We start from the raw sequence: 113832 nt of genomic DNA on the forward strand, positions 1-113832 counted from the left end.
TCGGGCGTACGCTCGTAGTGCGCCGCACCGAGAAATCGTTCGCGCTCGATCTGCATCGCCAGCTCAAAGGCCCGGGCGAACACCGAGGCGATCTCGCCAGGGCCGTGCTCGATCAGCTGTTCCAAGACCGCCTCAACCGCCGTATCCTTCCGTCTGTCCATTCGCGCTTCTCCATGGTCGTTCGGCAACTCCATGGAATACCAGGATGGGCAGCCCCTGTTGGGGCATGCCCCAGCAGGGGCTCAAGGCCCCAGCCCAAAGCGAATTTCCAGACATCACGGTACAGTACCGACGGATGCTGCGCCTCGTTGTCGAGAACCAGCCGCACGGCGCGCTCGCGCACTTCCGGGGAAAATCTGTTCGTCGTCTTGCTCATGATACTCCATCCTGCTCAAGAGTTGGAGCCTCCGGCAAACCCGGCGCGGTTCAGAGCGACGGTCGGCGCCCTGTCTCGTCCCCAAGGGCGCGACGAGGCGCTTCGTTTGGCCGCCGGGACTCTTGTGCGGATGGGTATTAACGTCAGGCACCTATTTTAGCGCAAGCGTAACGTGAAGTTAAGGGGGGGAGGGGCATGCCTGAGATGACCTTGCGGCAGATCGAGGTGATCCGCGCCGTGATGATGACGGGCACGATCAGCGGCGCGGCGAAGATGCTCAACGTCTCGGCGCCGGGGATCAGTCGGCTTGTCAAGCACACCGAGGAATCCCTCGGCATTCGCCTGTTCGAACGCAAGGCCGGGCTGTTCACGCCCTCGGTCGAGGCGGGGCGCGTGTTCGATCAGCTGCGCGAGGTCTGCAAGGGCGTCGAGAACCTGCAGCTTGCCGTCAGCTCCCTGCAACGGGGCGAAGATGTTCGCCTTGCATTCGCGACGGCGCCCTCGATCGCCCAGTTCATCGCCGCGCGGGTGATGCGCCAGGTTCGCAGCCGGTATGACGATCTGTTCGTCGACATGAACGTGATCAAGATCGAGGAAACGGTCGACTATCTGTTGCTCGAGCGCGGCGAGTTCGTGATCATGAGTTCGGCCGTGGAGAACGCGGCCATCGAGAACGAGGAAATCGCTCAAGGCCGCCTCGTCGCCATCCTGCCGGAAGGGCACCGTCTTGCGCGCAAGGATGCCGTCTCGGCTGCGGATCTGGCGGCGGAGCCCCTGATCGGCGTCGATCCTTCCGATCCTTACGGGCGGATGCTGGCGCGGCCTTTCGAGGTCGCGGGGGTGAAGCCGCGCTACGCGATGCGCGGCCGTTTTGCACAGACGCTGGTCAGCATGGTGCGCCACGGCCTGGGCGTGGCCGTCATCGACGAGTTTTCCGTGGCCGAGGTCTACATGCCGGGCCTCGAGCGCAGGCCGTTGGTCGAGGATGTTCGGGTCAGGAGCTTCGTGTCGCGAAAAAGGGGGCGAACGCTTTCGAGGTTCGCCGAGCACACCATCGCGCAGTTCCGGCGCGAGCTGGGCAAGGCGGTCGAGGACGGCCCATGGTATCGGTCGAAGAAATAACATCAGGTTATGATGAGAGACGAAAAAGAATTTTACGTTAAGCGCGGATTGGGCCGATAACGCTATGGCGGCTCGCCGGCTTCGGTCGGCGGCGAACCCGCGACAGCAGGGAGGAAAACCATGAAGCGGATGCTTGCAGGCGCGCTTGCGCTGGCGCTGACGGCCACGGCGGCCGTCGCCGAATACCCCGAGAAGGAAATCCAGGGCATCATCCAGTGGGGAGCCGGCGGCTCGACCGATACGGTGATGCGCTCGGTCACCCCGCACGCCGAGAAGGTTCTGGGCGGCGTCATCGTGTTGCAGAACATGACGGGGGCGGTGGGCGCGATCGCGCTCAATTATGTGGCCGGTCAACCCGCCGACGGCTACACGCTGCTGATGGGCGCCGAGAACCCGATGCTCTACAAGGTGATGGGGCTGGGCGACAAGGACTATGGCGAGTTCATTCCGATCTCGATCCTGGCGCGCGGGACTGCGGTTCTGGTCGCGCGACCGGACACGCCCTTCGACGACTACGCCGAGATGATCTCGTATGTGAAGGCGCATCCGGGCGAGGTGAAGTTCGGCTCGACCGGCCCGGGCGGCCTGCCTTCGGTGATCAACGCCATGATCGGCGCCGTCGAGGGCGAGCTCGACGTCACGCGCGTTCCCTATGACGGCGACGGCCCGGCGCTGACCGCCCTTCAGGGCGGCGCCATCGACGTCATGCCGGCCGTTCTGGGCGCCGCGATCGAGCCGATCCGGGCGGGCAAGATGAAGGTGCTGGCGATCATGGACTCGCAGCCCAACGCCAAGCTGCCCGACGCGCCCTATGTCACGCAGTTCAACGCGGGCTATGAGACTTACCTTCCGTGGGGTCCGTTCTTTGGCGTCTTCGTGCGCAAGGGCACGCCGGACGAGGCGGTGCGCAAGCTGACCGAAGCCTACGCCAAGGGCGCCCAGCATCCCGATTTCGTCAAGCTGATGAACGACCGCGGCTTCACGCTGATGGGCATTTCCGGCAAGGAGGCCGAGGATTTCCTCGCGAAGTGGCAGCAGGGCACGGCCTGGCTTCTGCATGACGCCGGTCTGACCAAGGCGTCGCCGGAAGCATTCGGCATCGCCCGTCCCGGCAACTGAGCGAACCGAGCGGGGCCGGCCCGAAACCGGCCCCGCGATGCTCCAGGGAGGACGATATGGAGCGCATCGATCCCGAACATCATGACGGAACGTCGCATGCCACGCCGGGGGGCGAGCCTGACCGGCGCCGACCCGGCGAGCTGGGCTTCGCGGCCTTCCTGCTTCTGACGAGCCTGTTCCTGCTGGTCAGCGCCTGGGGCATCGAGAACCCCTTCGGCCCGAACGGGATGTCCTCGCCGCGCGCGCTGCCGGTGGCGACCACCGCGACGATGGCGGTCGCGGCGGCGATCATCCTGGCGCGAACCGCGCGGCTGCCGCGCGATGCGAGCGAGACTTTCGCGCGCGACATCCTGCCCGCCCGCGCGCTGCTCTTCGTCGGCCTGCTGGCGGGATACGCCCTGCTTCTGAGGCCCGTGGGATTTCTGCCCACCTCCGCGATCTTTCTGGCCGTTGCGATCCGCCATCTCGAGCGCCGCAGCTGGGGATGGACGCTGGCCGTCTCTCTGGGCGCCCTTCTGGCGATCTGGCTTGTCTTCCGCATCGTCTTCACCGTGCTGATGCCCGCGGGCATCGTGCCCGAAGCCGAGATCATCCAGTTTTTCCGGGCGCTGGCGAAGGGGGCGGTCGGGTGATGGAGGCGCTGTCGGGTCTGATCGTCCTGTTCGCCCAGCCGCAGCTGTTGCTGCTGGTGGGGCTTGGCACCTTCGCCGGCATCTATATCGGCGCGATTCCCGGTCTTTCGGTCACCATGGCGGTGTCGATCCTGATTTCCTTCACCTTCTCGTGGGATGTCCTTCCGGCCATCGCGCTGATGATCGGCATCTACATGGGCGGGGTCTATGGCGGTTCGCGCACGGCGATCCTGCTGAACATTCCCGGCGCGCCCTCGGCCATCGCCACCGCGCTTGACGGCTACCCGATGGCCAAGCGCGGCGAGGCCGGAGTCGCCATCGGCGTGACCACCGTCATGAGCTTCATCGGGGGCTTCGTGGGCATCGCGGTGCTGGCGCTGGCCGCGCCCCTGGTCAGCGACTTCGCCCTCAGCTTCCAGCCGCGCGACTACATGCTGCTGGCCATCCTGGGCATCCTGCTGGTGGGCTCGCTCAGCCAGGGATCGCTGACCAAGGGCATCTTCGCCGGGGCGCTGGGAATCGCGATCGGACTGGTGGGGCGCGACCCGCTGACCTTCGCCGAGCGCTTCACCTTCGATTTCCAGATCCTCGAGGGCGGCATCTCGTTCATCGCGGTGATGATCGGCATGTTCGGCGTCTCCGAAGCGTTGATCCAGATGCATCATGTCGACAAGCGCGCGATGCGGCAGAAGATCGACCGCGTCGTTCCCTCGCTGGCCACGGTGCGCAAGCATCTGCCGCTCAGCCTGCAGACCTCGACCATCGGCGTGATCGTCGGGGCGTTGCCCGGAACCGGCGGGGACATCGCCGCGCTCATGGCCTACGACCACGCCAAGCGCGTGACCAGGAATCCCGAGCCCCCGTTCGGCGAGGGCGCGATGGAGGGGCTGGTGGCCCCCGAGACCGCCAACAACGCCGCCGTGGGCGGGGCCTTCATCCCCATGATGACGCTGGGGATACCCGGCGATGCGGTGACGGCCATCATGATCGGCGCGCTCTTCATCCATGGGCTCAATCCCGGCCCGATGCTGATGATCGACAAGCCCGACATGTTCTGGTTCATCGTCGGTTGCCTCGTGGCGGCGAACGTCTTCATGCTGATCTTCGGGCTGACGGGCATCCGGCTTTTCGCCAGGATCGTCGAGATGCCGCGGAGCGTGCTGATCCCGCTCATCCTGCTTCTGTCGATCGTCGGCGCCCATGCGGTGAACAACTCGATCGCCGACGTCTACTGGATGCTGGGCTTCGGCGTGCTGGGCTACTTCATGCGCCACTATGGCTATCCGCTCGGGCCGGTGATCCTGGGAGTGATCCTGTCGCGGCTGCTCGACGACAACTGGCGCCGGGCGATCATCTCGGAACGCGGGGATCTTGGCCTGTTCTTCGCGGGGATCCTTTCCAGCCCGCTTTCGCTGGCGCTGTTCGCGTCGGTGATCCTGATCTTCGTCTCCCAGACCCCGCTCTGGACGCGGGCCAAGGCGCGCCTTTTCCCCAACGCACAGAGGAACCCATGAGCTGCGAACCCGACCTCAAGCTGGGTTTGATCGGCGACAACATCGCCCGGTCCCGCTCGCCGCTGCTGCATCGCCTGGCTGGAGAGCAACACGGCCTGCGCGTGCAATACGACCGCCTGATCCCCCGCGACCTTGGCGAGGACTTCGATGCCGTTTTCGCGCGGTGCGCGGGCGGGGGCTATCGCGGCGTCAACGTCACCTATCCCTACAAGGAACGGGCCGCGGCGAAGGTGATCGTCGAGGATCCGCTGGTCCGCGCCATCGGGGCGGTCAACACGGTGCTGTTCGAGCCCGATGGGCCGCGCGGATGCAACACCGACTACACGGGCTTCATCGCCGCCTATCGCGCGGCGCGCGGCGAGGCGTCGCCCGGCGTCTGCTGCCTGATCGGCGCCGGAGGCGTCGGCCGCGCCCTGGCGTTCGGCCTTGTCGCCCTGGGCGCCGACGAGATCCGCCTGGTCGACAGCCGCGCGGAAAAGGCCGAGGCGCTGGCGCGCGATCTGCGCGCCGTGTCGGCGGCCTCGAAGGTCGCGGTCTTCGCCGAGGCGGCGGACGCCGCCCGGGGCGCGAGCGGCATCCTGAACGGAACCCCCGTCGGGATGGTCGGCCATGACGGCACGCCCCTTGACGCGCAGGGCATGAGAGGCGCGGCCTGGGCTTTCGACGCCGTCTACACGCCGGTCGACACCCTCTTCCTGCGCGACGCGGATGCGCAGGGCCTCGAGACGATTTCGGGCTACGAGCTGTTCTTCTGGCAGGGCGTGCATGCCTGGGCGCATTTCGCAGGGCTGCCGCTGGACGAGGCCCGGCTTCGCGTCGCCTTGCTGGAACGCGGAGAGGCGGCATGAAGACCTCGATCGCGACGGTGTCGATCTCGGGCAGTCTGAGGGAAAAGCTTGCGGCCATCTCGAAGATCGGCTTCGACGGGATCGAGATCTTCGAACAGGACTTCATAGCCGACGAAGGCAGCCCGCGCGAAATCGGCCGGATGATCCGCGACCACGGGCTGGAGATCACGCTGTTCCAGCCCTTTCGCGACTTCGAGGGGCTGACCGGCGAGGCGCGCAGACGCGCCTTCGACCGGGCAAGATGCAAGTTCGACACGATGGTCGAACTGGGCGCGGAGCTGCTTCTTGTCTGTTCCTCCGTTCATCCCGAGTCCCTGGGCGGGATCGACCGCGCGGCGCAGGACCTGGCCGAGCTGGGCGACATCGCCGCCGAACGGGGCCTGCGCGTCGGCTACGAGGCGCTGGCCTGGGGGCGGCATGTCAACGACCATCGCGACGCGTGGGAGATCGTGCGCCGGGCCGATCACCCCAATGTCGGGCTCATCCTCGACAGTTTCCACACGCTGGCCCGCAAGATCGACCCGAACACGATCCGCCGCATCCCCGGCGACAGGATCTTCTTCGTGCAGCTGGCCGATGCGCCGCAGATCGAGATGGACCTGCTCTACTGGTCGCGTCATTTCCGCTGCATGCCGGGCGAGGGAGATCTGCCCGTGCAGGCGTTCATGCAGGCGGTGGCGGCGACGGGCTATGACGGGCCGGTCAGCCTCGAGATCTTCAACGACCAGTTCCGCGGCGGCCGCCCGGAAGGGTTGGCGCGCGACGGCTATCGTTCCCTGGCGGCGCTGATGGACGACGTTCGCCGCGCCGAGCCGGACATTCGCATCAAGGTTCCCGACATGCCCGCGCGCGTCGCCGCGCAGGGCGTGGCCTTCATCGAGTTCGCAACCCGCGGCGAAGAGGCCGAGGCGCTGGCGAAGCTGCTGCATTGCATGGGGTTTCGTCACGTCGGCGACCATGTCTCGAAGCGTGTGGCGCTGTGGCGGCAGGGCGAAGCGCGGGTCGTGGTGAACGCCGAGACCGAGGGGTTCGCCAATTCGGCCTATCTCGTGCACGGCACGACCGTTTGCGACGTCGGCCTGTCGGTCTCCAGCGCCGCCGACACCGTGGCGCGGGCGCTTGCGCTGGCCGCCGAACCCTTCGAGCAGCCGGTGGGGCCGGGCGAAATGAAGATCCCGGCCATTCGCAGCGTCGGCGGCAGCGTGATGCACTTCATCGACCAGGTCAGCGGCCTGTCCGACGTCTGGTCGGTCGAGTTCCGCGGCTCGGGCGAAGCGAAGCCGGGCGGCGCCGGCCTGACCCGGATCGACCACGTCGCCGAGACGATGAACTACGACGAGATGCTCAGCTGGTCGTTGTTCTACACCTCGATCTTCGACATGGAGCGCACGCCCATGGTCGACGTGGTCGATCCCGATGGCCTTGTGCGCAGTCAGGCGATCAAGTCGCGCGACGGTCGGACGCGCATCACCCTGAACGGCGCCGAGACGCACCGCACCCTGGCCGGCAGCTTCCTGGCCGAGAGCTTCGGCGGTGCGGTCCAGCATGTGGCCTTCGCCACGGACGACATCTTCGCCACCGCGCGCGCCATGGCCGATCTGGGCTTCGAGCCCTTGCCGATGACGGTGAACTACTATCACGACCTGCGCGCGCGCTTCGGGTTGGAGCCGTCGCGCGTGGAAGAGCTGATGGCCTTCAACATTCTTTACGATGAAGACGCCGACGGAGCCTTCTTCCAGTTCTACAGCCGGCCCTTCGCCGAGGGCCTGTTCTTCGAGGTCGTCCAGCGCGTCGGGGGCTATGACGGCTACGGCGCCGCGAACGCGCCCTTCCGCATCGCCGCGCAGAAAAGGCTGATGCGGCCGAAGGGCGTGCCGCGCAAATAGCGTCGCGCCATCGCTCGCCCGCGCCTTGGCCGCGCCGCAGCCCCCGCAGCGCGCGGCCGGGGCGGCGGGGCGGGCGAAGCGCCGGCGGGGTCAGCCGCGGGCGGCGACCACGATGAATTCGACCCGATGCCCGGGCGTCGCAAGCTTCGCCTCGCCGCAGGCGCGCGCAGGCGCATGGCCGGCCGGCGCCCACGCGTCCCAGACGGCGTTCATTTGCGCGAAATCGGCCATGTCGGCCAGCCAGATGGTGCATTGCAGGATGCGCGTCTTGTCCGAGCCCGCCTCGGCCAGCAGCGCCTCGATCTTGCTCAGGCACTCCCTCGTCTGCTCGGCGACGTCGGCGCCGGGGCTGCCCACCTGGCCTGCAAGATGGATCGTGTCGCCATGGATGACGATCTGGCTCATGCGCGCGTCGGTGCGCATTCTGACGATGTCGGACATGGGTTCTCCTTCGGTCAGGGATGAAATCGCGCCGGCGACAGCGCCGCCGTCACGGCTGGCGGCAGGTCGGGCGCCGCTCCTGCGACAAGGCGCGCCGTCGCCGCGGCCAGGGCCGGGGCCGTCTGCACCCCGTAGCCGCCCTGTCCGGCCAGCCAGAAAAAGCCCTCGGCGCCGGGGTCGAAGCCGACGATCGGCGTGCGGTCGGGGGCGAAGGTGCGCAGCCCCGCCCAGGCGTGCTCGACGCGGGCGACGCGAATGGCGACCGCCTGCTCGAAGCGGTGAAGCCCCTCGGCAAGGGCCGTGTCGTCGACGAAGGCGTCATGCGGGGCGACGGGGTCCTCGTCGGCGGGGCTGACCAGAAGCTTGCCGGCTTCGGGCTTGGCATACCAACGCTCGGTCGCCGAGGCGAAAAGGGGCCAGGCGCGAATGTCGCGCCCCTCGGGCGCGGGCAGGATCGCGGCCGATCTGCGGAAGGGCTGGAGGGGCGCCGCGCCAAGCCCGGCCAGCGCGGCGATCTGGCCCGCCCATGCGCCTGCCGCGTTCACGACGACGGGGGCGGCGTGCGCGGCGCCGCCCGCCTCGACCCGCCACAGCCCGCCCCGGCGGCCAAGCGCCGTGACGGGGGCGCCGGTCTCGATCCGTCCGCCGCGCGCCTTCAGAAGCCTCAGATACCCGGTCAGCATCCGATCGACGTCGATGTCCTGCGCGTTGCGCTCGAGAACTGCGCCGCGCACCGCCTCGGGGCGCAGAATGGGCACAAGCTCCATCGCCTCGGCGGGGGTCAGCGTCTCGAGGCCCTCGGCGCCGTCGGCGTAGGCGGCCAGCGCGTCGAGCTCGTCCTCGGCCGCGACGATCATCTCGCCGCGCGGCGACAGAAGGCTGCGGTCCGAGACCCCCTCGGGCTTTTCGAGCGCCCCGGCCGAAGCGGCGTTCAGCGCGCGCAGCGTCTCGTTGCCGTAATTGCGGATGAAGATCGCGGCCGAGCGGCCGGTGGAATGATAGCCGGTCTGCCGCTCGGCCTCGAGGACCAGCACGGCGCAGTCGGCGGCCAGCAGGGCCGCCGCGCTGATCCCGGCGATGCCGCCGCCGATCACGATGACGTCGGGGCGGCTCACAGCGCGTCCCGCAGGCCGACGAGGACCCTGGTCAGGTTGATCCCGAGCGCGTCCGAAACATAGCCGCCTTCCTGCACCAGCGCCACCGGAAGCCCCGCACCGGCCAGCGCGGCGCCGATCCGCGCGAAGCCGTCCTGCGTGACCGCGAAGCCCTGGAATGGATCGTCGATCGACGCGTCGAGGCCCAGCGCGACCACGAGCGCGTCGGCCCCGAAGCTGCGGATGCGCGTCAGGGCGATGTCGAGGGCGGCCAGGTGCTCGGCGTCGCCCGTTCCGCGAGGAAGCGGCAGGTTGAGGTTGCAGCCCAGCCCCGCGCCGGCGCCCCGCTCGTGCGCGTATCCCCAGAAGAAGGGATAGAAGCGCGCGGGATCGGCGTGAATCGACACGGTCAGCACGTCGGCGCGCTCGTAAAAGATGCCCTGCGTCCCGTTGCCGTGATGCACGTCGATGTCCAGAATGGCGGGCCGGAAGCCGGCCGCGCGCAGCCGCTCGGCGGCGATGGCCGCATTGTTCAGAAAGCAGAAGCCGCCGGCCAGATCCGCGAAGGCGTGATGGCCGGGCGGGCGCGAAAGAGCGTAGGCGGCGCGCTCGCCGCCGGCGATCAGATCGGCGGCCGCGATGGCGCCTTGCGCGGACCAGTAGGCGGCTTGCCACGTGCCTTCGGCGATCGGGCAGGCGGTGTCGGCCTGATGATAGCCCGCCTGTCCCACCGCCGATTTCGGATAGCCGTCTGCGCGGCTGGCCGGGTGAATGTTCGGGATGACCTCGGCGCCGGCGCCGGGGATGCGGCGCCAGCGAGCGTGGATGCTCTGCAGAAAGGTCAGATATTCGGCGCTGTGGACCGCGGCGATGGGGCCGATTCCGGCGTCGTCCGGGGCGCGGAAAACGCAGCCTGCGGCCTCGGCGCCCGCTTTGAGGATCTCGATCCGCCGGGGTTGCTCGGGGTTCGGCAAGAGCGCTCCGTTGGCCATGAAATGCTTGGGGTCGTGCAGCCATTGCCGGTCGTCGAAAAGGGCGATCATCGTCTCTCTCCCAGGATTGCGCGGCCAACCGCCCCGGAGCGGCCCGAGACGGGAAGCGCCCGCCGCGATCGCGGCGGCGCGCTCGGGGCGAGCATCGCGCGGGGCCGCTCGGACGCCTTGGGCGCAAGATTGGAGCGGTGGCCGAAGGCGGTTCTCGCGCTCGGCCGGCGCGCCGCTTCCAGGGCATGGCCGCGGCGATGGCCGGCGTTGCGGATCATGGCGCCGGAAAGGCGGTCCGGCCGTCGCCGCCCTTCGGCGTCCGGCATGCCGACGCGCCGCGCTGGGGCGAGGCAGGGGCGGCGCCCTTGTTCCTGGCGAAACAGGCCGCGCATCTCAGGTCCCCGGAAGGCCGGCGCAATCCTGCGGCCGGAAGGCGGCGACGACGCGCGCGCCCACGGCGAAGGGGCGCTCTTCGATGAGGTTGATCGCCTGGAACTGGCGCTCGCCGATCCGCACGAAATAGCGCACGGTCTGGCCCTGATAATCGACGGTCTCGACCACCGCCGGCGCCGTGATCCGCCCGTCGCAGGGCGCGCCTTCGGGCAGAAGCTGCAGCTTCTCGGCGCGCAGCACCAGCTTGGCCGGCCCTTCGCGCAGCTTGGGGGCCCGCGCCGCGGGAACGGCGATCGCGCCAAGGCCGGGGGCCTCGAGCGTCGCGCCCTCGGGGCCGCGCCGCGTGCACATGCACGGGACGATGTTCGACGCGCCCAGGAAATTGGCGACGAACTCGCTTGCCGGGGCGTTGTAGACCTGTTCGGGAGCGCCGACCTGCTCGACGCGGCCGGCGCTCATGACCACGATGCGGTCGGACATGGCCAGGGCCTCGGACTGGTCATGGGTGACGAAGACCGTGGTCACCCCGATCCGCTCCTGGATGCGCTTCAGCTCGACCCGCATGTCTTCGCGAAGATTGGCGTCCAGCGCCGAAAGCGGCTCGTCCAGAAGCAGCACGTCGGGTTCGATCACGATCGCCCTGGCCAGCGCCACGCGCTGCTGCTGGCCGCCCGAAAGCTCTCGCGGGCGGCGCGCGCCCAGATCGGGAAGCTGCACCAGCTCGAGCGCCGCCTGCACCCGCCTTGGAATGTCGGCCTTGGGCACGTCGCGATACCTCAGCCCGAAGGCGACGTTCTCGGCCACGCTCTTGTGCGGGAAAAGCGCGTAGTTCTGGAACACCACGCCCAGATTGCGCTTGTGGATCGGGATGTCGTTGACCCGTCTGCCGCCGATCACGATGTCGCCCTCGGTCGGGTCGAGCAGCCCGGCGATCATGCGCAGCGTCGTGGTCTTGCCGCAGCCCGAGGGGCCGAGCAGCGTCACGAAGGCGCCGTCGGGAATGTCGAGCGTCGTCTTGTGAACGGCGGTGAAATCGCCGAAGCGCTTCACGATGTTCTTGAGCAGAACGGAACTCACGGGCCGGATCCTCGGTCAGATGGCGCCCCCTTCCGCAGGGGAAGGGGGCCGTGTCGTCAGTAGCCGCGCTGAACGCGGCCGAAGGTCTTGGACCAGGCCGCCTCGTGGCTGTTCCAGTAGGCGGGGTCGGCGAAGGTCAGCCCGGCAAGCGTGCCGCTGGGATCGAAGGCGGGCAGCGTCGGGATCTTGGGGCCAAGATCGACCTTGGTGGGATCGAGCGCGGGCGGGTAGTTCTGCGCCTCGGCCACGGCGATGGCGGTCTCGGGGGCGAGCATGAAGTTGAGCAGCTCCTCGCAGGCCTCCATGGGCGAGCCCTTGATGACGAACATGCATTCCTGCCAGCCGAAGCCGTTCGGCGGGTCGATGTATCCGATGTCGTGGCCCTGTTCCTGCAAGGCGTAGATGCGGCCGGACCAGCCCTCGGTGACGTGAACCTCGCCCTCGGCCAGAAGGCTCATCAGCTCGGCGCCGGAGTTCCAGTATTTGAGCGCAAGATCGCGATGGGCGCGCACCGCGTCCCAGGCCGCATCCTCGTCGACGATGCCGTTCGGGTCCTGGCCCGTCTGCAGCGCCGCATACCACATCCGGGTGCGCCAGTCGGCCCAGCCGCTGATCTTGCCCTTGTGCGCGGGGTCGATCAGCAGCTTCGCGCCCTTCTCCTTCGCCTCGTCGTCCGAGATGTGCGCGCGGTTGTAGGCGATGCCGGTGGTTCCGTAGTCGTAGGGCACGCAGGACAGCGCGCCGCCGCTCACCTTGCGGAACACGTCGATCAGCTTGGGGATGACGTATTGCAGGTTGGGGATGTTCTTCTCGTTCAGCTCCGAGGTCAGACCCAGATTGTGATAGCGCGCGTAGTCGAACACGCCCGACAGATGGGCGATGTTGTATTCGCCCGGCTGGCTGGCCTTGACGCGGCTCAGATACTCGTCGCCGCCGCCGAAGGTTCCGTCCACGACCTTGACGCCGGTCGCCGCCTCGAACGGGTCGAAGGCGTGCTTGCGCAGCGCCTCGGAAACGACGCCGCCCCAGCCGTCGAAGCGGATGTGGGTCACCTCCTTGGCCAGCGCGCGATAGGGGGTGGCAAGCCCGCAGGCCGCGCCGGCGGCGCCCAGCAGCCCCAGAAAGCTGCGGCGGTCCAGATCGCCGTTCATGTAGCGTTCGCGCAGGCGCTCGCAGCGGGCGACGGCGTTCATCTTGCGTGTCATGGTCTTCTCCTTGTCGGTTCGGTCGTGTTGCGCCGGGCGTTCAGCCGCCGTCCTTCATCGCAAGCCTTCGCGCGATCGCGGCCCCGAGCAGCGGCAGGCCCACGGTCATGACGATCATCGCCGTCCCCAGCGCGTTGATCTCGGGGCTGATCGAATTGCGCAGCATCGCGAAGATCTGCGTGGGCACGGTCTCGACCCCGCCGGGCTTCCAGAAAAGCGTGCCGGTGACGTCGTCGAAGCTGACGGTGAAGGCGAAAAGCCCGCCCGCCAGAACCGCCGGCCGCATCAGGGGCAGGGTGACCTGGAAGAATGCCTGCGCCGGCGAAGCGCCCAGGCTCATCGCGGCCTCTTCCACGTCGCGCCGGATCGAGACGAGCCTGGCCTGCACGACCAGCACCACGAAGGGCAGCGTGAAGATGACATGGCCGAGCAGAAGCAGCGCGAAGCTCTTGTGCAGCCCGAGAAAGTCCAGGAACAGAAGCAGCGCGACGGCCAGCACCACCTCGGGCACGAGGATCGGCGCGATCAGAAGGGTCGAGATCGCGTTCGCCCCGGGCACGCGGTAGCGCACCAGCGCCAGGGCCGCCAGCACGCCGAGCGTCGTCGAGATAAGCGCCGTCAGAAGGCCCAGCGCGACCGAGGTGCGAAAGGCGCGCAGGATCGCCTCGTTGCTCCACAGCTCGGCGAACCAGCGCAGGGAAAGCCCGGTCATGGGAAAGCTGCCGAACTGGCTGTCGTTGAAGCTCAGCAGCACGACCACGCCCACGGGCAGGAACATGAAGACGTAGACGGCGATCGCCCAGGCGCGGATCAGCTGCCAGCCCATCATCCAAGCCCCTTCATCAGCTGCGTCATGCCCAGATAGCGGTTGTAGATCGCGACCAGCGCTCCGAGGACGAGCAGAAGCATCAGGCTCAGCGCCGAGCCGAGCGGCCAGTTGAGTTGCGTGATGATCGCCTCGAAGACGAGATTGGCGAACATCGCATCCCGCGGCCCGCCCAGGATCAGCGGCGTGATGTAGGTCCCCGCGCCGAGGACGAAGCAAAGCAGCCCTCCCGCCGCGAGGCCGGGCAGGGACAGGGGCAGCGTGACCTCGAGAAAGCTTTGCCAGCGCGTCGCGCCAAGCGAGTTGGCGGCCGCTTCGACGTTGGCGTCGATGCCCTCGAGGCTGACGAAGACGTTGAGGATCATGAAGGGCAGCAGGTAGTGCGTCAGCCCGAGAATGACCGCCGCCTCGTTGTAGAGCATGTTGACGGGTTCGGAGACGACCCCCAGGGCCATGAGCGCCGCGTTCGCCGCGCCCGATGCGCCCAGGATGTTGATCCAGCTCATCGTGCGGATGATGTAGCTGATCCAGAAGGGCAGCATCAGCAGCAGCACCATCAGCAGCTTATCCCCGCGCGAGCGCGCGATGAAGTAGGCCGTCGGATAGCCCATCAGCGCGCAGACCGCGGTCGTGATCGCCGCGATGCGCAGCGTGCTCAGAAGAATGTCGCGATAGAACGGGTCGGTCAGCGCCTCGCGCCAGTTGTCGAGAAAGAAGCCGGGCTGGTCCGCGCCGGTCGCGGTTCTGAGCCAGAAGCTGTAGACCAGGATGAAGAGGAGCGGCACGAACAGCAGCAGCGTCACCGCGCTCAGCGCCGGGGCGAGCAGGATCCAGGGTTGGCGGGCTTCGCGGGCTTCGACGGACATTCCGTTTCCAGGCTGAACAATGTTGCGTCGAGGATGCAAAGCGGCCAGTCATGGATCAAATAGATAATGGGAATTTTCGGCATTGACGGAATCAATGGAACGCGGCCCGAGGATCGATCCCGAGCGCATCGCCCGCGAGCTTGACTGGAACCTCTTGCGCACCTTCGTCGTCCTGGCCGAAAGCCGCTCGATCACCGAGGCGGCGCGGCGGCTGCGGCGCAAGCAGCCCTCGGTGTCTTCGGCCCTCAAGCGGCTCGAGGAACGCATCGGGCGCAAGCTGCTGGAGCGCTCGCCGGGCTGCTACGAGCTGACCGATGCGGGGCGGCTGCTTTATCGCGAGGCGGTCGAGATCAACGGCTCGGTGTTGCGCCTTTCGACGCTGCTGCGCGAAATCAAGGACGAGGTTCAGGGGCATGTGCGCATCTGTGTCGCCAGCCATGTGGTCTGTCCGCTTTTCGACCGCGCCCTGGCCGATTTCCATGCCGCTCATCCCGCGGCCACGATCGAGATCGACGTCAAGCCAAGCGCCGAAGCCGTCGCCGAGCTGCGCGCCAAGCGGGCGTCCTTCGCCGTCTGCCTCGTCAAGGACCGCGATCCCAGGCTGGAATACCGGCGCCTGTATCGCGAGTTCTTCGGCCTTTATTGCGGCCCGCGGCACGAGCTGTTCGGGCGCAAGGGGCTGACGCTGGCCGATCTGGCGGGGCACGCCGCCGTCAGCTTCGAGACCGACCGGCTGCACGACGCCCTCGGCCCCGTGGCGCTGCTGCGGGCGCAGGCCGGGATGGGCGAAAGGATCGCCGGGCTCTCGAGCCATCTGGAGGAGGTGCGGCGCATGATCGTCGCGGGGCTCGGCGTCGGTCCCCTGCCGGTCCATGTGGCCCGGCGCGACGTCGAGGACGGGCTGCTGTGGCAGACGCCGCCCTATTCGGGGCTGCCCGCGATCGACGTGCATGTGGTCTGGAACCCCCATGCCGCCAGGAACCGCGCCGAAGAGCGGCTCTTGCAGCTGCTGCTCGACATGGTGGCCGCGACCCCGCTCGAAGAGCGGACCTACGGCTGAAACCGGCGCCCCGCCCCGCCGCAGGAGCGGCGCGCCGGCGCGGCCGCGCGTTCAGCCGCATTTCGAGTGGCCGCACTCCATGCAGGTCAGGCAGCCTTCCTGCATGCGCAGGGCGAACTGGCCGCAGCGGGGGCAGGCCGCGCCGCGGGCCGGTTCCTCTCCCACCGCGACGGCCTGCGCGCGCGGGTCGGACTTCAGGCCCTTGCCCTCGCCCTCGATGAAGCCGATCTCGATCATGTGGCGCTCGATCACGCCGCCGATGGCCGCCAGGATCGAGGGCACGTAGCGTCCGTTCATCCATGCCCCGCCGCGCGGGTCGAATACGGCCTTGAGCTCCTCGACCACGAAGGACACGTCGCCCCCGCGGCGGAACACCGCCGAGATCATGCGCGTCAGACCCACCGTCCAGGCGAAATGCTCCATGTTCTTCGAGTTGATGAACACCTCGAAGGGCCGCCGGCGGCCGCCGACGATCACGTCGTTGATGGTGATGTAGATCGCGTGCTCGGATTCGGGCCACTTGATCTTGTAGGTCTGGCCGGGCAGCGCCTCGGGGCGGTCGAGCGGCTCGGACAGGTAGACCACCTCGCCCGGATGGTCGGGCGCCGCGTCGGCGGGCAGGGCCTCGACCTCGCGCACCTCGGGGCGGGCGGCGGGCGCCTCGCTCTCGACCGACAGGACCGAGCCGGTGACCTCGTTCGGGCGGTAGGTGGTGCAGCCCTTGCAGCCGGTCTCGTAGGCCAGCAGATACACCTCCTTGAAGGCGTCGAAGCTGATGTCGGCCGGGCAGTTGATGGTCTTGGAGATCGAGCTGTCCACGTATTTCTGCGCCGCGGCCTGCATGCGCACATGCGCCGCGGGCTCAAGCGTCTGGGCGTCGACGAACCAGTCGGGGAAGGGGCGGTCGCCGAACTTCTCGCGCCACAGGCGGGCGGCATAGTCCTCGACCCGCTCTTCGGTGCGCGTGCCGTCCTTCTGCAGGACCTTGCGCTTGTAGGAATAGGCGAAGACGGGCTCGATGCCGGACGACACGTTGCCCGCGTAAAGGCTGATGGTGCCGGTCGGCGCGATCGAGGTCAGGTGCGAGTTGCGGATGCCGTGGCGCGCGATGGCCTCGCGCACGTCCTCGTCCAGGGTGCGCACATGCGCGCCGGCCAGATAGGCGTCGCGGTCGAAGAGCGGGAAGGGCCCCTTCTCCTTCGCCAGCTCGACCGAGGCCAGATAGGCCGCGCGCTCGACCGCCTTCATCCATTCCTCGGTGCGGGCGACGGCCTCGTCCGAGCCGTAGCGCAGCCCGCACATCAAGAGCGCGTCGGCAAGCCCCGTGACCCCCAGCCCGATGCGGCGCTTGGCCTGCGCCTCGGCCTTCTGCTGCGGCAGCGGAAAGCGCGAGGCGTCGACGACGTTGTCCATCATGCGCACGGCGGTGGCGACCAGCTCGTTCAGCTCGTCAAGGTTGATGCGCGCGTCGTCCTCGAAGGGATCGCGCACCAGCCGCGCCAGGTTGATCGAGCCCAGCAGGCACGCGCCATAGGGCGGCAGGGGCTGCTCGCCGCAGGGGTTGGTGGCGGCGATGGTCTCGCAGTAATGCAGGTTGTTGAGCTTGTTGATGCGGTCGATGAAGATCACGCCCGGCTCGGCGTAGTCGTAGGTGGCGCGCATGATCTTGTCCCACAGATCGCGCGCGCGCACGGTGCGGAACACCTTGCCGCCGAAGACCAGGTCCCAGTCGGCGTCGGCCTTGACGGCCTCCATGAACGGATCGGTCGCCAGCACCGAGAGGTTGAAGTTGCGCAGCCGCGCCGGGTCGCGCTTGGCGGCGATGAAGTCCTCGACGTCGGGGTGGTCGCAGCGCATGGTCGCCATCATGGCGCCGCGGCGGCTGCCGGCGGACATGATGGTGCGGCACATGGCGTCCCACACATCCATGAAGCTGAGCGGCCCCGAGGCGTCGGCGCCCACCCCCTCGACCAGCGCGCCGCGCGGGCGGATGGTCGAGAAGTCGTAGCCGATGCCGCCGCCCTGCTGCATGGTCAGCGCGGCTTCCTTGAGCATCTCGAAGATGCCCTCCATGCTGTCGGGGATCGTGCCCATCACGAAGCAGTTGAACAGCGTCACCGCGCGCCCCGTGCCGGTGCCGGCCAGGATGCGCCCGGCGGGCAGGAAGCGGAAGCCGCGCAGCGCCGCCTCGAAGCGCGGCTCCCAGGCGTGGGGGTCGTTCTCTTCGGCGGCCAGGGCGCGGGCCACCCGGCGCCAGCTGTCTTCGACCGTCTGGTCCACGGGCGTGCCGTCGGGGCGCTTGAAGCGATACTTCATGTCCCAGATCTGCTCGGCGATGGGGGCGGCGAATGCGGTCATATCCGGTGCTTTCGGCTGGGTGATCCACAATATGTTGTGAACCGCATAACCTATCCCCACGCGCCGAGTCGGTCAATCCGAGTCGCGCCCGCCCGGGGCTTGCGCCGCGCCGCGCGGCGGTCGATAACGCGCCATGGCCAAGCTCTACTTCAACTACTCGACCATGAACGCGGGCAAGTCGACGACGCTGCTTCAGGCGTCGCACAACTACCGCGAACGGGGCATGCGCACGCTGCTGCTGACCTCGGCCGCCGACGACCGCGCCGGGCCCGGCCGCATCGCCAGCCGCATCGGCATCCGCGAAGAGGCGCTGGTCTTCCGCCCCGGCGACGACCTGTTCGAGCTGATCCGCGGGCAGGTCGAGGCCGCCCCGCTGGCCTGCGTTCTGGTGGACGAGGCCCAGTTCCTCGAGCCCGCCCAGGTCTGGCAGCTGGCCGAGGCGGCCGACGATCTGGACGTGCCGGTGATGTGCTACGGCCTGCGGGTGGATTTCCGCGGGCAGCTGTTCCCCGGCTCGGCGGCGCTGCTGGCGCTGGCGGACTCGCTGCGCGAGGTGCGCACCATCTGCCATTGCGGGCGCAAGGCGACCATGGTCGCGCGGGTCGACGCCGACGGGCGCGCGGTGCTGGACGGCGCGCAGGTCGAGATCGGCGGCAACGACCGCTACGTTTCCCTGTGCCGCCGCCACTGGCGCGAGGCGGTCGGCCGCCGCGCCTCCGCCCGCGGCGCCGAGGCCTGAGGGCGAGCGCCGGCGTCCGCTTTCGCCTTGCGGCGGCGCCGGCGGCGCTTGCAACCGGCGCGGCGGCTCCCTAATCTCTTGCCCGACGCTACGCAGCCGCGCCGTGAACCGCGCGGCTGCGTATCGTTTGCAAGCAGCGCGAAGCCCGCGACCCGGGCGCGCGCGATCGACGCGCAGGGCCGCCTCGCGCGGGGCGGTCCGCAGACAGGGAAGCGCAGGCATGCAGAAGATTCCGATGACGGCGAGGGGGTTCGCCGCGCTCGAGGCCGAGCTGAAGCAGCTCAAGGAAGTGGATCGCCAGAACGTCATCAAGGCGATCGCCGAGGCGCGCGAACATGGCGATCTGAGCGAGAACGCCGAGTATCACTCGGCGCGCGAGAAGCAGTCCTTCATCGAGGGCCGCATCAAGGAGCTTGAAAGCATCATCAGCCGGGCCGACGTGATCGACCCCTCGAAGCTGTCGGGGGCGATCAAGTTCGGCGCCACGGTGCGCCTTCTGGACGAGGACACCGAGGAAGAGCGCACCTACCAGATCGTGGGCGAGGTCGAGGCCGACATCTCGAAGGGCCTTCTGAACATCCAGTCGCCCCTTGCGCGCGCCCTCATCGGCAAGGAAGAGGGCGACTCGGTCGAGGTGATGACCCCCGGCGGCGGCAAGGCCTACGAGGTGCTCGAGGTCCGCTACGGCTGACCCTCGGCCCGCCCGCCCGCGCGACGCGAGGATGGCATGAGCGACAAACCCGATCCGGGCTCCGATCAGGGGCGCGCGGCGCCCGACGCCCAGCCTCCCGCGCCGGCGGCCGATCTTGCGCTGCCCGGCCGGGGCGCGCGGCTGCGCGCGGGCGCGCTCTGGGCCGTGGTCTGGACCCTCGTCGGCGGCGCGCTGGGGCAGGGCGCGGCCATGGCGCTCGAGCGGTCGGGGCTTGGGCCCATCGGCCCGGGGGGCGTCGCGGCGCTGGGGCTGGCGCTGAGCGCGCCATGGGCGGTCATGCTGGCCGCGGCCGCCGTCATGGCCCGCATCGACGAGACTGCGCGCCGCGTCTCGGCGCTGCATCGCCAGCTGTCGCGCATTCAGGCCGATCTGCCGCGCCGCGCCGCGCGCGCTTTCGAGGCCGACCCCGGCAAGGAGCTGGCCCGCGCCATGGCCGGCGCCGCGCGCGAGGCGCTGGACGCCGAGCGCGCCGCCATGGCCCGCGCCATCGCCGAGATCGGCGAGACCCAGCGCCGCCTCGACGCCGTGGCGCGCGCGCTTGGCGACGGCCGCGCCGCGGCGCCGGCGTCGTCCTCGGCCGGTCAGGCCGCCGCGCATGCTCAGGCCGCCGCGTCCGCCGAGCAGGTCGAGCGCCAGCCCGCCCCGGGCGCCGCGCGCGCCCCGGCGCCGACGGACGAGGCGCAGGCCGTTCTGCCCCTGGCCGACGAACGCGCCGCGCCCGGCTGGCCGACCATCGTCGCGGCGCTCGAGTTCCCGCGCGACGAGTCCGACGCCGCGGGCTTCGCCGCGCTCGAGGCCGCCGTGCGCGACCCGGTGCTGTCCGAGCTGCTTCAGGCCGCCGAAGACACGCTGACCCTGCTGGCCCAGCATGGCCTTTACGCCGAGGATCTGAGCGTGAACATCGCCCCGTTCGAGGACTGGGCCCGCTTCGCCGCCGGCGCGCGCGGCCCCGAGGTGGCGGCGGTCGGGGGCGTTCGGAACCCCGAGGCCGTCGAGGCGGTGCGGCGGCTCATTCGCTCGGACCCCATCTTCCGCGACACCGCCATGCACCTGATGCGCCGCTTCGATCGGGTGCTGCGCCGCGCGGTCGACGACCCCGAAGGGGCGGCGCATGCCTCGGCCCTGGCCGACACGCGCACCGGGCGCGCCTTCATGCTGGTGGCTCAGGCGATGGGCGTGTTCGACTGACCGCCCCGCGCCCGGGGCGCGCCCGCGGCGGGGCGGCCTCGCGCGCCGTCGCGCCGAACGAGCGCCCCGCGACGGGGCGCGCTCAGCCCTCGGGCCAGGCGCCGGGCGGACCCAGCGCGATGCGCGCCGCTCCGGCCGCCTGCGCCGCCTCGATCAGCGCCACCGCCGCCTGCGCGGGCGCCGAGCCCAGATCCAGCGTCAGGATGCGCGAGCCCTTCGCGCTGCGCGGCCCGCCGACCCGGTGGATCACCCCCGCCAGTTCGGGCGCGGCGTCGCCCATGCGCGGGGCCATGTGCTCGAGCGCCCAGCGTCGCAGGGGGCGCCAGTCGAGCGCCCGCCCGCGCCAGGGCGTCAGCGACAGCGCGGCCCGCTGCCAGCGAAAGGGCCGCAGCTCGAGCGCCGCGCCGCCCGCAAGGCGCAGGGCGGCGGCGGGGCCTCCGGGCGGCGGCGGCGCGGGCAGGTCCTCGAGAACGGGCGCGGCGCCGGGCATGGCCCAGGCCAGATCGCGCCGCGCCGGCAGGCGCAGCCCTCCGCCCCGCGGCGGAAGGCGCGCGGCGTGGGTTCCCGCAGAAAGGCGCGCTGCGTGGCTTCCCGCCGGCCGGCGTGCATCCTGTCCATCCGCCGACCGGCGCGCGCCGCCCCCGCCCGCCGGGGGGCTCCCATCCGTCGAGCGCCCGCTTCCGCCCCCCGCCCCGAGGCGCGCATCCTGGCCCCCTGCCGGGCGGCGCGGATCGTCGGCCCCTGCCGGGCGGCGCGGATCGTCGTCTTTCGGGCGGCGCGGGTCGGCGCCTTGCGCGGGGCGGGGGGCGCCGCCCTCCTGCGGCGGCGGGCCTTGCGGCGCGCCACGGGCGGCGGATGGGTCGGGGGGCGCGTCGATCCAGGGCTCGGGCGTCACGTCTGCGCCGGCCTCGATCAGCGCGGCGATGCGCGCCAGAAGGGCGGCGACATGGTCGGCGCGCCAGCGGTGCAGATCCTCGATGGCGGCGGGGGGCAGGGGCATGGGCTCAGCGCACGCCAAGCGCGGCCAGCGCCTCGGCCAGGGCGGGCGGCAGGGCCGCGTCGCCCTCGGCGCCCGCGTCGAGATCGGGCGGGGCCTCGTCGGCGCGCAGGTAGCGCCAGCCCTGAAAGGCCCGCCGCGGCGCGGGCGCGGTGCGGATCAGCGCGGGATCGAGCACGATGGCGCAACGCGGCGATCCGTCCTCGGCCGTCGCCTCTTCCAGGGCGAGAATGCGCTGACGCGCCAGGATCGCGCCTTTCATCACCCAGTAGAGCGATCCGCCCGCCAGCAGCTCGTCGGCGCGGCGCGGGCGCATGCGCGTCAGGTGGCGCGGGCGCGGGTCCGCTCCGGCCGCGCGCGCCCGCTCGGCGCGCAGCGCCTGCCAGCGCTCCAGCTCTTCGGGGCGCTCGACGCCGACGCACAGCTTGACCAGGTGCAGGGTCGGGCCCTGCGGGGCGGGGTCCGGCGCCGGCGCCTGGTCCGGGGCTGGGTCATGGGCGGGCATGCGGTCCTCCTGCGCGTTGCGCGCCGTGATGGGCCGGGCCCCGGGCGCGCCGCCCGCTCCGGTCGAAGCGGGCGGCGGCCCCTTCAGAGCCCGACGGCGTAGCTTTGCAGCGGCGCCACGTCCAGCGGCCCTTCGCGGCGCGCGCGCAGCGCCCGCGCCGCGGCGCGGGCGCCGGCGGCGGTGGTGTAGTAGGGAATGCGCGAATACAGGGCCAGCGCGCGGATCTCGCGGCTGTCCTCGACGGCCTGGGCGCCCTCGGTGGTGTTGAACACCAGCGCGACCTGCCCGTCCTTCATCGCGTCCACGATGTTCGGGCGTCCCTCATACACCTTCTTGACCCGCTCGACCTTGACGCCGTTCTCGGCCAGATAGCGCGCGGTGCCGTCCGTGGCCAGGATGCCGAAGCCCAGCTCGGCCACGATGCGGGCCGCTTCGAGGATGGCGGGCTTGTCGGCGTCGCGCACCGAGATGAACACCTTGCCGCTTTCGGGCAGGGCGACGCCGGCGCCGATCTGGCTCTTGAGGAAGGCGCGCTCGAAGCTGCGGTCGATGCCCATCACCTCGCCGGTCGAGCGCATCTCGGGGCCAAGCAGCGTGTCCACGCCCGGGAAGCGCGCGAAAGGCAGCACCGCTTCCTTGACCGAGACGTGCCGGGTCTCGGGCGGGACCAGGCGGAACTCGGACAGCGCCTGCCCGGCCATGACCCGCGCCGCGATGGCCGCGATGGGCGAGCCCACCGCCTTGGCCACGAAGGGCACGGTGCGCGAGGCGCGGGGGTTGACCTCGAGCACGAAGATCTCGCCGTCCTTGATGGCGAACTGCACGTTCATCAGCCCGCGCACCTTCAGCGCCAGCGCCAGCGCGCGGGTCTGCTCCTTGATGCGCGCGACCAGCTCCGCCGGCAGCGAGTAGGGCGGCAGCGAGCAGGCCGAGTCGCCCGAATGCACGCCGGCCTCCTCGATATGCTCCATGACGCCGGCGACATGCACCTCGCGCCCGTCGCACAGCGCGTCCACGTCCACCTCGACCGCGCCCGAAAGGTAGCTGTCGATCAGCACCGGGCTGTCGCCCGACACGACCACCGCCTCGCGGATGTAGCGGGCCAGCTGGGCCTCGTCGCGCACGATCTCCATCGCGCGCCCGCCCAGAACGTAAGAGGGGCGGATGACCACGGGAAAGCCGATCTCGGCGGCGATGCGGAAGGCCTGCTCTTCGGTCGCGGCGATGCCGTTGCGCGGCTGGCGCAGCTCGAGCCGCTCGAGCAGCTTCTGGAAGCGCTCGCGGTCCTCGGCCAGGTCGATGCTGTCGGGGCTGGTGCCCAGGATCGGAATGCCCGCCGTCTCGAGCGCCTTGGCCAGCTTGAGCGGGGTCTGCCCGCCGAACTGGACGATCACCCCGTGCAGCGTGCCCGCCCGGCGCTCGGCGTGCAGGATCTCGAGCACCGATTCCTCGGTCAGCGGCTCGAAATAGAGCCGGTCCGAGGTGTCGTAGTCGGTCGAGACCGTCTCGGGGTTGCAGTTGATCATGATGGTTTCGTAGCCCGCCTCGGTCAGCGCGTAGCAGGCGTGGCAGCAGCAGTAGTCGAACTCGATGCCCTGGCCGATGCGGTTCGGCCCGCCGCCCAGGATGACCACCTTCTTGCGGTCCGAGGGGCGCGCCTCGCATTCGGCCTCGCCCATCGCGTCGGCCTCGTAGGTCGAATACATGTAGGGCGTCTGGGCCTCGAACTCGGCCGCGCAGGTGTCGATGCGCTTGAAGACGGGCCGCAGGCCCAGCGCGTGGCGGATGCGGCGCACGGCCGCTTCGCTCAGGCCCGTCAGCTTGCCCAGCCGCGCGTCCGAAAAGCCCATCATCTTGAGCCGGCGCATCCCCGCGGCGTCTTCGGGCAGGCCGCGGGCGATCAGCTCGGCCTCGGCCTCGACGATCTCGCGGATGCGGGCCAGGAACCAGGGGTCGTAGGCGGTGGCGGCGCGGATCTCGTCGTCGCTCAGCCCCTCGCGCATGGCCTGGGCGACGGTGCGCAGCCGGTCGGGGGTCTGGCGCGACAGCGCGGCGACGACGGCGCGGCGGCGGTCGTCCTCGCTGGCGGCGTCGCGCGCGCCGGGGATGTCGATCTCGTCGAAGCCGGTCAGGCCCGTCTCCATCGAGGCCAGCGCCTTCTGCACCGATTCGTGGAAGGTGCGGCCGATGGCCATGGCCTCGCCGACCGACTTCATGGCGGTGGTCAGCTCGGGCTTGGCGCCGGGGAACTTCTCGAAGGCGAAGCGCGGGATCTTGGTGACGACGTAGTCGATCGTCGGCTCGAAGCTGGCGGGCGTGACCTTGGTGATGTCGTTGTCCAGCTCGTCGAGCGTGTAGCCCACGGCCAGCTTGGCCGCGATCTTCGCGATGGGAAAGCCCGTGGCCTTGGACGCCAGCGCCGAAGAGCGCGACACGCGCGGGTTCATCTCGATCACCACCATGCGGCCGGTCTCGGGGTGCAGGGCGAACTGCACGTTCGAGCCGCCGGTCTCGACGCCGATCTCGCGCAGGACGGCGATCGAGGCGTTGCGCATGCGCTGGTATTCGCGGTCGGTCAGGGTCAGCGCCGGGGCGACGGTGATGCTGTCGCCGGTGTGCACGCCCATGGGGTCGATGTTCTCGATCGAGCAGACGATGATGCAGTTGTCCGCCTTGTCGCGGACCACCTCCATCTCGAACTCCTTCCAGCCCAGCAGGCTTTCGTCGATCAGGATCTGGCTGACCGGCGAGGCGTCCAGCCCCGCGCGGCAGATGGCCTCGTAATCGGCGCGGTTGTAGGCCACGCCGCCGCCCGTGCCGCCCAGGGTGAAGGCGGGGCGGATGATGGCGGGCAGGCCGACATGGTCGATGGCGGCCATGGCCTCTTCGATCGAGTTGGCGACGGTGGCCTTGGGGTTCTCGAGCCCGATGCGCTCCATCGCCTCGCGGAACAGCTTGCGGTCCTCGGCCATTTCGATGGCGGCCCGCTTGGCGCCGATCAGCTCGACGCCGAACCGGGCCAGCGTGCCGTCGTCGTCCAGCGCCAGCGCGGTGTTGAGCGCGGTCTGCCCGCCCATGGTCGGCAGCAGCGCGTCGGGGCGCTCCTTCTCGATGATTCGGGCGACGGCCTCGGGGGTGATCGGCTCGATGTAGGTGGCGTCGGCCAGCCCCGGATCGGTCATGATCGTCGCGGGGTTCGAGTTGACCAGGATGACGCGATAGCCCTCCTCGCGCAGCGCCTTGCACGCCTGGGCGCCGGAATAGTCGAACTCGCAGGCCTGTCCGATGACGATGGGCCCCGCGCCGATGATGAGGATCGAGGAGATGTCAGTCCGCTTCGGCATGGTCGCTCCGATGTGGTCCGCCTGCGGCTGGCGCGGCGGCGCGTGTCGCTAGGGCGATGAAGGCAAATTGCGAGGGTTATAGCCGCCGGGGCGCGCGACGCAACCTGCCGCGCGCGTCCGGGCGCGCGGCAGGGAGGGGGCGGGCGCGCGACGGGGGCGTGACGGGGGCGCGACGGGGGCGCGACGGGGGCGCGCGCCGCCGAATTCGCCGCGCCGGGGCCGCCGCGATGGACCCGCCATGCGGCGGGGCGCCCAAGCCGATCGCTTCGCCTCGCGCCGTCGCCCGGACGGACCCGCCCCGCCGGGTTCGCCCCGCCTCGCCCCGCCCGGTCCGTGCGGGCGTTTCGCCCCCCCCGCGCCGCTTGCCCGGGCGCGCGGGGCCGGCCTTTGCGCGCGGCGCGCGAGAGGGGGTTTGCGTCCGCGCCCGCGGGCGGCGATGTTGGCCGCAACTTGCGCGAATCGGCGCGGCGCGAAGGCTGGAAGGGGGCGGCGATGGCGGCAGGCGGCTCGACGGGGTTTCTGGAAGAGGCGGCGGTCTTCCTGGCGGCGGGCGTGGCCTTCGTGCCGATCTTCCGGCGGCTGGGGCTTGGATCGGCGCCGGGCTATCTGGCGGCGGGCATGGTGCTGGGGCCTTACGTCAGCGGCTTCGTGCCCGACGCCGAGATGGTGCTTGGCTTCGCCGAGTTCGGCGTCGTGCTGCTGCTGTTCGTCATAGGGCTCGAGCTGCGGCCCTCGCGGCTTTGGCGCATGCGTTCCGAGATCTTCGGCCTGGGGTTGGCGCAGGTGGCGCTGACCGGCGCGCTCATCGCCGGCCTCCTGGCGGCGGCGGGCATGGGCGGGGCGGCGGCGACGGCGGCGGGGCTGGCGCTGGCCCTGTCCTCGACCGCCTTCGCGGTGCAGGTCCTGCGCGAGCGCGGCGAGCTGTCGCGGCCCTATGGGCGAAGGGCCTTCGCCATCCTGCTGTTCCAGGACCTGGCCATCGTGCCCATCCTGGCGCTGGTGGCGTTTCTGGCGCCGGGCGCGGGCGGCGCGCCCAGCTGGCAGGGCGCGCTGATCGGGCTTGCGGCGCTGGGCGCGCTGACGCTGGCCGGGCTTTACCTGCTGCAGCCGCTCCTGACCTTCATCGCGCGCAGCCGCGCCGACGAGGTCTTCGGCGCCGCCGCGCTGCTGGTGGTCACGGCCTCGGCGCTGGCCATGCAGGCGGCGGGGCTGTCGATGGCGTTGGGCGCCTTCATCGCCGGCGTGCTGCTGGCCGAGACCGAATACCGGCACCAGCTGGAAAGCGACATCGAACCCTTCCGCGGCCTTTTGCTGGGCCTGTTCTTCATGGGCGTGGGCATGACGATCGACCTTGCCGCGGTGGCCGCGGCTTGGCCCGTCGCCGTCGGCGGGGCGGTCGGGCTGTTCGCGCTCAAGACGGCGTCGATCTACGGGCTGACGCGGCTGTTCGGCTCGTCGCATTTCGACGCCGCGCGCATCGGCGCGACGCTGGGGCAGGGGGGCGAGTTCGGCTTCGTGGTGTTCTCGACCGGCGCCGCCTCGGGGCTGTTCGGCCCGGCCGAGGCCTCGATGCTGGCGGCGGCGGCGACGCTGTCCATGCCGCTCACGCCCGTGGCGGTCCGTCTGGCCCAGTTCGCCCGCCCCGCCGAGGACGAATCTCCCGACGGCATGGAAGAGCCCGGCGCCGCGCCGCGCGCGCGCGTCATCATCGCCGGCTTTGGGCGCGTGGGGCAGGTGGTGGCGCGCATCCTGCTGCTGCGCGGGCATGACGTGACGCTGATCGACAACTCGCCGCGGCGCATCCGCATGGCGGGCACGCTGGGCGACAAGGTCTATTACGGCGACGCCAAGCGCATCGACGTGCTGCGCAGCGCCGGCGCCGAAGAGGCCTCGATCATCTTCCTGTGCATCGACGACCGCGACGGCGCGCGCCACGCGGTCGAGAAGATCAAGGAGCGTTTTCCCAACGCGGCGGTGCTGGCCGACACCTACGACCGCTTCTCCGAGATCGAGCTGCGCGAGGCCGGCGCCGACGAGGTGGTGCGCGAGACCTTCGAATCCGCCGTCGAGCTGGCCCGCCGCGGCCTGCGCCGCCTTGGCGACGGCGACGTGGTCGAAGAGGTGATCGAGGAATTCCGTCGCCGCGACGCAGAGCTGACGCGCCTGCAGATGGAATACGGCATCGAGGGCGGCCTGCAGAAGATGCGCGACCGCTACGCGGTGGACAAGCTGCCCTGAGCCCGGCCCCGGCCCCGGCCGCCCGGCGCCGCCGTCAGTGCGACAGCAGCACCGGCACGTTCGTCTCGCGCAGGATGGTGCGGGTCGTGCCGCCCATCAGCTCTTCGGCCAGGCGCGGGCGCTGGTAGGCGCCCATGACCAGCAGGTCGGCCTGCTTTTCGGCGCACATGTCGAGGATGGCGCCGGCCACGTCGCCGCCGTTGCGCGGCACGTTGCGCCAGTCGGTCATGATGCCGTGGCGGGCGAGATGGGCGACGATGTCCATGCCCTCGCGCCGCCTGGCCGCGCGGATCTTGCCGACGGTCAGGATCGTGACCACCGAGGCGCGTTCGAGCAGCGGCATCGCATCGGCCAGCGCGCGCGCGGCCGACTTGCCGCCGTCCCACGCCAGAACGGCGCGCTCGCCCACGCGCTCGGCGGCCGGCTCGCGCGGGACGACCAGAACGGGCCGCCCCGAATGCAGCGCCGCCGTGTCGGGGTGGGGGGTCAGATGGGCGATGTCGGGCTCGTCCTCATACTGGCCCATCACCAGGAGGTCGTGATAGCGCGCGGCCTCCATCAGCGTTTCGTCGGCGTCGCCGCCGAGATCGACGAAATGGACCTTGCCCGGCCGCGCGGCGTCCGCCTCGGCGGTGAGCTGGTCGAAGGCGGCGCGAATCTCGGCGCGGCGGGCGGCCTCGTTCTCCTGCATCGTGCGCAGGAGCTCGGGCGTCACCCAGGGGCCCAGCGCCGTGGCGATGCGGCTGGGGCCGTAGCACAGGATGCCGGTCAGATGCGCGTCGTTGCGTTCGGCCATGTTCAGCGCGACGCGCAGCGCCGAGCGCGCCGAGGGCGCGCCGTTGAACGAGACGAGGATGTTCTTGATGCTCATGTCGCCGCTTCCTTCGCATGACGTTCCGTGCGCCGAGGATGAGGCCGCCGCGCCGCGCGCGCCTTGACATATGTCAGGCCCCGCGCGGCGATGGGTTGACGGCGGCCCGTTGACTCGGGCGCTGGGGCGATTATAAGCCGCCCATCCCGGCTGCGGTTGCGCAGGCGGGCTCGATCGGCGTTCGCGGCTTTCGCAAGAAAGGCCCTGTCGCCCTTCCGCCGGGAGGGGAGAGGAGAGCGCCCGCATTTTGAAGGACGAAGGAGAAGGCAAGTGACCAAGCGCACTTCCGCCAAATACAAGATCGACCGCCGCATGGGCGAGAACATCTGGGGCCGTCCCAAGTCCCCGGTGAACCGCCGCGAATACGGCCCCGGCCAGCACGGCCAGCGCCGCAAGGGCAAGATGAGCGACTTCGGCACGCAGCTGCGCGCCAAGCAGAAGCTCAAGGGCTATTACGGCGACCTGACCGAGAAGCAGTTCCGCCGCATCTACGCCGAGGCCGAGCGTCGCCGCGGCGACACGGGCGAGAACCTGATCGGCCTGCTCGAGCGCCGTCTCGACGCCGTGGTCTACCGCGCCAAGTTCGTGCCCACGGTCTTCGCCGCGCGCCAGTTCGTCAACCATGGCCACGTCAAGGTCAACGGCAAGCGCGTGAACATCCCCTCCTATCGCGTCAAGGAAGGCGACGTGATCGAGGTGCGCGAGAAGTCCAAGCAGATGGCGCTGGTGCTCGAGGCCGTGCAGTCGGCCGAGCGCGACGTGCCCGAGTATCTCGAGGTCGATCACTCGAAGCTGACCTGCACCTTCCTGCGCACGCCCTCGCTCAGCGACGTGCCCTACCCGGTGCAGATGGAGCCGAACCTGGTCGTCGAGTTCTACGCGCAGAACTGAGCGCGCGCGGCGCAGGCCGCAGCAGCGCAGATCGTCGCAACGATGGGACGGGCCGCGGAATTTCCGCGGCCCGTCTTCGTTCGCGCAGTCGGCAGGCGGCGGCCTGGCGGCGCCTCGGCGGCCGGTGCGCGGGGCGTGCGCACGATGAACGTGCGCGGAACGCGGGGTTGCCAAATATTCATTTATCGAATCGGGCGTTTTGCGGCACTATTTTTGAAATGATGTTATGCATCCCGATTTCAATTCAGGGTCTGTTCAGATCCAATTTCTGGAGTTGTTGTCATGCCTGCTGTGGCCGGCGCGCCTCTGGCGTCGCTTTTCGATGCGATCGACCGTCTGAACCAGACCCTTCCCGGCGACGTCTCGCGATTTGTCGAGCGCCTTGCCGCCACAGATCTGCAAAGCCGCGTCAGCGACGGCGCGATCATCCATACCGGGCGCACCCAGGCGCTTGACGCCGCCGCCGGACGCGACGTCGAATCCTTCGACCTGTCCTTCGGCACGCTCAAGATTCCCCTCGTCACCGCGGGCCTTCCCTTCCGCCTGGCCTTCCGCCGCGCCGCCGTCGCCGGCAGCCTCGAGCCCGGCGCCGCCTCGTGGCAGTTCGACCTGCTCATGGACTCGTTCGAACTGACGCTGAACGGGCTGGTGGCGGCCGATTTCGTCGCCGCCAGCGGAACGACTCCGCGCCACCTGGCCCCGCGCCCGGGCCGCCCGCCCGCCGTCATCGTCGGCGCCGCCGCGCTGCGCTTCGAGCGAAGCGCGGCGAGCCAGCCGGTGGTGGTGCGCCTGATGGACCCGGCGGGCGGCGATCCGTTCGCGCCCGACGCGCCGTCGGGCTTCGTCGCCTCGGTCGCCATGTCGCCGCCTCATGCGCTGGTCGGCTCGTCGCAATTCGGGTTCAGCCTGCGCAACGCGCTGTTCGATTTCTCGCGCACCCATTCGCCCGCCTTCGTGATCGAGCGCGGGCAGTCGGCCGACTGGGTGGGCTTCGCGATCGAAGAGGCGGCGATCTACTGTCCCCGGAACGCGGTCGGCAAGGGGGGCTTCTCGCTGTCGGCGCGCGATCTTCTGATCGGCGATCCGGCCGGGCTTCAGGCCGAGATCGAGGTGCAGTTCGGCGCCTCGCCGCTCAACCCGGCGACGTTCGTCTTCGAGCAGGACGGCGCCGACGTGACCTCGGGCTTCGATTTCGACCGCGGAACCTTGCAGATAAGCGCCGCGGCGGGCGAGGCGGTCGATCTGACCGCGCGCCTGACCGTGCCCGCGCCGCCCGCGGGAAGCGACGTTTCCGATTACGACGCCGAGTTCCAGTTCCCGGGCGCCGCGCCGCAGTCGGGCGACTCGGCTTCGGGGCTTGTGCGCCATGGCGACGTGCTGCGCATCACGCCCATCGAGGTGCTGGGAACCGGCGCCGGGGCGCGGCGCCTGCGCAAGCCGGCCTTCGCCGTGCGCATCGTCGCCAGCGGAACCGCGCCCAAGGTGGCCGCCCGGCTGGGCGCGGCGCGGCTCGAGAACGTGGTCGAGCTGAGCGGCTCGGTCGAAGGCGCGGCCGCGGCGACCCTTGCGGCCGAGGCCGACCCGCCCGATCCCGCCGCGCGCTTCGAATGGAGCTGCCCCACCCTCGGCGTCAGCCGCGTCGGCGCCGAGCTGCCGCTGACCTTCGCGCCCGACGCGCGGGGCGTGCACCTGCTGACGGTGCGCCAGCTGGACGCGCAGAACGGTCCGAGCCGCGTTCGCCTGCACCTGCGCGACCCGGGCGAGGGCGCGACGCTGATCGGCTGCGCGGCGGGCGTGTTCGACGCCGCCGCGCCCGCCGCGCCCACGCCCCCGGACCGCGTGCGGGCGGTCTATGACCTCGAGACCTTCCACGCCCACGGACGGCTCGAGGGCGCGGACGCCTCGGCGACCATCGTCGGCGCCAGGGTGGACGTGCCCGCCGGCGCGCTGGCCCTGGTGGAGCTGAACGAGGGCGGCGCCGCGCCCGTCGAGCGCGAGGATCGCCACATCCAGATCCTGTTCAACTACGACTCGGACGATCTGGCGGGCTGGGGCGTTGCGCATGCGCCGATCGGGAATGCCGGCTCGGATCTGCACGAGGCGCTGCTCGAGTGGGCGGCGAATTATTCGGGCGACGTGACCTTCGTGGTCATCGGGCGCTGCGACGACGTGGGTTCGGACGCCTACAACGTCGGTCTGGGCCAAAGGCGGGCCGAGAAGGCGGCAAGCCTGCTGCGCACGCCGACCGCGGGCCGCGCGGCGGTTTCTGCGCCGGTTCTGGTCTTGCAGGAGCAGGACCTTTCGGCGCTGCCCGCGGACGCCAGGGCGCTGATCGAGCCGGACGCGGCCGAACGCTCGGGCCGGCTCGTCATGGATCCGGCGATCGTGGACCGCTCGACCTGGCCCCGGAACCCCGACGGCACGGGCGTGCGAGCGAACCCGCCCGACGTCTCGCGCGAGAATGTCCGCAAGCAATACCGGCGGGCCGACATCATCGCCGTGGGCGGCGTCGCGGCTTCCGCCGCGCAGGCCATGGCCGACGCCGGCGCGGCGCCGACGCAGCGGCTGATCCTGGTTCCGGCCGCCGACCGCACCCCCGCCCCGGCCGACAACGACGCCGCGCGCGCCGATTGCCGCGTGATGCTCAAGCTGGGCTGGGACAGGGCGCGGTTCTCGGGGTGGAAGGATCTGGTCCCCAACCTGGCCGAGTTCGAATACGCCTGGACCCCCGCCCCCGACGACGGCGTCAGCGTCACGGCCGAGGTGCTGACCGTGTTCGGCAAATGGGTCCATGACGAGCTGACCGGCTTCACCGAGTTCCTGATCGGCCTTGGCTCCGCGGGCGACTCCGAGGGGATCGTGGATGTCGAGCAGCCCAATCTCGTGGCCGCGCTGACCTTCGGTCCGATGCTGGCCTCGGGGGTGGATTTCTCGGAGCATGCCGTGGAATCGGGCGTGCGGCTGGCCGCACTGGCCGGGCTCGCCGCCTTTGCCGGGGCCGATTTCGGCGGCGGCGGGCCGCTGATCGGGGCCGGCTCGCGCACCGCCTTCACCAGGCTGACGGCCAAGGCGCGCACGCGCACCATCGCCGACCCGCTGCGCTCCTACACCGTTCAGCTGCTGGTCGATTACGCGAACACGGTGCATGTGAACGCCGGCGCGCTGGGGCTGCGGACCGACCCCGCGCAGCCGATGAAGATCCGCTATTCGGATGTCGGCGTCGAGTTCGACAACACCGACCCCGACGCGCCGCTGATCGAGAAGATCGGCCTTGCGCAAAGCTCGAAGTCCATGTCGATCGAGGATTCGGGACTGTGGCGCATCGACGGCCCGCTGGGCCGCCTGCTGCGCGTGACCGAGTTCAAGATGGGCACGGGCTCGCTGTGGTTCGAGCCGACGCTGGCCGTGGCCATCGACGTCGGCGTGGTCGAGATCTCCGAGGCCGCCTTCCGCGTCACCTTCCGCACCGACGATTCGGGCCGGCTTTCCGGCGCGCCCGAGTTCAGCCTGCGCGGGTTGACGGCCCGCGCCGACATTCCCGGCGCGCTCAAGGGCGAGGGGCGCATCCGCATCGAGGAGGGCGGGCTGCTGCGCGCCGGCGTCGATGCGACGCTGATCCCGATCCAGACCCGCGCCAGCGTGGCGCTGGCGGCGGGCGTGCCCGACGACCCGCCCGATTTCGCGCCCTCGCTGTTTCTGAGCCTCTACGGCAAGGTCCAGTTCCCCGGCGGCATTCCGCTGGGTCCGCTGCCGCTGGCCATTCACGGCTTCGTCGGACAGACCGTCGTGAACGGCGCGCGCGCGACGGATGCGGTCGAGGACGTGGTCGCGCGCGAGCTGGGCTGGTGGCGCAAGGCGCCCGAGCGCAAATACGCGCCGGCCAAGGGCGCCCATGCGCTGGGCCTGGGCGCGGTGGTGGGCACGCTGCCCGACGCCTCGTTCTCGTTCGCGGCGACGGGCATGGTGGTGGTGGCCTTCCCGGACGTCGAGGTGATCTTCGGCGTCGAGGTCTCGATCCTGTCGCTGCCCGACACCACCGCCAGGGAGAAGAAGGAGGGCGACTCGGCCGCCATCGCCGGGCTGGTCGTGGTGAACGAGCAGGCGGCGACGGTCGCCGTCTCGGCCGCGTGGTCGATCGACAAGCTGCTCGAGCTGAAGGTCCCCTTCGCCGCCCATTTCCCGAATGACGGCAAGGGCTATGTGCGCATCGGCTCGGATGGCGGCCCCGGCCGCGCGGGCGAGCCGGTCACCATCACCTTCCTGCCCGACATCCTGAACGTGAAGGTCTGGGCCTTCCTGATGATCGAGGGCGGCGGCCTGCCGGCTTTCGGCCCGAACCGGGACTGGAACTTCGACGGCTTTTCCATCGGCTTCGGCGCCGGCGCGACGCTCGAGTGGAAGGCGGGCAAGTTCGGGCTGTCGGTGTCCGGCGCGATTTATGTCGGGATGGGAACGGACCCGCTGTTCATCAAGGGCGGCATGTATCTGCGCGGCACGCTGGATCTGGTGGTGGTGTCGGCCACGGTCGATGCGGCGGCGGTGGTCAGCTATCTGGACCCGCCCGACTCCGGCGCCGTCGCCGCCATCGAAGAGGCGCGCTTCTGCGCCTCGGTCGATCTGTTCTTCTTCACCGTTGAGGGCTGCGTGACGCTCAGCTTCGGCGCAAGCCCCCCGATCGCCGCGCCCGCGCCGCCGCCGCCGATCGCCTCGGTCAGCCTGACCGACCGCCTCAACCGCGTCGCCGGCGAGGCGACCGAGGGCGCGCCCGAGGGGCGGCCGATCTACGATTTCGTCGAGATCGACGGCGTCATGCGCAACCAGGGCGCCGAGCCCGCGCGCAACAACACCGTCTGGCCCGACACCGTGCCGGTGATCAACTTCCGCCATTTCATCGCCGACGCCATGCCCTCGGGCGGGCAGTTCGACCCCGGCGCCCAGCCGGCGGGCGAGCCCTGGTTCGGCTCGAACCGCCTGCGCTACGCCTACCGGCTGACGGGCCTGCGCCTGGTGCGCGACGCGGACGGAACCCCGGTGGCCGATCCCTCGGGCGCGCCGCTTCTGTCGGCCTGGACCCACACCCCCGCGCGGCCTGCGGACGACGCCTCGGCGCAGGCGCCCTCGGGGGCCGAGGCGACGCATCTGCAGCTGCTCAACCGCGAGCCCTGGGCCTGGGCGCAATCCACCGCCCAGGGGGGCGCTGGCCAGCCGGGCGACCCGGCCGGGGTCGTCGAGCGCGTGTGCGAGCGCATTCCCGCCCCGCGCCCGGCCTGCCTGCGCGCCGCCGATGCGCGCATCCTCGGCCCGACGGCGGCGCGTCTGCGCCGCGCCGCGCCGGCGCCCGGCCCCTATCCGAGCGGCTTTCAGGGCGTGGCGCGCGCCTATCTGCCCCTTGGCTCCGACGAGGCGACGGGCCCCGATCTGGCGGCGCTGGTCAACGCCACCGGCGCGGTGCTGCAAGAGGGCGCCATGCGCGCCGCCCCCGCGGCGGTTCTGGCCGACGGCCCCGCCGACCGGGCCTACCGCCTGCCGCGCGCGATGCGCGTGGGCGAAGGCGGCCCGACCGCCACCGCGCTGCCCTGGCGCATCGAGCTGGACCGCGCGGTGCGCGACGGCGCGCTGACGCTGCTGGTGTGCGAGGATGCGCCCCGCCCCGAGGGCGGCGACGAGGACGCCGCCTGCTACCGCTTCGAGGACCTGACCCCGGGCGCCCAGGCCGAACGGTTCGACCTGCCGCCCTTCGTCATCAGCGCCCTTCAGCGCGCGAACGTGGCGCGGCGCAACCTGCTGCGCGCGACCGACCGCATCGACCTGAGCAACGTCGCCGATCCGCGCCCGGGCGCCGACGGCGGCGCCGAGGTCGAGGTGAGCGACCCCGGCGCGGTCATCGCCTTCAAGCGCCCGTGCCGCGATCTGGAGCTGCTGTGGTTCAAGCCCTCGGACGGGCGCGTGATCCTGCGCGCAAGCCATGCCGACGGCTCGGTCGAGGAGCACGTCTTCGACACGCCCAGCGCGCGCCCCGCCATGGCGCGGCTGACCTCGCAAGGCGGGATCGTCGCGGTCGAGATGCTGACCGACGGCGTCAAGGCCTTCCAGCTGCTGCGCGTGTGCTGCCGCGCGCCGGTCGCCCCCGCGCCCGAGACCGGGCGCGCCTGCGTCGATTTCGCCGCCCTGCGACACGATGAGGTCGCGCGCGCGAAATTCACCCATGACGGCGTGCGTTTCGAGGCCCTGAACCCGCGCGAGCGCTTCGCGCTGAGCGACCGGGTGGATGCGCGCGGCGCGCCCGCCCGCCGGGGCGTCGACGGCGCGGCCGAGCTGATGCTGCCGCCCGGCGGCGTCCGCGTGACCCTGCCGCGCGGATGCGGCGCGGTCGAGCTGTCGGTGATGCTGGGCGCCGCCGCCGTCAAGGCCACGGGCTTCGACGCGGGCGGGGATCCGGTGGCGCAGGCGTTGTCGCCCGAAGGGCAGGATGTCGAGCACGCCCTGACCCTCTCGGGGCGGGCGCCCATCGTCTCGGTCGTCATCGAGGGCGGCTCGGGCGAGGCGTTCCTGTTCCGCCTGTGCTGCCTCGCGGGCGGGGCCGAGGCGTCGCCGGTCTGCGTCGATCTGGACGACATGCCGCGCGAGCTGGACGGCGTGCCGGAAATCGCGCGCGAGGGGCTGCGCATCCGCCCGCTGGCGCGCGGCCACGGGCTGAAGCTGACCGACATGGCCGAGCGCCCCGCGCGGCAAGGCGAGCCGCCGCGCCCCGGCCGCGACGGCCGCGCCGAGCTGCTGATCCCCGACCCGGGGCTGGAGCTGACCCTGGCCGAGGGCTGCGCGGATCTCGAGCTGACGGTGCTGCTCATGGGCGCGCCGGTCAAGGCGATCGGCTTCGACGCCGCCGGCGCCCGCGCGGCGCAGGCCGTGGCCGAGGGCGCCGGGCGCGTTCATGTCCTGCGTCTGAGCGCGGGCGCGCCCATCAAGCGCGTGGCGCTGGCCGGCGGCGCGAACGAGGCGGCGCTGTTGCGCGTGTGCTGCCGCGCGGGGCCCATCGCGCCGCCGATGAACCGCTGCGTGACGCTGGGCAAGCTGAAGCTGCCCGAGCCGGCGGCCGAGGCCGTCTTCGAGGGCCTGACTTTGCGCGACCCCGACGGACGGGCGACGCTGCGCAGCGCCCTGGCGCGCGGCGCGCGGGCGGGCGGGCTCGGCTTCGGGGCCAGGGGGCTCGAGATCGCGCTTGGCCGCGCCGCCTCGCTGGCGCGTCTGCGGCTGCGGGTGCGCCCCGGAGCGGCCTACCGCATCGACGCCTTCGACCCCGAGGGGCGGCGTGTGGCGGGTGAGGGCGGGCGCGCCGCCGGCCCGGATCTGCGCGCGACCCTGCGCGGCGAGCGCATCGCGCGCCTGCTGGTGCGGGTCAAGGGCGCGGCGGCGCTGGTCGAGATCTGCCTGCGCGAAACCGGGCCCGCCGGCGCGGCGCCCGAACCGGCCGCCGACGCCGGCGCCGGGCCGCTCATGCCCGAGGTGCTCGGCCGTGCGCCGGACGGCGCCGAGGGCGCATGGGCCGCGCAGCTCGTGTCCTCGCACCGGCGCCCGGACGGCGGCGCGTGCCATGTGGTGCGCTACCGCATGCCCGACGCGCCCGAAGCCGTGACGCAGATCCGCGTGAAGGCGCGCAAGGCCGGGCAGGACATCGCCTTCGTCGGCCTGTGCGCCGTGGACGACCGCGCCGCGCGGTGGCGGGCGGCCGATCAGGACACGCGCGACGAGGTCGCCGACCAGATCGAAAGCGCCGACCCGATCGGCGCCGGCCGTCCGGTGATCCTCGACCCCGACACGGTCTATCGGATCGAGGCGGACTGGGAATACCAGGCCTGGCTGAGCGAGGACGAGGACGCCCAGCCCCCCGCCGCGCCGACCGGCGCCTGGACGCCCGGCGGCACGCAAAGCTTCCGCTTCCGCACCGCCGCCGAACCCGCCGCCCTGCCTGCCCGCCAGGACGGCCCCAACGAGCACATCTTCGACCCGCGCGACATCGACCGCATGTTGACGGCCAGCGCGCCGCAGACCGGCGACATCGCGCATTTCACGCGCGATCCGGTGGTCTTCCACTTCGCGCATGATCACGTCGCCGACCTTCTGGCGCGCTACGGCCGCGAGCTGCGCATCGAGCTGCGCCGCACCGACCCTCCGCCGCGGCCGGGCGGTTCGCTGTCCGGCGCCGCCGCCCAGGCGCTGGCGGGCGCGGTGCGTCGGGCGGGCGCGCCGCTCGAGCTGCTCACCCCCGCCGAGCGCGCCGTCGTCGAGGCCGCCCGCGCCGCGCCCTGCCTGACCAACCGCCGCCCGGCGGGGGGCGTGTCGCTGGCGGGGACCTATCCGCTCGAGCCCGACGTCTTCTACGACGCCGAGCTGTGGGCCGCGCGCATCGCCGATCCGGCCGATCGCGCGCTGGTGACGGCGGCGAATTTCCGCACCTCGCGCTACGCCGATCCGGCGCAGATGATCGCGGCGCTGGGCTGCGCGACCGACGGCTCGGTCGCCCCGGTCCCGGCCGAGGAGCTGATCCTCGAGGCCGGCGCCAGCCCGCCCCCCGCGGCGGCCGAGGCCCCCTCGGACCGGCTGTTCGATCAGGCCATGGCCGGGATGGGCCTGGGCGAGCTGGGCCTGCCGCGAGGGCGCGCGCGCCTGTTCCAGATCTGGAGCGTGGAGGGCGGCGCCCCGCGCACCGTCGCCTTCCTGGTCGATGCGCTCGAGCCGTTCAACCGCAAGGCGCATGTCCTGGCGGGCGACGAGGTGGCCCTGGTCGACCGCTGCCGGCTCACTGGCGGGCGCCATGGCGGCGTCGCGCTGATCGTGGCGCGCATCAACCGCAACGCCACGCGCGCGCTGCTGCTGCCCGAGGCGCCGATCCCGCCCGAGGCGGACCCGGCGGGCTTCGGCCTGTTCTTCGAGACCAGCGAGCGCGCTGACGGGGCGGCGGCAGATGCGCGCGCGCCCGCTGACCTTCGATCTGGAGGGCTTCTGACATGGCCACGCTTGCCAATCCCGGCCTTCTGCACCTTCAGGCCCTTTTCATCGACGGCACGGAAAGCCACCCGCAAAAGGGCGTTCACCTGCGCGTCGCCCATCACCCGGTCATGGGGCTGCCGCGCGCGCCCTTCGTGCTCGAACGCGCCGATCTGAGCGACGAGGCCCTGAGCCGCCTGCCCGTGCGCAAGGACGTCCAGTGGCGCGACAAGAACGGCGCGCGGCTGGACCCGATCTTCTCGATCAGCCGGGGCGACGAGGCCACGGCCTTCCTGCCCGCCGGGTCGGGCGCCGGGGTGCTGTGGGCCGAGGTCATCGCCGATCCGGCGGCCGCGCCCCAGCCCGAGCTGTCGGTCGTTCCGCATGCGCCGGGCGGGTTCCTCGATCGTCTGCCCGGCCGGTTCCGCGATTCCTTCGAGCGCCTGCCGGAGATCGTCCCGCCGACGCCGCACCTGGCCGATGGGCCGCGCGCCTCGGGCATGCAGGTCGAGGCCTTCATGCGCTCGGCCGCGGGGGGCGAGGTTTCGGTGGGGGTGCGCAAGGCGCCGCCCTTCGCCTTCGCGGCGCCGGGGCTGACGCGGCTGGTCGTGCGCGGCGCCGGCTCGGTGGTGGGCGTGCGCCTGATCGAGGCGGACAAGACGCCGCAGCTCGCCTGGCAGGTGATCGACGTGCTCAACCTGCCCCATGCGGGCGGAAGGCGCTATCCGGCCCTGTCGGGCTGGGAGCGGCTTTGCGCCGAGCGTGTGCGCGCGCAGGCGCCCCGGCGCCGCCCGATGCACGATCTTTCGGCCGCGACGCCGCGCTTCTCGGCGCCGCCCCATGATCCGGGGGCCGAGCGCGACCGGGTCGCCACCCTGTTCGAGGCGGTCGAAGAGCCGCTCGACGCGCTCATCGACGGGCCGACGCCCCAGCACCTGCTCGTCCTGCGGCAGACGCTGACCAACGCCGACGGCTCGGGCGGCGTGGCGGGCGGCGCGGCCGAGGCCAGCGTCTTCGCCCTGGGGCTTGCCCTGCAGGCGCAGGTCGATCCGGGGCTGGCCAGCTGGATGGGCATGAAGACGCTGGACGCGGTCGAGACGGACCTTCAGCCGCGGCTGAGCCTGTATCGCCTGACGGGGTTCTTCGCCGATCCGCCCGCCGACGCGCTGGCGCGCGCCGGGGCCGCGGCGGCGCTTCTGATCGCGGCCGCGCGCCGCGCGCCGGGGCTGAGCGCGCATGACGATCTGATGGGCGCGTTCTCGGCGCTGGCCGAACCCTGGCTGGCCGCGCGCGGCGTCGCGCTCGGCGCCGCGCCCGAGGCGTTCCGCGGCTTTGCGCTGGGCGCGCTGGCGGCGGCCGACCGCGCCGCGCCGCCGGCGCCGCTGGCCCCGCCGCGCCTTGCTCCGCCGCGCCATGTCGCCTGGCGGGCCGACTCGCCCGAGGATCCGCGGCGCGTGATCGAGATGGGCGTGAGCGGCGCGCCCCCCGCCGGCGCGCTGGCGGCGATGCTGCGCCAGCCGCCCGGCTCGGGCGGATGGGCGCCGCTCAACCCGGCGCAGGACGTCGGCGCCGGCGCCTGGCGCAGCCTGATCGTTCCCGCCCCGCCGGGCGAGGATCCGTCCTTCCCGGCGCCCGAGGGCGCGACGGGGCAGGCGCTGATCTCTTGCGCCAGCGCCGGGCCCGAACGCTTCGCCTTTCACGCCGCCGCCATGGACCGCTTCGGGCGCTGGTCGGATTTCGCGGCGGTCGTCGGCGAGGCCGGCCCGCGGCCCCTGCCGCCGCGGCCCGTCCTGATGGGCGCCTACGCGCCGCCCGACGTCGCGACGGGCGCGCGCGCGGGCCGCGTCAGCGCCACGGTCCCGCTGCCCGACGCCGCGGCGCTGGCGCCGGGCGCCTTTCCCCTGTCCCATCTGCGGCTGACGGCCGAGGTGGACGGCGCGCCCTTCGGACCCGTGCGCACGGCCCCCGTCTCGGACGCGGTCGAGACCCATCCCAACGCCGCGATCGCCGGTCTGAGCGTGCCCCCGGGGCAGGAGCAGCCCGGCCTGCGCTTCGCCTTCGACGGCCCCGTCATTCCCGCGGGGCGCGCGCGCAGCCTGACCCTGACCGCCGTCTGGGTCGATGCGGCGGGGCGCGTCTCGGCGCCGTCCGAGCCGGTGCGGCTGCGCATGGCCGACCCCTACCCGCCGCCGCAGATCGCCATCGCCGACGTGCTGGACTATGCCGCGCGGCCCGACGCGACCGGCGCCGCCTGGGTCGAGCGCGACATTGCCGGCGATCCGGCGCATCGCTACGTCGTGCTCTATGCGGACGAGAACCGCCTGCGCGACCATCTGCGCCGCTCGTCCGCGCCCGAGGACGCGGCGCTGCTGGCGTCGCTCGAGGCCGAGCCGGACCCGGCGGCGCGCGCCACGCTGCTGCGCGCGGCGCAGGCGCGCTTTCCGGGCCATCTGTTCGAGCGCCTGAAGGCCGTGGTCGAGACCGAGCCCCGCCTGCGCTTTCGCCACGCCCTGCCGGGCAGCCTGCGCGTGCTGTCGGCCTACAGGATCGCGGCGGAATCGGCGCTGAACGCCGCCGGACCGGACCCGAGCGCCCTCGACACCGTGTTCTACGCCGTGCCCAACGCCGAGCCGCCCGCGCGCCCGAGCGTGCGCGTGCGCATGGTCCCGCCCGCGCCGGGCGAGCCCGATCTGGTCGTCGAGGCGACGGTCACGCTGCGCGCGGCCGTCACGCCGGGGGCGCGGGCGCGCATCCGGCGCACGCGCTCGGGCGTGGTCGATCCGCTGCGCAACCCGATCGTCGGGACGGCCGAGATGGGGCCGGTCGATCCGGTCACGGGCCTGCAGACGGCGACGTTTCGCGACGTGGGGGCGGCGCTGGCGGCGCCCGCCGCGCGGCTGGCGGCCTTCGTCGAATACGCCTGGATCGCCGAGGTCCAGGGCGCGCCCGAGCCGGGCTCGGCCATGTCGGCCTCGGGGCCGGTTCCGGGGCTGTGGAGCGAACCCAGCGCGCCGGCCGTGCTGACCACGATTCCCGACGCGCCGCCGCCGGCGCCGGCGCTGGTGGCGGCCTCTGGCGCGCCGGCGGCCGGCGGCGTGCGCGATCTGCGGCTCGATTTCGTCAGCGCGCAGGATCTGACGCCGGGCGCGCCAAGCCCCTGGCGCATCCGCATCGAGCGCGCCTTGCCCGATCAGGGGCTGACGCTGCTGAGCGAGGCCCCCGCCGTCGGCGGGCGCGAATTCTCGGTCGTCGCCGCCCCGGGCGAGGTCACGCCCGGCGGCGCGCGCTATCGCGTGCGGCTGATCGACCCGGTCGGGCGCGAAAGCCCGGCGGTCGAGCACATCGTTTGAGGAGGCGCACATGCCCACGCTCTCGCCCGCTCCGTCCTCGCTTGGCGTGTTCTCGCCGGCGCTGGGCCCGTGGTTCCAACGCTCGGCGTCGGATGACGCGGATCTGTCGGCGCTGCCCGCGCCGGGGCGCGACCTGTCGGCGGCGCGCGACCTGCCCGCCGGCGCGATCTGGAACGCGCCGGCGGCGGGGCTCCTGTCGTTCCACGTGGTCGCCCAGCCGCGCCAGGCGGCGCTTGCCGGCCTGCGCGCCGCCGAGGGCGGGCCCGCCTTCGCGACCGGCGCGCCGGTGCTGCTCTTTCGCCTGCTGCCGCAGGTCGCCGAGCGGCTGGGCGCGCTCAGCCAGGCGGCGCCGCGGCCCGACTCGCCCGCGGCGACGACGGGAAACCAGCGCACGCGGCCCGTCATCGCCGCGCTCGCGCTTGAGCTGCCGGCCGACATGGCGCGCCTGCCGGCGCTGCGTCAGCTTCTGCCCGACAACGGCCCGGCCGACCTCAAGGCCGTCGTCGACGGGCTGAGCGACGACGACGCCAGGGCGGCCTGGCTGGGCCTGCGGTCGTCGGGCGGCGCGTTGTCGGACGCCGAGCGGCCCGCCACGATCCTGCGCCGCCCCGAGAAGGACGAGCGCCGCCTGCTCGAGAACGCCGGCGCCGCCGTGGCGGGCGCGAAGCTGTGGGCCTTCACCCGCGGGGGGCGCGCCTTCGATCCGGGCGCGGTCGCGGCGATCTGGGCGTGGCTGGCCGGCGTGGCCTGGGACAATCTGTGGGCCGCCTCGGACGTCGCGCGCCAACGCACCGCCGCGACCGCCGATGCGCGCACGGCGCTGCTGGTCAACGCGCATCAGGGCCCGCTCGCGCCGCATCTGAAGGCGCGTCTGAGCCTGTCGGGGCTGACGGCGGTCGATGGCTCGGACGTGCTGTTCGGCGTCGGCGCGGGCGCGGCGGTGCGGCTCTCGGCGGCGGCGTCCGCCGATCTGGACGAGGCGCCCATTCCCCTTGTCGCGCCGTTGCCCTCTGGCCCCTACGCCGCGCCCGACGCCGCGGCCCCCTTCGCCGGATGGTCGGCGCCCGGCGCGCTGAGCCGCGATTTCCTGCGCGTGGCGGCGATGGATGTCGAGCGCCACCTGACCGGCCTTGGCCGCGAGGCGGGATCGCCCCAGGCCGACCCGCGCCTGCGCGTCGGCGCGGCGCGCAACACGGCCGATCCGCTGTTCCTGCCCTCGGCCGACGCGCTGGCGGCCGAGGTCATGGCCAGCTTCGCCGCGCCCGGCGCGCAGGTCGATTTCATGGCGCCCGAGCTTGACCGCGACTACGGCCCGCAAACGCCCGCGCCGCTGGCGGCGGTCGATCCCTTCGCCGCCGCTCATGACGATCCGGTCGCGACGGTGTACGCGATCAAGGGCTCGGGCCGCCAGTCGGGCGCGACCGCCGAGGGGCAGAGCGTGGCGCTGCGCTTCGCCGGATCGGTCCCGCCGGGGGCGTGGCTGCGCGCCTGGCCCCATGGCCGCGACGCGCAGACGGGGCGGCGCTGGCGCATGACGGGCGGCGCCGCCCTGGCCGACGCGGACGGCAATGCGCTGCTCGTCCTGCCGCTGCCCGATGGCGAGGCGGGCGCAGGCGCCGCGCCCGTCGCCTTCAGCTACGATCTGATGATCGTCGCCGCCCAGGGCGCGCGCCTTTTCGCCGACCGCCGCGCCGAGCGTCCGCCCGTCGCCGCGGGCGCGCCCGCGAACGTCGCCAGCCTTGGCGCCGCGGCCCTGTTCTGCCCCGAGACCGCGCGCGCCCCCTCGCCCGGCGCGGCCGAGATCGCGCCCGGCCACACCCTGATCGCCGTGAACGGCGCGCTCGAGGACGGCGACTTCTCGGCCGTGGACATGACCAGCCTGCGCCCCGAGGATCTGAGCGCCAGCCTGCCCAACCGGGCCGATGCGGACGACCGCCTCGTCACCCGCGCGCCGGCCTTCGTTCAGACGCCGCCGGGCGACCTGCCCGCCGAACGCAGCCCCGGCGGGCCCGAGCGCGTGCATGACGGCGACTTTCACGCTCCCGCCCGCGGGCAGGAGCTGTTCGACTTCGCCGCCTTCGACCGCGCCGGCGGGCGCGGCGTGATCGGCGCGGCGGCCGGGCGGCGCCTGTGGCACGAGGCGCCGCCCGCCGCGCTGGGTCATCCGGGCGTCAACGCCGCGCCCGAGATCCATGCCGAGGGGCTGGCCCTGGCCGGTCCGGCGGCGGACATCCTGCGCCTGTTGATGCGCGAGCGCCGCCCCGCCGACATTTCCGAGTTCGTCTCGCAGATGGGCCTTCCCTTCACGCCGGCCCCTGCGCCGACCGATCCGGGACCGTGGACCGCGGTGCTCGAGACGGCGGCCAGGGGCACGCATGGCGGGCAGCTGTTCTCGCTGATCCCCGAGACGTTCGCGCCGGGCGCGGTCTGGTCGCAGATCAAGTCGCAGATCGACGCGGCGCTGGCGACGCTGCCCGGCGGGCTGAGCGTGGATGGCATCGTGGACCGGGCCGCCTTCGACGACGACACGGCCGCCGCCGCCTTCGACCGCGTCCTGCACAAGCGGCGCAACGGCGCGCAGGGCTTCGCGCGCGCCGCCATGGCCGCCATCGCGCGGGCCGAGGATCTGGTCTGGCTCCAGACCCCCGCGCTCGACGCCGAGCGCTGGGCCGCGCCGGCGGGCGACCCCTTGGGCGACGTCGCCTTGCTCGAGGCCCTCAAGACGCGCCTTCACGAGAACCCGGCGCTCAATGCGGTGCTGGTGCTGCCTGCACGCCATCTGCCCGATCGCAACGCGCGCCTTGAAGAGGTGCGCAAGGCCGCCGTCCAGGCCGCGCTGCACGAGCTGGCCGCCGTCGCCGAGGCGCGCGTGGCCTGGGTCTCGCCGCCGGGCGGCCCCGGCCGGCCGTTTCACAGCGCCGCGACGACCCTGATCGTGGACGACGCGGTCATGTTCTCGGGCGCGGCGCATGCCTGGCGGCGCGGGCTGGTGTTCGACTCGGCCCTGACGGGGGCGGTGTTCGACCAGAACCTGGACTTCGGCCGCCCCAGGGCCGTGATCGCGGCGCGACGGCAGCTTGCCTCGGCCATGCTGGGCATCGCGCCCGATCTGACGCCGCTGACGGGGGCCGGGCTGGTCGCGGCGCTCAAGGCGCAGGCGCGCGGGGGCGGCTTCGGGCGCGCCGACACGCTGGCCTACGCGCCCGGGCCCGACGCGACGCCCGCGCCCGATCGCGAGATCTGGAACCCCGCGCCATCGGCCGCGCAGGCCTGGACGGCGGCCTTGGCGGCGCTGACGGGCGATCTGCGCGATGCGTTCGAGAACGGCGTGCGCTGAGGCGCGCCGGCCGGCGCCTTTCGGGCGCGTTGGGCGCCGGTCAGCGCGCGGGGCGCGCGCGCCGCATGCCCCACAGCGCCGCCAGCGCCGCGGCCAGCAACGCGGCGGGCGCGGGCAGGGGAGCCGGCAGCGGCGCGGGATCGCGCCCGATGACGATGGGCGGGATCGGCTCCTGCGGCTCGACCGTTTCGCCGAGCGGCGATTCGGGCGTGTTTCCGCCGCCCGAGCTTCCGCCGCCCCCGCCGCCGCCCGAAGCGATCACGATCGCCCCGGGCGGGCCGTCGATCCAGCCCGCCGCCGCCCAGCCCGGACCCGCCAGCCAGCCGCCGGGGGCGGGGCGCGCGAAGGCGATCAGAACCTCCCAGCTTCCGCAGGCGGGGCGCAGGCCCAGGCTGGCGGGAAGGGGCTCTGCGGCGGGCTGCAGGGGCAGGTCGCGCCAGGCGCCGGCGTCATGCGCGGCCAGGCGCGGCGCGGGCGCCTCGGCGCGCGTCAGCTCGGGATCTTCGGGCGCAAGAGCGAAGAACAGCCCATCGCCCGCGCGCCAGGCCTGGTCGGTGCGCTCGGGCGCGCGGGCGGCGCAAAGGCGCGAAAGGGCCAGATAGCCCAGCGCCGGAGACTCGGGCGCCAGGCGGCGCGACATCTCTTGCGCCGAGCGGGGCGTCCACTCGGTCCAGGGCAGGGCGTGGCGGGCGCGCTGCGCGATCCATGCGTCGGTCCAGCGTTCCTCGACCCGGGATTCGATCCAGGGGTCAATCCGGGGGCCGATCCAGGGCGCGGACCAGGGGCCGACCCAGGGCGCGGCGTGCGGCGCGCCCCACGCCGCCGCTTCGGCGGTGAGGACGGCGGCGCGGCCCGCTGTCGAGGCCACAAGCGCAAGCGCGACGGCGATCGCGCCGAAGCTGATGCGGAACATGGCGCAGCTCCGTAAAGGATTTTCGGAAATTCCGGTCGATGAGAACATAAGGAAAACTAACCCGACTCGGTGCCGGACGCGCACAGAAGGCAGGGTTAACGGCGGCGGATTCAGCGTTAACCGCGCCCCCGCGCCCGCGCTCCGGGGCGACGCCGCGTCGCCGCTTGCTTTCGGCGCTGCGCGCGTTCACCATTCGCCCGGACCCGAAACCAGGAGACGCTCATGCGCCGCCATCTCGCCCTTGCCGCCGCCGCCGCGCTGACGGCCGCCGCGCCCGCCCAGGCCGATTTCGAGCTGGGAATCATCCACATCAACGACCTGCACAGCCGCATGGAGCCGATCAGCAAGTATGACGGCCCCTGCAAGGCCGAGGACGACGCCGCGGGCAAATGCTTCGGCGGCATCGCCCGCGTCGCGGCCAAGATCGCCGAGCTGCGCGCCCGCCACGCCGCCGAGGGCCGCCCCGCGCTGGTTCTGGACGCGGGCGACCAGTTTCAGGGCTCGCTTTTCTACACCACCTACAAGGGCGCCGCGGCGGCCGAGTTCATGAACCTGATCGGCTTCGACGCCATGGCCGTCGGAAATCACGAGTTCGACGACGGCCCCGAGGGGCTGGCCGGCTTTCTCGACAAGGTCCGCTTCCCGGTCATCTCGGGCAATCTGGACGTGAGCGCGAACAACCGCCTGGCCGGGCGCGTGGCGCCCTACGTCATCCTCGACGCCGGCGGGCGCAAGGTGGGCGTGGTCTCGGCGCTGGCGACCGACACGGCCGAGACCTCGTCGCCCGGGCCGACCGTCAAGTTCGCCGACGAGGCCGAAAGCCTGCGCGCCGCCGTCGCCGAGCTGGAGGGGCAGGGCGTCAACGTCATCATCGCGCTGACCCATGTGGGCCTGCCCGCCGACATCCGGCTGGCGCAAGGCGTGCCCGGCATCGACGCGGTGGTGGGCGGGCACTCGCACACCTGGCTGTCGGCCTCGGACCGCAAGGCGGCGGGGCCCTATCCGGTCTGGGTCAGCGGCCCGGGCGACGCGCTGGTTCCCGTGGTGCAGGCCTATGCCTATTCGAAATTCGTCGGCGACCTGACGCTGCGCTTCGACGACGAGGGCGCGCTGCTTGACGCCTGGGGCGACACCGTGCTGCTCGACGCCTCGGTGACCCCCGACGCCGCCGTCGCCGCCCGCGTCAAGGAGCTGGCCGGCCCCATCGAAGAGGTCAAGCGCAAGGTGGTTTCCGAGGCCGCCGCGCCGATCGACGGCAGCCGCGAAAGCTGCCGCTCGGGCGAGTGCGAGATGGGCAACCTCGTCGCCGACGCCATGCTCGAGCGCACCCGCGGCCAGGGCGTGACCATCGCCATCCAGAACGGCGGCGGGCTGCGCGCCTCGATCGACCAGGGCGAGATCACCATGGGCGAGGTGCTGACCGTGCTGCCCTTCCAGAACACGCTGGCCACCTTCCGCCTGAAGGGCGCCGACGTGATCGCCGCGCTCGAGAACGGCGTCAGCCAGGTCGAGGAGCTGGCCGGCCGCTTCCCGCAGGTGGCGGGGCTGCGCTTCGTCTGGTTGCCCGACAAGCCCGCCGGCAGCCGCATCGAAGAGGTGCTGGTGCGCAAGGGCGACGGCTGGGCGCCCATCGACGCCGAGGCCGAATACATGGTCGTGTCCAACAACTACATGCGCGCCGGCGGCGACGGCTACAAGGTGTTCGCCGAAAAGGCCATGGACGCATATGACTACGGCCCCGGGCTCGAGGTGGCGGTGGCCGACTATCTGGCCGCCCGCGCGCCCTACAAGCCCTATCTCGACGGGCGCATCTCGCGCCGCTGAGCGGGAGATGTGCGGCCGCTTCGCCCTGGCCGCCGCGGCCGAGGAGGTGGACCGGGTCTTTTCCTGCACGCCGCGGGACCCGGCCCCGCCGCCGCCGCGCTGGAACATCGCGCCGACCCAGCGGATCGACGCGGTGCTGATCGGCGCCGGGGCGGGGCGGCTGCGGCGGGGGCTGCGCTGGGGCTTCGTCCCGCGTTGGAGCCGCGCGCCGGTCGAGGGGCCGCTCATCATCAACGCGCGCGCCGAAACGCTGGCGCAAAAGCCCGCCTTCCGCGAGGCCTGCCGCAAGCGCCGCTGCCTGATCCCGGCGACGGGGTTCTACGAGTGGCGGCGCGAGGGGCGCCGCCGTCAGCCCTTCTACATCTCGCCGGCGCGGGGCGGGCTCATGGCCATGGCCGGCGTGTGGGAGGAATGGTCGGGCCCCGACGGGCGGCGGATCGCCTCATGCGCCATCGTGACCGTGGCCGCGGGGCCGCAGCTGCGCCCGATCCATGACCGCGAGCCGCTCGTCATCGCGCCCGAGGCTTGGGGCAAATGGCTGGGCGAAGAGGGGCCGGGCGCCGCGCTGCTCATGCATCCGGCGCCCGAGGGCTTCTTCGCGCTGCGCAAGGTGTCGCCCCGCGTCAACCGCGCGACCGAAGACGACCCCGAGCTGATCGAGCCATGGTCCGAAGAGGGCGAGGCGGCCGAGGGCTCTTCCGAGGGGCCAGAAGGCCCCGACGCCGCCCCGCAGCCCGGCCGCGCCTGATCGGCCGGCGGCCTGCGACGCGGCCCCGGCCGGGGGGGGTGGCGGAGGGGCGGAGGGCCCCGCTCGCGCGGCGCGCCGACCCGTCGCCGGCGCCGCCGTGACTTGGCGCGGGCCCTTCGCCGGGCAAGCGGGATGGGGCCGCGCCGCCTCGCTCGACCTGCCCGGGGGGCCAGCGGCGCCCGGAGCGGCAGCGCAGGCGTCACGGCGCCGCGCGCGGATTTCTCCGGGGCGCGGCGGGGCCCGGCCCAGGGCGCCGCGTGCGGATTTGTCCGGGATGCGGCGGGACCCGGCCCAAGGCGCCGCGCGGCGGCGTTCGTTCGGGCGGTCCGGCGCGGGCGCCGGCCATTGGCCGGGCGCGCCGTCGCGAACGCCGCAGGGCGAGGCCGGCGAAGGCCGGGCGGCCGAAACTGGCGGGGATGGCAAGGGCACGAGGCGCTTGCCGCCCCGATCGCCGCGGCGCCGCTCAGCGTTCCCAGCGGGCGGCGGCGTGCTCGTCGCTTTCGCGCGCATCGACCCAGCGCGCGCCGTCGGGGGTTTCTTCCTTCTTCCAGAAGGGGGCGCGGGTCTTGAGGTAGTCCATCAGGAACTCCGCCGCCTCGAAGGCCGCGCCGCGATGGGCCGAGGCCGCCGCCGCCAGCACGATGCGGTCGGCCGGGGCCAGCCGCCCCACCCGATGCACGATGCGCACGCCCAGCAGCGGCCAGCGCCGCGCGGCCTCGCGCGCGATGGCCTCAAGCGACTTTTCGGTCATGCCCGGATAGTGTTCGAGCGTCATGGCCATGACCGGCGCGCCCTCGGCCGCCTTGGTCACGTCGCGCACCAGCCCCACGAAGCACGCCACCGCGCCCACATCCGCGCGCCCGCGCGTCAGCGCGTCGATCTCGGCCGAGACGTCGAAATCCGCCTCCTGCACCGAGATCAGGATGGGGATCTGCGCGGGCTCGGGCGCGCTCATGCTCAGCCCCCGGTGACGGGCGGAAAGAAGGCGACCTCGCGCGCGCCCTTCAGCGGGGCGTCGAAGCCGGCGGCCTCCTGATCCACGGCCACGCGCAGCGCCGAGACGTCGGCGAAGGCGGCGGCATGGGCGGGGCTGCGCGCGCGCAGCGCCTCGACCAGCGCCGAGACGTCGGGCGCCTCGGCCTCGACGTCCTCTTCGGCAAGGCCGATGCGCTCGCGCAGCCAGGCGAAATAGAGAACCTTCATCCTCGTCCCTCCCGCGCGCGGATGAAGGCCACGCCGCGCGCCATGTAGTCCCAGCCCGAAATCAGCGTCATGCCCGCAGCCACCCACAGCAGCGCATAGCCCGCCGCCCAGCCCGCGGGCGCCAGCGCGTGCCAGAAGCGCAGCCCGACCGTGTCCTGCGCCGCGCCGGTCAGGATGGCGCCGGCGGTCTGGGGCGGCAGCTCGCGCATGAGGCCGGCCAGGGTCTCGTCGGCCCAGCCGGCCAGAAACAGCGTGCCGATGGCGAACATCTGCGCCGTGGTCTTCCACTTGGCCAGGCGCGTGACGGGCAGCTTGAACTCGTTGCCGAGGAATTCGCGCAGGCCCGAGACGGCCACCTCGCGCAGAAGGATCAGCGAGACCGGCGCCAGCATGGCCCAGTGCAGCCCCGCCACCGCCATCAGCACCGCCAGCGCGATGATGACCATGGCCTTGTCCGCGATCGGGTCCAGCATCTTGCCCAGCGCCGTGACCTGGTTCCAGCGCCGCGCCAGCCAGCCGTCCATGAAGTCGGTCGCCGAGGCGGACATGAACAGCGCGAAGGCGACCAGATCCGCGATCGGCCGCTCCAGCAGCGCGAAGACCAGCGCGACCATCGGCGCGGCGGCGACGCGGCTGAAGGTCAGAATGTTCGGGACGGTCCAGATCATCGCGTTGCCAGGCGTCAGGTTCCGGGGCGTGCGCAGATGACCCGATCCGGGCGTCGAGGGCAAGGGGCGCCCGCCGCTCACGCCAGGGCCTCCTCGACGAAATCCATGCGGTCCTGCCCGAAGAACATGCGCTCGCCCACGAAGAAGGTCGGCGCGCCGAACACGCCGCGCGCCACGGCCGATTCGGTCTCGGCGCGCAGGCGCTGCTTGGCGGCGGGGTCTTCGGACATGGCGCGCAGCTCGTCGGCGCCGAAGCCCGCCGGGGCCAGCGCGGCGGCGGCCTGGTCCGGGTCGGCCATGTTCAGCCCGTCGCGCCACATGCCGGCGAAGCAGGCCTCGCACCAGGCGCGCAGGCGCGGCTCGTCATCGGCCAGGGCCGCGGCGCCGCGCATGAGCGCCATGGTGTTGACGGGGAAATGCGGATTGACCCGGAAGGGCGTGCCGTGCCGCGCGGCCCACATGGCCAGATCCTGCATCATCCAGCGCCCCTTGGCCGGGATCATCGCCGGGCTGGCGTTGCCGGTCGCCTTGAACACCGCGCCCAGCAGAATGGGGCGAAGGCGCGCGCGGGCGCCGGTCCGCCGTTCGAGCGCGGGCAGGCGCGCCCATGCCAGATAGCTGGCCGGGCTGCCGAAATCGAACAGGAACTCGAACGTCTTGGTCATGGCCCTTCCTTGCTTGCCCCCGCCGGCACATCAAGCGCCATCGGCGGCGCGGCGTCAATGCGCGGCGGCGCGTCGCGCCCTTGACGTGGGTCAATGCGCGCGCGCGGCAAGGGGCGATAGCTGCGCGAAGCCATACCAAGGAGGCGCTGACATGAACTGGAGCGAGTTTCTCAAGGACACCACGCGCGAGGTCGCCGCGTTCAACAAGACCCAGCCCGACGTCGCCGCCGGCTTTCAGGCGCTGGCGCGCGCGGCGACGGCGAACGGCGCGCTCGACCCCAAGACCAAGGAGCTGATCGCCCTTGCGATCGGCGTGGCGGCGCGTTGCGACGCGTGCATCGGCTATCATGTCAAGGCCTGCATCCGGCACGGCGCCACCCGCGAAGAGGTGGCCGAGACCATCGGCATGCGCGTCTACATGGGCGGAGGGCCCTCGCTGATGTATGGGGCCAAGGCCCTGGCCGCGTTCGACGAGCTCTCGGGCTGAGGCCGGCTTCCCGCCAGCCCGCCGCCCGCCCCAGCCGGAACGCGCGCCGTTGACGGGCGGCGCGCGGGCGTCGATGATTGACCCAACGGAATGCATGGCCGAGGGACGGGGTGACGCTGCTGGCCTTCATCGCCGCCGCGTTGATCGGGGCGGGCGCCGTGATGGCCGCGGGCGGCGCGGCCTACATGGCGCGGCTGTCGCGCGCCATCGCCGCCGCGCATCCGCCTTGCGGGCGGTGGCGCGAGGTGCGCGGCGGGCGGATCCATTTCATCGAGCGCGGGCGCCCGGACGGCCCCGCGCTTGTGCTCATCCATGGGCTGGGCGGCAATCTGCACAATTTCAACCGCATGATCCCGCTGCTCGAGCGCGATTTCCGCGTCATCGCGCTGGACCGGCCGGGCAGCGGCTGGTCCGAGCGGCGCTCGGACCGGCTGGCGGCGTTGCCCGAGCAGGCGCGCATGATCGCCGAGTTCCTGCGGGCCGAGGGCGTCGCGCGCCCGGTGCTGGTCGGTCACTCGCTGGGCGGGGCGGTGGCGCTGGCGCTGGCGCTGGAGCATCCCGAGCAGGTCGGCGCCCTGGCGCTGCTGGCGCCGTTGACGCATCCGATCCGGCGGCCGCCGGCGGCTTTCCGCGTTCTTGCGCTCGGCCGGCCTTGGGCGCGGCGCGCGGCGGCGCGGCTGTTCGCGCCGCTGATTGGCGAAGCCGTCCTGCCGGGCATGTTGCGCGCCGTCTTCGCGCCCGAGCCGGTTCCCCCCGAATTCGAAACCGAAGGCGCCGTTCGCCTGGCGCTGCGCCCCGCGGCCGCCGCGGCGGCGGCGGCCGATCTGGCGCATGTCGTCGATGTGGCGGCGCTGGCCCCGCGCTATGGCGCGCTGAGGGCGCCCGGCGGCGTTCTGTTCGGAGGCGGCGACACGCTGCTTGACCCGCAGGCGCAGGGCGAGGCGCTGGCGCGCGCCGCGCCCGGGATCCACTGCCGCGTGCTGTTCGGGCGCGGGCACATGCTTCCCTGGACCTGCCCCGAAGCCTGCGCCGCGCTGGCCGCCGAGGCGGCGGCGATGGCGCGCATGGCCTGACCGCGGCGCCGCCGCCCGGCCCGCCGGCGTCGGGCGGCTCGCGCCGGGCCGCCGCGGGCGCCCGGCGAAAGTCCCGCCGGACGAGTCGGGGGGCGCAGGGCGCCCGGTCCTGCGGCCGCGCCAAGGGCGCGCCGCCCATGCGCCGCCCGTTCGGCGTGCGTCCGCCCCCGTCCGGCGCGCGTCAGCGCGCGCGGCGGTCGCGCATGGCCAGCAGCTTGAGCCGCAGCGCGTTGATCTTGATGAAGCCCGCCGCGTCCTTCTGATCGTAGGCGCCGGCGTCGTCCTCGAAGGTGACGTGCTGCTCGGAGTAGAGCGACAGCGGCGAGCTGCGCCCGACCACGTTCGCCGAGCCCTTGTAGAGCTTGACGCGCACGGTTCCGGTCACGTGCTCCTGGCTCTTGTCGATGGCGGCCTGAAGCATCTCGCGCTCGGGGCTGAACCAGTAGCCGTTGTAGATCAGCTCGGCGTAGCGGGGCATGAGCTCGTCCTTAAGATGGGCCGCGCCGCGGTCGAGCGTGATCTGCTCGATGCCGCGATGGGCGGCCAGAAGGATCGTGCCGCCGGGCGTCTCGTAGATGCCGCGCGACTTCATGCCCACATAGCGGCCCTCGACCAGGTCGAGCCGGCCGACCCCATGCTTGCCGCCGTATTCGTTGAGCGCGGTCAGCAGCTCGGCCGGGCTCATGCGGCGGCCGTTGATCCCCACCGCGTCGCCGCGCTCGAACTCGATCTCGACGTATTCGGGCGCGTCGGGCGCGTCCTCGGGGTTGACGGTGCGCTGATAGACGTAGTCGGGCGCCTCCTGCGCCGGATCCTCGAGCACCTTGCCCTCGGACGAGGTGTGCAGCAGGTTCGCGTCCACCGAGAAGGGCGCCTCGCCGCGCTTGTCCTTGGGAACGGGCACCTGGTGCGCCTCGGCCCATTCGATGAGCTTGGTGCGCGAGGTCAGATCCCACTCGCGCCACGGGGCGATGACCTTGATGTCGGGGTTGAGCGCGTAGGCCGACAGCTCGAAGCGCACCTGGTCGTTGCCCTTGCCGGTGGCGCCGTGGGCGATGGCGTCGGCGCCGGTCTCTTCGGCGATCTCGACCAGGCGCTTGGCGATCAGCGGGCGGGCGATCGAGGTGCCCAGCAGGTAAAGCCCCTCGTAGACCGCGTTGGCGCGGAACATCGGGAACACGAAGTCGCGCACGAATTCCTCGCGCAGGTCTTCGATGAAGATGTTCTCGGGGCGGATGCCCAGCATCTCGGCCTTCTCGCGCGCGGGCTCCAGCTCTTCGCCCTGGCCCAGATCGGCGGTGAAGGTGACGACTTCGCAGCCGTAGGCCTCCTGCAGCCATTTGAGGATGATCGAGGTGTCCAGCCCGCCCGAGTAGGCGAGGACGACTTTCTTGGGCTTGCTCATGGGGCGATCCTGCCGTGGTTTCCAATCGAGTGCGCGCCGTCGCGCTTAGCGCGGGCGGGGGCGCTTGGCAAGCGTCGCGCCGGGCGGGCCGACGTTGCGGAACGCGCTTTCGCCGCGCTTGCGCCCCCGGCCCCGCCCGCTCTAGAACCGAAGGCGGCCCGCGCCCGCGCGGGTCGGTCACGGTCGGCACGGAGCCTGCGATGTATCCCTTTTTCCGAGTGTTCATGGCCGTCGTGCGCGCCCGCCGGCAGGGGCCGCTGCGCCCGGGGCAGGTGCATTCGGTGCGCACGCGCTGCTGGCCGTGGGACATCGACCCCTTCATGGAGCTGAACAACGGCCGCAGCCTGACGCTGATGGACATCGGGCGCATCTCGATGTTCGCGCGCCTGGGCCTGCGCCGGCTGCTTGCCGAGCGCGGGCTGCGGCTGACCATGGCGGGCGCGCGCGTGCAGTATCGCGCGCGGGTGCTGCCCTTCGCGCCGATCGAGATCCGCAGCCGCGTGCTGGGTCTGGACGCGCGCTTCATCCTGGTCGAACATCTGACGCTGACGCGCGGCCGCCCGGCGCATCACGCGCTTTACCGCGTCGCCGTGGTGGGGCCGCAGGGGCTGGTCCCCGCGCCCGCCGCGCTGGCCGACCACCCCGACGAGGCCTGGCGCGCGCCCGCGCCCGACTGGGCGGTGGGCTGGTCCGCGGCCGAGAACGCCATTCCCTGGCCGCCCGAGCTGGCGGACAGGACCGACTGAGGCGCCCGCCCGGCGCGGCCGCGGCCGCGACGGGGCGCCCGCTCCGGCCCGCCGCGGGGCCGCGCCGGAGGCGAAGACGAAGGCCCCGCGATTTGGAAGGAGATCCCATGCCTCGGGACATCGTGATTCTGGACGGCGTGCGCACCGCCATCGGCACGTTCGGCGGCGCGCTTGCCGGAACGCCCCCGACCGTCACCGCCGCCCATGTGGCGCGCGCCGCCATCGAGCGCGCGGGCGTCGAGCCCGCCCGCATCGGTCATGTGGTCTACGGCCACGTCATCAACACCGAGCCGCGCGACATGTATCTGTCGCGCGTCGCCGCGGTCGAGGCGGGCGTGCCCGTCGAGACGCCGGCGATGAACGTCAACCGCCTGTGCGGCTCGGGCGCGCAGGCCATCGTCTCGGTCGTGCAGAGCCTGATGCTGGGCGACGCCGAGTTCGGCCTGGCCGGCGGCGCCGAGGCCATGAGCCGCGGCCCGCATGTGCTTCAGCAGGCCCGCATGGGCCAGAAGATGGGCGACGTGCGCGCGCTGGACATGATGATCGGCGCCCTGCACGACCCCTTCGGCCACGGCCACATGGGCGTGACGGCCGAGAACGTCGCCGCCGAGCACCAGATCACGCGCGAAGAGCAGGACGCCTTCGCGCTCGAGAGCCAGAACCGCGCCCGCCGCGCGATCGAGGAGGGGCGCTTCAAGTCCCAGATCGTCCCCATCGAGGTCAAGGCCGGCCGCTCGAGCGTGGTCTTCGACACCGACGAGCACCCGCGCGCGACGACCCTCGAGGCGCTGGCCGGCCTGCCGCCGGTCTTCCGCAAGGACGGGTCGGTGACGGCGGGCAACGCCTCGGGCATCAACGACGGCGCCGCGGCGGTGGTGCTGGCCGACGCCGAGGCCGCCGACAAGGCCGGGCTCAAGCCCAGGGCGCGCATCCTCGGCTACGCCCATGCCGGGGTGCGCCCCGAGGTGATGGGCATCGGCCCGGTTCCGGCGGTGCGCGCGCTGCTCGAGCGCACGGGGCTGAGCGCCGATCAGTTCGACGTCATCGAGTCGAACGAGGCCTTCGCCGCCCAGGCCTGCGCCGTGAACAAGGAGCTGGGCCTCGACCCGGCGAAGGTGAACCCGAACGGCGGCGCCATCGCGCTGGGCCATCCGGTGGGGGCCACGGGCTGCATCGTCACCGTCAAGTGCCTGTATGAGCTCGAGCGCATCGGCGGCCGCTATGGTCTGGTGACCATGTGCATCGGCGGCGGCCAGGGCATCGCGCTGGCCATCGAGAGGCTCTGAGCGCCCCGACGCCGGGCGCCGGCGCCGCCCCCACGCGGGGGCGGCGTTGCCCGCCGGCGGCGGCGCGCTAGGTTCCGTGCGTGAAGGAGGACCTCGCCATGATCTTCAGCCGCGCCAAGACTCAGATGCCCGACCCCGACAAGGCGCTTGCGGGCCGCCCCGATCCCATCCCCACCGCCGAGCGGCACTTCGTCAACGGCCGCCCCCTCAAGGGTCCGTGGCCCGAGGGCATGCGCGAGGCGCTGTTCGGCATGGGCTGCTTCTGGGGCGTCGAGCGCCTGTTCTGGCAGCTGCCGGGCGTGTGGGTCACCGCCGCGGGCTATGCCGGGGGCTACACGCCCAACCCCACCTATGAAGAGGTGTGCACCGGCCGCACCGGCCACAACGAGGTGGTGCGCGTGATCTACGATCCCGAGGCGCTGCCCTACGAGGCCCTGCTGCGCGCCTTCTGGGAGAACCACGACCCCACCCAGGGCATGCGCCAGGGCAACGACGTGGGCACGCAGTATCGCTCGGGCATCTACTGGACCGAAGAGGCCCAGCGCGCCGCCGCCGAAGCCTCGCGCGAGGAATACGGCCGGCGCCTGCGCGCGGCGGGCTACGGCCCCATCACCACCGAGATCCTTCCCGCGCCCGAATTCTACTACGCCGAGGACTACCACCAGCAGTATCTGGCGCGCAATCCGGGGGGCTATTGCGGGCTGGCGGGGACGGGGGTCAGCTGCCCGGTCGGGCTGGGGGTCTGAGCCGCCCCGCTTGACCTTGCGCGCGCGCGCGCCTATCGCCCTTCGCGAACGGATGCGGAGGGCGAGATGACCACCTGGACGGCGCTGACCACCATCAAGGGCGAGGGGCCCGCCTATGCGCTGGGCGAGCGCATCGAGGAACTGCCCGTCGCGCCGACCGCGCTGGCGGTGCTCGAGGTCGAGGACGGCTCGGGCATGTGGGAGGTCGGCGCCTATTACACCGAAAAGCCCGACCCCGTCGCGCTCGACCTGCTGGCCGCCGCGGCCGGGGCGGCGCCCTTCGCCGTGACGCGGCTCGAGGACCGCGACTGGGTCGAGCAGGTCCGGCGCGAGCTGACCCCCGTCGAGGCGGGGCGTTTCGTGGTCCATGGCGCGCATGACGCCCACCGCGCCCCGCGCAACCGCATCGCCCTTCAGATCGAGGCGGCCATGGCCTTCGGCACCGGCCATCACGGCACGACGCGCGGCTGCCTGCTGGCGCTGGACGGGCTGGCGGACCGGGGCTTTCGCGCCGCGCGCACGGCGGATATCGGCTGCGGAACGGGCGTGCTGGGCATGGCGGCGGCGGCGCTGTGGCGCGGCTGCGTGGTGGCCACCGACATCGACCCCGTCGCCGTCGAGACCGCCCGCGCCAACGCCCGCGTCAACGGGCTGGCGCCGTGGATGCGCATCGGCCGCGCCAACGGACTGCGCGCGGATCTGGTGCGCGAGGCCGCGCCCTACGGGCTGATCTTCGCCAACATCCTTGCCCGCCCCCTGCGCGGCCTCGCCCCCGACATCGCGCGCATGTGCGCGCCGGGCGGGCGCGCGGTGCTGTCGGGAATCCTCAACGAGCAGGCCGATTGGGTCGAGGGCATGTATCGCGCCCACGGCTTCGCGCGCGAGCGCCGCATCCGCCTGGGCGAGTGGACCACCCTTCAGCTGCGCCGCCTCTGACGGCGGAGGGGCCGGGGCGCGCCGGACCCGTCACGCGGCGCGTCGGCGGCGGAACGGGGCGTCGTCTCCGGCTCCGGCCGCGCCGGGGGCGGCCCTGGGCGCGCCGAACCCGTCAGCGCGGCGCATCGCCGGCGGGCGGCGCAGCGGCGGCGGTCGAGGGGGCCTCGGCTTCGGCTTCGGCCGCGTCGGGGGCGGCTTCGAGCGCGGCGGGAGGCTGCTCGAGCGCCGCGCGCGCCACGCGCCGCGACAGCGAATAGATCAGCCGCAGCACATGCCCGATCTCGAGATCCCGGCGAAACCGCGCCACGGCCTCGGGCGTGGTGGCCGAGGGGGCATGCGTGATCCCCAGCGCCGCGACGCGGCGGTCGATGTCGTCCTCGGCGGCCAGGTTGCGCCGGGCCGCCTCGGCATCCTCTTCGCGCAGCGCGCGCACCGCGTCGGCGACGGCCGAGATGACCGCCTGGCGCAGCGCCTCGTTCACGCCTTGCGAGGCAAGCGCCGGCGCATGCCGCGACGCCAGGATCAGCCGCGCCACGGGGGCGACGCGGTCCAGCACCAGCTCGGACATCGCGTGGAACTCGCTGGCGCACAGCGCGAGGCGCTGCAGCTCGGCCGCTTCGTCCTCGGTCAGGCGGCGCCGGCCCAGCTCGGCCAGGTAGTCGACGATCATCTTGAACAGCGCGTCGGCGCGCTCGCAGGTCCGGGCCGCCTGCTCGAGCCGTGCGCGGTCGCGCCGCTCGAGCGCCTGCGAGGCCGCGCGCAGGGCGTCGAGCGCCATGTCGCCCAGCCGCGCCGTCTCCTGGCGCGCGGCGTGAAGCGCGAAGTCGGGCGCGGCGATCAGCGCGCGGTTCAGGAATTCGGGGCGAACGGCGCCGTCCTCGGGGCGATCGGGAACAAGGCGCCGCGCCGCCGCGGCCAGAAGATCGGCGAAGCCGATCATGACCGCGGCGTTGATCACGTTGAACAGCGTGTTGGCGTTGGCGATGGCGCGCGGCGCCTCGGCGGCGGCGCGCGCGGCGCCCTGCAGCTCGGGGTGAAGCGGCGAGACGGCGCGCGCCATCGCCGCAAGGGCGTCGATGAAGGGCAGCCAGGCCAGCGCCCCGATCAGGTTGAACAGCACATGCACCGCCGCCGCGCGGCGCGCATCCGCGGGCTTGCCGATCGCGGCCAGAACGGCGGTCACGCATGTGCCCACATTCGCGCCCAGCGCCAGGGCGATGCCGGTCTCGACCGACACAAGCCCCTGGCCCGCCATGACCACCACCACGCCCGTGGTCGCCGACGAGGACTGCATCAGCGCGGTCGCCGCCGCCCCCGCCGCCAGCGCCAGGGCGGGGCGGCGGCCCAGCTCGGTCATCAACGACCAGAAGGCGGGGTCGTCGCGCAGCGGGGCCATGGCGCCGCTCATCATCTCCATGCCCAGAAAGGCCAGCCCCAGCCCCAGCGCCGCGCCGCCCGCGCCGCGGAGGCGGTCGTCGCGCGACAGGAACTCGACCGCGAAGCCGCCCGCCAGCAGCGCAAGCGCCCAGTCGTCGATGCGGAACGCCACGATCTGCGCCGTCACGGTGGTGCCGATGTTGGCGCCCAGGATCACGCCGACCGACTGCGTCAGGGTCATCGCGCCGGCCGAAACCAGCCCCACCACCAGAACCGTCGTCACGGACGAGGACTGGATCACCGCCGTCACCGTCGCGCCGGTCAGCAGCGCCGCGATGCGGTTGCCGGCGAAGCGTTCGAGCACGGCGCGCATGCGCTCGCCGGCCATGGTGCGCAGCCCGACCGACAGGCGGTCCATGCCCAGAAGGAACATCGCCAGCCCGCCGGCAAGCCCCAGCGCCATGCGCGCCAGGCCTTGCTCGCCCTCCTGCTGGGCGGCCAGGGCGGCGCCCGCGGCAAGCGCGGCGATGAGCAGGGCCAAGGCTGGGCGGTGCATGCGCGATCCTTTCGCCGCCGAAGCTAGCCGCCCGGCGTCGGCGCGCAAAGGCCGTTTTGGCGCGGCGGCGGCGGTGATAGAAACAAAGAGTGAACAAGAAGGAATCGCATCGCAATCTTGCAGCTCGGCTGGCGGCGCTGCGCCAGGCCGCCGCGCCGGCGCGGCCGGCGCTGCGTCTGGGGGCGGGGGCCGAGCTGCCCTTGGCCCGCGCGCATGAGCTGTGCGGGGCGGCGCGGATGATCTTCGCCGCGATTCTGGCCGGCGCGCTGGAGGGGGCGGGCGATCGGGGCCCGATCCTGTGGGTGCGCGCGCCGCGCTCGGGCGCGCGGCTGAACCCCGACGGGCTGGCGGCGTTCTTCGATCCCTCGCGGCTGGTGATCGCGGCGCCTCGGCGCGACGAGGATGTGTTCTGGGCGCTGGAAGAGGCGCTGCGCTCGGGCGCCTGCCGTCTGGCGGTGGCCGAGGCGCCCGGGCGCGCGCCCGGCTTGACGCAGGTCCGACGCCTGCACCTGGCGGCCGAGGCGGGGGCCGAGGCCGCCGCCGCCCGCGGCGCGCCGCCGCCGCTGGGCGTGATGCTGACGCAGGGCGCGGGCGGCGCGGCGGGCGTCGAGACGCGCTGGCGGGCGGGATTCGCGCCCTCGGCGGCGGATGGCGCCGATCGTGCCCCGCGCTGGCGCATCGAGCTTGCCCGCGCGCGTCTGGCGCCGCCGCGCGCGTGGATCGCGCAATGGGACGCGACGCAGAGGCGGCTGAGCCTGTCGGATGCGGGCGCCGCGTGATCTTGCGCCCTGACGAACGCGCCGGGGTCGCGCATCGGCGCGGTCGGCTTTCGCTCGGACCCAAGCCATCGCAACGATGGGCCGCGGAACCTTGCGCGCGGGGCCAATGCGCAGGGCGCCCCGCCGCGGGATGGCGCGCGCAGAGGGCCGAGACCGCAGGCCGGCGCGAGCGGGTCGGGCGAGGGAAAGCTGCGCGTGCGGCCCGCCCGCCCGCCGTTCGGGCGCGTATCGCGCTCGGTGCGCGCAGGGTCGGGATTGGGAGCCGGTGCGGGCCGCGGCGGAGCGAAGGAAGCTCGCGTGCGGCGCGATCGCCCGCCATCGCCGTCGCTGCGGCCTGATGTCGGCGCGCGCAGGCTTCCGCCGGAAATGGCAAGCCGGGGCCGAAGCAAGCCCGCTCCAACGGGCGGGCGGGTTGCGTGAAGGCGGCGCGCGCCGGGCCGGGGGGCGGCGCGTCCGAACGCGGCACGTGCGATGCCCGGGTTATCGGATGGGGCGCCCGAGGGCGGCGCGTTGCGGGTCAGGGGCCGGGCGCGCCCGAAAGGCGGCCCGCTCGGGGCCGCGGCCGGGGATGGCGTGCCGGGGCGCGGCGCGTGAGTCGTCCGGGATGTCGGATGGCGCGCCCGAGGGTGGGGGGGCGGGGCTGCGCGCTCGAAAGGCGGCGAGATCCGGGTCGGGGGTGAGGCGCCCGAAGGCTGCGCGTGCGATCCCCGGGCTGTCGGATCACGCCCGAGCGCGGGGCGTGCCGGGGATGGGGTGTCGGAAGGCGGCGCGTGGGGCGCCGGGGTTGTCGGATGAAGGGCGCGAGGGCGGCGTGTCGGGAAGGGGGCGGGCCGTGCGCCAGAGGGCGTCGCGTGCCGGGCGGGGGCCTGGATTGCCGCGCCGGAAGGCTGCTTGCGCCGGGCCGGGGCAGGAGATGGCGCGTTCGAAGGCGGTGCGTGCGGGGCCGGGGGCTGGCGCGTGCGGATGAGGCATCCGCCTGATCGCGCGGGCCGGCCTTGCGCTCGGGCCTGGGATGGCGTCCAAGGGGGCTTGCGCGCCGGTGCGTCGCGGTCAGCGTCGCTTGGGCGGGCGGGCGCGCTCAGACGTCGCCGGTCTCGCCGCCGCGGGCGAAGGCCGCGAGGGTGGCGGCGCCGACCAGCCCCGCCGCGCCGATGAGGCTGTAGGCGGCCAGGGCGACCAGGAAGTGCACGCCCGAGAGCAGCGCCGCGACGAAGGCCGCGCCGCCCAGAAGCATGCCGATGATGAGCGCTGCAAAAACCGTGTCCGTCATGTTCGTTCCCCTCGCGTTCACTGGGAACAAAATGCGGACTCTCGATTTCCAAACTCTTAACGCAGGCGCGTCCAAGGGGCGGAAATTGCGCGCGATTTTAGCGAAATGAGGCGCGACCGGGCCCGCGCCCTCAGGTGTTGAACAGGAAGTGCAGGACGTCGCCGTCCGCGACCTCGTAGTTCTTGCCCTCGATGCGCATCTTGCCGGCCTCTTTCGCGCCCTGCTCGCCGCCGCAGGCGACGTAGTCCTCGTAGGCGATGGTCTCGGCGCGGATGAAGCCGCGCTCGAAATCGCCGTGGATCACGCCCGCGGCCTGAGGCGCCCTGGTCCCGGCCTTGATGGTCCAGGCGCGGGCCTCCTTGGGGCCGACGGTGAAGTAGGTGCGCAGACCCAGAAGCTCGTAGCCCGCGCGGATCAGCCGGTCGAGGCCCGGCTCGGACAGCCCCAGCTCGGCCAGGAACTCGGCCCGCTCGGCGTCGTCGAGCTGGGCGATCTCTTCCTCGATGGCGGCCGAGATGACCACCGACGCCGCGCCCTGCTCGGCGGCCATGGCGGCCACCTTCTCGGACAGCGCGTTGCCCGTGGCGGCCGAGGCTTCGTCCACGTTGCACACGTAAAGCACCGGCTTGGCCGTCAGCAGCTGCAGGGCGCGCCAGGCGCGCGCGTCCTCTTCGGCCACGGCGACGGTGCGCGCGGGGCGCCCCTGCTCGAGCGCCTCGGCGGCCATGCGCAGCAGGCGGTCCTGGTCGCGCGCCTCCTTGTCGCCGCTCTTGAGCCGCCGCGCCAGGCCCTGAAGGCGGCGCTCGACGCTTTCCAGATCCGCCAGCATCAGCTCGGTCTCGATGGTCTGGGCGTCGGCGATGGGGTCCACGCGGCCCTCGACATGGGTCACGTCGTCATCCTCGAAGCAGCGCAGCACATGGGCGATGGCGTCGACCTCGCGGATGTTGGCCAGGAACTGGTTGCCCAGCCCCTCGCCCTTCGAGGCGCCCTTCACCAGCCCGGCGATGTCCACGAAGGTCAGCCGCGCGGGGATGATCTGCCGCGAGCCGGCGATGCGCGCCAGCTCGTTCAGGCGCGGATCGGGCACCGAGACCTCGCCCACATTCGGCTCGATGGTGCAGAAGGGGAAGTTGGCCGCCTGCGCCGCGGCGGTGCGGGTGAGCGCGTTGAAGAGCGTGGACTTGCCGACGTTCGGCAGCCCGACGATGCCGCATTTGAAACCCATGGCGCTTTCCTCGATACAGCCTCGTTCCGGTCGGCCCGCCGCATGACATGCGCGCGCGGGCCGGTCAAGGGCGGGTCAGGAGAAGCGGCGCTTGAGCCGCTCGAGCGGCGAAAGGGCGGCGTCGTCCTCGGCCCCGTCGCCCCCCGCATCCGGCCCGCGGCGCCCTTCGTCGGCCTTGCGCCCGTCGTCGGCCGCGCCGCCCGGCGGGGTCTGCGCGCCGGCGCGCGGCGGGGGCGCCATGCGCAGCGCGACGGCGTTCATGAAGCCCGAGTCGTCGTCCTCGGCCAGCCTGGGAGCGGCGTCCGAGACGGCGCGCAGCAGATCGTCGAGCCAGGCCTCGTCCGCCTTGGCGAAGTCGTGCAGCACATAGGCGGCCACCTGCGCCTTCTGGGCCGGGCGGCCGATGCCCAGGCGCACGCGCGCATAGTCGGGCCCCGCATGCTGGTGGATCGAGCGCAGGCCGTTGTGGCCGGCATGGCCGCCGCCGCGCTTGACGCGGCACTTGCCCGGGGCCAGATCCAGCTCGTCGTGGAAGACGGTCACATCGACGGGGTCGAGCTTGTGAAAGCGCATGGCCGCGCCGACCGACTGGCCCGACAGGTTCATGTAGGTCTGGGGCTTGAGCAGCAGGACCTTCTCGCGCCCCAGCCGGCCTTCGCTGACCAGGCCCTGGAACTTGGCGCGCCAGGGCGAGAAGCCGTGATCGGCCGCGATGCGGTCGAGGGCCATGAAGCCGATGTTGTGGCGGTTGCGGGCGTATTTCTCGCCCGGGTTCCCAAGGCCGACGAACAGTTTCATGGCGTCATGCTCCTTGCGCGCGGTCCTGAACGCAAGCCGCCGCCCGGCGGGGCCGGGCGGCGGCGAGGGTCAAGGGCGGCCGGGCCCCGTCACTCCTCGGTTTCGGCCTCGGCCTCTGCCTCGGCCTCTTCCTCGTCATCGGCCGAGCGCAGGCTGGAGGGCGCCGAGATGTTCGCGATCACGAAGTCGCGGTCGGTGATGACCGGGCGCGCGCCCTTGGGCAGCGCGACGTCCGAGATGTGGATCACGTCGCCGATGTCGCGGCCGGCCAGGTCCACCACGATCTTCTCGGGGATGTCGCCGGCGGTCACGCGCAGCTCGACCTCGGGACGCACGACGACCAGCGTGCCGCCCTTCTTGATGCCGGGCGCCTCTTCCTCGTTCACGAACTCGACGGGGATGTAGAGGTTGATGCGGCTGCGCTCGGACAGGCGCAGGAAGTCGACATGCGTGGGCAGGTCGCGCACGATGTCGCGCTGCACGCCGCGGCAGATCACGCGGTTGTCCTCGCCGTCGACGCGCACGTTGATCAGCGTGGCCAGGAACTTGCCGGCCTTGAGGCGCTTGATCAGCTCGTTGAACTTCACGTTGATCGCGACGGGGTCCTTGCCGCCGCCATAGATCACGCCCGGAACGAGGCCCGCGCGACGGGCGGCGCGGGCAGCCCCTTTGCCCGTGCCTTCGCGACGCGTGGCTTCGAGAATCGGCATCTCGGCCATGTCATGTCTCCTGTCTGTGAGGCGCGGCGATCCTCCAGGGGTGTAAGCGCCGCGAACCGCGGGCTTTTAGCCGAGTCGGCGGGCGAAGGCAAAGGGAAAGCCGCTCCGATGGCCGCGGCCGCGCGGGCCGGCGCAGCGGGCTTGCGCGCGGGGCGAAGAATTGGATAAATGTTCTGACCAATTCGGGAGGCGCCCATGTCAACCACCCCCGCGCCGCGCGTGGCGCTGTTCGTCACCTGCCTTGTGGACGCGTTCCGTCCCTCGGTGGGATTCGCCGCGCTCAGGCTGCTCGAGGAGGCGGGCTGCGAGGTCGAGGTTCCCGCCGCCCAGACCTGCTGCGGCCAGCCGTCCTGGAACTCGGGCGATCGCGAGGGGGCGCGGCGCATGGCCCGGCGCGTCATCGAGGCCTTCGAGGGCTACGATCACGTGGTCGCCCCCTCGGGCAGCTGCGCGGCCACCGTCGCGCGCGACTACCCGGCCATGTTCGAGCCCGGCGACCCCTGGCGCGCCCGGGCCGAGGCGCTGGCCGCGCGCACGCACGAGATCGTCAGCTTCCTGACCGACGTTCTCGGGCTGAGCGAGGTGTCGGCGCGGCTCGACGCGGCCGCGACCTATCACGACAGCTGCTCGGGGCTGCGCGCGCTGGGGGTCAAGGCGCAACCGCGCAAGCTGCTGGCCTCGGTGCAGGGGCTGGAGCTGCGCGAGATGTCCGATCCCGAGGCGTGCTGCGGCTTCGGCGGCACGTTCTGCGTCAAGTATCCCGAGATCTCGGGCGCCATGGTCGCCGACAAGGCCGAGGACATCGCCGCCACCGGCGCCGATCTGGTGCTGGCGGGCGATCTGGGCTGCCTGATGAACATGGCGGGCAAGCTCTCGCGCCAGGGGCGGGCGATCCGCGCGCGCCACGTGGTCGAGGTGCTGGCCGGCATGACCGACGGCCCCGCCATCGGCGAGGCCACGGCGGCCGACGCCCGCGACGCGCGCAAGGGGAAGGCGACATGACCCACCTGCAGACATCGGACCGCTTCGCGCAGAACGTGCGCGAAGCGCTGGCCGACGCCAACCTTCAGGCGGCGCTGCGCGGCGCGCGCGGCAACTTCATCGCCAAGCGCGCCAGGGCGGCCGCCATGGTGCCCGAGTTCGACGCCATCCGCGACGCGGCGCGCGACATGAAGAACGCGACGCTGGCGGATCTGGACCTGTGGCTCGAGCATTACGAGCGCAAGGTGACCGAGGCGGGCGGCGTCGTGCACTGGGCCGAAAGCGCCGAGGACGCCCGCGCCATCGTGCTGGACATCTGCCGCAAGGCCGGCGCGCGCACGGTCAACAAGGGCAAGACGATGATCTCGGAGGAATGCGGGATCAACGACTGGCTCGAGCGCAACGGCATCCGCCCGGTCGAGACGGATCTGGGCGAATACATCATCCAGCTGCGCGGCGAGACGCCCAGCCACATCATCGCCCCGGCCGTGCACGTCACCGTGCCGCAGGTGCGCGAAGAGTTCCGCAAGGCCCATGCCGACCTGCCGCCCGACCGCGACCTCGAGGGGCTGGACACGCTGCTGACCGAGGCCCGCCGCGTGCTGCGGCGCAAGTATTTCGAGGCCGAGGTGGGCATCACCGGCGCCAACATGCTGATCGCCGAGACGGGCCAGAGCGTGATCGTCACCAATGAGGGCAACGGCGATCTGAGCCAGTCGCTGCCGCGGGTGCACATCGTGCTGGCCTCGATCGAGAAGGTCGTGCCCACGCTCGAGGACGCCTCGACGGTGCTGCGCCTGCTGGCGCGCTCGGCCACGGGGCAGGAGATGTCGGTCTACACCACCTTCTCGTCCGGCCCGCGCCGCCGCGACGACCCGGACGGCCCCGAGGAATACCACGTCGTGCTGCTGGACAACGGGCGCTCGAACATGGTCGGCGGTCCGTTCCAAGACATGCTGCGCTGCATCCGCTGCGGCGCGTGCATGAATCACTGCCCCGTCTATCAGACCATCGGCGGGCACGCCTATGGCTGGGTCTATCCGGGGCCGATGGGGGCGGTGCTGACGCCGGCGCTGACGGGGATCGAGAAATCGCGCGACCTGCCCAACGCCTCGACCTTCTGCGGCCGCTGCGAAGAGGTCTGCCCCATGCGCATCCCCCTGCCGGGCATGATGCGCCACTGGCGCGCGCAGGAGTTCGAGCGCCGCCTGACCCCGGGCGCGGTGCGCTGGGGGCTGGGCGCGTGGACCTGGCTGGCCGAGCATCCGCGCCTTTACCGCGCCGCCACCCGCGCGGCGGCGCTGGCGCTGCGGGCGATGGCGCGCGGCGGGCGGCTGCGGCGCCTGCCGCTGGGGCGCGGCTGGACCGCGCATCGCGACTTCCCGGCGCCCGAGGGCGACACCTTCATGGCCCGCTATGCGCGCGGCGAGCGCCCGCCGGCGCGGCAGGCCGCCGCGCCGCCGCCGGGCGCCCAAGCGCAAGACGGAGCGCGGCCATGAGCGCGCGCGACCGCATCCTGTCCCGAATCCGCCGCGCCACGGCGCAGGGCCGCGACGAGGCCGAGCGGCGCGAGGGCGTGCGCGCGCGCCTGGCCGCCGCGGGCCGTCAGACCGCCCCCACCCCCGCCGGCGCCCGCACGCCGCCCGAGGCGCACCTGGCCCAGTTCGAGGACAAGCTGCGCGCGGTGGACGCCACCGTGTCGCATGTGCCGCGGCTGGCCGATCTGCCCGCGGCGTTGGCGCATGAGCTGCGCGCGCGCAACCTGCCGCCTTCGCTGCGCATGGGCGAGGAGCCGGCCTTCGCCGCGCTCGACTGGGCGGGGCTCGAGGTCTCGCGCGGCCCCGGCCGGCTCGAAGAGCCCGCCGCCCTCTCGCGCGCCTGGTTCGGCGTGGCCGAGACCGGCACGCTGGCGCTGCTTTCGGGTCCCGACAACCCGGTGACGCTGACCTTCCTGGCCGAGACGCATTTCGTCGCCCTGCGCCGGGCCGACATCCTGCCCGGGCTGGACGAGCTGTGGGCCGCGCTGCGCGCTTCGGGGCGCGACGCGCGCACGGTCAACCTGGTCACGGGGCCGTCGCGCTCGGCCGACATCGGCCAGGTGCTGCAGCTGGGCGCGCATGGCCCGGTGGCGCTGCATGTGTTCGTGATCGACGACTGAGCCGGCCGGCCCGCGGGCGCGGCGCGGCGCCGCGGCTCAGTCGTCCCAAACGAGCGGCCAGGCGGCGGCGTTCGCCTGGCGGAACAGGCCGACATGACCGATCGCCCGCGTTCCCGCGTCGCGGGGCGAGATCACGCGCAGCTCGGACTCGGCTTCGGGGTGGAACTCGGCCAGGCGGGCCGCGGTGGCGGGCGAGAGGATGGCGTCGTCCTCGATCGCGGCGATGATCAGGCGCCCCGAGAAGGGCGGCGAGACGGGCGCGGGCAGGCGGCCGCCCCAATCGGGCCGGTGCAGGTCGCGGTTGCAGCACCAGCGTTTCCATTCGCGGAACACGCCGGGGGGCATGTCCTCGCCCAGCCCCAGCCGGCTGCCGGGCAGGTAGCCCAGCGCGCGCACGGCCAGAGGCCCCAGAACATGCCAGAACAGAAAGGCCATCGGCATCCCGCGCAGCGGCGCGGCGCGCCACCATGCCGGTCCCGAGGCCACCGCGATCAGCCGCGCCACGCGGTGCGCGTCCTTGTGGAACATGGTCATGAACCCGCCCAGCGAGTGCCCGACGACGCGCATCTCGGCGTCGGGGTGGCGCGCGCACAGCCATGCCAGCGCCGCCTCCTGATCGCACACCCCCCAGTCGGACATGCCGACGGTCGAGCGGCGCAGCGCGCGCGGGCTGCGGTCGTCGGTCGCGCGATAGCCGTAGATCAGGCAGGCGACGCCGCGCTCGGCGGCCAGCCAGCGGGCGAAGCGGGCGTAGTAGTCGCGCGGCACGCCGGTGGCGGGGTGAATCACTGCCGCGACCTCGGGCGTCCGGCCCTCGGGTTCGAACAGGCGCCCGCGCAGCGTCAGCCCCGGCGGGGTCGGCCCCGACAGGGTGCGCGCGACGGGGATGCGCACGTCGCTAACGCGCAGCTGCGCCTCCTGGCCCTCGGCGGCGGGCGAAGGGGAATCGGCAAGTGTCATGGTCGGCCGTCGCTCGTTCCGTTCCGCGCGCCATGCGATTGCTTTCGGCGCGATGCTGTGGAACAACGTTCCGCAAGGATCGGCGGCGGGTCAACCGCGACCGTGCGTCAGCGCCCGGCCCCGACCGCGACAAGACGCCAACCGGGGGGGATCATGCCCGACATTCTGCGCCGCGAGGACCTCGACTTTCTGCTCAACGACGTCTTCGACCTCGAGGAGCTTTGCCGCCGGCCCTTCTACGCCGAGCATGAGCGCGCCGACATCGACGCCATGATGGACACCGCCGAGCGCCTGGCCGAAGAGGTGTTCCAGCCCTTCGCCGCCAAGCTCGACGCCAACGAGCCCACCTTCGACGGCGAGCGCGTGCACATCATACCCGAGGTCCCCGCCGCGCTGGAAACCTACCGCCAGGCGGGCTTTCCGGCCATGGCCTTTCCCGCCGAGATCGGCGGCATGGGCCTGCCCTACATGGCGGCCACGGCCATCGGCGCCTGGTTCGCGGCGGCCAACGGCCCGGCCATGGGCTATCTGAGCCTGACGGGCTGGGCGGCGAACCTTCTGGCCACTCACGGCTCGGAAGAGCTCAAGGCGCGCTATCTGGGCCCGATGTGCGAGGGGCGCTATTTCGGCACCATGTGCCTGAGCGAGCCGCAGGCCGGCTCGTCGCTGGGCGACATCCGCACCCGCGCCGAGCGGCGCGAGGACGGAACCTTCCGCCTGTTCGGCTCGAAGATGTGGATCTCGGGCGGCGAGCACGACATGTCCGAGAACATCGTCCACTTCGTCCTCGCGCGCATCCCCGGCGCGCCGCCGGGCGTCAAGGGCATCTCGCTGTTCTGCGTGCCGCGCATCCTGCCCGACGGCGCGCGCAACGACGTGCGGCTGATGGGCCTGAACCACAAGATGGGCAATCGCGGCACGGTGAACACCGCCCTCGCCTTCGGCGAGAAGGAGGGCGCCGTTGGCTGGCTGGTGGGGCAGGAGAATCACGGCCTGGCCTGCATGTTCGTGATGATGAACGAGGCGCGCGTATCCGTCGGCCTGTCGGCCGCCGCGCTGGCCATGACGGGCTATCTGCACGCCCTGTCCTACGCGCGCGAGCGCCTTCAGGGCCGGCCGCTGACGGGGCGCGATCCCTCTGCGCCCATGATCCCCATCATCCAGCACGCGGATGTGCGGCGCATGCTGCTGCAGGCCAAGTGCTACGCCGAGGGCGGCATGGCGCTGTGCCTTTACGCGGCGCGCCTGATCGACGATCTGCGCTCGGGAACCGAGGAGGACGCCGCCGAGGCGCGCCGCCTGCTCGAGATCCTGACCCCGATCGTCAAGTCCTGGCCCTCGGAGTTCGGCCTGCGCGCGAACGACAACGCGATCCAGGTGCATGGCGGCTACGGCTACACGCGCGACTACCCCGTCGAGCGCATGTATCGCGACAACCGCCTGAACCCGATCCACGAGGGCACGAAGGGCATCCAGGGCCTGGACCTGCTGGGCCGCAAGGTTCCCATGGAGGGCGGCGCCCCCTTCCGCGCCCTGCTGGCGCGCATGCGCCGCACGCTGGCCGAGGCCGAGGGCGACGAGGCGCTGTCCGACATCCGCGCCGCGGTGGCCGAGGCCGTCGACGGCGCCGAGCGCACCACCGCCGCCATGCTGGCCGCCGCGCCCAAGGCGGGCGCCGAGGCCTTCACCGCCAACGCCACCATCTATCTCGACATGCTGGGGCATGTGACGGTGGGCTGGCTGTGGCTGCGCCAGGCGCTGGCGGCGCGGCGCGCCCTCGCCGCCGGCGGGGCGGGGCGCGAGGCCTTCCTGCGCGGCAAGATCGACGCCGCGCGCTGGTTCTGCCGCTACGAGCTGCCGCTGACGCATGCATGGCGCGGCATGATCGAGGGGCTTGACCGCACCGCGCTGGACACGCCGCCCGAACATCTGTGAGCGCGCCGGCGGCGCCGGACCGCCCCGGCTCCGCCCCCCTTGCGCCCCCGCCGCGGCGGGTCCGAGGGGGCGGGGTCGGCCGCCGCTTCGCCCCCTTCGCCTGGCTCGACTGCGCCTGATCCGCGCCGGCCGCCGGGCGCGCGCCCGGTGCGACGCCCATGGCCGCGCCGGAGGACGGCGTCGGAGAGGGGTTCGGAGCCGCCCGCGGCCTCCGCGCCCGGCCCCCCCCCCCCCCCCCCCCCCCCCCCCCCCCCGCGCGGCGGCCAGCGGCCGCGCCCGCGCCTTGCAGCCTGGTCTGCGCGCGCGCCTTGCCTGCGCGCGCGCTTGCGTGCATTGTGCAGCGCGTCATGGGGCCGCGGGCTCCGCCGTCGTCGCAGAAGGGGTGAGCAGGTCGCAATGCGCAGCTTCCAGAAGATACTCGTCGCCAACCGCTCCGAGATCGCCATCCGCGTCATGCGCGCGGCCAACGAGCTGGGCAAGCGAACCGTCGCGGTCTATGCCGAGGAGGACCGCCTGGGCCTGCACCGCTTCAAGGCCGACGAAGCCTACAAGATCGGCGAGGGGCTCGGCCCCGTCGAGGCCTATCTGTCGATCGACGAGATCATCCGCGTCGCGCGCGAAAGCGGCGCCGACGCGATCCACCCGGGCTATGGCCTGCTGTCCGAGAACCCCGACTTCGTCGACGCCTGCGAGGCCGCCGGCATCGCCTTCATCGGCCCGCGCGCCGAAACCATGCGCATGCTGGGCGACAAGGCCTCGGCCCGCCGCGCCGCCATCGAGGCGGGCGTGCCCGTGGTGCCCGCCAGCCCGGTGCTGCCCGACCCCGACCAGGGCATGGACGAGATCCGCCGCATGGCCGAGGAGATCGGCTACCCCCTCATGCTCAAGGCCAGCTGGGGCGGCGGCGGGCGCGGCATGCGGCCGATCATGGGGCCGGACGAGCTGGAAGAGAAGGTGCGCGCCGGCCGGCGCGAGGCCGAGGCCGCCTTCGGCAACGGCGAGGGATACCTTGAAAAGCTCATCCCCCGCGCGCGCCATGTCGAGGTGCAGATCCTGGGCGACGCCCAGGGCAACATCGTGCATCTGTTCGAGCGCGACTGCTCGGTGCAGCGCCGCAACCAGAAGGTGGTCGAGCGCGCCCCCGCGCCCTACCTGACCGACGAGCAGCGCGCCGAGCTGTGCGAGCTGGCCCTGCGCATCGCCCGCCACGCGCGCTACCAGAACGCCGGCACGGTCGAGTTCCTGCAGGACATGGCGACCGGCGAGTTCCATTTCATCGAGGTCAACCCGCGCATCCAGGTCGAGCACACCGTGACCGAAGAGGTCACCGGCATCGACATCGTCAAGGCGCAGATCCGCATCGCCGAGGGCGCCGACATCGCCCAGGCCACCGGCGTTCCGGGGCAAGAGGCCATCAAGCTTGCCGGCCACGCCATCCAGTGCCGCATCACCACCGAGGACCCGCTCAACAACTTCATCCCCGACTACGGCCGCATCACCGCCTATCGCGGCGCGACGGGCTTTGGCATCCGGCTTGACGGGGGCACCGCCTATTCGGGCGCGGTCATCACGCGCTACTACGACAGCCTGCTCGAGAAGGTCACCGCCTGGGCGCCGACGCCCGAGGAGGCGATCGCGCGCATGGACCGCGCCTTGCGCGAGTTCCGCATCCGCGGCGTGGCCACCAACATCGCCTTCGTCGAGAACCTGCTCAAGCACCCGAAATTCCGCGACAACTCGTATCACACCAAGTTCATCGACGAGACGCCCGAGCTGTTCGACTTCAAGCCGCGGCGCGACCGCGCCACGCGGCTGCTGACCTTCATCGCGGACGTGACCGTGAACGGAAACCCCGAGGTCGCCGGCCGTCCGCGCCCGCCCGCCCATGCGCGCCAGCCCCAGCCCCCGCGCCTCCTGGCCGAGGCGCCCGCGCCGGGCACGAAGACCCTGCTCGAACGCGAGGGGCCCAAGGCCGTGGCCGACTGGGCGCTGGCGCAGCGCGCGGCGCTGATCACCGACACGACCATGCGCGATGCGCACCAGTCGCTGCTGGCCACGCGCATGCGCTCGTTCGACATGCTGCGCGTCGCGGACGCCTATGCGCGCAACCTGCCGCAGCTGTTCTCGGTCGAGTGCTGGGGCGGCGCGACCTTCGACGTGGCCTATCGCTTCTTGCAGGAATGCCCGTGGAAGCGGCTGGTCGAGCTGCGCAAGAAGCTGCCCAACGTGATGACGCAGATGCTGCTGCGCGGGGCGAACGGGGTCGGCTACGCCAACTATCCCGACAACGTGGTGCGCAAGTTCGTCCATCAGGCCGCCGAGTCGGGGGTGGACGTGTTCCGCGTGTTCGACAGCCTGAACTGGGTCGAGAACATGCGCGTGGCCATGGACGCTGTGCTCGAGAGCGGCCGCGTGCTCGAGGGCGCGATCTGCTACACGGGCGACATCCTGGACCCCGACCGCGCGAAATACGACCTGAAATATTACGTCTCGATGGCGCGGCAGCTGCGCGACGCGGGCGTGCACATGATCGGCGTCAAGGACATGGCGGGCCTGCTCAAGCCCGCCCAGGCGCGCATCCTGATCCGCGCGATCAAGGAGGATGTCGGCCTGCCGATCCACTTCCACACCCATGACACCTCGGGCATCGGCGCGGCGGGCGTGCTGGCCGCGATCGAGGCGGGGGCCGACATCGTGGACGCGGCCATGGACTCGATGTCGGGCCTGACCTCGCAGCCCTGCCTCGGCTCGATCGTCGAGGCGCTGCGCTTCACCGAGCACGAGACCGGGCTCGACCCGGCGGCCATCCGGGCGATCTCGGATTACTGGGAGCAGGTGCGCCTGCAATACGCCGCCTTCGAGACCGAGATGAAGTCGGGCGCCTCGGAAGTCTATCTGCACGAGATGCCCGGCGGCCAGTTCACCAACCTCAAGGCCCAGGCCCGCGCACTGGGGCTGGAAGAGCGCTGGCACGAGGTCGCGCGCATGTATGCCGAGGTGAACCGCATGTTCGGCGACATCGTCAAGGTCACCCCCTCGTCCAAGGTGGTGGGCGACATGGCGCTGATGATGGTCTCGGCCGGGCTGACGCCGCAGGACGTGCTCGACCCCGAGAAGGAGATCTCGTTCCCCGAGTCGGTGGTGGGCATGATCCGCGGCGATCTCGGCCAGCCGCCGGGCGGCTGGCCCGAGGCGCTGACGCGCAAGGTCCTCAAGGGCGAGGCGCCGAGCCTCGAGCGGCCGGGCGCCAAGCTGCCCCCGGTCGATTTCGAGGCCGAGCGCGCGGCGCTGTCGAAGCGGCTGGGCGTTCCGGTCGACGACGAGGATCTGTGCGGCTACCTGATGTATCCCAAGGTGTTCGTCGACTACCGCGAGCGGCACAAGGATTACGGCCCCGTGCGCGTCCTGCCGACCAAGACCTTCTTCTACGGCATGGAGCCGCAGGAAGAGGTCGAGATCGAGCTCGAGCCGGGCAAGCGGCTTCAGGTCGTGCTGTCCGCCATCGGCGAGACGGCCGAGGACGGAACGGTGAAGGTGTTCTTCGAGCTGAACGGCCAGCCGCGCACCATCACCGTGCCCAACCGCCACGTCGCCGCGGCGACGGCGCGCCGGCCCAAGGCCGACCTGTCGAACCCCGCCCATGTCGCCGCGCCCATGCCGGGCATGGTCGCGTCGGTGGCCGTGCAGCCGGGGCGTGCGGTCAAGGCGGGCGATCTGCTGCTGACCATCGAGGCGATGAAGATGGAGACCGCCATCCACGCCGAGCGCGACGGCGTGGTCAAGGCCGTGCACGCCCCCGCCGGCGCGCAGATCGACGCCAAGGATCTGCTGCTGGAATTCGAGGACTGAGGCCCCTTGCGCCGCGCGCGGGCGCTGGCCCGGCGCGGCGCTTTCTGCTAGGCCGAAGGCATGTTCGATCCGATGACGCTGCTGGCCGCGCCCTTCGCGCGCGGCGATCTGCCCGCGCCGGGGCCCGAGGCGCCGATGGCGGTCCTGCGCGCGCGTCCGCCTTCGGCCCCGGTCTTCGCGCCCGGCGATCTGAAATGCGAGCAGGGCATGCGCCCGCTGCACGATGCGCTGGCGCAGGCGGGTTTCGACGTGACCCCGCGCCTTGACGCGCCCGAGGGCGCCTTCGCGGCCGCCGCCGTCGCGCTGACCCGCGCCAAGGCCGAGAACCGCGCCAATTTCGCCCGCGCCTGGCGCATGACCCGCCCCGGCGGCGCGGTGCTGGCGGCGGGGGCCAAGACCGACGGCGTGGAAAGCCTGCAAAAGGACCTGCGCCGCGTCATCGCGCTTGACGGCGCGATCCCCCGCGACCATGGCCGCGTCATCTGGGCGCGGCGCACGGCCGACACGCCGCCCGAATTCGACCGCTGGATCGCCGAGGCGGCGCCCGCCATCCGCGTCGAGGGCCGCTTTCGGACCGTGGCCGGCGCCTTCAGCTGGACCGAGGCGGACCCCGGCTCGCAGCTTCTGGCGCAGAACCTGCCGCCGCTGTCGGGCAAGGTGGCCGATCTTGGCGCGGGCTGGGGCTGGCTGGCCGATGCGGCGCTGCGCCGCGGCGCGCCCGAGGCGGTGGACCTGTTCGAAGCCGACGCCGCCGCGCTCGACTGCGCGCGCCGCAACGTCGCCGACCCGCGCGCGCGCTTCTTCTGGGCCGACGCGGCGGGTCCCGAGATCCCGCGCGGGGAATATGACTGGGTCATCTCGAACCCGCCCTTTCACGAGGGGCGCGCGGTGTCGATCGCGCTCGGCCACGGGTTTCTGGAGGCGGCGGCGCGGATGCTGGCGCCGGGCGGAACCTTCATGCTGGTCGCCAATCGCAGCCTGCCCTACGAAAGGCGCCTGAACGAGCTGTTCGGCCAGGTCGAGCAGCTGGCCCTGACGCCGCGCTACAAGGTGCTGAGCGCGCGCCGCCCCCGCCGCCGCCGCGCATGAGCGCGCGTCGCCCGCTTTTCGCCGCATTGGCGCGGGATGGATCGGGGCGGGTCCGGCCGATGAATCGCAAGGAGCGCGGATGAGCTCGTCCCTTCGCCGCCGCTGCGTCGCCGCATGCGTCATGGCCGCGCTGGCCGGCGCCTTGCCGGGCTGCGCGTGGCTTGGGGGCGACGCGGCGCCCGGGCTTGCGCCGGCCGCCGAGGCCTTCGAGGCGCCGCGCACCCAGGTGCGCTACGACGTCGAGCTGCGCGGCGCGCCGGACGACGATGTGGCCGCGCTCCTCGAGCAATCCCTGGCCCTCTACCGCTTTCAGGACGAGGGAGCGCAAAGCGTTGCCTTCCTGCGCCGCCGCGCCGAGCAGGACGCCGAGCTTGCGCGCAAGATCCTGCGCTCGCGCGGGTATTATGAGGGCAAGCTTGCCTTTCGCATCCTGCGCGGCGAGAAAGCCGCGTCCGGGGCCGCGCCCGCGCCGGCCGCCGATCCCTTCGCGCGCGAACCCGCCGCTCCGACCGAGGCCGGCCCCGCACCCCAAGCCGCGCCCCAACCTTCGCCTGACGCGCCCGAGCAGGTGCGCGTGCGCCTGCGCGTGAAGCCCGGCCGCCCCTTCATCCTTGCCGAGCACCGTTTCGTCGTCGTCGATCATGGCCAGGGCGCCGCCCCCGTCCCGCCCGACGCGGCGGCGCTGGGCTCGCCCGTGGGGCGGCGCGCGTTGGCCGCGCGCATCCTGGGCGCCGAGCAGGCCGCCGTCGCCGCCCTGCGCCGCGACGGGCGCCCCTTCGCCCGCATCGAGGGCCGCCGCGCCGTCGCCGACATGCAGGCGGCCCGCCTCGAGGTCGAGACCATCCTTTCCGCCGGTCCCGAGCAGCGTTTCGGCCCCGTGCGCTTCGAGGGCCTGTCGCAGGTGCGCGCGGACTACCTGCTCAGCTACCTGCCCTGGCGCGAGGGCGAGCCGGTCGACGCCGACAAGCTGGCCGAGTTCCAGAAGCGCCTCGCATCGACGAACCTGTTCTCGACCGTGGTCGTGCGCCTGCCGGATGGCCCGGCGCCGGACGGCGCCGCGCCGGTGATCGTCGCCGCCGAGGAAGGCCCCCCGCGCACGGTGGCGGCAGAGCTGAACCTGTCCACCGCCCGCGGCCCCGAGCTGGCGGCGTCGTTCGCCCACCGCAATCTGTGGGGCGCGAACGAGCGTCTGGGCGCCGAGCTCGATCTGGGCTTCGCGCTGCAGGCCCTGTCGGTCGAACTGCGCAAACCCCAGTTCCGCCGCGCGGGGCAGGAGCTGGCGCTGGGCGCTTCGGCGCGGCACGAATCCGACGACGCCTTCGAGCAATCGGCCCTGACGCTGACCGCCGGCGTCCAGCGCGCGCTCGACCCGCGTCTGACCGTGGGCTTGGGCGGGTTGGCCGAGGTCTCGGCGATCGACGACGGCGCCCGCCAGGAGGACGCCTTCCTGCTGGGCGCGCCCGCCTTCGCCCGCTACGAGGGGGCGGACGACCTGATCAACCCCACCCAGGGCTGGCGGGCCGAGCTCAAGGCCGCGCCCTTCGCGGGGCTGGTCGGCGGCCGCGCGGCGCCGTTCCTGGCGGCAGACGCGCGCGGGGCGGTCTACTTCCCGCTGGATGCGGGCGGGCGCACGGTGCTGGCGGCGCATGGGCGGGCGGCCGCGATCCTGTCGGAATCGCTGGGCGACGTGCCCGCCCCGCGCCGCCTTTACGCCGGGGGCGGGGGCTCGGTCCGCGGCTATCGCGAACGCTTCGTCGGGCCGCTCGATTCGGCGGGCGACCCGATCGGCGGACGTTCGGCGCTCGAGCTGGGCGCCGAGCTGCGCTGGCGCGTGCGCGGCGATCTGGGCGCGGCGGCCTTCGTCGATGCGGGTTCGGTCTCGACCAGCGTCTTTCCCGACTTCGCCGAGGGCGTGCAGCTCGCCGCCGGGCTTGGCGCGCGCTACTATTCGCCCGTGGGGCCGCTGCGCCTGGACGTGGCCGCGCCGCTGAACCCGCGGGACGCGGACGACGCGTTCCAGATCTATTTCTCGATCGGGCAGGCGTTCTGATGACCGTATCGCGCCTTGCACGCCTTTCTCGCGCCGCGCTCGTGGGCGCCGCGCTGGCCCTGGCGCCGCCGCCCCCGGCGGGGGCGCAGATCTCGATTCTGGGGCTGAAGAACTCGCTGGTGCAGTTCGCGCTCTCGCAGCTGTCCACGCCGGGAAGCCTCGAGATCACCGCCGAGGGCGTGGCCGAACCTGAGGACGGCGTGACCGAGCTGCGCGGCCTTGCGGTGGCCGACGCGCAGGGCGTGTGGCTGCGCGCCGAGGCCGTGGGCGTCAGCTGGAGCCCCTCGCGCCTGCTGTCGGGCGAGCTGGCGATCCGCGCCCTGACAGCGCGCGGCGTCGAGGTGCTGCGCCGGCCGGTCCTGCCGCCCTCGGAGGCGCCCGCGAAAGGCGAAGCGCCGCAAGCGAGCGGCGGCGGCTGGCCGCGCGCGCCGCTGACGGTGGTGGTCGATGCGCTGACGCTGAGCGGCGTGCGCCTTGCGCCGGGGGTGGCGGCGGCGCAGGGGGTGGCGTTCGACGCGCAGGGCGCGGCGCGCGACGAGGGCGACGTGCAGGCGCTGGAGCTGCGCATCGCGCGCACCGATGCGGTCGAGGGCGTGTTCGCCCTGCGATATGCGCGCGACTTCGCCGCCGATACGCTGCGCGTCGCGCTTGACGCGCGCGAGGGGCCGGGCGGGCTTGCGGCCGAGTATGCGGGCCTGGGCGCCGGCGCGCCCAGCCGTCTGAAGCTGGACGCCGACGGTCCGCTGAGCAACTGGCGCATGACCGCGGCGCTCGACGTCGAACGGGTGCTGAGCGCGCATGGCTCGGCGCTGGCCGATCTCGAGGCGCCGGTGCGCTTCGAGGCCGACTTCGTGGCCGCGCCCGGTCCCGACGCGCCGCCCGAGGCGCAGGCGGCCCTGGCGCCGCAGGCGGCGCTGGGGCTGCGCGTGGCCGAGGGCGCCGACGGCGTGATCCGCATCGAGCGCGCGCGCCTTGCGGCGCCGGCGCTCGACGCGCGCGCGGCGGGGTTCTACCGGCGCGCGGACCGGGGGTTGGAGCTTGACCTGTCGCTCGAGGCGCGGCGCGCGCTTGCGGCGCTTGTCCCCGGCGTGGATTTCGCGCGCCTCGGCTTCGACGGTCGCCTGAGCGGCTCCGCCGACGACCTGACCGCCAGCGGCGCGGCCAGGCTCGAGGGTCTTGCTTCGCACGCGGTCGATGCGGCTTCGGCGCGGCTGGAGGTGACGGGGCGCCTGCGTTCGCAGGACGGCCCGCAGGGCGAGCTGACGCTGCAGGGCGCGGCGACGGGCGTGCGCCTCGACCGGCTGACGCCCGATCTGATCGGACCGGCGCGGCTGTCGCTTCAGGCCGCCCATGACGGGCGGCGCGCGACGGTGAAGACGGCGCGCTTTTCCTCGTCGCTGCTCGAGGCGACGGCCTCGGGCGTCGTGGCGCTGAGCGAGGGCGCGCATGACCTGACCTATGCGCTCGACGCGCCCGACATTGCGCCGATCGCGCGCGCTTATGGGCGCGAGGCGGCGGGGCGGCTGAGCGCCACCGGCGCGCTGGGCGGCGCGGTCGGCGCGGCGCGGCTGACCGGCGAGGCGGTTCTGTCCGACGCCGTCGCCGCCGGGCGCAGCTGGGGCGAGGCGCGGCTGACCCATGACGTGACCATCGCCGAAGGCGTTGCGGGCCGCGCCGCGCTGAGCGCGCGCGGCGGGCCCATCGGGCCGGTGGACGCCGAGTTGCGCGGCGCGCTGCGCGGCGTGCGCCTGACGCTGGATGCGCTGTCGTTCGAGGGTTTGCGCAGCGCGCTCGAAGGGCGGCTGGACGCCGATCTCGACGCACGCCTGGCCGAGGGGGCGCTGCGCTTCGAGGCGCGCGACCTGTCGGCCTTCGAGGCCTTCGCCGACCTGTTCCCGCAGCTTGCCGGGGCGGGGCTGGGCGGCGCGGTTTCGGGAACGCTCGAGCTGAGCGCGCCCGAGGGCCGGCAGGCCGCGACGCTGCGCGCCCAGGCGCAAGGGGCCCGCGGTTTCGGCGCGGCGATCGAGGCGGCCGAGCTGGCCGGATGGGCGCGCGATCTGTTCGGCGCGCCCGAGGGCGGGCTGACGGCCAAGGCGCAGGGCCTGCGGGCGGGCGACGCGGCGCTGAGCGCGCTCGACGCCGGCGCCGAACTGGCGCAGGCCGACGGCGCGGCGGCGCTGACGCTGCGCGCCGACGCGCCCGATCTGCGCCTAGCCGGCGCCGCGGCGCGCGGCCTGCGGTTGCGCGCGCGGGCGGATGACGCGCTGGGCGCGGCGCCGCGGCTCGAGGTCTCGGCCGGCGCGGGCGGCGCAGCCATGGGGGCTGTGCGGCTTGGCCGGCTCGAGGCGCGGGCTTCGGGCGCGCTGGACGCGCTTGACGTGCGCTTCGACGCCGAAGGAGACGCGCCGCGGCGCAGGAAGGCCGGCCGCCGTCCGCTTTTCGCGCGCCTCGCCGCGCGGCTCGATCTGAGCGGCGAGGCGCCGGCCGGGACGCTGACGCGGCTCGAGGCGGGCTTGGGCAAGGCGCGCGCGCGCCTGCGCGCCCCCGCGCGGATCGAAAGCGCGGGCGGCGTGACGGCGCTGCGCGGGCTTGATCTGGCGTTGCCGGGCGGACGGCTCCGGGGCGATCTGGGCGCGGGCGCGCAGGGCGCGACCGGCGACGTGACGCTGAACCTGCCGCGCCTGGTCGAGGCCGCGCGCCTGGCCGGCGCGCCGATCGAGGGCGGCGCCCTGCGCGCGCGGGCCCGCTTCGACACCCGGCCGGGCAAGCCCTTCGCCCGCATCCGCCTGAATGCCGAGGGCCTCGATCCCGCCGGCGTCGAGGCCGAGGATGCGCTCGACGCCGAGGCGCGGCTGGACTGGGACGGAGGCGAGGCGACGGCGCGCGCCAGCCTGTCGGGGCGCTTCGGCGAGCCGGTCGTGCTGCGCGCGCGCGCGCGGGCGCGGCCGGCGGGCGTCCTGCCGGCGCTCGAACCCGGCGCCCCGATCGAGGCCCGGGCCAGCTGGAAGGGGCGTCTTGGGGCGTTCTGGGGCTATGTGCCGGCTCCGGCGCATGTGCTGGACGGCGATCTGGACCTGGATCTGGGCGTCAAGGGACCGCCCGGGCGTCTGCGCCCGACGGGGCGGCTGGTCCTGACCAACGGCCAGTATCAGAACCTTGACCTGGGCACGATCCTGACCGGGATCGAGGCGCGCACCCGTGTCGGCGGCGGCGCGGATCTGACGCTGGACCTGCGCGCGACCGACGGCTCGGGCGCGCCGCTGAGCGCCAGCCTGACCGTGGACGGCCAGACGCTGCGGGGGCGCCTGTCCGCCGACGGCGCGATCCTTGTGCGGCGCGACGACGTGACGGCGAAGGTCAGCCTTGACCTGACGGCGGCGGGGCCGTTGAGCGCGCCCCTGATCGCCGGCGAGGCGGTGATCGACCGCGCCGAGGTGCGGCTGGTCAACGCGCTGCCGCCTTCGGTGGCCGATCTGGGCGAAGTCGCGGTCAAGGGCGCGCCGCCGCCGGAAGAGGACGCGCCGCCGCCGGCCGACTCGGACGGCCCGCAGCTGGACCTGCGCGTGCGCGCGCCGGGCGGCGTGTTCGTGCGCGGGCGCGGGCTCGACAGCGAGTGGGAGGCCGATCTGAGCATCAAGGGCCCCGCCGCCGATCCCATCGTCGTCGGCGCCGTCGAGCGCCGCCGCGGCGAGCTGGACCTTCTGGGCAAGACCTTCGAGCTGACGCGCGGGCGCATCGCCTTTTCGGGCGCAAGGCCGCCCGACCCGGCGCTTGACGTCGCGCTTTGGACCGAGAGCGACGACATCGAGGGCGGGATCGTGGTTTCGGGAACCGCGTCGGCGCCGCAGGTGTCGTTCGCCTCGCGCCCGGCGCTGCCCGAGGAGGAGGTGATGCCGCGCCTTCTGTTCGGGACCTCGCGCCAGTCGCTGTCGGCCTCGCAGGCGCTGCAGCTGGCCACGGGGCTGGCGACGCTGCTCAACGGCGAGGCGGGGCTGCTCGACGGGGTGCGGGGGGCGCTGGGCGTGGACATGCTGAGCGTGGACCAGTCGGGCGAGGAAACCGCCGTGCGCGTGGGCAAGTCGCTGGCCGACGGGGTGTTCGTGGGCGCGCGCCAGCCGCTCGACGGCGGGCCGGCTTCGGTCGAGGTCGAGGTCGAGCTGTTCGACGGCGTCTCGGCCACCAGCGAGGCCGGCGGCGCGGGCGGCGCCTCGGTCGGGCTGCGCTGGAAGAAGGATTTCTGAGTCTGCATTGACGGGATGCTAACCATTTTCCGCTAAGTCTCGAGGCGGGACTCGCGCAGGCCGTTCGGCCGCCGCCCGCCACGCGCAAGGCGTCGGCATCGGTCCTGCATGGATCGAGAGGTTGGCGGACATGAACGCTTTCAAGGGATCGGCCCTGCCGATCCGCACGGACGCGCCTTATCGGGCGTTGGCCGACGAGCTCGGCTGCGAGGTCGCGGCCATCAAGGCGGTGGCCGAGGTGGAAAGCCGCGGCGCGGCCTTTCTGCCCGACGGGCGGCCGACGATCCTGTTCGAACGGCATGTCTTTCGCCGCCTGACGGGCGGCGCCTTCGACGCCGCCGCGCCCGATCTTTCGGCGCCGGCGCCGGGGGGCTACGGGCCGGGCGGCGCGGCGCAATACGCGCGCCTCGAGCGCGCGACGGCGCTCGACCGCGAGGCGGCGCTGCGCGCGACCTCGTGGGGGCGCTTCCAGATCATGGGCTTCAACGCCGAGCTGGTGGGCTTTGCGGGCGTCGAGCCCTTCGTCGCCGCGATGTGCGAAAGCGAGGCGGCGCAGCTGGCCGCCTTCGGCGCCTATGTGCGCGCCGCGGGGCTGGCCGGCGCGCTGGCGCGGCGCGACTGGACGGCCTTCGCGCGCGGCTACAACGGCCCCGACTGGCGGCGCAACGCCTATGACCGCAAGCTGGCCGCGGCCTATGCCCGCCATGCCGGCGACGGGAGGGGCGAAGGGCCGAGCGACCGGGCGGCGGGCGCGTTTCGCGTGCGCGGGGTGCGCGAGCTGCAGGCCGCGCTGGATTACCTGGGCGCAGATCCCGGCCCCGCGGACGGGCTGATGGGCCCGCGCACCGCCGCCGCCATCCGCCGCTTCGAGCGCCAGTGCCGCCTGCCGCCCACGGGCGCGCCCGGCCCCGCCCTGATGGCCGCCGTGCAGGCGGTGTATTTCGCTCTGGGCGGACCGGAGCGCCCCGAAGCGGCCCTGCGCGGCGCCGCGTGACCCTGCCCGCCGCGGCGCCCCCTGCAAGCAGAAAGGACCCTTCCATGCCCCTTGTTTCGCTGATCCTGCCCATTCTTTCCGCGGTGGCGCCTTCGCTGGTCAAGGCCGTGGCCGGCGACGACGAAAACGCGCAGGTCATCTCGCGCACCGTGCGCGACGTGGTGGCCGAGGTGACCGGCGTCGCCGTCACCACCGCCGAAGAGCGCGACGAGGCCCTGCGCCGCATCCGCGAGGACGCCGAGCTGCGCGCCGAGCTCAAGCTGCGCCTGGCCGACATCGCCCTGCGCGAGACCGAGGCCCTGCTGGCCGACCGCGCCGATGCGCGCCGGCGCGACGTCGAGCTGACCCGCGTCACCGGCCGCGTCAACGACCGCGCCACCAACATGCTGATCGCCGCCTTCGCCGCGGTGGCGGTGATCACGGTGGCGCTGATCGTGCTGAACTTCTACGTCTCGGCCGAGAACGACCGCTACATCGGCGCGGTGATCGGCTTCCTGACCGGGGTCGGGGGCATGTTCGCGCGCAACATCGGCACGGCGTTCGATTTCGAGTTCGGCTCGTCGCGCGGCTCGCAGATCAAGAGCAGCCAGATCGAGGCGCTGTCGGCGCAGATCGCGCGCGCGCCCGAGGCGCCGCTCGAGGCCTTCCGCCGGCGGCTGGCGGCCTCCTGAGCGCGGTCACTCCCACCAGCGGTCCACCTGGGCGATGTCCTCGTCGGACCAGCCCAGGTGGTGCGCGATCTCGTGCACCAGCACATGCGTCACCAGCCGCCCCAGGGCCACGTCGCCGCGGGCGATCCATTCGTCGAGGATCGGGCGGCGGAAGAGGATGACCTCGTCGGGCAGGCGCACGGGATCGTCCACGCTGCGCTCGGTCAGCGGCACGCCGCGGTAAAGGCCGGTCAGCTCCCACGGATCGTCCAGCCCGGTCTCGGCCAGCATGTCGTCGTCTGGCAGCTCCTCGACGCGGATGACCAGGCCCTCGCACGCGGCGCGCACGCCCTCGGGCAGGCGCGCGAAGGCCTCGCGGGCCATGCGGGCCAGGTCCTCGGCGTCCGGCGCGCGGGCGCCGGCCAGGCGCGGGCGGGTCAGGGCCATTTGGCGACGGGCGGCAGGCTCATGAGCACGGCGTCGGGGTTGTGCCCGGTCTCGAGCCCGAAGCGCGTGCCGCGGTCATAGACCAGGTTGAACTCGGCGTAGCGGCCGCGCTTGATCAGCTGCCATTCGCGCTCTTCCTCGGTCCAGGGCTCGCGCATGCGTTTGCGCGTCAGGGCCGGGAAGGCGTCGAGGAAGGCCTCGCCCACGTCGCGGGTGAAGGCGAAGTCGGCCTCCCAGTCGCCGGTGCACAGGTCGTCGTAGAAGATGCCCCCCACGCCGCGCGGCTCGTTGCGGTGGCGGATCATGAAATACTCGTCCGCCCAGGCCTTGAAGCGCGGGTAGTAGTCGGGATCGTGCCGGTCGCAGGCGGCGCGCAGGCGCTGGTGGAAGAAGGCGGTGTCCTCGGGGACCTCGACCATCGGGTTGAGGTCGGCGCCGCCGCCGAACCACCAGGCCTGCGGGGTCCAGAACATGCGCGTGTTCATGTGAACCGCCGGCGTGCGCGGCGAGCGCATGTGCGCCACAAGGCTGATGCCGGCGGCCCAGAAGCGCGGGTCGCGGTCAAGGCCGGGAATGGACTTGCGCGCGGTCAGGCTGGCGCGGGCGCGTTCGGCCAGGCGTCCGTGAACCGCCGAGACGTTGACCCCGACCTTCTCGAACACGCGCCCGCCGCGCATCACGCTCATCACGCCGCCGCCCCCGTCGGCGCCGTCCTCGTCGCGGCGGGCGGTGGGGGTGCGTTCGAAGCGGCCGGGGGGCAGATGGGCGTGGGGGCCCTGGTCAAGCTCGTCCTCGATCGCCTCGAAGGCGGCGCAGATGCGGCCCTGCAGCTGCTCGAACCAGGCCTTCGCGCGCGCCTTGCGCGCCTCGAACTCGGGATCGGCGTCGGTGGGGGGCGTTTGCGTCACGGGCGTCTCCTTCGCGGCTGGCCTGGCGATGTAGCCGCGCGCGCCGCCTGCGCGCAAGGGGCGCGGGTCAGAAGCGCGCCAGCAGCTCGGCCAGCTCGGGCTCGGTCACCACGCCGGCGGCGTCGCGCAGCGCGAACCAGCGGCGCTGGCGCTGGTGCGCCTCGGGCCAGTCTTCGGCCAGCGACAGCACGCGCGCGGGATAGACGATGACGCGCACGGCGCGCGGCTCGCCGCTCTTGAGCCGCTTGACCGCCGGGTAGTCGCCAAGCGGGCGGGGCGCGGCGAGGGCGATGCGCACGCCCGCTTCCTCCCACGCCTCGCGCAGGGCCGCGCCGGCTTCGCCGAGGCGCGCGATGGGCCAGCCCTTGGGCAGGATCCAGCGCCCGCCGCCGCGGCTGGTGACCAGCAGCCCCTCGCGGCCGCAGGGGGCCTCGCGCCAGCAAAGGGCGGCGATCTGGGTGTCGCGCGCGGTCTGGCCGCGCGGCTTGGCGTCGGCGGTGATCGCCATGGCGCCGCCCTCCTGGCGGATCGGAAATCGGTAAAGAGGATCGTCGCAAATGCGAGCGGGCGGCCGCACGGGCCGCCCATCGCGCAGGGTCCTGGGCGCGCTCAGGCCGCGATCTTGTCCGAGCCGCCCTCGGAATCGTCCGAGTCATGCTCGCCGCGCAGGGCGACCGAGGTGCGCACGCCCTTGGCGACGAAGTCCATCATGCCCTTGACGGTGCGCTCGTTGGGATCGATCCCGGCGCACATGAGAACCTCGCGCCCGTCGCGCGAGCGCGCCCAGCGGGCGATGGCCTCGACCCCGGTTCCGTTCTTGCGCTGGTCGGCGATGGCGTCGTCCAGAGCGGCCAGCACCACGGCTGCGAACATCTTGCGCGCCCGCATGCCCTGCTCATGCGAAAAAGACTGCTTGTCGGCGTCGTCGAACATCGCGCCGCTTCTCCTCGTGATTTTGAGTGCAAAGGATTACTGCGGCGCAATATGACGCTTTCGCGACGCCGGGGTAGCCCATGCGGCGCATGGCAGATATGCGCTCAGCGCATGGCTGGCGCGTTCTCGCAACGTCCGCAGTCTCTTGCGTCGTTATCGTGGCAAATTCTGCGAGCGAAGAAAATGCCTCAATGCGCCCATCAAGGCCGCCGCATGCGACATGTCGCCGCGCGCGCGGGCGGCGCGGATGTCGTCGGCGATCATTTGCGCGACGATTCGGGGGCCCTTCTCCTGATGCATCAGGTAGTCGGCCAGCGCCGCCGCGGCGGCTTCGGGAATGTGCTCATGCTCGGCGACGGCGTCGATCTCTTCGCGCGTCAGGCCGGTCATGCCGATGATGTCCTCGATCGAGATCATGCCGATTCTCCCCTTTTCCATTCCCATCATGCGCCTTGCCGGCGCGCGGGGCCTTGACCGGTGTCAAGCGGCGGGCGCTTGGCGCGCGGGGGGGCGGCGGTCTAGGCTGGCGCCGGATCCGGGCGCGAGGAAGGACGGCATGGGCATGCGGCGAGAGGCGGCGCTGGCGCTGGCGCTTGGGCTGGCGGGGGCGGCTGGCGCCTGCGCCCTGGGCGGGGCCGAGGGCGAAAGCGCGCGCCCGGTCGAGCTGCGCCTTGACGCGGGCGCGCGGGCGGTCTTCGCCGGCGGGATCGAGCTGCGCTCGTCGCGGCCGACCTTCGGCGGGCTTTCGGGGATCGAGGTCTCGGCCGACGGGCGGCGTTTCGTCGCCGTTTCGGATGCGGGCCGCTGGGTCGAGGGCGCGCTGGAGCGCGGCGTGGATGAGCGCCTGACCGGCTGGCGGCTCGAGATTCTGGCGGGGATGCTGGGCCCCGACGGCGCGCGCGCCGCCTATTCCGAGCGCGACGCCGAGGGGTTGGACATCGCCGCGCCCGATCTGTCCGGGCCGCGGCTGGTCTCGTTCGAGCGCGACCACCGCATCGCGCGCTTCGCCGGTCCGCGCGCGCCCGAAGAGCTGCTCTGGAGCCTGCGCGCCTGGAGCCGCATGCCCATCAACAACGGCTTCGAGGCGCTGGCCCGCCGCCCCGACGGCGCGCTGCTGGCGATCCAGGAGGCCGATGCGGGGCCGGGCCGCCAGGCGGCGCGGCTCCTTTTCCCCGACGGCCGCGTCCTGCCGCTGGCGCTGCCCAGAGAGAAGGGGTTGATCATCACCGGCGCCGATTTCGGCCCCGACGGGCGGCTTTACGTGGTCGATCGCGGGCTGAGCTTCTGGCGCGGCTTTCACATGCGCCTTCGCCGCCTGACGCTGGAGGGCGCGCGCGTGATCTCGGAAGAGGAGCTGGCGCGCATCTCGGGCGTCATGGGCGCGGACAACGCCGAGGGCATCTCGATCTGGCGCGACGGCGCGGGGCGCCTGCGCGCGCTGGTGGCGACGGACGACAACTTCAACATGCTTCAGCGCACGCTGCTGCTGGAATTCATCCTGCCCGAGGCGGACGCGCCGCAGGCCGGGGCCGGCGGCGGCTGAAGGCGCGCGGCGCGCAAGGCCAAGGCGCGGCCAGCCGCAGCGCCCGTCTCGCCAGGCGGTCGGGTCGGGCATGGCGGGCGGTCTCGGCGCGACGGCGCAAGGTCGTCCCGCCGCGGGCGCCGTGGCTGACGGGCGTCGGCAGGCTTGGACGGGGGCGGATGGCGCAAGCCCGGTCGGGGCGGCGGTTGGAACGAGGGCGGTGGGGGCGAGACGGGGAAGGGGCGGGAAGGGCCGAGGCGACGAGGCTTGGGACGAGGGCGCCGCGCGCGACCTGCGCCGCCGTTTCCCCGGCCCGTCGCCTGGGCCTTGGCCCGGACCCGTGGCGCCGGCCGCTCGCCCTTGCCCGTCGCCCCGGCACGTCCCGCACGCTCGCGCTGCGAGAGGGTGGGGCGGGCCGGCGCACCGGACCATCGCTTGGGCCCTTCGTGCCGGCCAGCCGCGCCGGCCCGCAGCCCCAGCCAGCCGCGCCGGCCCGTTGCCCGGCCGGCCGCGCCGGCCCGCCGGCCCCTCGGCGCCGGATGCCGCGATGGCGGGGCGCCTCTCGCGCCGCCCCTTCGCGCGGTCAGATCAGCGCCGCGATGCGCGCCGCGTCCACCCCCTGGGGCAGGGCGCCATGGGTGCGCCCCCAGTCGCCCCCCAGCCGCGTGCGGCAGAAGGCGTCGGCCGCCGCGCCGTCGCCGTGGCGCAGCAGCTCGGAGCCCTGCAGCAGCAGCGCCAGCCGCTCGGCGATCCAGCGCGCCTCGGATTCGTGCGGCCCGCGGCTCAGCGCCGCCTCGGCCTCGGCCAGCGCGGCGTCGTAGCGGCGGTCGGCGCCGCGCGCGCCGCGCAGCTCGCCCAGCAGGGCGTCCACGGCCTGCGGCGCGCGCGCCATGGTGCGCAGGATGTCGAGGCAGATGACGTTGCCCGACCCCTCCCAGATCGAGTTGAGGGGCGCCTCGCGGTAGATCCAGGGCATGGGGCTTTCCTCGACATAGCCCGCGCCGCCCAGGCACTCCATCGCCTCGTAGGCGACGACGGGGCAGCGCTTGTTGGACCAGAACTTGGCCAGCGCCACCGCGATGCGGGCGAAGGCGCGCTCGGCCGGGTCGCGCTCGGCGGCGTCGAAGGCGGCGGCCACGCGCATGGCCGCGGCCAGCGCGCCCATCCAGTCCAGCGCCAGATCGGCCAGCACGGCGGTCATCAGCGGCTGATCGATCAGCCGCTTCTGGAAGGCCGAGCGCCCGCGCGCCCACCAGGCGGCCTCGTCCAGCGCGCGGCGCATCAGCGCCGCCGGGGCGACGGCGGTGTCGAGGCGCGTGTGATGCACCATCTCGAGTATGGCGTTGACGCCGCGCCCCTCTTCGCCGACCAGCTCGGCCCAGGCGCCGTGATACTCGATCTCGGACGAGGCGTTGGCCTTGTTGCCCAGCTTGTCCTTGAGCCGCATCAGCTGGAAGGCGTTGCGCGTCCCGTCGGGCGTCCAGCGCGGCATCAGGAAGCAGGACAGCCCCTTGTCGGTCCAGGCCAGCGTCAGGAAGGCGTCGGACATGGGCGCCGAGCAGAACCACTTGTGCCCGGTCAGGCGCCAGCCCTCGCCGTCGCGCGCGGCGCGGGTGGTGTTGGCGCGCACGTCCGATCCGCCCTGCTTTTCGGTCATGGCCATGCCGAAGGTCAGCCCGGCCTTTTCCGGCGCGGGCCGCGAGGCCGGATCGTAGCGCCCCGACAGCGCGCCCCATTCCCACCTGGCGGCCAGCTCGGGCGTCGCGCGCAGCGCGGGCACGGCGGCGTAGGTCATGGTCATGGGGCAGCACACGCCCGGCTCGATCTGGGTGGACATGTAGACCATGGCCGCATGGGCCACATGCCCGCCGGGCGCGCCGCTCCAGGCGCGGGCGGCGTAGCCGCCCTCGAGCCCCCGGCGCATCAGGGTGTGATAGGCGGGGTGAAAGGCGACCTCGTCGATGCGCCGCCCGGCGCGGTCGAAGGGCCTGAGCTCGGGCGCGAAGCGGTTGGCCGCGCGGCCGTCCTCGACCGCCTCGGGCGCGCCCCATGCGGCGGCGTAGCGGGCCAGGGCGGGGGCCTCGTCCGGCGCAAGGCGCGCGACGGCCGCGCGCAGGGGGCCGTCGCCCTCCCACAGCGCGACCGAGTCGCGCGGCTCGGGCTGGTTGAAGACCTCGTGCGTGGCCAGATCGGCGCGGGGGCGAAGGGGCGCGGTCATCATCTCCTCCTTTTTGCGCAGATTGGGCGCGCGCCCCGCGCCGCCGTCAAGGCGGTCGTGGCGTCAGGCCCGGGCGCCGCGGGGCGGTTCGGGTCCGGGGCGGCGAGGGTCCGGCGCGGGGCGCGGCACGGGGCGCGGCTCGGGGCGCAGCTCGGGGCCGGGGCGGCGCGGCGCTTGCGCCCGGCGCGCCGGCGGGCATGATCGCAGGCCCAACGCCATAGCCAGGGAGCAGGACCATGATTCTATACGGGCGCGACCTTTCGCCCTTCACCCGCCGCGTCGCGATCTGGTGCGCCCTTCAGGGCCGACCCGTCATCCGCCGTCCGCTGATGGTCAGCGGCGAGGATTTCGACGCCCTCAAGCGCATCAACCCCCTTGGCCGCGTGCCGATCCTGCAGCTGGACGACGGCGCGACGCTGATCGAGACCTTCGCCATCATCGACTGGCTCGAGGACACGGCCGAACCGGGCGCGCGCCTTCTGCCCGAGACCGGCCTGGCGCGGCGCAAGGCGATGCAGGAGATCGCCTACGCCAATTCGGTCGCCGAGAAGGCCGTGGCGCTGGTCTACGAGCACAACCGCCGCCCCGAGCAATACCGCTGGCCTGAATGGTGCGCGCGGCTCGAGGGGCAGATCCGCGGCGGCCTCGAGGCGATGGAGGCCCACGCCCCCGAAGAAGAGGGCTGGCTGGGCGGCGCCACGCCCTATGGCGGCGACGTGGCCTTCGTGTGCGCCTACGACTTCATCGCCGCGACCAACCCGCGCCTGCTCGAAGGGCCGGCCTATCCGCGCCTTGCGTGGCTGTCCGAGCGCGCGAACCGCATGCCGGCCTTCGGCGACTCGCGCCCCGAGCCGGCCTGATCGCCCGGCCCGCCGGGCGCTTGGGGCGCGGCCGACAGGAAGGCGCCGGCGGCGTGGCGGGTTCGCGCGGGCGGGGGCGAGGGTTCGCGCCGGCGGCGGGGCGTCGGCGGCCGCGATCGCCCGCGCGGCGGCTCCGTCCGGCATGATCGCCGAGCCGCGACGGATGCGGGCGGTCCGAGCGCGCAGAGCGGGTCGTCGATCAGGCTGCCCGCGACGCCGCGCGACGCATCATCGCCCGCGCGCGGAACGCCGCGCTTGCGCGGAGGCGAGGGGGTGGGGCCGCTTGCGATCCGCCGCGCGCCGCGCCGCCCGCGCGTCGCGCAGGCGCAAGGGGTGGCGCGCTTGCGCTTCAGTCCAGCGTCACGATCAGCCCCTGGTCGGGGGCGACGCGGCCTTCGGCGGCCTCGGCCCAGGCCGCCTGCGCCGCCTCGGGGCCGTTGACCCGCGTCACCTTCAGCCAGCGGCGCGAGTCGCGCGCCAGCCGCTCCCACGCGCCGTGGATCTCGGCCTCGATCCGCTCGCGCCCCCACTCGGCGCGGCGCTTTTCCGACTGGCGCGGCGCGAAGAAGAATTCCGGCTTGGGGCCGGGCAGCGCCATGCCGGGCGCGAACTTGTCCCAGTGGCTGGTGCCCACCGCGATCGAGCGCGTCAGCGCGTCGCCCAGCCGCGCATGGACCGCCTCGCGCACCGGCGCCGAGCCGGCCATGTCCACGAAGACCGACGGCGCCTGCGGCAGCGCCTGGGCGATCTCGTCGTAAAGGACCACGCGCGCATAGGGGCCCAGCCCCTCGACGAAGGCGCGGTTGCCCGCCGAGGTCAGCCCCGTCACCTTGCGCCCCGCCTCGGCCAGAAGGCTGGCCAGCCCGATCGCGGTCTTCGAGCTGGCCGAGGACAGCACGAACGCCTCGGCGCCGAACCAGTCGTTGTCGCGCAGATAGTCGAACAGCAGGAACGAGGTCGCGTAGAGCGGCTGGAGCAGCGCCATGCGGTCCTCCATGTCCTCCTCCATCGGGGGCAGGGCGTCGAGGCGGCGATAGGCGTTGTAGATGATCGGCAGCTCGCGCCGGTGGGCGGCGCCGTCGAGAAAGCCCGCCGGGGTGACGCGCTCGGGCGCGGCGACGAAGGCCTGGGCCATGGGCAGAAAGCCGTAGACCCGCGCGCCCTCGGGCAGATCGGGGTGCAGGCTGCGCTCGACCTCGGCGAAGCCCCATACCGGCGTCAGGCCCCATTCCTCGTCCACCGGAAAGAACTGCCAGTAGCGCAGCACGTCGCCGCTGGCGGCGTAGGTGACGTTGTTGGCCGTCAGGGCGAAGCGCCGGACGCGCAGCCGCGCCTCGCCGGGGGCAAGGGGGCGCTCGGGCGCCGCGACCGCGCGGGTGCGGCGGATGTCGTCGCGGCGGGTCTGGATCTGAAGGTCGCTCATGGGGGCTCCGTAGTTCTTGCGGTTTCGCGGCATTCTGTAGCGGAACGGCGTTTCGCGAAAGCCCCCGCATGCGCCTTGCGCGGGCTTTCATCTTGACGTTGCGTCAGATTCGCGGCTAGCATTCCTGGCATCAGATACGCATGGCGCTCGCGTCATGCGCGACGCGCGGCCGAGTCGGCGGCGCACCGGGCCTCGGCCAACGCCGAGGTCCTATTTCTTGCGATCCCCTTTTCCAGCTATCTCGCGGCCTCGACCGTCGGCGCCGCTTGCGCCCGGCCCGCGCGCGGCTATGCTGCGTTGCGTCAAGGAGCGTGCCCATGATCGAGCTTCCCCGCCGCCCCGATTGGGACAGCGTGCGCGCCGACTTCCGCTGGCCGCGGCTGGCGCAGTGCAACATCGCCGAGCAGATCTGCGGCGTCTGGGCCCGCCGCGCCCCCGACCGCGTGGCGCTGATCTATCTGCGGCCCGACGGCGCGCTGCGCGAATACACCTACGCGCAGCTGGCGCGCGCCGCCGCGCGGCTGGCCAACGCGCTGGCCGCGCACGGGCTCGGGCGCGGCGACCGCTGCGCGGTGCTGCTGCCGCAGACGCCCGAAGCGGCGCTCACCCACATCGCGTGCTACATGCTGGGCGCGGTGGCGACGCCGCTCTTCACCCTGTTCGGCGAAGACGGGCTGCGCTACCGCCTTGCCGACAGCGGCGCGCGCATCGTGGTCACAGACGAGGCCAGCCTGCCCAAGATCGCCGCCATCCGCGACCAGCTGCCCGAGCTGCGGGCCGTCTTCTCGATCGACCGCCCCGGCCCCGGCGCCTGGGGCTTCTGGCAGGAGCTGGGCAAGGCCGCCGAGCTGGCCGCCCCCGCGCGCACCGGCCCGGACGATCCCGCCTTCCTCAGCTACACCTCGGGCACCACGGGCCCGCCCAAGGGCGCGCTGCATGGCCACCGGGTGCTGATGGGCCACATGCCCGGCTTCATCGCCCAGCACGACTACGCCCCCGCGCCGGGCGACCGCATCTGGACGCCGGCGGACTGGGCCTGGATGGGCGGACTGACCAATGTGATGATGCCCGCCCTGGCGCTGGGCATTCCCGTGGTCGCGCACCGCATGTCCAAATTCGATCCCGAGCGCGCCGTCTGGCTCATGGCCCGGCTCGAGGTGCGCAACGCCTTCATGCCGCCGACGGCGCTCAAGCTCATGCGCCAGGCCGGGCTGCGCGCGGCCGCGCCGCTGCGCTCGCTGGCCTCGGCGGGCGAGGCGCTGGGCGCCGAGCTGCTAGAATGGGGGCGCGAGGCCTTCGGCCTGACCATCAACGAGGCCTATGGCCAGACCGAGTGCAACCTTGTGCTGGGCAATTGCGCGGCGGCCTTCGCGCCCCGGCCGGGCTCTGCGGGCAAGGTCACGCCGGGGCACGAGGTGGCGGTGATCGACGCCGAGGGCCGGCCGCTGCCCGACGGCGAGACGGGCGAGATCGCCGTGCGCCGCGGCAGTCCCTCGATGTTCCTGCGCTACTGGAACAAGCCCGAGCGCACGGCCGAGAAATTCGCCGGCGAGTGGATGCGCACCGGCGATCTGGGCCGGCGCGACGCCGAGGGCTACTTTCACTTCGCCTCGCGCGCGGACGACGTCATCACCTCTTCGGGCTACCGCATCGGGCCGACCGAGATCGAAGACTGCGTCGCCGGCGATCCCGCCGTGGCGATGGCGGCGGCGGTGGGCCTGCCCGACCCGATCCGCACCGAGGCGGTGACCCTGTTCGTGGTCCTGCGCGACGGCGCCGCGCGCGACGGTCTGGCCGCGCGTCTGACCGCCCGCGTGCGCGAACGCATCAGCCCCCATGTCGCGCCGCGCGCGGTGCGGGTGGTGGACGCCCTGCCCATGACCGCGACGGGCAAGATCATGCGCCGCGAGCTGAAGCGCCAGGCGCTGGAGCAGGCCGCCTCGGCCGCCGGGCGGGGCGACGCGGGCGACGGGTGCGACGGGGGCGACGGGGGCGCCGCGCCGTCGCGCTGACCGCCGGCGCCCGCTGCGCCGCCGCCGGCCGCGCCGGGACCGGCTCGCGCGGCGTTAACCGGACCGCAATGCGCGCGCGCGCACCATGCGGGCGGCGGGCGCCGGGTCCGCCGCATCCGTCGGAGGAGTCATGCGCGCCGTCCCGCCCTTGCTTCTGGCCGCCCTTCTGGCCTTGCTTGCGACCGCCCTTGCGCCGACGGGCGCCGCGCTTGGGCGCGGGCGCTTGTCCCCTCGGCGGCCCCGCGACGCGCGCCGGTGCGGGGGGCTGACGCGGCCCGCCCGGGGGTCCGACGCTTTCCGGCCCGCGGCGGCTCTGGCGTCGGCGCTGGCGTCGGCGCTGGCGGTCGGCGCGGCACCCGCCGGCGCGGCGGCGGCCGAGCTTGAGGCGCGCCTGCGTCAGGACGTTCCCGCGGGCGTGTGCTGGCACGAGGGGCGCGAGTATTCGCCCGGCGCCGTGGTCCGGCGCGAGCTTCCGCGCGGCTGCACGCGCGAAGGCACGCGGCTGCTGCGCATGTCCTCGACCCTTGTGTGCGAGGCGGGCCCCGAAGGGCCGCGCTGGCGTCCGCTCTACGAGATCCCGCTCAAGAACGTCACGCGCGAGGTCGGACCCGATTGCGAGCCCTAGCGGCCCATGCGCGCCGCGTGTAACGTGCGCGCCGGACCACGGTGAGGGGGCGCGCAGCATGACCGACACGACCACGGCGATCGCGCTGATCGGCGCGCTGGGCATCGGGGCGCAATGGCTGGCCTGGCGCTTCCAGCTGCCCGCCATCGTGCTGATGCTGCTGGCCGGCATTCTGGCGGGGCCGGCGACGGGGCTCGTCAGCCCGCGCGCGCAGTTCGGCCCCGTCATCGACGCCGCCGTCGGCGCCGCCGTGGCGCTGATCCTGTTCGAGGGCGGGCTGACGCTGAACTTCAACGAGCTGCGCACCGCGCGCCCCGCCGTGCGCCGTCTGGCGGCGCTTGGCGCGCCGCTCGGCTGGCTGACGGCGACGCTGGCCGCGCATTGGGTGGCGGGGCTGAGCTGGGAGGTGGCGGCCGTGTTCGGCGGCGTGCTGGTGGTGACGGGGCCGACCGTGGTCACGCCGCTCTTGCGCCAGGCGCGGCTCGACCCGCGGCCGGCCTCGATCCTGCGCTGGGAGGCCATCGTCAACGACCCTCTGGGCGCGCTGGCGGCGGTGCTGGCCTTCGAGATCGTCGCCGCGCTGGCGGCGGCGGGCGGCCATGCGGTGCCCATGGCGCTGGCGCATCTGGCGCTGGGGGTGGCGATCGCCGGCGCCGCGGGCTGGGCGGCGGGCAAGGCGCTGGCCGCCGCGTTCCGCCGCGGCGCGGCGCCCGAATTCCTGAAGGCGCCGGCCATGATCGCCGCGGTGCTGGCGGTGTATGCCGCCTGCGATTCCCTGCTGCACGAAAGCGGGCTTCTGGCCGTGACGGTGATGGGCGTGGTGATGGGCAACGCGCGCCTGCCCTCGCTGGGCGAGCTGCTGCGCTTCAAGGAAGCGGTGACCGTGCTGCTGGTCTCGGGCGTTTTCATCGTGCTGGCCGCGGGGCTGGACGCGCCCATGATCGCGGCGCTGGACTGGCGCGCGGCGCTGTTCGTGCTGGCGGTGATGTTCGTGGCGCGCCCGGCGGCGGTGCTGGCCTCGCTGATCGGCACGAACCTGCCCTGGCGCGAGCGCGCGATGATCGCCTGGATCGGCCCGCGCGGCATCGTGGCGGTGGCGATCTCGGGCTTTTTCGGCGCGCGCCTGGCCGAGCTGGGCGTGCCCGACGCGCACATGCTGGCGCCGCTGGCCTTCGCGCTGTCGGCGGCCACGGTGGTGGCGCACGGCTTCTCGATCGGACCGGCGGCGCGGCTTCTGGGGCTGACCTCGACCGAGCCGCCCGGAGCGCTGATCGTGGGCGGCTCGCCCTGGAGCGCGGCGCTGGCCGAGACGCTGCTCAAGGCCGGGGCGCCGGTGCTGGTCGCCGACCGCAACTGGTCGCATCTGCGCCATGCGCGCGTGCTGGGCGTGCCCACCTATTACGGCGAGATCCTGTCCGAGCAGGCCGAGCACAGCCTGAACCTGAGCCGCTACGGCTGGCTTCTGGCCACCACCGACAATGACGACTACAACGCCCTCGTGTGCACCGATTTCGCGCCCGAATTCGGCCGTCGCAACGTGTTCCAGGTCGGCCGCTCGGACGAGGACGAGGGCGAGCGCGGCCTGCCCGTGACGCTGGGCGGCCGACCGCTGGGCGCAGGGGGCGACCATGCCGCCTATGCCGAGCGCTTCGCGCGCGGCTGGCGCTTTCGCCGCACGGCGCTGACCGAGGATTACGGCTTCGAGGACTGGCGCCGCGACCAGCCCGAGGCCGAGCTGATCGCCGTTCAGGGGCGCAGCGGCGCGCTGGCCTTCTCGGGGCCGGACGACCCGATCACGCCCCGCCCCGGCGCGGCGATCATCTTCTTCGGCCCGCCGAAATAACGCCCGCGGCGGCTTTTCGCGCGCGAATGTGGCGCTTTTTGCGAATTTGGCGCTAATCTTCGTCCTGTGAGGACAAGGGAGCGTCACGATGAGCGTGAAGTTGACGAGCGCAAAGGGGCAAGGCGGCCTGCCGCGGTGGTTCGGCGCCGTGTTCGGCGCGGTGTCGCGCATCGAGCGCGGCGCGTTGGAGTTCGTGCTGCCCGACGGGCGCGTGTTCCGCGCCCAGGGTCCCGAGCCCGGACCCGAGGGGCGCGTGATCGTGCGCGACGGGCGCACCTTCGCGCGGCTGTTGCGCGACGCCGACATCGGCTTCGCCGAGGCCTACATGGACGGATGGTGGGACACGCCCGATCTTCAGGCGGTGCTGGACGTGGCGCTGCTGAACAACGACCAGGTCGCCCGCCGCTTCAGCGCCGCCCCGCTGGCGCGCATGATCGAGCGTCTTCGCCACTGGATGAACCGCAACACGCGCGAGGGCGCGCGGCGCAACATCGCGGCGCATTACGATCTGGGCAACGCCTTCTACGCGCGCTGGCTGGACCCGACGATGACCTATTCCTCGGCGCTGTTCCGCGGCACGCAGGAAACGCTCGAGGCGGCGCAGATCAACAAATACGCCGCCATCTGCGATTCGATCGCCGCGCCCGAGGGGGGGCATGTGCTCGAGATCGGCTGCGGCTGGGGCGGCTTCGCCGAATACGCCGCGCGCGAGCGCGGGCTGCGCGTGACGGGGCTGACCATCTCGCGCGAGCAGCACGACTACGCCCGCCGCCGCATCCACGAGGCGGGGCTGTCCGAGCGCGTCGAGATCGTGCTGCGCGACTACCGCGACGAGCGCGGAACCTATGACGGCATCGCCTCGATCGAGATGATCGAGGCGGTGGGCGAACGCTGGTGGCCCGTCTATTTCGACGCCGTGCGCGACCGCCTGCGGCCCGGCGCGCGGGCCACGATCCAGGCCATCACCATCGCCGACCGTCTGTTCGACGGCTACCGGCGGGGGGTGGACTTCGTGCAGAAGCACATCTTCCCCGGCGGCATGCTGCTGTCGCCCTCCGAGCTGCGCGCGCAGGCGCGGCGCGCCGGGCTCGAGATCGTGGACGGGTTCGAGTTCGGCCAGTCCTATTCCGAGACCCTGCGCCGCTGGCGCGCGCGGTTCCTCGAGGAATGGGACGAGATCGCGCCGCTCGGCTTCGACGAGCGCTTCCGCCGCATGTGGGACTTCTACCTGGCCAGCTGCGCCGCGTGCTTCCTGGCCGGCACCACCGACGTCACGCAGGTCACGCTGCGCGCGGCGGGAGCGGGGGCGGGAGCGGGCCGATGAGCGCCCTCGCCGCGCGCGACCGCTGGTCGGCCGGGCGTCTGGTGGCGGCGGCGGGGCTGGCGCTGGCGGCGATGGGGGCGGCGAACGTGATGTTCCAGGTCGCGCCCCCCGCGCCGGGCGAGCCGGTGGGCCCGGTCTATCTGGCCGCCGCCGCCGCGGGCGCGCTGGCGGGCTGGGCGCATCTGGGCCGGCAGCTGGGGCGCGGCTTCGCCCATGCCATGGTCATGGGGCTGGGCGCGGCGGGGCTGGCGGCGCTGTATGCGCTGCTGGCCGGGGCGCTGCGCGACGTGGTGCATGTCTATTCCTATGCGGGCTTTTCCAGCGTCATGCGGCTGCTCGACTACATGGCGGTGCGGTTTCTCGAGCATCTGTGGACCTTCGCGCGGCCGCGGCCCCTGGGCGCGCTGGCGGTCGGGGCCATGATCGCCGGCGTCTTCGCCGAGCATTACCATCGCCTGTGGCGCTGAGAACGCCGGGGCGGGGTTGCTTTTGGCGCTGCAGATGGTATCGCCTGCCACGGCGACGGCGCGATGCGCGCGCCGCCGGGGACGACATGCCGGGGGATAGACATGCAGGGCCTTGACGAGCTGCGCGACCGCCACCTTGCCGCCATCGAGGCGGCCCGCTCGGAAGAGGAGCTGGAGGCCGCGCGCCTGGCCGCGCTGGGCAAGAAGGGCGAGGTCAGCCTGCGCATGCGCGAGCTGGGCCGCATGACGCCCGAAGAGCGCAAGCTGGCCGGCCCGGCGCTGAACGCGCTCAAGGAAACGCTGACCGAGGCGCTGGCCGCGCGCAAGGCCGCGCTGGCCGAGGCGGCGCTGGCCGCCCGGCTCGAGGCCGAGCGCCAGGACATGACGCTGCCCGCGCGCCCCGCGCGCGCCGGAACGGTGCATCCGGTCAGCCAGGTGACCGAAGAGATCGTGGCGATCTTCTCGGATCTGGGCTTCGCGGTGGCCGAGGGGCCGCAGATCGAGACCGACTGGCACAATTTCGACGCGCTCAACATCCCGCCGGACCATCCCGCGCGGCAAGAGCACGACACCTTCTTCATGCACCGCGCCGAGGGCGACGAGCGCCCGCCCCATGTGCTGCGCACCCACACCTCGCCGGTGCAGATCCGCGCCATGCTGGACCAGGGCGCGCCGATCCGGGTGATCGCGCCGGGGCGGGTGTATCGCTGCGACTACGACCAGACGCACACGCCCATGTTTCACCAGGTCGAGGGGCTGGCGATCGACCGCGACATCTCGATGGCGCATCTCAAATGGGTGCTTGAGGAGTTCTGCCGAGCCTTCTTCGAGACGCCCTCGATCGAGCTGCGCTTCCGCGCCTCGCACTTCCCCTTCACCGAGCCCTCGGCCGAGGTGGACATCCGCTGCTCGTGGCGCGACGGGCAGCTGAAGCTGGGCGAGGGCGACGACTGGATGGAGATCCTGGGCTCGGGCATGGTGCATCCCAAGGTGCTCGAGGCCGCGGGCATCGACCCGGCGCAGTGGCAGGGCTTCGCCTTCGGCATCGGCATCGACCGGCTGGCGATGCTCAAATACGGCATTCCCGACCTGCGCGCCTTCTTCGACGCCGATCTGCGCTGGCTGCGGCATTACGGCTTCGGCGCGCTGGACGTGCCGACGCTGCACGCGGGGCTGAGCGGCTGAGCGCGCGCGCCCCCGCCCGCCCCTTCGCGCACCCGACATTCACGAGGCCCCGACGATGAAGTTCACCCTATCCTGGCTCAAGGACCACCTGGAAACCGAGGCGAGCCTCGACGAGATCGCCGACGCGCTGACCGATCTCGGGCTTGAGGTCGAGGGGATCGAGGACCCCGCCAGGACGCTGGGCGCCTTCACCATCTGCCGCGTCATCGAGGCGGTCAAGCACCCCAACGCCGACAAGCTGAAGCTGTGCCGCGTCGAGGCCTGGCCCGACGGTCCCGACAAGCCCTCGCAGGAGGTGCAGGTGGTGTGCGGCGCGCCCAACGCGCGCACCGGGCTGATCGGGGTGTTCGCGGCGCCCGGCACGCATGTGCCCGGCACGGGGGTGGACCTCAAGCCCGGGGTGATCCGCGGGGTCGAGTCGAACGGGATGCTGTGCTCGGAGCGCGAGCTGATGATCTCGGACGACCATGACGGCATCATCGACCTGCCGCAGGACGCCCCGCTGGGCGCGCGCTACATCGATTACGCCGGGCTGAACGATCCGGTCATCGAGATCGCCGTCACCCCCAACCGCCCCGACGCGCTGGGCGTGCGCGGGATCGCGCGCGATCTGGCGGCGCGCGGGCTGGGGCGGCTGCGGCCGGCGCCGACGCAGCCGGTCCCCGGCGCCTTCCCCAGCCCGATCGGCGTCTCGATCGACCCCGAGGCGCGCGAGGGCTGCCCGCATTTCGTCGGCCGCGTCATTCGCGGCGTGCGCAACGGGCCCTCGCCGCAATGGCTGCAGCGCCGGCTGCGGGCGATAGGGCTGCGGCCCATCTCGGCCCTGGTCGACGTGACCAACTACCTGACCTTCGACCGCGCCCGGCCTCTGCACGTGTTCGACGCGGCCAGGGTGCGGGGCGATCTGCGCGTGCACCTTGCGCAGGGGACCGAGCGCCTGACCGCCCTTGACGAGAAGGAATACCAGCTGCCGCCCGGCGCGCTGACCATCTCGGACGAGGCCGGGCCCGAAAGCATCGGCGGCATCATGGGCGGCGCCGCCACCGGCTGCGACGAGAACACGGTGGACGTGTTCCTCGAATCCGCCTGGTGGCGGCCCTCGGACATCGCCGCGACGGGGCGCAAGCTGCGCATCAATTCCGACGCGCGCTATCGCTTCGAGCGCGGCGTGGACCCCGCCTTCACCCGCGAGGGGCTCGAGCTGGCCACGCGCATGATCCTCGATCTGTGCGGCGGCGAGGCGTCCGAGGTGGTCGAGGCCGGCGCGCCGCGGATCGAGCGGCGCAGCTACCGCCTCGATCCGGCGCGCTGCGTCTCGCTGGTGGGCATGGACGTGCCCGAGGCCGAGCAGCGGCGCATCCTGTCGGATCTGGGCTTCGAGATCCGCGACGAGGACGGCGCGATCATGGTCTCGCCCCCCAGCTGGCGGCCCGACGTGCTGGGCGAGGCCGACCTGGTCGAGGAGGTGGCCCGCGTCGCCTCGCTCTCGCGCCTGCCCGCGCGCCCGCTGCCGCGGCCCGAGCCGGGCGTGCCCGCGCCGCGCCTGACCCCGATGCAGAAGCGCGCCGCGCGCACCCGCCGCAGCCTGGCCGCGCAGGGCTTCCACGAATGCGTGACCTACTCGTTCATCTCCGAGCGCGACGCGCGGCTGTTCGGCGGCGGCGGCGACGAGATGCGCCTTCAGAACCCGATCAGCTCCGAGATGAGCCACATGCGCCCCTCGCTGCTGCCGGGCCTTCTGGCGGCGGCGGCGCGCAACCAGGCGCGCGGCTTCGCCGATCTGGCGCTGTTCGAGCTGGGGCCGGTCTTCGACGGCCCCGAGCCGGGGCAGGAGCGCCTGGTCGCCGCCGCCGTGCTGACCGGGGCGGCGGCGCCGCGGCACTGGGCCGTGCCGCGCCGTCCCGTCGACGCCTGGGACGCCCGCGCCGCCGCCGAGGCGGCGCTGGCCGCCGCCGGCGCGCCGGTCGATCGGCTGACGACCCTGCCGACCGCGCCCGCCTGGTTCCACCCGGGCCGTTCGGCCACGCTGGCGCTGGGGCCCAAGAACCCGCTGGCCGTGTTCGGCGAGCTGCACCCGCGCGTCGTCGAGGCCATGGGCCTGAAGGGCCGGGCCATGGGCATGAGCGTCGACCTTCAGGCCATCCCCTTCCCCAAGGCGCGCGGCACGGCGCGCCCGCCGCTTCAGGCATCGGACCTGCAGGCGGTCGAGCGCGACTTCGCCTTCGTGGTCGCCGCCGACGTGCCGGCCGAGCAGCTGTTGCGCGCGGCGCGCGGCGCGGACAAGGCGCTGATCGAGTCGGCGTCGGTGTTCGACGTCTTCGACGGCCCCCGCGCCGCCGAGGCGCTGGGCGAGGGGCGCAAGTCCATCGCGCTGACCGTCCGCCTTCAGCCGCGCGAGCGCACCTTGACGGATGAAGAGATCGAGGCCGTCTCGGCGCGCATCGTCGCCGCCGTGCGCAAGGCCACGGGGGGCGAGCTGCGCGCCTGAGCGCGGCCGCCCCCGCTTGCGCCGCGCCCCGCCCGGGCGCGGCGTCACGCATTCGCCCCATTTGGCGGTCATTCATGTCGGCCTCAGGCGCGCCGCGCCGCCGCAACGCCGTCAGGAGGGGCGCATGCTGAAGGAATTCAAGGAATTCGCCGTCAAGGGCAACGTCGTAGACATGGGCGTCGGCATCGTGATCGGCGCCGCCTTCACCTCGATCGTCAAGAGCTTCGTCGAGGACATCGTCAATCCCTTCATCGGGCTGTTCACCGGCGGGATCGATTTCTCGAACCTGTTCATCAACATCTCGGGGCAGGAGGCGGCGTCGCTGGCCGAGGCGCGCGAGAAGGGGCTGGCGGTCATCGCCTATGGCTCGTTCCTCAACGCGGTGGTCAGCTTTCTGATCGTCGCCTGGGTGCTGTTCCTGGTGGTCAAGGGGGTCAACACGCTCAAGCGCCGCGTCGCGGCCGAGGAAGAGGCCGCCCCGGCCGCGCCGCCCAAGCCCTCGCGCGAAGAGCAGCTTCTGGAAGAGATCCGCGACCTTCTGGCCCGCAAGGCCTGATCGCCGGCGCATGGCGCGTGCGGGCGCAGGGTCCGCGCCCGCCGCATTCGGCCACGCGCCCGCCGCATCCGGTCACGCGCCGGCCGCCCGGGCCCGCCCGTCGGCTTTGTCCCGCCGGCCCGGTCCCGCCGGCCCCGGCCGCGCGCGGCCGGCGGGGCGAGGCGTCACAGGTCGAGCGCCTCGCGCGGGTCGATGGCCTCGAGCCCCTGCGCCTCGGCCACGGGGCGCGAGGTCAGCTTGCCCGCATGCACGTTCAGGCCGTTCAGCAGGTGGGGGTCGTCCTGGCAGGCCTTGCGCCAGCCCTTGTCGGCCAGCGCCAGCATGAAGGGCAGCGTGGCGTTGCCAAGCGCGATGGTCGAGGTGCGCGGCGTGGCGCCGGGCATGTTGGCCACGCAGTAATGCACGATGCCGTCCACGACGTAGATCGGATCGTCATGCGTGGTGGGGCGCGAGGTCTCGAAGCACCCGCCCTGGTCGATGGCCACGTCCACGATCGCCGCGCCGGGCTTCATCCCGGCCAGCTGCGCGCGCGACACCAGCTTGGGCGCGGCGGCGCCGGGCACCAGCACGGCGCCGATGACCATGTCGGCCTGGGCGACCAGCTCTTCGGTCGCGGCGCGCGAGGCGTAGCGGGTGGCGAAATGGCCGCGGAAGGCCTCGTCCAGATGGCGCAGCCGCGGGATCGAGCGGTCAAGCACCGTCACCTGCGCGCCCATGCCGGCGGCGACCCGCGCCGCGTTGGTCCCCACCACGCCGCCGCCGATCACCACGACCTGCGCCGGGCCGACGCCGGGCACGCCGCCCAGCAGCACGCCGCGCCCGCCATTGGCCTTCTGCAGCGCCCAGGCGCCCATCTGCGGCGCCAGGCGCCCCGCCACCTCGGACATCGGCGCCAGCAGCGGCAGGCCGCCATGTGCGTCGGTGACGGTTTCGTAGGCGATGGCGGTCACGCCGCTGGCCATGAGGTCGCGCGTCTGCTCGGGGTCGGGGGCGAGGTGCAGATAGGTGAACAGGACCTGGCCCTTGCGCAGCATGCGCCGCTCTTCGGGCTGGGGCTCCTTGACCTTGACGATCAGCTCGGCCTCGGCGAAGACCGTGGCGGCGTCGGGCGCGATGCGCGCCCCGGCCTCGACGTAGTCCTTGTCGGCGAAGCCGGCGCCCAGCCCCGCGCCGGTCTCGATCAGCACCTCGTGACCGTGGGCGACGGCCTCGCGCGCGGCGGCGGGGGTGACGCCGACGCGGTGCTCCTGGTTCTTGATCTCGCGTGGGCAACCGATCTTCATGACTCGCATCTCGCATATGTGGCGTTTCGCGCGCGGCCGGGCGGCCCCGCGTCGGAGTCATGTTGACGCACCGCGCGCGAAATGTGCATGCAAAGATCGTGTGTGCGGCGCCGAAGCGGCGCAATTTTCGGCGGCGGAGGGGCCATGACGTCGAAGGATGTTCAGCTCGACGCCCGGGACCGGGCGATTCTTGCGATTCTGCAGCGCGAGGGGCGCATCCCCAACGCCGAGCTGGCGGCGCGGGTGAACCTGTCGGCCTCGGCCTGCCATCGGCGCGTGGCGCGGCTCGAGGCGGCGGGGGTCATCCGCCGCTACGCCGCGCTGGTCGATCCGCGCGCGGTGGGGCGGCGCTCGACCGTCTTCGTGGAGATCACGCTGCGCGGGCAGAGCGACGAGCTTCTGCGCCAGTTCGAGGCCGCGGTGGCGCGCATTCCCGACGTGCTCGAATGCCACCTGATGGCCGGCGCGGCCGACTATCTGCTGAAGGTCGCCGCGCGCGATCCCGAGGACTTCGCGCGCATCCACCGCCAGCACCTGTCGCGCCTGCCGGGGGTCAGCCAGATGCAGTCCAGCTTCGCGCTGCGCCGCGTGGTCAGCACCACGGCGCTGCCGCTGGACTGAGGCGGCGGGCTCAGCCCATCAGCGCCTGCGCGGCGTAAAGCGCGCCCATCCCCGCGACCACGGCGCCCAGCATGCGCCCGCTGAACGCGCCCACCATCAGCGCGGCGGCCGCGCCGGCAAGGCGCGCGGGGTCGATCTGCCCGCCCGCGGCGGCCGGCCAGGCGATCAGCGGCGCGACCAGCGCCGGCAGCACCGCCGTGGGCACGTAGCGCAGCAGCCGCATGGCCCAGCCCGGCATGGGGCGCCCGCCGATCAGGCCCAGGAACGAGAAGCGGATCAGGAAGGTGCCGAGGCCAAGCGCCAGGGTCGCGCTCCAGAACACGGAATCGGGAATGGGGGTCATGCGGCGTTCCTCCGCTCGTCCTGCGCCTCGGGGGCCGGGCGGCGGCGTTCGAGCGCCAGCTCGACCGCCGCGCCGGCGCCCATGCCCGCCGCCGAGGCCAGCAGCAGCCCCGAGCCGTAGGGCGCCCAGGCCAGCGCCAGCGCCGCCGCGCTGGCGACGAAGGCCGCCGCCAGGTTGGGCAGGCTGCGCAGCATGGGCGCGACGATGGCCACGAAGGTGATCGGCACGGCGAAGTCGAGCGCGTATTCGGGCGGGATGCGCGCGCCCAGCGTCGCCCCCGCCAGCGTGCCCAGGAACCAGACGGGCACGACCGGCAGCAGCACGCCGAAATAGAACGCGATCTTGCGCGGCAGGGGCTCGTCCGGGCGGCGCGAATAGCGCGCGATGGCGGCGGCGTAGGCCTGATCCACAAGGAAATACGCCGCCAGCGCCCGCACCCACAGCGGCGCCTTGCCCAGATGCGGCGTCAGCGAGGCCGAATACATCGCCATGCGCAGGTTGACCGCCAGCGCGGTCAGCACCGCCAGCGCCGCGGGCGCGCCGTCGGACAGCATCTGCACCAGCGCGAATTGCGACGCGCCCGCGATCACCAGCGAGGTCAGCGCGAAGGTCTGCATGAGGTCCAGCCCCGCCTCGGTCGCCACCACCCCGAACAGCGCCCCGAAGGGCAGGATCACGAGAAGAAAGGGCGCGCCGGCGGCAACGCCCTCGACGAACGCGCCTCGGGTGCGCATGCGCGGAACTCCTCTTGCCGTATCGTTGCCTTGCCGCGTTCGCAGACGCGCCGCCTTGCGCGCGCGGCGGCTCAGGCATAGCCTGCCCGCGCCGCGAAGGCCAATGAAGGTTCGTGCCCCATGTCAGAAGAATTCCTGATCGCCCCCGATCCCGCCGCGCCCGGCCTCTCGCGCGAGGTCGAGGGCGTGGACCACGAGGGCGCGCGCCGCCGCATCCGCGTGGTCGAGGAGCGTCCGCTGACCATCTTCCTCAACGCGCAGGAGATCGTCACCGCCATGACCATCGGCGACTATCCGCGCCATCTGGCGGTGGGCTATCTGCGCAACCAGGGCATGCTGCGCCCCGACGACGAGATCACCGCCGTCGATCACGACGAGGAGCTGGGCGTGGTCGTGGTGCGCACCCGCCGCGCCACCGATTACGAAGAGAAGCTGCGCCGCAAGACGCGCACCTCGGGCTGCGCGGTGGGCACGGTGTTCGGCGACATGATGGAGGGGCTCGAGGGGCTGACCCTGCCGCCGGCCGAGCTGCGCGCCTCGTGGCTCTACGCGCTGGCGCGCAAGATCAACACCGCCCCGAGCCTGTATCTCGAGGCCGGCGCCATCCACGGCACGGTGCTGTGCCGGCAGGACCAGCCGCTGGTCTACATGGAGGATGTCGGCCGCCACAACGCGGTGGACAAGATCGCCGGGTGGATGACGCTGGAAGGCGAGGGCGGCGCGGACAAGATCCTTTACACCACCGGGCGGCTGACCTCGGAGATGGTCATCAAGACCGCGCTCATGGGCATTCCGGCGCTGGCCTCGCGCTCGGGCTTCACCGCCTGGGGGGTCGAGATCGCGCGCCAGGTCGGGCTGACGCTGATCGGGCGCATGCGCGGGCGGCGTTTCGTGTGCCTGAGCGGCGAAGAGCGGCTGATCTTCGACGCCGATCCCGCCGCCGTGGCCGACGAGCCCGAGGCGCTGCGCCGCAAGGGCGCGCGCGAATGAGCGCGCGGCCCCCCGCCCCGGACCTGCGCCCGCCCGGCGTGATCCTCGCCGGCGGGCGCGCGACGCGCATGGGCGGCGGCGACAAGGGGCTGCGGCTGGTGGCCGGGCGCTCGCTGATGGCGCGCGCGATCGAGCGGCTGCGCCCGCAATGCGGCCCGCTTGCGCTCAACGCCAACGGCGATCCGGCGCGGCTGGCGGGCTTCGGCCTGCCGGTGCTGCCCGACGGCGCGCCCGGCTTTCCGGGGCCGCTGGCCGGCGCGCTGGCGGCGATGGACTGGGCGGCGGGGCTGGGGGCCTCGCATGTGGTCACCGCGGCGGCGGACACGCCCTTCTTCCCCGCCGATCTGGTGCGGCGCCTGGCCGAGGCCGCGCACGCGGCGGGCGCGCCCATGGCCATGGCCGCCACCCCCGATCCCGAGCGCCCCGGCCGTCTGTGGCGGCACCCGACCTTCGCCCTCTGGCCCACGGCGCTGCGCGAGGACCTGCGCGCCGCGCTGGCTTCGGGCGTGCGCAAGGTGGTGCTGTGGACCGACGCCCATGGCTGCGTCGATGCGCCCTTCCCGGCGGGGCCGTTCGATCCGTTCTTCAACGTCAACGCCCCCGATGATATCGACGAGGCCGAGCGCATCGTGCGCGCCAACCCGGAGCTGAGATGACCCAACGCGTTTACGGAATCGTCGGCTGGAAGAACTCGGGCAAGACGACGCTGATGGAGCGGGTCGTGGCGCGGATCGTGGCGCGGGGCTTCAGCGTCTCGACCGTCAAGCATGCGCATCACGAGGTGGACGTGGACCGCCCCGGCAAGGACAGCCGCCGCCATCGCGACGCCGGCGCGCGCGAGGTGATGCTGGCCTCGTCGCGGCGCTGGGCCTTGATGCACGAGCTGCGCGGCGCCCCCGAGCCCTCGCTCGAGGCGCTGCTGGCGCGCATGTCGCCGGTCGATCTGGTGCTGGTCGAGGGTTACAAGCGCGACTCCCACCCCAAGGTCGAGGCGCACCGCGTGGGGCGGGGCGCCCCGCTGATCGCGAACGAGGACCCCACCGTGCGGGCCGTGGCCTCGGACGCGCCGCTGGCGGGGCTGCACGTGCCCAATCTGCCGCTCGACGACGCCGACGCCGTGGCCGATTTCATCTTGGCCGAGCTGGGGCTGATCCCGGCGCGGGAGGGCGCGCGATGACCGCGGGCGACGGCGCGGGCGAGGGCGTGGACGAGGGCGCGGGCGGGCTGCCGCCGCGGCTGCGCGACGATTGCTTCGCCCTGCCGCCGGGCGTGAGCTGGACCCCGGCGGCCGAGGCGCTCGAGCGTCTGCGCGAGGCCTGCGTTCCCGTGTGCGAGGCGCGCTCCGTCCCGCTCGAGCGGGCGCTCGGCGCCATCCTGGCCGAGCCGGTGCGCGCGGCGCGCGACAACCCTCCGCAGGCCAACTCGGCGGTGGATGGCTATGCCTTCGCCCATGCCTCGCTGCGCGGCGCCGATCCCGAGACGCTGACCCTGCTGCCCGGCCGCGCCGCCGCGGGCCGCCCCTTCGCCGGGCGCGTGCCGCCGGGCGCGGCGCTGCGCGTGCTGACCGGCGCGGTCATTCCCGAGGGTTGCGACACCGTTGTCATGCAGGAGGACGCGGCGGCCGAGGGCGGCGTTCTGCGGCTGCGGCCGGGGCTGAAGAAGGGCGCCAATCTGCGCCGTGCGGCCGAGGATTTCGCCGCCGGCGAAGCGATCCTGCCCCAGGGCCGGCGCCTGGCGCCGCAGGATCTGGCGCTGGCCGCGGCGGCGGGGCTGGCCGAGCTGCCCGTGCGCCGCCCGTTGCGCGTGGCGGTCCTGTCCACAGGCGACGAGCTGCGCCCCCCCGGCGCGCCCCTGGCGCCGGGGCAGCTGCACGACGCCAACCGCCCCATGCTGCTCGGGCTGGCGCGGGCCTGGGGTTTCGAGGCGCGCGACCTTGGCTGCGCCCCCGACGACCGCGACGCGCTGCGCGCCGCGCTTGACGCGGGCGCGGCCGAGGCCGATGCGATCCTGACCACGGGCGGCGCCTCGGCGGGCGACGAGGATCACGTCTCGGCCATCCTGCGCGCCGAGGGGGCGCTGAACCTGTGGCGCGTGGCCATCAAGCCGGGCCGGCCGCTGGCGCTGGCGACGTGGCGCGGCGCGGCGGTGTTCGGCCTGCCAGGCAATCCGGTGGCGGCCTTCGTGTGCGCGCTGATCTTCGCGCGCCCGGCGCTGTTGCGCCTGGCCGGCGCGCGCTGGGAGCTGCCGCGCGGCCGCGCCTTGCCCGCCGCCTTCGCCAAGCGCCGCAAGCCGGGCCGGCGCGAGTATCTGCGCGCGCGCCTTGACGCCGAGGGGCGGGTCGAGGTCTTCCGCTCCGAGGGGTCGGGGCTTGTCTCGGGGCTGAGCTGGGCCGAGGGGCTGTGCGAGCTGCCCGAGGACGGGGCCGAGATCCGGCCGGGCGATCCGGTGCGCTTCATGCCCTTTTCCGAGTTCGGGCTTTGAGCGCGCGCCCGCGGGGCGGGCGCGCGGTCCTGCCCGCATTTCGCACCGGCGCCTTCTATGCCGCCGTTTTCGCGGCGCTGGGGGTGCATCTGCCCTTCTGGCCGCTCTGGCTCGAGGATCGGGGGCTGAGCGCGGCGCAGATCGGGATCTATTCGGCGCTGGCGGTGGCGGCCAAGGTGGCGGTCGGCCTGGCGGCGCCGGCGCTGGCCGACCGTTTCGAGGCGCGCCGCGCCATGCTGGCGGGGGCGGGGCTGTTCGGCGCGGCGGCCTTTGCGGCGCATCTGCTGGCCGCCGAGGCGGCGGCGCTGGTGGCGCTGAGCGTCGCGGCGGCCGCGACCTTTTCGGCCATGATGCCGGTGGGCGAGGCGTTGGGCGCCGCGGCGGCGCGCGATTTCGGCTTCGACTACGCGCGCGTGCGGGCGGTCGGCTCGGCGGGGTTTCTGGCGGCTAGCCTGCTCATGGGCGCGGCGGTGGCGCAGGCGGGGCCCGGGGCGGCGCTATGGGCGATCGTGGCCTGCCTTCTGGCGGCGGCGGCGCTGGGGCGCACGCATCCGGGCGGCGGGCGGGCGCGCGCGCTGGGGCGGCCCGATTTCGGCCAGATGCGGCGCCTGTTCTCGGACGGGCGCTTTGCGCTGTTCCTGCTGGCCATCGGCATGGCGCAGGGCGCGCATGGGGTGATCTACGCCTTCGGCTCGCTGCATTGGCGTGCGCTGGGGTTGGACGAGGGGCGCATCGGCGCGCTGTGGGCCTTCGGCGTGGCGGCCGAGATCGCGCTCATGGCGCTGGCGGGGCGGGCGCTGGTGCGAAGGCTGGGCGCGGCGGGGGCGATCGCGCTGTCGGGCGCGGCGGGGGCGGTGCGCTGGGCGGCGATGGCCTTCGACCCGGTCGGCGCGGCGCTGTGGGCGCTGCAGGGGCTGCACGCGCTGACCTTCGCGGCGGGGCATCTGGGCGCCATCGCCTTCGTCTCGGCCGCCGCGCCCGAGCGCCTTGCCGGCGCGGCGCAGGGCGCGCTGGGCGCGCTGGCGAGCGGCGCGCTGATGGCGGCGGCGACGGCGCTGGCGGCGGAGATCTATGGCTGGGCGGGCGGCGGGGTCTACTGGATCCCGGCGCTGATGTCGGCGGCGGGCGCGGCGGCGGCGCTGCGCCTCGGGCGCGTCTGGCGCGGCGAGCGGATCATGGATTGAGACGCCCGCCCGGCGCGTCCGTCCGGCGCGTATGGCGGCTGGCGCGGCGATGATGGGACCGGGCGTCGGGACCCGCCGCGTGCCGGGCCGGTGCGCGGCGCTGCGCCTTGGGCGGGCGGGGCGTTCGGGCGGCGCGGTCAGTCCTCGACGGGCACGTTGTCGATCAGCCGCGCGTCGCCGATGCGGATGGCGCCGAAGACCCGCCCCGGCCGGGCGCGGTCATGCGCGGTCTGCTCGGCCAGCGTGTCGGGGTCGCGCAGGTCCAGATACTCGACCTCGGCGCCGGCGTCGGCCAGCGCGTCGGCGGCGGCGTCAAGGGTCTGGTCCACGTCGGCGCCGGCGCCGATGGCGCGCGCGGCGCGCGTCAGCTCGCGATGCAGGCGGCGGGCCACGGCGCGGTCGGCGTCGTTCATCGCAAGGGCCGCGGCGCTCAGGGCGACGTCGTCCTGGTCGCGCTCGGTGGGCGCGGGCAGGATGCGCGCGCTCAGCCCCAGATCCTGCGCCGCGCGCCGCAGCAGCGCCAGCTTCTGCCAGTCGCGCTCGCCCACCATCGTCACGTCGGGCTGGGCGATGATCATCAGGCGCAGCATCGCGCACAGGAAATCGTCGAAGGCGGCGGGGTCCTCTTCGCCGCACAGCACCTCGCTCAGGCCGGGGACGGCGATGCGGGTGCGCCGGTCGGGGGGCAGGCACTCGTCCGGCGGGGGGATGTAGAGCGCGTCGGCCCCTTCCTGATCCAGAAGGTCGGCGTCGCGCTGCAGGCGGGCGGCGTCGGCGGCGGCGTCCTCGTCGCCCTCGGGCAGCAGAACGGCCAGCACGCGGTCCGCCTCGCGCTGGGCCTCGCGCACCAGGCTCAGATGTCCGTCATGCAGCCCCGGGCGCATCGCGGCCAGCGCCACGGTTTCGCCGAAGGCGCGCCAGGATTTGACGCGCGAGCGAAGCTGGGCGGCGGAGCGGAGCGTCGGCAGGTTGTTCATGGCGTCCAAGGCGTGCTGCGCGCCCCATGGGCGCGGGAAGGGTGTGCGAGTCGATGAAGCGGACGGGCGGCCGCGCTCAATTCGCGACTGCCGGGCGAACCTATGGCGTCGCGCTCGCCTTTTCAAGCAGCCGCACGCCCAGCGCCCCTTCGAGCCGCTCGGCGAGGGCGCGGCGCGGCGCGTCCCAGGGCGCGGCGCGCGAGACGCACAGATTGGCCTGGCTACGCAGGATCAGCCCGTCGGCAAGGATCTTGAGGTGGTTGGCGCGCAGCGTCTCGCCCGACGAGGTGATGTCCACGATCGCCTCGGCCGTGCGGTTCTTGGCCACGCCCTCGGTGGCGCCCTGGCTGTCGACCAGGCGATAGTCGGCGACCCCGTGGCGGGCGAAGAAGCGCCGCGCCAGGAGGTGATACTTGGTCGCCACGCGCAGGCTGAAGCCATGGCGGGCGCGGAAATCGGCGGCGACGGCGTCGAGGTCGGACATGGTCTCGACATCGACCCAGGCGGCGGGAACGGCCACGATCAGATCCGCATGGCCAAAGCCCAGGGGCGCCGCCAGGGTCACGACGCGGCGCCAGTCGGGGATCTTCTCCTGCACAAGATCCTCGCCGGTGACGCCCAGATGCAGGCGCCCGGCGGCCAGCTCGCGCGGGATCTCGGCGGCCGACAGCAGCACCAGCTCGACCCCCTCGACGCCGCGCACGCGTCCGGCGTATTCGCGCTCGGCGCCGGCGTTCTCGATGGTCACGCCGCGCTCGGCGAACCAGGCGGCGGTCTTGTCGCGCAAGCGCCCCTTCGAGGGCAGGCCCAGGCGGATGGTCATGCGCGCGTCTCCTCGGCGGGGGCGGGGCGGGGGGCCGCGCCCTCGGGGGCGCCCGGCGGGCCGGCTTCGCCGGCGCCCTCGTCGTCGCGGGCGGCGCGGCGCGCGGCGATGAGCGCCTCGGGGCGGACCACGCCGCCCACCGCCGGCAGCGTGCGGCCGCCGCCCAGCCTGCGGGTGAGCGCATCGTAGCGCCCGCCGCCGCCCAGCGGCGGCAGGTGCGGCGCGGCGGGGGCGCGGAACTCGAACACGAAGCCGTCGTAATACTCCAGCGCCCGGCCGAACGAGGCGTCGAAGGGCAGCGCGGCGGCGTCGACGCCGCGGCGGGCCAGCGCCTCGAGCCGCGCCTCCATGCGGTCGAGCGCGGGCGTCAGCGCGGGCGCCTCGGCGGCGATGTCGCGCAGCTCGGCCAGCGCGCGCGCCGAGGGGCCGCGCACGGCCAGCGCCCGCTCGATCAGCGCGATGCGCCCGGGGTCGAGCGGCGGCAGGGCCGCGTCCTCGGCCAGCTGGCGCGCGCGCTGCATGATCTCGTCCAGCCCGCGCAGCCCGACCAGCTTGTGCCGGCGGATGTGGCGGCGCAGGGGCTCGTCGCCGGCGCGGACGGCCTCGAGCAGGGCGCGGCGCTCGGGGCCAGGTTCGGGGCGGGCGGGGCCGAAGCTTTCCAGCAGGGCGCGAAAGCGGGCCGGGCGCCAGATGTGCCGGCGCAGCGCGGCGCGGCGGCGCTCGGGGCCCTCGACCGTGTCGATCATGGCCAGCGCGACGGCCAGGTCGCCGGTCAGCGCGCTCAGCTCGGGGGCGTCGGGGCCTTCGCCCAGGGCGCGGCGGATCAGGTCGAAGGCCTCGGCGTCGGCTTCGATGGGGTCTTCGGCGCCCAGGATCTCGACGCCCGCCTGAAGGTATTCGGTGGGCCGCGACGAGCCCGGCTCCTGCCGCCGCCAGACGGGGCCGCAATAGGCGTAGCGCGCGGGCGTGGCGCCGTGGGCCATGTGCAGGCGCACCACCGGCGCGGTGAAGTCGGGCCGCAGCACCAGATCGCCGGCCACCGGGTCGTGGGTGACGAAGGCGCGCGCGCGGATGTCCTCGCCGTAGAGCTCGAGCATGATGTCGGCGGGCTGAAGGGTCTCGGGCTCGACCGCGACGGCGCCGGCGGCGGCGAACAGGGCGTTGATGCGGGCGGTCTCGGCGGCCAGCTCGGCCAGGCCCGCCCCCAGCCGCCCGCCGGGAAGATAGGCGCGCGAGGCGGCCATCAGCCCCGCTCCGCCCGCGCCAGCATGCGGCGCACCTCGGCCACCAGCTCGGCGCGGGGGACCTCGATCTGGGCGGGCTGGGCCTTCCATTCCTCGTTGGTCTCGATCTGCGCGGCCAGCCGCGCGCCCAGCGCCAGGTCCTTGAGCTGGACGACGCCGCGGGCGCGCTCGTCCTCGCCTTCGATGACGGCGACGGGGGCGGCGCGGCGGTCGGCGTATTTGAGCTGCTTGCCCATGGCGCCGCCGCCCAGGAACATCTCGGCGCGGATGCCGGCGGCGCGCAGCTCGGCGGTCATGCGCTGGTAATCGGCCAGGCGCGCGCGGTCCATGACGGTGACCACCACGGGGCCGGGCGCCTCGTCGCCGGCGCGGCCGACGGCGCGCAGCGCGGCCAGAAGCCGGTCGACGCCGACCGAGACGCCGCAGGCCGGCACGCTCTGGCCGGTGAAGCGCTTGACCAGGTCGTCGTAGCGCCCGCCGCCGGCGACCGAGCCGAACTGGCGCTTGCGCCCCTTTTCGTCGAGGATCTCGAAGGTCAGCTCGGCCTCGTAGACCGGGCCGGTGTAGTAGCCCAGGCCGCGCACCACCGAGGGGTCGATCACGACGCGGTCGGGGCCCAGCCCCTGCGCCGCCAGCAGCTCGGCGATCTGCTCGAGCTCGGCCACGCCCTCTTCGCCGACGGCGCTGCCGGCGACCAGCTCGCGCAGGCGCGCGCAGGTTGCGGCGCCGTCCTCGCGGCGCGCGTCGAGAAAGCCCATCACGATCTCGGCGGCCGCGTCGTCGAGTCCGGCGCCGGGGGTGAAGTCGCCGCTCTCGTCCTTGCGGCCGGCGCCCAGCAGGGCGCGCACGCCCTCGCGGCCCAGCCGGTCGAGCTTGTCGATCGCGCGCAGCACGATGCCGCGCCGGGCGGCGTCGCGCTCGGGGTCGGCGGGGTCGAGCACGCCCGCGCGCTCCATCACGCCGTTGAGCACCTTGCGGTCGTTGATGCGGATCACATAGTCGCCGCGCGCGATGCCCGCGGCCTCGAGCGCCTCGGCCAGCATGGCGCAG

88 protein-coding genes (1 of these 88 only partly in view) are annotated in these 113832 nt (G+C 73.2%); 49 read left to right on the top strand and 39 right to left on the bottom strand.

The window, feature by feature from the left end:
- Window positions 1-112: 112 nt before the first annotated feature.
- A complete protein-coding gene (locus tag BMW67_RS15865; RefSeq protein ID WP_125459049.1) occupies window positions 113-376 on the bottom strand; it encodes a hypothetical protein in 264 nt (87 codons plus the stop codon).
- Between the two features lie 195 nt (window positions 377-571).
- Between BMW67_RS15865 and BMW67_RS12865 the strand changes: the two genes are divergently transcribed.
- The 6 genes from BMW67_RS12865 to BMW67_RS12890 all read left to right on the top strand — a co-directional run bounded on the left by BMW67_RS12865 (window position 572) and on the right by BMW67_RS12890 (window position 7497).
- The gene (locus BMW67_RS12865) at window positions 572-1498 is read left to right on the top strand and encodes a LysR family transcriptional regulator (RefSeq protein WP_072748062.1); all 927 of its coding nucleotides are present in this window, start codon (window positions 572-574) and stop codon (window positions 1496-1498) included.
- Between the two features lie 120 nt (window positions 1499-1618).
- Window positions 1619-2617 (top strand): tripartite tricarboxylate transporter substrate binding protein, encoded by a 999-nt coding sequence (locus BMW67_RS12870; protein ID WP_072748061.1) that lies wholly within the window; start codon window positions 1619-1621, stop codon window positions 2615-2617.
- 56 nt (window positions 2618-2673) lie between these two features.
- Window positions 2674-3249: a tripartite tricarboxylate transporter TctB family protein gene (locus BMW67_RS12875; protein ID WP_072748060.1), complete on the top strand. Its 576-nt coding sequence runs from the start codon at window positions 2674-2676 to the stop codon at window positions 3247-3249.
- On the top strand, window positions 3249-4763 hold the full coding sequence (locus BMW67_RS12880) for a tripartite tricarboxylate transporter permease (RefSeq protein ID WP_072748059.1): 1515 nt from the start codon (window positions 3249-3251) through the stop codon (window positions 4761-4763). Before BMW67_RS12875 ends, BMW67_RS12880 begins: the two co-directional genes overlap by 1 nt.
- Window positions 4760-5611: a shikimate dehydrogenase family protein gene (locus BMW67_RS12885; protein ID WP_072748058.1), complete on the top strand. Its 852-nt coding sequence runs from the start codon at window positions 4760-4762 to the stop codon at window positions 5609-5611. The genes BMW67_RS12880 and BMW67_RS12885 overlap by 4 nt, the downstream gene beginning before the upstream one ends.
- A complete protein-coding gene (locus BMW67_RS12890) occupies window positions 5608-7497 on the top strand; it encodes a bifunctional sugar phosphate isomerase/epimerase/4-hydroxyphenylpyruvate dioxygenase family protein (RefSeq protein ID WP_072748057.1) in 1890 nt (629 codons plus the stop codon). The genes BMW67_RS12885 and BMW67_RS12890 overlap by 4 nt, the downstream gene beginning before the upstream one ends.
- A gap of 90 nt (window positions 7498-7587) precedes the next feature.
- Here BMW67_RS12890 and BMW67_RS12895 read toward each other — a convergent pair whose 3' ends face one another.
- From BMW67_RS12895 to BMW67_RS12925, 7 genes are all read right to left on the bottom strand, one after another.
- A complete protein-coding gene (locus tag BMW67_RS12895; RefSeq protein WP_072748056.1) occupies window positions 7588-7938 on the bottom strand; it encodes a RidA family protein in 351 nt (116 codons plus the stop codon).
- A 14-nt stretch (window positions 7939-7952) separates the two neighbouring features.
- Window positions 7953-9053, bottom strand: a complete 1101-nt coding sequence (locus BMW67_RS12900; RefSeq protein ID WP_072748055.1) for an NAD(P)/FAD-dependent oxidoreductase — start codon at window positions 9051-9053, stop codon at window positions 7953-7955.
- Window positions 9050-10075: a histone deacetylase family protein gene (locus tag BMW67_RS12905; RefSeq protein ID WP_072748054.1), complete on the bottom strand. Its 1026-nt coding sequence runs from the start codon at window positions 10073-10075 to the stop codon at window positions 9050-9052. The genes BMW67_RS12900 and BMW67_RS12905 overlap by 4 nt, the downstream gene beginning before the upstream one ends.
- 333 nt (window positions 10076-10408) lie before the next feature.
- Window positions 10409-11485 carry an ABC transporter ATP-binding protein gene (locus BMW67_RS12910; protein WP_072748053.1) on the bottom strand — a complete coding sequence of 359 codons (1077 nt, stop codon included), beginning with the start codon at window positions 11483-11485 and terminating at the stop codon, window positions 10409-10411.
- Between the two features lie 56 nt (window positions 11486-11541).
- Window positions 11542-12690, bottom strand: a complete 1149-nt coding sequence (locus BMW67_RS12915) for an extracellular solute-binding protein (protein ID WP_245728530.1) — start codon at window positions 12688-12690, stop codon at window positions 11542-11544.
- Between the two features lie 40 nt (window positions 12691-12730).
- Entirely contained in the window at window positions 12731-13516 is a 786-nt protein-coding gene (locus BMW67_RS12920) for an ABC transporter permease subunit (protein WP_072748079.1), read from the bottom strand.
- A complete protein-coding gene (locus BMW67_RS12925) occupies window positions 13516-14382 on the bottom strand; it encodes an ABC transporter permease (protein ID WP_072748052.1) in 867 nt (288 codons plus the stop codon). The genes BMW67_RS12920 and BMW67_RS12925 overlap by 1 nt, the downstream gene beginning before the upstream one ends.
- Before the next feature lie 94 nt (window positions 14383-14476).
- Between BMW67_RS12925 and BMW67_RS12930 the strand changes: the two genes are divergently transcribed.
- Window positions 14477-15442 (top strand): LysR family transcriptional regulator, encoded by a 966-nt coding sequence (locus BMW67_RS12930; protein ID WP_072748051.1) that lies wholly within the window; start codon window positions 14477-14479, stop codon window positions 15440-15442.
- 51 nt (window positions 15443-15493) lie between these two features.
- On the opposite strand, the gene BMW67_RS12935 is transcribed toward BMW67_RS12930, so the two are convergent.
- Window positions 15494-17800: an adenosylcobalamin-dependent ribonucleoside-diphosphate reductase gene (locus BMW67_RS12935; protein ID WP_072748050.1), complete on the bottom strand. Its 2307-nt coding sequence runs from the start codon at window positions 17798-17800 to the stop codon at window positions 15494-15496.
- Between the two features lie 133 nt (window positions 17801-17933).
- Between BMW67_RS12935 and BMW67_RS12940 the strand changes: the two genes are divergently transcribed.
- The 3 genes from BMW67_RS12940 (at window position 17934) to BMW67_RS12950 (ending at window position 20439) form a co-directional block, all read left to right on the top strand.
- Entirely contained in the window at window positions 17934-18539 is a 606-nt protein-coding gene (locus tag BMW67_RS12940) for a thymidine kinase (RefSeq protein ID WP_072748049.1), read from the top strand.
- A 220-nt stretch (window positions 18540-18759) separates the two neighbouring features.
- Window positions 18760-19230, top strand: a complete 471-nt coding sequence (greA, locus tag BMW67_RS12945) for a transcription elongation factor GreA (RefSeq protein WP_072748048.1) — start codon at window positions 18760-18762, stop codon at window positions 19228-19230.
- 36 nt (window positions 19231-19266) lie between these two features.
- Window positions 19267-20439, top strand: coding sequence for a hypothetical protein (locus BMW67_RS12950; protein ID WP_072748047.1), 1173 nt, complete (start codon window positions 19267-19269; stop codon window positions 20437-20439).
- A gap of 82 nt (window positions 20440-20521) precedes the next feature.
- Here the strand turns inward: BMW67_RS12950 and BMW67_RS12955 are convergent, their stop codons facing one another.
- The 3 genes from BMW67_RS12955 to carB form a co-directional block, all read right to left on the bottom strand.
- Window positions 20522-21439 carry a hypothetical protein gene (locus BMW67_RS12955; protein WP_072748046.1) on the bottom strand — a complete coding sequence of 306 codons (918 nt, stop codon included), beginning with the start codon at window positions 21437-21439 and terminating at the stop codon, window positions 20522-20524.
- Window positions 21440-21443: 4 nt separating this feature from the next.
- Window positions 21444-21941, bottom strand: a complete 498-nt coding sequence (locus BMW67_RS12960) for a DUF1489 family protein (RefSeq protein WP_083581510.1) — start codon at window positions 21939-21941, stop codon at window positions 21444-21446.
- A gap of 83 nt (window positions 21942-22024) precedes the next feature.
- Window positions 22025-25285, bottom strand: a complete 3261-nt coding sequence (carB, locus tag BMW67_RS12965; protein ID WP_072748045.1) for a carbamoyl-phosphate synthase large subunit — start codon at window positions 25283-25285, stop codon at window positions 22025-22027.
- Window positions 25286-25777: 492 nt separating this feature from the next.
- On the opposite strand from carB, the gene BMW67_RS12970 reads away from it, so the two are divergent.
- Window positions 25778-27523, top strand: coding sequence for a monovalent cation:proton antiporter-2 (CPA2) family protein (locus tag BMW67_RS12970; RefSeq protein ID WP_125459048.1), 1746 nt, complete (start codon window positions 25778-25780; stop codon window positions 27521-27523).
- 34 nt (window positions 27524-27557) lie between these two features.
- On the opposite strand, the gene BMW67_RS12975 is transcribed toward BMW67_RS12970, so the two are convergent.
- A complete protein-coding gene (locus tag BMW67_RS12975) occupies window positions 27558-28394 on the bottom strand; it encodes a universal stress protein (protein WP_072748043.1) in 837 nt (278 codons plus the stop codon).
- A 270-nt stretch (window positions 28395-28664) separates the two neighbouring features.
- Here BMW67_RS12975 and rpsD point away from each other — a divergent pair, with 270 nt between their 5' ends.
- From rpsD to BMW67_RS12990, 3 genes are all read left to right on the top strand, one after another.
- Window positions 28665-29285 carry a 30S ribosomal protein S4 gene (gene rpsD, locus BMW67_RS12980; protein ID WP_072748042.1) on the top strand — a complete coding sequence of 207 codons (621 nt, stop codon included), beginning with the start codon at window positions 28665-28667 and terminating at the stop codon, window positions 29283-29285.
- Window positions 29286-29567: 282 nt separating this feature from the next.
- On the top strand, window positions 29568-38447 hold the full coding sequence (locus tag BMW67_RS12985; RefSeq protein WP_072748041.1) for an OmpA family protein: 8880 nt from the start codon (window positions 29568-29570) through the stop codon (window positions 38445-38447).
- Window positions 38448-41630: 3183 nt separating this feature from the next.
- Complete coding sequence (locus BMW67_RS12990) at window positions 41631-44957, top strand: phospholipase D-like domain-containing protein (RefSeq protein WP_072748040.1); 3327 nt, start codon at window positions 41631-41633, stop codon at window positions 44955-44957.
- Between the two features lie 40 nt (window positions 44958-44997).
- Here the strand turns inward: BMW67_RS12990 and BMW67_RS12995 are convergent, their stop codons facing one another.
- On the bottom strand, window positions 44998-45870 hold the full coding sequence (locus BMW67_RS12995) for a hypothetical protein (RefSeq protein WP_072748039.1): 873 nt from the start codon (window positions 45868-45870) through the stop codon (window positions 44998-45000).
- Between the two features lie 222 nt (window positions 45871-46092).
- Here BMW67_RS12995 and BMW67_RS13000 point away from each other — a divergent pair, with 222 nt between their 5' ends.
- Together BMW67_RS13000 and BMW67_RS13005 are read left to right on the top strand one after the other, a co-directional pair.
- The gene (locus BMW67_RS13000; protein ID WP_072748038.1) at window positions 46093-47694 is read left to right on the top strand and encodes a bifunctional metallophosphatase/5'-nucleotidase; all 1602 of its coding nucleotides are present in this window, start codon (window positions 46093-46095) and stop codon (window positions 47692-47694) included.
- A 7-nt stretch (window positions 47695-47701) separates the two neighbouring features.
- Window positions 47702-48442, top strand: a complete 741-nt coding sequence (locus BMW67_RS13005) for an SOS response-associated peptidase (protein WP_072748037.1) — start codon at window positions 47702-47704, stop codon at window positions 48440-48442.
- 463 nt (window positions 48443-48905) lie between these two features.
- On the opposite strand, the gene moaE is transcribed toward BMW67_RS13005, so the two are convergent.
- Genes moaE through BMW67_RS13025 form a run of 4 tightly spaced genes read right to left on the bottom strand, consistent with a single transcriptional unit; the run spans window position 48906 to window position 50978 of the window.
- The gene (gene moaE / locus BMW67_RS13010) at window positions 48906-49397 is read right to left on the bottom strand and encodes a molybdopterin synthase catalytic subunit MoaE (RefSeq protein WP_083581502.1); all 492 of its coding nucleotides are present in this window, start codon (window positions 49395-49397) and stop codon (window positions 48906-48908) included.
- A 2-nt stretch (window positions 49398-49399) separates the two neighbouring features.
- Window positions 49400-49645, bottom strand: coding sequence for a molybdopterin converting factor subunit 1 (moaD, locus tag BMW67_RS13015; protein WP_072748036.1), 246 nt, complete (start codon window positions 49643-49645; stop codon window positions 49400-49402).
- A complete protein-coding gene (gene pgsA / locus BMW67_RS13020; RefSeq protein ID WP_342707612.1) occupies window positions 49642-50394 on the bottom strand; it encodes a CDP-diacylglycerol--glycerol-3-phosphate 3-phosphatidyltransferase in 753 nt (250 codons plus the stop codon). The genes moaD and pgsA overlap by 4 nt, the downstream gene beginning before the upstream one ends.
- On the bottom strand, window positions 50391-50978 hold the full coding sequence (locus BMW67_RS13025; RefSeq protein ID WP_072748035.1) for a 2-hydroxychromene-2-carboxylate isomerase: 588 nt from the start codon (window positions 50976-50978) through the stop codon (window positions 50391-50393). The genes pgsA and BMW67_RS13025 overlap by 4 nt, the downstream gene beginning before the upstream one ends.
- A 151-nt stretch (window positions 50979-51129) precedes the next feature.
- Here BMW67_RS13025 and BMW67_RS13030 point away from each other — a divergent pair, with 151 nt between their 5' ends.
- Entirely contained in the window at window positions 51130-51465 is a 336-nt protein-coding gene (locus BMW67_RS13030; RefSeq protein ID WP_072748034.1) for a carboxymuconolactone decarboxylase family protein, read from the top strand.
- Window positions 51466-51542: 77 nt separating this feature from the next.
- The gene (locus tag BMW67_RS13035) at window positions 51543-52538 is read left to right on the top strand and encodes an alpha/beta fold hydrolase (RefSeq protein WP_125459047.1); all 996 of its coding nucleotides are present in this window, start codon (window positions 51543-51545) and stop codon (window positions 52536-52538) included.
- 181 nt (window positions 52539-52719) lie between these two features.
- On the opposite strand, the gene BMW67_RS13040 is transcribed toward BMW67_RS13035, so the two are convergent.
- A complete protein-coding gene (locus BMW67_RS13040; RefSeq protein WP_072748033.1) occupies window positions 52720-53943 on the bottom strand; it encodes an argininosuccinate synthase in 1224 nt (407 codons plus the stop codon).
- Window positions 53944-54143: 200 nt separating this feature from the next.
- Between BMW67_RS13040 and BMW67_RS13045 the strand changes: the two genes are divergently transcribed.
- The 4 genes from BMW67_RS13045 to BMW67_RS13060 all read left to right on the top strand — a co-directional run bounded on the left by BMW67_RS13045 (window position 54144) and on the right by BMW67_RS13060 (window position 57657).
- Complete coding sequence (locus tag BMW67_RS13045; RefSeq protein WP_072748032.1) at window positions 54144-54689, top strand: acyl-CoA thioesterase; 546 nt, start codon at window positions 54144-54146, stop codon at window positions 54687-54689.
- Window positions 54690-54796: 107 nt separating this feature from the next.
- Window positions 54797-55975, top strand: coding sequence for an acetyl-CoA C-acyltransferase family protein (locus BMW67_RS13050; RefSeq protein WP_072748031.1), 1179 nt, complete (start codon window positions 54797-54799; stop codon window positions 55973-55975).
- A 98-nt stretch (window positions 55976-56073) separates the two neighbouring features.
- On the top strand, window positions 56074-56721 hold the full coding sequence (gene msrA / locus BMW67_RS13055; protein WP_072748030.1) for a peptide-methionine (S)-S-oxide reductase MsrA: 648 nt from the start codon (window positions 56074-56076) through the stop codon (window positions 56719-56721).
- Between the two features lie 66 nt (window positions 56722-56787).
- Window positions 56788-57657, top strand: coding sequence for a 50S ribosomal protein L11 methyltransferase (locus BMW67_RS13060; RefSeq protein ID WP_072748029.1), 870 nt, complete (start codon window positions 56788-56790; stop codon window positions 57655-57657).
- Window positions 57658-57769: 112 nt separating this feature from the next.
- On the opposite strand, the gene BMW67_RS13065 is transcribed toward BMW67_RS13060, so the two are convergent.
- The gene (locus tag BMW67_RS13065; protein ID WP_083581497.1) at window positions 57770-59590 is read right to left on the bottom strand and encodes a Na/Pi cotransporter family protein; all 1821 of its coding nucleotides are present in this window, start codon (window positions 59588-59590) and stop codon (window positions 57770-57772) included.
- Between the two features lie 89 nt (window positions 59591-59679).
- On the opposite strand from BMW67_RS13065, the gene BMW67_RS13070 reads away from it, so the two are divergent.
- Window positions 59680-60369: an ImuA family protein gene (locus BMW67_RS13070; RefSeq protein ID WP_245728532.1), complete on the top strand. Its 690-nt coding sequence runs from the start codon at window positions 59680-59682 to the stop codon at window positions 60367-60369.
- A 1078-nt stretch (window positions 60370-61447) separates the two neighbouring features.
- Here the strand turns inward: BMW67_RS13070 and BMW67_RS13075 are convergent.
- The 4 genes from BMW67_RS13075 to BMW67_RS13090 form a co-directional block, all read right to left on the bottom strand.
- Window positions 61448-61639, bottom strand: a complete 192-nt coding sequence (locus tag BMW67_RS13075; RefSeq protein WP_072748028.1) for a hypothetical protein — start codon at window positions 61637-61639, stop codon at window positions 61448-61450.
- A 130-nt stretch (window positions 61640-61769) separates the two neighbouring features.
- Window positions 61770-62867 carry a redox-regulated ATPase YchF gene (ychF, locus tag BMW67_RS13080; protein ID WP_072748027.1) on the bottom strand — a complete coding sequence of 366 codons (1098 nt, stop codon included), beginning with the start codon at window positions 62865-62867 and terminating at the stop codon, window positions 61770-61772.
- 75 nt (window positions 62868-62942) lie between these two features.
- On the bottom strand, window positions 62943-63665 hold the full coding sequence (pth, locus tag BMW67_RS13085) for an aminoacyl-tRNA hydrolase (RefSeq protein WP_072748026.1): 723 nt from the start codon (window positions 63663-63665) through the stop codon (window positions 62943-62945).
- A gap of 89 nt (window positions 63666-63754) precedes the next feature.
- Window positions 63755-64384, bottom strand: coding sequence for a 50S ribosomal protein L25/general stress protein Ctc (locus BMW67_RS13090; protein WP_072748025.1), 630 nt, complete (start codon window positions 64382-64384; stop codon window positions 63755-63757).
- A gap of 195 nt (window positions 64385-64579) precedes the next feature.
- Between BMW67_RS13090 and BMW67_RS13095 the strand changes: the two genes are divergently transcribed.
- The 3 genes from BMW67_RS13095 to BMW67_RS13105 are packed head-to-tail and all read left to right on the top strand — an operon-like array spanning window position 64580 to window position 67523.
- On the top strand, window positions 64580-65386 hold the full coding sequence (locus BMW67_RS13095) for a (Fe-S)-binding protein (RefSeq protein WP_072748024.1): 807 nt from the start codon (window positions 64580-64582) through the stop codon (window positions 65384-65386).
- Window positions 65383-66864, top strand: a complete 1482-nt coding sequence (locus BMW67_RS13100; RefSeq protein ID WP_083581495.1) for a lactate utilization protein B — start codon at window positions 65383-65385, stop codon at window positions 66862-66864. Before BMW67_RS13095 ends, BMW67_RS13100 begins: the two co-directional genes overlap by 4 nt.
- Window positions 66861-67523, top strand: a complete 663-nt coding sequence (locus tag BMW67_RS13105) for a LutC/YkgG family protein (protein WP_072748023.1) — start codon at window positions 66861-66863, stop codon at window positions 67521-67523. Before BMW67_RS13100 ends, BMW67_RS13105 begins: the two co-directional genes overlap by 4 nt.
- Before the next feature lie 36 nt (window positions 67524-67559).
- Here BMW67_RS13105 and BMW67_RS13110 read toward each other — a convergent pair whose 3' ends face one another.
- Window positions 67560-68483 (bottom strand): alpha/beta hydrolase family protein, encoded by a 924-nt coding sequence (locus BMW67_RS13110; RefSeq protein WP_072748022.1) that lies wholly within the window; start codon window positions 68481-68483, stop codon window positions 67560-67562.
- A gap of 153 nt (window positions 68484-68636) precedes the next feature.
- Between BMW67_RS13110 and BMW67_RS13115 the strand changes: the two genes are divergently transcribed.
- From BMW67_RS13115 to BMW67_RS13145, 7 genes are all read left to right on the top strand, one after another.
- Window positions 68637-70418, top strand: a complete 1782-nt coding sequence (locus tag BMW67_RS13115) for an acyl-CoA dehydrogenase (RefSeq protein WP_072748021.1) — start codon at window positions 68637-68639, stop codon at window positions 70416-70418.
- A 396-nt stretch (window positions 70419-70814) separates the two neighbouring features.
- Window positions 70815-74267 (top strand): pyruvate carboxylase, encoded by a 3453-nt coding sequence (locus BMW67_RS13120; protein WP_072748020.1) that lies wholly within the window; start codon window positions 70815-70817, stop codon window positions 74265-74267.
- A gap of 60 nt (window positions 74268-74327) precedes the next feature.
- Complete coding sequence (locus BMW67_RS13125; RefSeq protein ID WP_083581493.1) at window positions 74328-75356, top strand: class I SAM-dependent methyltransferase; 1029 nt, start codon at window positions 74328-74330, stop codon at window positions 75354-75356.
- Between the two features lie 79 nt (window positions 75357-75435).
- Window positions 75436-77406 carry an autotransporter assembly complex protein TamA gene (locus BMW67_RS13130; RefSeq protein WP_072748019.1) on the top strand — a complete coding sequence of 657 codons (1971 nt, stop codon included), beginning with the start codon at window positions 75436-75438 and terminating at the stop codon, window positions 77404-77406.
- Window positions 77406-81647: a translocation/assembly module TamB domain-containing protein gene (locus tag BMW67_RS13135; RefSeq protein ID WP_072748018.1), complete on the top strand. Its 4242-nt coding sequence runs from the start codon at window positions 77406-77408 to the stop codon at window positions 81645-81647. The genes BMW67_RS13130 and BMW67_RS13135 overlap by 1 nt, the downstream gene beginning before the upstream one ends.
- A gap of 130 nt (window positions 81648-81777) precedes the next feature.
- Window positions 81778-82641 carry an N-acetylmuramidase domain-containing protein gene (locus tag BMW67_RS13140; protein WP_072748070.1) on the top strand — a complete coding sequence of 288 codons (864 nt, stop codon included), beginning with the start codon at window positions 81778-81780 and terminating at the stop codon, window positions 82639-82641.
- Window positions 82642-82685: 44 nt separating this feature from the next.
- The gene (locus BMW67_RS13145; protein ID WP_072748017.1) at window positions 82686-83312 is read left to right on the top strand and encodes a hypothetical protein; all 627 of its coding nucleotides are present in this window, start codon (window positions 82686-82688) and stop codon (window positions 83310-83312) included.
- Window positions 83313-83318: 6 nt separating this feature from the next.
- On the opposite strand, the gene BMW67_RS13150 is transcribed toward BMW67_RS13145, so the two are convergent.
- The 5 genes from BMW67_RS13150 to BMW67_RS13170 all read right to left on the bottom strand — a co-directional run bounded on the left by BMW67_RS13150 (window position 83319) and on the right by BMW67_RS13170 (window position 86017).
- A complete protein-coding gene (locus BMW67_RS13150) occupies window positions 83319-83738 on the bottom strand; it encodes a metallopeptidase family protein (RefSeq protein ID WP_072748016.1) in 420 nt (139 codons plus the stop codon).
- Window positions 83729-84646, bottom strand: a complete 918-nt coding sequence (hemF, locus tag BMW67_RS13155) for an oxygen-dependent coproporphyrinogen oxidase (RefSeq protein WP_072748015.1) — start codon at window positions 84644-84646, stop codon at window positions 83729-83731. The genes BMW67_RS13150 and hemF overlap by 10 nt, the downstream gene beginning before the upstream one ends.
- Window positions 84647-84713: 67 nt before the next feature.
- Window positions 84714-85154 carry an NUDIX hydrolase gene (locus BMW67_RS13160; RefSeq protein WP_072748014.1) on the bottom strand — a complete coding sequence of 147 codons (441 nt, stop codon included), beginning with the start codon at window positions 85152-85154 and terminating at the stop codon, window positions 84714-84716.
- Between the two features lie 101 nt (window positions 85155-85255).
- On the bottom strand, window positions 85256-85579 hold the full coding sequence (locus BMW67_RS13165) for a DUF6280 family protein (RefSeq protein ID WP_072748013.1): 324 nt from the start codon (window positions 85577-85579) through the stop codon (window positions 85256-85258).
- Between the two features lie 153 nt (window positions 85580-85732).
- Complete coding sequence (locus BMW67_RS13170; protein WP_245728533.1) at window positions 85733-86017, bottom strand: hypothetical protein; 285 nt, start codon at window positions 86015-86017, stop codon at window positions 85733-85735.
- A 118-nt stretch (window positions 86018-86135) separates the two neighbouring features.
- Here BMW67_RS13170 and BMW67_RS13175 point away from each other — a divergent pair, with 118 nt between their 5' ends.
- Window positions 86136-87122, top strand: coding sequence for an esterase-like activity of phytase family protein (locus BMW67_RS13175; protein WP_072748012.1), 987 nt, complete (start codon window positions 86136-86138; stop codon window positions 87120-87122).
- A gap of 562 nt (window positions 87123-87684) precedes the next feature.
- Here the strand turns inward: BMW67_RS13175 and BMW67_RS13180 are convergent.
- Window positions 87685-89322 (bottom strand): acyl-CoA dehydrogenase family protein, encoded by a 1638-nt coding sequence (locus tag BMW67_RS13180; protein ID WP_072748011.1) that lies wholly within the window; start codon window positions 89320-89322, stop codon window positions 87685-87687.
- 233 nt (window positions 89323-89555) lie between these two features.
- Here BMW67_RS13180 and BMW67_RS13185 point away from each other — a divergent pair, with 233 nt between their 5' ends.
- Entirely contained in the window at window positions 89556-90179 is a 624-nt protein-coding gene (locus tag BMW67_RS13185) for a glutathione S-transferase family protein (RefSeq protein WP_072748010.1), read from the top strand.
- A 349-nt stretch (window positions 90180-90528) separates the two neighbouring features.
- Here the strand turns inward: BMW67_RS13185 and BMW67_RS13190 are convergent, their stop codons facing one another.
- Window positions 90529-91602, bottom strand: a complete 1074-nt coding sequence (locus tag BMW67_RS13190) for a DUF2855 family protein (RefSeq protein WP_072748009.1) — start codon at window positions 91600-91602, stop codon at window positions 90529-90531.
- Window positions 91603-91919: 317 nt separating this feature from the next.
- On the opposite strand from BMW67_RS13190, the gene BMW67_RS13195 reads away from it, so the two are divergent.
- The 8 genes from BMW67_RS13195 (at window position 91920) to mscL (ending at window position 102102) form a co-directional block, all read left to right on the top strand.
- The gene (locus BMW67_RS13195) at window positions 91920-93614 is read left to right on the top strand and encodes an AMP-binding protein (protein WP_072748008.1); all 1695 of its coding nucleotides are present in this window, start codon (window positions 91920-91922) and stop codon (window positions 93612-93614) included.
- A gap of 130 nt (window positions 93615-93744) precedes the next feature.
- Entirely contained in the window at window positions 93745-94239 is a 495-nt protein-coding gene (locus BMW67_RS13200; RefSeq protein ID WP_072748007.1) for a hypothetical protein, read from the top strand.
- 58 nt (window positions 94240-94297) lie between these two features.
- Window positions 94298-96082 carry a cation:proton antiporter gene (locus BMW67_RS13205; RefSeq protein WP_072748006.1) on the top strand — a complete coding sequence of 595 codons (1785 nt, stop codon included), beginning with the start codon at window positions 94298-94300 and terminating at the stop codon, window positions 96080-96082.
- Window positions 96083-96170: 88 nt separating this feature from the next.
- The gene (locus BMW67_RS13210; protein WP_072748005.1) at window positions 96171-97406 is read left to right on the top strand and encodes an SAM-dependent methyltransferase; all 1236 of its coding nucleotides are present in this window, start codon (window positions 96171-96173) and stop codon (window positions 97404-97406) included.
- On the top strand, window positions 97403-97873 hold the full coding sequence (locus tag BMW67_RS13215; protein WP_072748004.1) for a TrgA family protein: 471 nt from the start codon (window positions 97403-97405) through the stop codon (window positions 97871-97873). The genes BMW67_RS13210 and BMW67_RS13215 overlap by 4 nt, the downstream gene beginning before the upstream one ends.
- 102 nt (window positions 97874-97975) lie before the next feature.
- On the top strand, window positions 97976-99058 hold the full coding sequence (gene pheS, locus BMW67_RS13220; RefSeq protein ID WP_072748003.1) for a phenylalanine--tRNA ligase subunit alpha: 1083 nt from the start codon (window positions 97976-97978) through the stop codon (window positions 99056-99058).
- A gap of 55 nt (window positions 99059-99113) precedes the next feature.
- Window positions 99114-101546, top strand: coding sequence for a phenylalanine--tRNA ligase subunit beta (gene pheT, locus BMW67_RS13225; RefSeq protein ID WP_072748002.1), 2433 nt, complete (start codon window positions 99114-99116; stop codon window positions 101544-101546).
- Window positions 101547-101670: 124 nt separating this feature from the next.
- A complete protein-coding gene (mscL, locus tag BMW67_RS13230) occupies window positions 101671-102102 on the top strand; it encodes a large conductance mechanosensitive channel protein MscL (protein ID WP_072748001.1) in 432 nt (143 codons plus the stop codon).
- A 164-nt stretch (window positions 102103-102266) separates the two neighbouring features.
- Here the strand turns inward: mscL and ald are convergent, their stop codons facing one another.
- Window positions 102267-103385 (bottom strand): alanine dehydrogenase, encoded by a 1119-nt coding sequence (gene ald / locus BMW67_RS13235; RefSeq protein WP_072748000.1) that lies wholly within the window; start codon window positions 103383-103385, stop codon window positions 102267-102269.
- A gap of 144 nt (window positions 103386-103529) precedes the next feature.
- On the opposite strand from ald, the gene BMW67_RS13240 reads away from it, so the two are divergent.
- Window positions 103530-104006: an Lrp/AsnC family transcriptional regulator gene (locus BMW67_RS13240; protein ID WP_072747999.1), complete on the top strand. Its 477-nt coding sequence runs from the start codon at window positions 103530-103532 to the stop codon at window positions 104004-104006.
- A 10-nt stretch (window positions 104007-104016) separates the two neighbouring features.
- Here the strand turns inward: BMW67_RS13240 and BMW67_RS13245 are convergent, their stop codons facing one another.
- Together BMW67_RS13245 and BMW67_RS13250 are read right to left on the bottom strand one after the other, a co-directional pair.
- The gene (locus BMW67_RS13245) at window positions 104017-104349 is read right to left on the bottom strand and encodes an AzlD domain-containing protein (RefSeq protein WP_072747998.1); all 333 of its coding nucleotides are present in this window, start codon (window positions 104347-104349) and stop codon (window positions 104017-104019) included.
- Entirely contained in the window at window positions 104346-105083 is a 738-nt protein-coding gene (locus BMW67_RS13250; protein ID WP_072747997.1) for an AzlC family ABC transporter permease, read from the bottom strand. The genes BMW67_RS13245 and BMW67_RS13250 overlap by 4 nt, the downstream gene beginning before the upstream one ends.
- 120 nt (window positions 105084-105203) lie before the next feature.
- Between BMW67_RS13250 and BMW67_RS13255 the strand changes: the two genes are divergently transcribed.
- The 5 genes from BMW67_RS13255 to BMW67_RS13275 are packed head-to-tail and all read left to right on the top strand — an operon-like array spanning window position 105204 to window position 109738.
- Window positions 105204-106073: a formate dehydrogenase accessory sulfurtransferase FdhD gene (locus tag BMW67_RS13255; RefSeq protein ID WP_072747996.1), complete on the top strand. Its 870-nt coding sequence runs from the start codon at window positions 105204-105206 to the stop codon at window positions 106071-106073.
- The gene (gene mobA / locus BMW67_RS13260; protein ID WP_072747995.1) at window positions 106070-106729 is read left to right on the top strand and encodes a molybdenum cofactor guanylyltransferase MobA; all 660 of its coding nucleotides are present in this window, start codon (window positions 106070-106072) and stop codon (window positions 106727-106729) included. The genes BMW67_RS13255 and mobA overlap by 4 nt, the downstream gene beginning before the upstream one ends.
- Window positions 106726-107250 (top strand): molybdopterin-guanine dinucleotide biosynthesis protein B, encoded by a 525-nt coding sequence (gene mobB / locus BMW67_RS13265; protein WP_072747994.1) that lies wholly within the window; start codon window positions 106726-106728, stop codon window positions 107248-107250. Before mobA ends, mobB begins: the two co-directional genes overlap by 4 nt.
- Complete coding sequence (locus BMW67_RS13270; protein WP_072747993.1) at window positions 107247-108554, top strand: molybdopterin-binding protein; 1308 nt, start codon at window positions 107247-107249, stop codon at window positions 108552-108554. The genes mobB and BMW67_RS13270 overlap by 4 nt, the downstream gene beginning before the upstream one ends.
- Window positions 108551-109738 (top strand): MFS transporter, encoded by a 1188-nt coding sequence (locus BMW67_RS13275; protein WP_072747992.1) that lies wholly within the window; start codon window positions 108551-108553, stop codon window positions 109736-109738. The genes BMW67_RS13270 and BMW67_RS13275 overlap by 4 nt, the downstream gene beginning before the upstream one ends.
- Window positions 109739-109875: 137 nt before the next feature.
- Here the strand turns inward: BMW67_RS13275 and BMW67_RS13280 are convergent, their stop codons facing one another.
- From BMW67_RS13280 to hisS, 4 genes are all read right to left on the bottom strand, one after another.
- Window positions 109876-110715, bottom strand: coding sequence for a pantoate--beta-alanine ligase (locus tag BMW67_RS13280; RefSeq protein ID WP_072748068.1), 840 nt, complete (start codon window positions 110713-110715; stop codon window positions 109876-109878).
- Between the two features lie 100 nt (window positions 110716-110815).
- Entirely contained in the window at window positions 110816-111538 is a 723-nt protein-coding gene (gene hisG, locus BMW67_RS13285) for an ATP phosphoribosyltransferase (protein ID WP_072747991.1), read from the bottom strand.
- Window positions 111535-112782: an ATP phosphoribosyltransferase regulatory subunit gene (locus tag BMW67_RS13290; RefSeq protein ID WP_072747990.1), complete on the bottom strand. Its 1248-nt coding sequence runs from the start codon at window positions 112780-112782 to the stop codon at window positions 111535-111537. The genes hisG and BMW67_RS13290 overlap by 4 nt, the downstream gene beginning before the upstream one ends.
- Window positions 112782-113832, bottom strand: partial view of a histidine--tRNA ligase gene (hisS, locus tag BMW67_RS13295; RefSeq protein WP_072747989.1) — the 3' portion only. The gene runs 455 nt beyond the window's last position; 1051 of the gene's 1506 nt are visible here — the last part of the coding sequence; its start codon lies beyond the right edge, outside the window; the stop codon is at window positions 112782-112784. Before hisS ends, BMW67_RS13290 begins: the two co-directional genes overlap by 1 nt.

The sequence above is a fragment of the Oceanicella actignis genome (assembly GCF_900111545.1).
Classification (GTDB): domain Bacteria; phylum Pseudomonadota; class Alphaproteobacteria; order Rhodobacterales; family Rhodobacteraceae; genus Oceanicella; species Oceanicella actignis.

What these genes read in the sequence shown, in the direction of transcription:
- BMW67_RS15865 (WP_125459049.1), bottom strand. Translation starts at nt 376, where the DNA reads ATGAGCAAGACGACGAACAGATTTTCCCCGGAAGTGCGCGAGCGCGCC.
- BMW67_RS12865 (WP_072748062.1), top strand. Translation starts at nt 572, where the DNA reads ATGCCTGAGATGACCTTGCGGCAGATCGAGGTGATCCGCGCCGTGATG.
- BMW67_RS12870 (WP_072748061.1), top strand. Translation starts at nt 1,619, where the DNA reads ATGAAGCGGATGCTTGCAGGCGCGCTTGCGCTGGCGCTGACGGCCACG.
- BMW67_RS12875 (WP_072748060.1), top strand. Translation starts at nt 2,674, where the DNA reads ATGGAGCGCATCGATCCCGAACATCATGACGGAACGTCGCATGCCACG.
- BMW67_RS12880 (WP_072748059.1), top strand. Translation starts at nt 3,249, where the DNA reads ATGGAGGCGCTGTCGGGTCTGATCGTCCTGTTCGCCCAGCCGCAGCTG.
- BMW67_RS12885 (WP_072748058.1), top strand. Translation starts at nt 4,760, where the DNA reads ATGAGCTGCGAACCCGACCTCAAGCTGGGTTTGATCGGCGACAACATC.
- BMW67_RS12890 (WP_072748057.1), top strand. Translation starts at nt 5,608, where the DNA reads ATGAAGACCTCGATCGCGACGGTGTCGATCTCGGGCAGTCTGAGGGAA.
- BMW67_RS12895 (WP_072748056.1), bottom strand. Translation starts at nt 7,938, where the DNA reads ATGTCCGACATCGTCAGAATGCGCACCGACGCGCGCATGAGCCAGATC.
- BMW67_RS12905 (WP_072748054.1), bottom strand. Translation starts at nt 10,075, where the DNA reads ATGATCGCCCTTTTCGACGACCGGCAATGGCTGCACGACCCCAAGCAT.
- BMW67_RS12915 (WP_245728530.1), bottom strand. Translation starts at nt 12,690, where the DNA reads ATGACACGCAAGATGAACGCCGTCGCCCGCTGCGAGCGCCTGCGCGAA.
- BMW67_RS12920 (WP_072748079.1), bottom strand. Translation starts at nt 13,516, where the DNA reads ATGGGCTGGCAGCTGATCCGCGCCTGGGCGATCGCCGTCTACGTCTTC.
- BMW67_RS12925 (WP_072748052.1), bottom strand. Translation starts at nt 14,382, where the DNA reads ATGTCCGTCGAAGCCCGCGAAGCCCGCCAACCCTGGATCCTGCTCGCC.
- BMW67_RS12930 (WP_072748051.1), top strand. Translation starts at nt 14,477, where the DNA reads ATGGAACGCGGCCCGAGGATCGATCCCGAGCGCATCGCCCGCGAGCTT.
- BMW67_RS12935 (WP_072748050.1), bottom strand. Translation starts at nt 17,800, where the DNA reads ATGACCGCATTCGCCGCCCCCATCGCCGAGCAGATCTGGGACATGAAG.
- BMW67_RS12940 (WP_072748049.1), top strand. Translation starts at nt 17,934, where the DNA reads ATGGCCAAGCTCTACTTCAACTACTCGACCATGAACGCGGGCAAGTCG.
- greA (WP_072748048.1), top strand. Translation starts at nt 18,760, where the DNA reads ATGCAGAAGATTCCGATGACGGCGAGGGGGTTCGCCGCGCTCGAGGCC.
- BMW67_RS12950 (WP_072748047.1), top strand. Translation starts at nt 19,267, where the DNA reads ATGAGCGACAAACCCGATCCGGGCTCCGATCAGGGGCGCGCGGCGCCC.
- BMW67_RS12955 (WP_072748046.1), bottom strand. Translation starts at nt 21,439, where the DNA reads ATGCCCCTGCCCCCCGCCGCCATCGAGGATCTGCACCGCTGGCGCGCC.
- BMW67_RS12960 (WP_083581510.1), bottom strand. Translation starts at nt 21,941, where the DNA reads ATGCCCGCCCATGACCCAGCCCCGGACCAGGCGCCGGCGCCGGACCCC.
- carB (WP_072748045.1), bottom strand. Translation starts at nt 25,285, where the DNA reads ATGCCGAAGCGGACTGACATCTCCTCGATCCTCATCATCGGCGCGGGG.
- BMW67_RS12970 (WP_125459048.1), top strand. Translation starts at nt 25,778, where the DNA reads ATGGCGGCAGGCGGCTCGACGGGGTTTCTGGAAGAGGCGGCGGTCTTC.
- BMW67_RS12975 (WP_072748043.1), bottom strand. Translation starts at nt 28,394, where the DNA reads ATGAGCATCAAGAACATCCTCGTCTCGTTCAACGGCGCGCCCTCGGCG.
- BMW67_RS12985 (WP_072748041.1), top strand. Translation starts at nt 29,568, where the DNA reads ATGCCTGCTGTGGCCGGCGCGCCTCTGGCGTCGCTTTTCGATGCGATC.
- BMW67_RS12990 (WP_072748040.1), top strand. Translation starts at nt 41,631, where the DNA reads ATGCCCACGCTCTCGCCCGCTCCGTCCTCGCTTGGCGTGTTCTCGCCG.
- BMW67_RS12995 (WP_072748039.1), bottom strand. Translation starts at nt 45,870, where the DNA reads ATGTTCCGCATCAGCTTCGGCGCGATCGCCGTCGCGCTTGCGCTTGTG.
- BMW67_RS13000 (WP_072748038.1), top strand. Translation starts at nt 46,093, where the DNA reads ATGCGCCGCCATCTCGCCCTTGCCGCCGCCGCCGCGCTGACGGCCGCC.
- BMW67_RS13005 (WP_072748037.1), top strand. Translation starts at nt 47,702, where the DNA reads ATGTGCGGCCGCTTCGCCCTGGCCGCCGCGGCCGAGGAGGTGGACCGG.
- moaE (WP_083581502.1), bottom strand. Translation starts at nt 49,397, where the DNA reads ATGAGCGCGCCCGAGCCCGCGCAGATCCCCATCCTGATCTCGGTGCAG.
- moaD (WP_072748036.1), bottom strand. Translation starts at nt 49,645, where the DNA reads ATGAAGGTTCTCTATTTCGCCTGGCTGCGCGAGCGCATCGGCCTTGCC.
- BMW67_RS13025 (WP_072748035.1), bottom strand. Translation starts at nt 50,978, where the DNA reads ATGACCAAGACGTTCGAGTTCCTGTTCGATTTCGGCAGCCCGGCCAGC.
- BMW67_RS13030 (WP_072748034.1), top strand. Translation starts at nt 51,130, where the DNA reads ATGAACTGGAGCGAGTTTCTCAAGGACACCACGCGCGAGGTCGCCGCG.
- BMW67_RS13040 (WP_072748033.1), bottom strand. Translation starts at nt 53,943, where the DNA reads ATGAGCAAGCCCAAGAAAGTCGTCCTCGCCTACTCGGGCGGGCTGGAC.
- BMW67_RS13045 (WP_072748032.1), top strand. Translation starts at nt 54,144, where the DNA reads ATGTATCCCTTTTTCCGAGTGTTCATGGCCGTCGTGCGCGCCCGCCGG.
- BMW67_RS13050 (WP_072748031.1), top strand. Translation starts at nt 54,797, where the DNA reads ATGCCTCGGGACATCGTGATTCTGGACGGCGTGCGCACCGCCATCGGC.
- msrA (WP_072748030.1), top strand. Translation starts at nt 56,074, where the DNA reads ATGATCTTCAGCCGCGCCAAGACTCAGATGCCCGACCCCGACAAGGCG.
- BMW67_RS13060 (WP_072748029.1), top strand. Translation starts at nt 56,788, where the DNA reads ATGACCACCTGGACGGCGCTGACCACCATCAAGGGCGAGGGGCCCGCC.
- BMW67_RS13065 (WP_083581497.1), bottom strand. Translation starts at nt 59,590, where the DNA reads ATGCACCGCCCAGCCTTGGCCCTGCTCATCGCCGCGCTTGCCGCGGGC.
- BMW67_RS13075 (WP_072748028.1), bottom strand. Translation starts at nt 61,639, where the DNA reads ATGACGGACACGGTTTTTGCAGCGCTCATCATCGGCATGCTTCTGGGC.
- ychF (WP_072748027.1), bottom strand. Translation starts at nt 62,867, where the DNA reads ATGGGTTTCAAATGCGGCATCGTCGGGCTGCCGAACGTCGGCAAGTCC.
- pth (WP_072748026.1), bottom strand. Translation starts at nt 63,665, where the DNA reads ATGAAACTGTTCGTCGGCCTTGGGAACCCGGGCGAGAAATACGCCCGC.
- BMW67_RS13090 (WP_072748025.1), bottom strand. Translation starts at nt 64,384, where the DNA reads ATGGCCGAGATGCCGATTCTCGAAGCCACGCGTCGCGAAGGCACGGGC.
- BMW67_RS13095 (WP_072748024.1), top strand. Translation starts at nt 64,580, where the DNA reads ATGTCAACCACCCCCGCGCCGCGCGTGGCGCTGTTCGTCACCTGCCTT.
- BMW67_RS13100 (WP_083581495.1), top strand. Translation starts at nt 65,383, where the DNA reads ATGACCCACCTGCAGACATCGGACCGCTTCGCGCAGAACGTGCGCGAA.
- BMW67_RS13105 (WP_072748023.1), top strand. Translation starts at nt 66,861, where the DNA reads ATGAGCGCGCGCGACCGCATCCTGTCCCGAATCCGCCGCGCCACGGCG.
- BMW67_RS13110 (WP_072748022.1), bottom strand. Translation starts at nt 68,483, where the DNA reads ATGACACTTGCCGATTCCCCTTCGCCCGCCGCCGAGGGCCAGGAGGCG.
- BMW67_RS13115 (WP_072748021.1), top strand. Translation starts at nt 68,637, where the DNA reads ATGCCCGACATTCTGCGCCGCGAGGACCTCGACTTTCTGCTCAACGAC.
- BMW67_RS13120 (WP_072748020.1), top strand. Translation starts at nt 70,815, where the DNA reads ATGCGCAGCTTCCAGAAGATACTCGTCGCCAACCGCTCCGAGATCGCC.
- BMW67_RS13125 (WP_083581493.1), top strand. Translation starts at nt 74,328, where the DNA reads ATGTTCGATCCGATGACGCTGCTGGCCGCGCCCTTCGCGCGCGGCGAT.
- BMW67_RS13130 (WP_072748019.1), top strand. Translation starts at nt 75,436, where the DNA reads ATGAGCTCGTCCCTTCGCCGCCGCTGCGTCGCCGCATGCGTCATGGCC.
- BMW67_RS13135 (WP_072748018.1), top strand. Translation starts at nt 77,406, where the DNA reads ATGACCGTATCGCGCCTTGCACGCCTTTCTCGCGCCGCGCTCGTGGGC.
- BMW67_RS13140 (WP_072748070.1), top strand. Translation starts at nt 81,778, where the DNA reads ATGAACGCTTTCAAGGGATCGGCCCTGCCGATCCGCACGGACGCGCCT.
- BMW67_RS13145 (WP_072748017.1), top strand. Translation starts at nt 82,686, where the DNA reads ATGCCCCTTGTTTCGCTGATCCTGCCCATTCTTTCCGCGGTGGCGCCT.
- BMW67_RS13150 (WP_072748016.1), bottom strand. Translation starts at nt 83,738, where the DNA reads ATGGCCCTGACCCGCCCGCGCCTGGCCGGCGCCCGCGCGCCGGACGCC.
- BMW67_RS13160 (WP_072748014.1), bottom strand. Translation starts at nt 85,154, where the DNA reads ATGGCGATCACCGCCGACGCCAAGCCGCGCGGCCAGACCGCGCGCGAC.
- BMW67_RS13165 (WP_072748013.1), bottom strand. Translation starts at nt 85,579, where the DNA reads ATGTTCGACGACGCCGACAAGCAGTCTTTTTCGCATGAGCAGGGCATG.
- BMW67_RS13170 (WP_245728533.1), bottom strand. Translation starts at nt 86,017, where the DNA reads ATGGAAAAGGGGAGAATCGGCATGATCTCGATCGAGGACATCATCGGC.
- BMW67_RS13175 (WP_072748012.1), top strand. Translation starts at nt 86,136, where the DNA reads ATGGGCATGCGGCGAGAGGCGGCGCTGGCGCTGGCGCTTGGGCTGGCG.
- BMW67_RS13180 (WP_072748011.1), bottom strand. Translation starts at nt 89,322, where the DNA reads ATGATGACCGCGCCCCTTCGCCCCCGCGCCGATCTGGCCACGCACGAG.
- BMW67_RS13185 (WP_072748010.1), top strand. Translation starts at nt 89,556, where the DNA reads ATGATTCTATACGGGCGCGACCTTTCGCCCTTCACCCGCCGCGTCGCG.
- BMW67_RS13190 (WP_072748009.1), bottom strand. Translation starts at nt 91,602, where the DNA reads ATGAGCGACCTTCAGATCCAGACCCGCCGCGACGACATCCGCCGCACC.
- BMW67_RS13195 (WP_072748008.1), top strand. Translation starts at nt 91,920, where the DNA reads ATGATCGAGCTTCCCCGCCGCCCCGATTGGGACAGCGTGCGCGCCGAC.
- BMW67_RS13200 (WP_072748007.1), top strand. Translation starts at nt 93,745, where the DNA reads ATGCGCGCCGTCCCGCCCTTGCTTCTGGCCGCCCTTCTGGCCTTGCTT.
- BMW67_RS13205 (WP_072748006.1), top strand. Translation starts at nt 94,298, where the DNA reads ATGACCGACACGACCACGGCGATCGCGCTGATCGGCGCGCTGGGCATC.
- BMW67_RS13210 (WP_072748005.1), top strand. Translation starts at nt 96,171, where the DNA reads ATGAGCGTGAAGTTGACGAGCGCAAAGGGGCAAGGCGGCCTGCCGCGG.
- BMW67_RS13215 (WP_072748004.1), top strand. Translation starts at nt 97,403, where the DNA reads ATGAGCGCCCTCGCCGCGCGCGACCGCTGGTCGGCCGGGCGTCTGGTG.
- pheS (WP_072748003.1), top strand. Translation starts at nt 97,976, where the DNA reads ATGCAGGGCCTTGACGAGCTGCGCGACCGCCACCTTGCCGCCATCGAG.
- pheT (WP_072748002.1), top strand. Translation starts at nt 99,114, where the DNA reads ATGAAGTTCACCCTATCCTGGCTCAAGGACCACCTGGAAACCGAGGCG.
- mscL (WP_072748001.1), top strand. Translation starts at nt 101,671, where the DNA reads ATGCTGAAGGAATTCAAGGAATTCGCCGTCAAGGGCAACGTCGTAGAC.
- ald (WP_072748000.1), bottom strand. Translation starts at nt 103,385, where the DNA reads ATGAAGATCGGTTGCCCACGCGAGATCAAGAACCAGGAGCACCGCGTC.
- BMW67_RS13240 (WP_072747999.1), top strand. Translation starts at nt 103,530, where the DNA reads ATGACGTCGAAGGATGTTCAGCTCGACGCCCGGGACCGGGCGATTCTT.
- BMW67_RS13245 (WP_072747998.1), bottom strand. Translation starts at nt 104,349, where the DNA reads ATGACCCCCATTCCCGATTCCGTGTTCTGGAGCGCGACCCTGGCGCTT.
- BMW67_RS13250 (WP_072747997.1), bottom strand. Translation starts at nt 105,083, where the DNA reads ATGCGCACCCGAGGCGCGTTCGTCGAGGGCGTTGCCGCCGGCGCGCCC.
- BMW67_RS13255 (WP_072747996.1), top strand. Translation starts at nt 105,204, where the DNA reads ATGTCAGAAGAATTCCTGATCGCCCCCGATCCCGCCGCGCCCGGCCTC.
- mobA (WP_072747995.1), top strand. Translation starts at nt 106,070, where the DNA reads ATGAGCGCGCGGCCCCCCGCCCCGGACCTGCGCCCGCCCGGCGTGATC.
- mobB (WP_072747994.1), top strand. Translation starts at nt 106,726, where the DNA reads ATGACCCAACGCGTTTACGGAATCGTCGGCTGGAAGAACTCGGGCAAG.
- BMW67_RS13270 (WP_072747993.1), top strand. Translation starts at nt 107,247, where the DNA reads ATGACCGCGGGCGACGGCGCGGGCGAGGGCGTGGACGAGGGCGCGGGC.
- BMW67_RS13280 (WP_072748068.1), bottom strand. Translation starts at nt 110,715, where the DNA reads ATGAACAACCTGCCGACGCTCCGCTCCGCCGCCCAGCTTCGCTCGCGC.
- hisG (WP_072747991.1), bottom strand. Translation starts at nt 111,538, where the DNA reads ATGACCATCCGCCTGGGCCTGCCCTCGAAGGGGCGCTTGCGCGACAAG.
- BMW67_RS13290 (WP_072747990.1), bottom strand. Translation starts at nt 112,782, where the DNA reads ATGGCCGCCTCGCGCGCCTATCTTCCCGGCGGGCGGCTGGGGGCGGGC.